Below are 115,343 nucleotides of genomic sequence, written 5' to 3' on the forward strand. Positions count from 1 at the left end.
CCCTACCCGACTCGTCGTCTCCATCTACCCGGACGCCTCCTCGATCTCGGTGTCCGGAGCGGCCCGCCCCCGACGGGCGCCTCACTGCCGGACAGATGGAGGATAGCCACCCGGTCCCGACTCGTTGGGATTGGTCGTACTCAGGTGGCGTCTGCGTCGAAGGGGGGCCGGTCGTCCCGATCGGGGTTTTCGCGCTTCTTCAGCAGGTCCGGCGTGCCCCCGGAACCGTTGACCGCGGTGGTGGCCGCCATGGGCGTGTCCTTGGCCGCGGCCTTGGCGTCGTCGCGGTTGTTCACCGCGTCGGCGACCTCGGTGATCTCCTTGCGGAGGTCGAACGAGCTGCGGATCTCCTTGAGGCCGAAGGTGTCCTCTTCGCCGTCCGTGAGGTGCTTGCGCACGAACGTCTTCGGGTTGAGGTCCTCGAACTCGAAGTCCTTGAACTCGGGGCCCAACTCCGACTTGATGTCTTCCTTGGCGGTGTCGGCGAACTCACGGATCTTCCGGATGAACCGGGTCGCGTCCTGGATGACCTTGGGCAGCTTCTCCGGACCGAAGACGAGCACGGCGAGGACGACGAGCGTGACCAGCTCCAGCGGTCCTATGTCATTGAACACCTAGCTGCTCCTCGTGTTCTCCGTGTGTCTCCGGGCCCGCGGCCGTGACGGTTTTGTCCTGGCCTGGGGTGGCTCGGGTGCCGGGCCGTTCCACGGTACCTGCCCGAACTGTCCGGGCGGTACCTTCCGGTGGCCGTCAGGTGCCGTTCGCCGATCCCAGGGTCAGGGTCACGGTCCGTTCCCTGCCTCCGCGCACCACGGTCAGCTCCAGCCGGTCACCGGGGCGGTGGGCGCGGATCTTGACGATCAGCTCCTGGCCGCCGTGCACCCGCTGGCCGTCGACCTCGGTGATGACGTCCCCGGACCTGATGCCCGCCTTGTCGGCGCCGCCGCCGGGAACCACCGAGGGGCTGCCGTCCGCGGCCTTCTTGCCGACACGGGCGCCGTCGCCCGTGTACTCCATGTCGAGGCTCACCCCGATCACGGGGTGGGCGGCCTTGCCGGTGTTGATGAGTTCCTCGGCGACCCGCTTGCCCTGGTTGATCGGTATGGCGAAGCCGAGCCCTATCGAGCCGGCCTGGCCGCCCTCCGCGGTCCCGCCGGTGTCGGCGGCGCGGATGGCGCTGTTGATGCCGATGACGCGGGCCTTGCTGTCCACGAGCGGGCCGCCCGAGTTGCCGGGGTTGATCGGGGCGTCGGTCTGGAGGGCGTCGACGTAACTGACGTCACTCCCGTCGCCCTTCTCCCCGCCGGCGGTGATGGGGCGTTCCTTGGCGCTGATGATGCCGGACGTCACGGTGTTGGAGAGGTCGAAGGGGGCGCCGATGGCCACCACCGGGTCGCCGACCCGGACGTTGTCGGAGTTGCCCAGGGGCAGCGGCTTGAGGCCGGAGACGCCGGACACCTTCACCACCGCGAGGTCGTAGCCGCTGTCCTTGCCGACGATCTTCGCCCGCGCGGTCTCGCCACCGCTGAACGTGACGGAGATCTCGCCGGAGGCGCCCGCCGGCTGGACGACGTGGTTGTTCGTCAGGATGTGGCCCTGCCGGTCGAGGACGAAGCCGGTGCCGGTGCCCTGTTCGTCGGCTCCGCTGACGTGCAGGGTGACGACGCTGGGCAGGGCGCTGGCGGCGATCCCGGCGACGCTGTCGGGCGCGCGGTCGCCGCGGTCGGGTCCCGCCTGCGGGAGTTCGACGTCGGTGAAGCCGTTGTTGCGTTCCACGTTCGCGCCGACCGCGCCGCCGACGACGCCGGTGAGGAGCGCGAACAGCAGGGCCGACACGATCCCGACGCGCCTGCGCGGGCGGGGCGCCTCGCCGTGCTCGGTGAACGGCTGCTGTCCGGGGGCGCCCCAGGGGTCGTACTGGCGCCACTGCGCGGCCGGCGGGAGGCCGGGGCCGCCCGGGGCGCCGGGAGCGCTTCCGTGGCCGCTTCCCGGGGCGCCGAAGGGGGCGCCCGCTTCGGGGACGCGGTACGGGTCGCCTGCTTCGGGGACGCGGTACGGGTCGCCCGCTTCGGGGACGCGGTACGGGTCGCCCGCTTCGGGGACGCGGTACGGGTCGCCCGCTTCGGGGACGCGGTACGGGTCGTCCTGGGGGTGGTCCGCCGACGGGGGCAGGAACACGCCGTGTGCCGGGGTCGGCGGCTGTACGGGAGGCGCGGGCGCCCAGGGTCCTGGGCCGCCGTAGGGCGGTGTGCCGTACGCGTCGGGCTCGTGCAAGGGCCGCGGGCGCTCCTGCGGCGGTACGGACGGCACGTGCGCGCCGGACGCCTCGGGCCGCGGGGGTACTTCGGCCGTCCCGGCCGCCCCCGCTTCGTCCCACCGCACCGGCTCCTGCTCCGGCGCCCGGCCCGGTGCCGGTCGGCTCCACCACTTCGCCTTGGGTCCGGTGGGCTTCCCGTCGTCCATGCTCTCCCCGCAACTGCCGCTCCGCGCCCCGACGGGGGCACCCCTGCGAGGATTCAACCAGGTTTACGAATCGGTGCGCAGGACGCGGTCAGCGCGCGGGCGACAGCGGGAGAGTCGGAGCCGCGAGCTGGGAGGGCCGGGGCGCGGCCGTCGGGCTCGTCCCGGAGGGCGCGTCGACCTGGAGGGCCGGGCCCGGGGGTTGCAGGAACGGCGCCAGGGACGGCGTGGTCAGGTACGGGCTGCTCAGATACGGGCTGTTGAGCATCCCGGGAGGCGCCGAGGGGGCCTGCCGGACCAGCGACACCGTGGGCGGGGCCGTGCCGAAGCGCCGGCCGGTCTCCGCGCCGAAGGGCGCCGGGGCCGTGTTCCCCGCCGGGGCCCGCAGCGGCGTCACGTTGTTGCCCGCGCCGCGGGGCAGCACGTCGGCTGCCGTGCCGAGGGGGACGGAACCGCCCAGGGCCATCGCCGCGAACGACACCGCGCTCGCCGCGGCGAACGCGAACCGCCGTGCGCGCCACGGGGAACGCTCCGCCGCCTCGCGCCCGACCTCGTGGATCCGGAAGCCGGAGCCGCCCGGGGTCAACCCGGAGTGCGCCGCGGCCGGTTCGTATCCCTCGTAGTCGTCGTAGTCGTCGAACCCGCCCGAGCCCGCCCCGAACACGCCGTTCCCGAACGTGCCCCCGTCGAAGAGACCCCGGCGGGGACCGTCGTCGTCCCGGCCGGAGGGGCCGCCGCCGGGCAGCCCCTGGAGTCTGGCGAGCAGGCCCGCCGACATCGGGGGTCCGGCCGCCTGCGCGAACACGTTCTTCAGCCGGCGCTGCGCGTCGGCCTCCGCCTTGCACTTGGCACAGGTCGCGAGATGGGCCAGCACACGCTCGCGCGCGTCATGGTCCAGCTCCCCGTCCACGAGGGCGGCGAGTCGGTCCCCCAGATGCTGTTCGGCGGGGGTCGGGCTGGTGGCACTCACGCCGTTCCGCCCTCCCCGGCCACGCTCACGAAGGCACGCTGCTCGGCCCGGGCCTCGGGCGAACGGTGCTGGAGGGCCTTGCGCAGGTGCGAACGCCCGCGGTGGATCCGGCTGCGGACGGTGCCGAGCTTGACCCCGAGGGTCGCGGCGATCTCCTCGTACGACAGTCCCTCGATGTCGCAGAGCACGACCGCGGCACGGAACTCGGGCGCGAGGGTGTCCAGCGCCTGCTGGACGTCCGCGTCGAAGTGGGTGTCGTGGAAGACCTGCTGCGGGGACGGCTCACGGCTGGGCAGCCGCTCCGCCGCGTCGTCACCGAGCGCGTCGAACCGGATCCGCTGCTTGCGGCGGACCATGTCGAGGAACAGGTTGGTGGTGATGCGGTGCAGCCAGCCCTCGAACGTGCCGGGGGTGTAGGTGGACAGCGAGCGGAAGACCCGGACGAACACTTCCTGGGTCAGGTCCTCGGCGTCGTGCTGGTTGCCCGTCAGCCGGTAGGCGAGGCGATAGACGCGGCCGCTGTGCGTGCTGACGATCTCCTCCCAGCTGGGGGGCGTCCACGCCTGAGCATCCGCATCCGATGCGAACGTCGCCGTAACTGCGGAGTCGTTGGAGCGAGAACGGTCAGCGAAGTTGGTCACGGATTTCGGCTCACCCGCCGACCTGAGGAAGCGCCGGAGCACTCCTCCCCGATCCACAGGCTCAGCCGCACCTCCCCTATCGGCTCTGGTGGTGTCCAGTGGAGCCCCTACCATAGCCACCTCGCCCGTTAGCTCCGGATAAGAATCTTTACGTGAATATGGGGCCGATCCCAGCCGCTGATCCCCGTGCTCCCCACCCCCTCATAACGCCCGGTCCCATCTGCGGGTTCCCGGGCGTTGCGGATACAGTCACCGTTGCGCCGCCAACGGGGACAAGGAGAGGGTCATTACCGCCAACCGGCAGACGAGCTGGGCGTTCTCCGACGCCTTTGTCGCCGAGGACGAAGCACTGGAGTGGGCCCGTGACCGGGCTCACGAGACGGGGCTTCGCTCGGTGTCACCGGGCACCGGTGCCGCGCTGCGTCTGCTCGCCGCCACGCTGGACGCGAAATCGGTGGCCGAGATCGGTACCGGGACGGGGGTCTCGGGGACGTACCTGCTCCAGGGCATGCGGCCCGACGGCGTGCTGACCACGGTGGACACCGAACCGGAGCGCCAGCAGTTCGCCCGGCAGGCCTTCCGCGCGGCCGGCTTCACCGGCAACCGCGCGCGCTTCATCCCCGGCCGCGCCCTCGACGTCCTGCCCCGGCTCGCCGACGGCGGGTACGACCTCGTCTTCTGCGACGGGGACCGGCTGGAGTCCCTCGACTACCTCGACGAGTCGCTGCGCCTGCTGCGGCCGGGCGGCCTGGTCTGCTTCGAGGGGATGTTCGCGGACGGCCGCACGGTGGACTCCGCCGCGCAGCCGGCCGAGGTGCTGCGGCTGCGGGAGCTGCTGCGGGCGGTACGGGAGAGCCACGAGCTCCAGTCGGCGCTGCTGCCGGTGGGGGACGGGCTGCTGTGCGCGGTCCGTCGGGGCTGACGTCTCCGCCTCGCGCGGAACGTGGCATTCCTCATACCGGGACGCCGCACCGGGGGCGCTATGCCGGTGCGCTCGGGTGCTTCCGTACACAAGCCCGTACACAAAAGGCTGCCCCGGCTCGGACCTGATCCGTGCCGGGACAGCTGTGGTGTCGATCCGGGGGTGACGCACGACCCCGAAGACTGTACGTTCCGCTCAGCCGACGACCTTCTTGAGAGCGTCGCCGAGGGCATCCGCCTCGTCCGGGGTCAGCTCGACGACGAGCCGACCGCCGCCTTCGAGCGGAACGCGCATGACGATGCCCCGCCCCTCCTTGGTCACCTCGAGCGGGCCGTCGCCCGTCCGCGGCTTCATGGCCGCCATGCTCGTTCCCCTTCCTGAAACCAGCTCATCTCCGCCGGCGGCCCCATGACAGGCGCTGTGTCACCGGCATCGAACACATTGCTTCCAGGCCATTATCCCGCATGGCGGGACCCGATGACCAACATCGGTCGGCATCGCTTGCGCAACGCGCTTCCGCAAAACCACTCAATTCGGCGATCGGCCTGCGATACTTCGCCGCCGCGAGACGCCTCACAGGGCCCGGTGGGTGGCTTCCGTGGGCCATGCTGGTCCCGGACAGGAGCGACCGAGCCGCGAAGGGGACCCGATCATGGCCGACACCGTGCTGTACGAGGTGAGTGACGGACTCGCAACGATCACGATCAACCGGCCCGAGGCCAGGAACGCGCTCGACGTGGCGACGAAGGTCGCGCTCCGGGACGCGCTGGAGGCGGCGGGGGCGGATCCGGCGGTACGGGGCGTGCTGCTCACGGCGGCGGGGGACCGGGCGTTCTCGGTGGGGCAGGACCTCAAGGAGCACGTGGCGCTGCGCGCGGCGGACCGGGAGCGGGGCTCGAACGACACGATGCGGACGGTGCGCGAGCACTACAACCCGATCATCCTGGCGATCACGTCGATGCGGAAGCCGGTCGTGGCGGCGGTGAACGGGGTCGCGGCGGGGGCGGGCCTCGGTTTCGCGCTGGCGGCGGACTACCGGGTGGTGTCGGACAAGGCGTCCTTCACGACGGCGTTCGCCGGGGTGGCTCTGACGGCGGACTCGGGGGTGTCCTGGACGCTGCCGCGCCTGATCGGCGCCGGGCGGGCGGCGGACCTGCTGCTGTTCCCCCGGTCGGTACCGGCGGACGAGGCGCTGTCGCTGGGGCTGGTGCACCGGGTGGTCCCGGCGGAGTCGCTGGCCGCGGAGGCGCTGGCGGTGGCACGGACGCTGGCGTCGGGGCCGACGGTGGCGTACGCGGCGCTGAAGGAGTCGTTGGCGTACGGGGCGGGGAGGACGTTGGGGGAGGCGCTGGCCAAGGAGGACGAGTTGCAGTCGGCCGCAGGTTCGTCCGACGACCACGGCATCGCGGTCGAAGCCTTCCTGTCAAAGACCACACCCACCTTCGTAGGCCGCTGACCGACCAGGCGCTTCGTCCTCAATCGCCGGACGGGCTTCGGGGCCGGTGGGCCGCGCGGCTTACTAGCTGTCCTCAATCGCCGGACGGGCTTGATGGTGCCGCTGCGGCCCAAATGCCATCCGCAGCTTGGCGCCGAGGCCGGGCATATCCAGCCCGTCCGGCGATTGAGGACATCGGTGAGCCGCGCCCGCGAGGCGTCAGCGGAAGTCGCAGGCCTCCATGTGGTCGTTGACCAGGCCGCACGCCTGCATCAAGGCGTACGCCGTCGTCGGACCCACAAAGCGGATCCCCCGGCGCTTCAACGCGGCCGCCAGCGCCGCCGACTCCTCCGTCACCGCCGGCACATCCGCCCCCGTGCGCGGCGCCGGGCGCGTGGCGGGGTCGGGGGCGTGGGACCAGACCAGGGCGTCCAGCTCCCCCGGCTCCCAGCCCACCAGCACCCCCGCGTTCGCCAGCGTCGCGTCGATCTTCGCCCGGTTGCGGATGATCCCCGCGTCCGCCAGCAGCCGCGTCCGGTCCGCGTCCGTGAACTTCGCCACAGTCGGGATGTGGAAGGACCCGAACGCCTCCCGGAACCCCTCCCGCCGCCGCAGGATCGTGATCCACGACAGCCCGGACTGGAACGCCTCCAGGGAAATCCGCTCGAAGAGCGCGTCGTCCCCGTGGACGGGCCGCCCCCACTCGGAGTCGTGGTACGCCACGTAGTCCTCGGCGGACGTGCCCCACGGACACCGCAGCCGCCCGTCCGCCCCCTCGACCACGCCGACGGGAGCCGTCATCGGGGGCCCTCCCAGCCGGGCTTCTTGAAGAGGTCGGGCGACGAGACCGCCGTCGCCTGCGCCCCCGCGAGCGCCGCCTCCAGCTCCGCGATCCGCGCGTCGCGCTCCGCCAGCTCCGCGCCGAGGCGGCCGAGGGCGTCGTCCACGTCCGCCATGCGGTAGCCGCGCAGCCCCACGGGCAGCCGCAGCGCCTCGACATCGGCGCGGCCGACCGGGCGTGTCGCGGGCAGCGGGTCCACCAGCTGTTCGGGCGCCACGTCGGGCAGGACCGCGCGATCGCCGCCGCCGACCACCGCGAGGGTGACCCCGGCGACGACCACGACCATGGCGATGAGCAAGAACAAGAACACGTGCTTCTCCCCGGGCAGGAAACGTCCGGTGCCGATCGTGCCACGGGATCGCGCCGGGCACCGACCCGGCGCCGCCCCCGGGGCACCGCCGCCCGGACCCACCCGCGCCGCCCTCCCCCACCCACCCCGCGGTCTAAGGTCGCAGGCGAGTGGACGTGAGGAAGGAAACACGCATGCGCGGGACCCTGCGGCTGGGACGGCGGGAATTCGGGGCGGACGAGCCGGTGATCATGGCGATCGTGAACCGTACCCCCGACTCCTTCTACGACCAGGGCGCGACCTTTCGCGACGAGCCCGCGCTCGACCGCGTCGAGCAGGCCGTCTCGCACGGCGCCGCGATCATCGACATCGGCGGCGTGAAGGCCGGCCCCGGGGACGAGGTGTCCGCCGAGGAGGAGGCGCGCCGGACGGTCGGCTTCGTGGCCGAGGTCCGCCGGCGCCACCCCGACGTGGTGATCAGCGTGGACACCTGGCGCCACGAGGTCGCCGAGGCCGTCTGCGACGCGGGCGCGGACCTGCTGAACGACGCGTGGGGCGGGGTGGACCCGAAGCTCGCCGAGGTCGCGGCGCGGTACGGCGCCGGGCTGGTGTGCACGCACGCGGGCGGCGCCGAGCCCCGTACACGGCCGCACCGGATCGCGTACGACGACGTGATGGCGGACATCCTGCGGGTCACGCTGGGCCTCGCCGAGCGCGCGGTGGCGCTGGGGGTGCGCGAGGACGGGATCATGATCGACCCCGGCCACGACTTCGGGAAGAACACCCGGCACTCGCTGGAGGCGACCCGGCGGCTGGGCGAGATGGCGGAGACCGGCTGGCCGGTGCTGGTGTCGCTGTCGAACAAGGACTTCGTCGGGGAGACCCTCGACCGGCCGGTCAAGGAGCGGCTGATCGGCACGCTCGCGACGACGGCGGTGTCCGCGTGGCTGGGGGCGCGGGTCTACCGCGTCCACGAGGTGGCGGAGACCCGCCAGGTGCTGGACATGGTGGCGTCCCTCGCGGGCCACCGGCCCCCGGCGGTCGCCCGCCGGGGACTGGCGTGACACGAAGGACTACTTGCCGGTCTCCTTGGTGACCAGCGCGACCGCCTCGTCCACGTCGTCCGTGAGGTGGAAGAGCAGGAGGTCCTTCTCGGACGCCTTGCCCTGCGCGACGACCGTGTTCCGCAGCCACTCGACCAGGCCGCCCCAGTACTCCGTACCGAAGAGCACGATGGGGAAGCGGGTGACCTTGCGGGTCTGGACGAGGGTCAGGGCCTCGAACAGTTCGTCCAGGGTCCCGAGGCCGCCGGGCAGGACCACGAATCCCTGCGCGTACTTCACGAACATCGTCTTCCGTACGAAGAAGTAGCGGAAGTTCACGCCGATGTCGACGTGCGGGTTGAGCCCCTGTTCGAAGGGCAGCTCGATCCCGAGGCCGACGGAGACGCCCTTCGCCTCACGCGCCCCCTTGTTCGCCGCTTCCATCGCGCCGGGGCCGCCGCCCGTGATCACCGCGAACCCGGCCTCGACCAGGGCGCGGCCGATCCGGGTGCCCGCCTCGTACTCGGGTGTGCCGACCGGGGTACGGGCGGAGCCGAAGACGCTGATCGCGCTCGGCAGTTCGGCGAGGGCGCCGAAGCCCTCCACGAACTCGGACTGGATGCGCATGACCCGCCAGGGGTCGGTGTGCACCCACTCCGAGTCGCCCTCGGTGTCCAGCAGCCGCTGGTCGGTCGTGCCGGCCTGCACCTGTTCCCGGCGGCGGATCACCGGGCCGAGCCTCTGCTCCTCCGGCTTCCGCGCCCCTTCAGGCATGCCCATGAGCTGCTCCCTCCGCTGCGGTGCTTGGTTCTGGGCAAGGGTAGGTCCATGGACGTGACAAATGGCGAAATTCCGGTGGTCGGCAGGGCGGAGACCTGGCGTTCCTCCGGGCGGCCCGGTTTTTCGGGGGTACGCGTCAGGCGGTGAGCCACTCCCGCAGCCGGTTCTCGCAGTGGGTGATCCGCTCGACCACGACGTGTTCGTCCCGCTTGTGGGCGAAGAGCGGGTTGCCGGGGCCGTAGTTGACCGCGGGGATCCCGAGGCCGCCGAAGCGGGCGACGTCGGTCCAGCCGAACTTGGGCCGGGCCGTGCCGCCGACCGCGGCCATGAAGGCGGCCGCGGCGGGGTGGGAGAGGCCGGGGAGGGCCGCGCCCGAGTGGTCGTCCACGACGAACTCTGCGACGCCGCAGTCGGCGAAGACCTCGTGGACGTGGGCCAGGGCCTCCGCCTCGCCGAGGTCGGGGGCGTACCGGTAGTTGACGGTGACCGTGCAGGCGTCGGGGATGACGTTGGTGGCGACGCCGCCCTCGATGCGTACGGCGTTGAGGCCCTCGTGGTACTCCAGCCCGTCGATCACGGGCTTGCGGGGCTCGTACGCGGCGAGCCGGGCGAGGATCGGCGCGGCGGCGTGGATCGCGTTGGACCCCATCCAGCCGCGCGCGGAGTGGGCGCGTTCGCCCTCCGTACGGAGGAGGACCCGCAGGGTGCCCTGGCAGCCGCCCTCGACCTCGCCGTCGGAGGACTCCAGCAGGATGGCGAAGTCGCCCTCCAGCCAGTCGGGGTGGGCCTTGGCCACGTGCCCGAGGCCGTTGAGGTGGGCGGCGACCTCTTCGTTGTCGTAGAAGAGGAACGTGAGGTCCCGGTTGGGTTCGGGGACGGTCGCGGCGATGCGCAGCTGGACGGCGACGCCCGACTTCATGTCGCTGGTGCCGCAGCCCCACAGGACGCCGTTGTCGTCGAGCCGGGAGGGCACGTTGTCGGCGATGGGGACGGTGTCGATGTGCCCGGCCAGGATGATCCGCTCGCCGAGCCCCCGGTTCGTGCGGGCGACGATGTTGTTGCCGTACCGCTCGACGGTCAGGTGCGGCAGCGGGCGCAGTGCCAGCTCGATCGCGTCGGCGAGAGCTTTCTCGTCGCCGCTGACCGAGGGGAAGTCGACGAGGGCGGCGGTGAGCGCCGGTCCGTCCAGGGTGAGGTCGAGCGCGGTGTCGGGCATGGCAAGGACCCTAGACGAATCGTTCCGGGCGGCGGGAACGGGTCCCTGGTGGCAGGGATCCGCGGGGAGTGCCCCTCCAGTACGGTGGGCGCGTGTCCGACACCGTCTCCACCTCCCGTCGCGGCCGTCCCCTGCGGGTCGCGGCCGCCTTCGCCGTCCTGCTGGGACTGGTGGCCTATGTCGTGGTGCAGTACGTGACGGGTGGCGGCGGCCCGCCCCGGTGCACGGTCCGGGCGGCGGGCGCGGGGAGCGGCGACGGCGGTCCGGTGTACGAGATGACGCCGGAGCAGGCGGGGAACGCGGCGGTGATCTCGGCCGTGGGCACGACCCGCGGGCTGCCGGAGCGCGCGGTCACGATCGCGCTGGCGACGGCCCTCCAGGAGTCGGCCCTGCGGAATCTGGGACACGGCGACCGTGACTCGCTGGGGCTGTTCCAGCAGCGCCCCTCCAAGGGGTGGGGCACGGCGGCGCAGATCCTCGACCCGGTCTACGCGGCGGGGCAGTTCTACGACCACCTGGTGAAGGTGCCCGGCTATTCGCGGCTGCCGCTGACCGAGGCGGCCCAGCGGGTGCAGCGCAGTGGCTTCCCGCAGGCGTACGCGAAGCACGAGCCGGACGCGGCGCTGCTGTCGGCGGCCCTGACCGGCCGGGCGCCCGCCGCGCTGACCTGTTCGTCGCTGGAGAGCGCGGTGCCGGGTGATCCGGCGAAGGTACGGGCGGAGCTGGTCCGGTCGTTCGGGCCCGGTGTGCTGCCCAAGGCGGCGAACGTGTCGGCGGGGACGCCCGGGCACGAGGTGTTCGTGCCGGTCGCGGCGACCGTGGCGGCGGACGGCGCGGCGAAGGACACGCCCGGCGGTACGAAGGACGGCCCGGCGGTACGGCGCGGCTGGGAGCTGGCGCAGTGGGCGGTGGCGCGGGCGTCGGTCCTGCGGATCGACGAGGTCGCGTACGCGGGCCGGGTGTGGAGCGCGAAGGACGCGGGGCAGGGCTGGCGGACGGACGACGGGGCGGGCTCCGGTACGTCGAAGGCCGCCGCGGAGGTCCAGATCCGTACCGCGCGGTAGTTCGGCCCGTCACCCGGACGAGTTGCCCGGCACCTGCCGGCACCCCCTTTCTTCCGAGGAATCGAACACCCTGGGCCGTCCGGGTCACTTCCCTTGCGGCGCTTGGGAAGTGACGGTTCGCCGCGCGCGGGGGGAACACACTCCTTTGCCCGTTTCTGTCCGAGGCGGGCCCCACGCCGCATTGCGAACTCTTTACCTGGGCGCACCGCAACTTCCCCCGCCCTCCGAGGGGTTGTCACAGTGTCCGATCGACGGACAAGCACTGTTTCTCTCCCGTCAAAGGAGCATCATGTCCCTCCCCCTGACCCGTCGGATCGCCCGTGCCGCGCTGCTCATCGCGGCGGGCGCAGCCCCCGTGGTCGGTGCGGCCGGCTCCGCAGGCGCCGCGGCGCTGCCGCAGACCACCGACCTCGGCGCCGTCAGCGCGCTCGACGGCGCCGCCGTGGGTGACACCGTCGACAGCGGTGCCCGGACGACCACCGCGGTGGCGGGCGAAGCCGGCAGCCAGGCCGTCAAGAAGACCGTTCCCGCCGCGGGCAAGACCGTCGGCGCGGCCGGCAAGACCGTGACGCCCGCCGCGCAGAAGCTGGCCGGCGACGCCGCGGGCAGCGCCGGCGAGGCGCTCGGCGAGACCGCCTCCGCCGCCTCCGGCAGCGCCGCCCCCGCCTCGATGCTCGGCGGCCTGCCGACCGGCGGCCTCCCCAAGGGCGGGCTCCCCACGGGCGGCCTGCCGGTCGGGGGCCTGCCGATCGGCTGACCCCCGCGACGCGCGTGCGGCGCGTCCGTGGTGACGCGAAGGGGCCCGGGGAGCGATGCGCTCCCCGGGCCCCTTCGTGTCGCGTACGGGCGGGACGGCTCAGCCGAGCCGCTTCACCGCCGCCTCGATCCGCTCGTCGGTCGCGGTGAGCGCCACCCGCACGTGGCGCTCCCCCGCGGGGCCGTAGAAGTCGCCGGGCGCCACCAGGATGCCCAGTCCGGCGAGGTGCGCCACGGTGTCCCAGCACGGCTCGTCACGGGTCGACCAGAGGTAGAGGCTCGCCTCGCTGTGGTCGATCCGGAAGCCGTGCGCCTCCAGCGCGGCGCGCAGGGCGGCGCGGCGGGCCGCGTACCGCTCCCGCTGCTCCCGTACGTGCGTGTCGTCGGCGAGCGCCGCGACCGTCGCCGCCTGCACGGGCGCGGCGGTCATCATCCCGCCGTGCTTGCGGATCTGGAGCAGCTCGCCGAGGACGGCGGAGTCGCCGACCAGGAAGGCCGCGCGGTACCCGGCCAGGTTGGAGCGCTTGGAGAGCGAGTGGACGGCCACGATCCCGTCGTACGACCCCCCGCAGACGTCCGGGTGCAGGACGGAGACCGGATCGGCCTCCCAGCCCAGCTCCAGGTAGCACTCGTCGCTGAACACCAGCACGTCGTGCTCGCGCGCCCAGGCCACGATCCGGGTCAGCTCGTCCTGGCCGAGCACCGCCCCGGTCGGGTTGGACGGCGAGTTGAGCCACAGCAGCCGCAGGCCGGCCGGGTCCAGCTCGGTCGGGTCGTCGTACGGTACGGGCTCCGCGCCGCACAGCCGCGCCCCGACCTCGTACGTCGGGTAGGCGAGCCGGGGGTACGCGACCCGGTCGCCCGCGCCGAGGCCGAGCTGCGTCGGCAGCCAGGCGACCAGCTCCTTGGAGCCGACCACCGGCAACACGTTCGAGTGGGTCACCCCGCGCGCGCCGAGCCGCCGTTCCGCCCAGCCGGTGAGCGCGTCACGCAGCTCGGGCGTCCCCCACACCGTGGGGTAGCCGGGCGAGTTCGCCGCCTCGGACAGGGCCCGCTGGACCGCGTCGGGGACCGGGTCGACCGGCGTGCCCACGGACAGGTCCACGATCCCGTCCGGGTGGGCCGCGGCCGTCGCCTTGTAGGGCTCCAGCTTGTCCCAGGGGAAGACGGGGAGACGCGAAGAGACTGTGGACACGGTGCTCACTCTTTCTCGTACGGAGGCTTTCCCGTACGGACGGGCGTGCGCCGGCCACGGGAAACACCGCGGTCCCGTACGGCGGGCGCGCCGTACGGGACCGGGGGCGCGCTGTCAGCCGTTCTGCGGCGGCAACGCGGCGATGAAGGGATGGTCCCGCTCGATGAGGCCGAGCTTGGAGGCTCCACCGGGCGACCCGAGCTCGTCGAAGAACTCCACGTTCGCCTTGTAGTAGTCCTTCCACTCCTCGGGGGTGTCGTCCTCGTAGAAGATGGCCTCGACCGGGCAGACCGGCTCACAGGCTCCGCAGTCGACGCATTCGTCCGGGTGGATGTACAAGGACCGGGAGCCCTCGTAGATGCAGTCGACCGGGCACTCCTCGATGCACGCCTTGTCCTTGACGTCGACACAAGGCTGCGCGATGACGTAGGTCACGCTGTCGTTCCTCCTCGATAGGGCGGCGGCGGGCCGATCTGCGGCTCCGTCCACGGGCGCGCGGGAGCGCGGCGTCGTCGATGCCCGCATCTAGTATCTCCGTTCCTGGGCACGATCCGAACAGGAGGGGCGTACCGAGCTGTGGAATTCACCGCCGGCGGACGGTTCGAGGTCCGTATGACACAGGCTGACGTGGGCAAACGGGTATCAGTCAGACAGTTGACGGAGAGCGGCGGCCCGGCGGAGAAATTCACCGACACGGTCGGCGTTCTCACATCCTGGGACGACGGTGTGCTGCTGATCACACGAAGGACCGGCGAGAGCGTCCGGATCCCGGAGTCGGCCCTGGTCGCGGGCAAGGTCGTGCCGCCCGCGCCGGCCCGTCGGCGCGGCCCCGCCGCGACCTACGCGGAGCTGGCGCTCGTCGGCGCGCGGGCCTGGCAGCCGGTGGAGAGCGAACCCCTCGGCGCGTGGCGGCTGCGGGCGGCCGCCGGATTCACCCGCAGGGCCAACTCGGCGCTGCCGCTGGGCGATCCCGGAGTGCCGCTGGACGAGGCGCTGGAGCGGGTGCGGGGCTGGTACGGGGAGCGGGGGCTGCCCGCGTACGTCCAGACCGCGACCGGGGCCGAGGGCACGCAGGAGTCGCTGTGCGCGGAGCTGGAGAAGCGCGACTGGTACGCGGAGGTGAGCGCCGAGATGCGGATCGCGGCCCTGGCGCCGCTCGGCGACCGGGACGCGGACGTGGCACGGGTGCGGCTGGACCGTACCTGCGACGAGGCGTGGCTCGGCCGCTACCAGCGCTCGAAGGCTCCGGGGCCGCACGTCCTGCACGTCCTGGGCAGCGGGCCCTCGGTGTGGTTCGCCACCGTCCCCGGCGAGGCCGGGACACCGGCCGCGATCGGCCGGTGCGTGGTGGACGGGCGCTGGGCGGGGTTCATGGCGGTGGAGGTCGAGCCGGACCAGCGGCGCCGGGGCCTGGCCACGGCCGTGATGACCGCGCTCGCGCGCCGTGCGCTGGAGGAGGGCGCGTCGGCGGCCTGGCTCCAGGTGGAGTCCAGGAACGACGGGGCGCGTGCGCTGTACGAGGGCATGGGCTTCGCCGTCCATCACCACTACCACCACTACCGGCCGGCGTGAGCGGGCACCGGCCGTGACGGGGTACGAGTCGCCCATGGACCCGGAAGCGGCGGAGCGGCGGCAGCGGTTCGCCGAGCAGGCACGCGGGGAGCGCCCCGACCTGGCCACGCTGTGCCTGCTGATCGGGGCGGAGGGCGAACCGGCCCTGGGCGAGGCGGGCCTCGACGCCGCGCAGGCGGAGCTGGACCGGCTGGCGGGGCTGCTGCCGTACGGGATCAGGGGGGCGCGCGCGTGGGCGGCGGCCCTGGCCGGGCTGCTGGGCACGCGCCTGGGCTTCGGCGGCTCCCCCGCCGACTACGACCGCCTGGAGTCCTCGCTGCTGCCCGCGGTCCTGCGGCGCAGGAGGGGGCTGCCGATCCTGCTGTCGGTGGTGTGGATGGAGGTGGCCCGGCGGGCGGGCGCGCGGGTGTACGGGGTCGCGCTGCCGGGGCACTTCGTGATCGGCCTGGGCGATCCCGCGGAACAGGTGCTGGCCGACCCGTTCGCGGGCGGGCGGCCGCTCACCGGCCAGGACGCGAAGAACCTGGTCGCGGAGGCGACGGGCCTCGCGGCCGGCGCCGGGGACGGCCTCTCCCCCGGCCTGATCTCCCCGGCCGACCCGCTGGACATCGTGCTGCGGGTGCTGAACAACATCCGCGCCTGGGCCGCCGCCCGCCCGGAACGCGGCGACGTGGCGCTCTGGGCGGTCGAACTCTCGCTGCTCCTGCCCTCCCACCCGGCGCGGCTGCGCTACGACCACGCGCAGGTGCTGATCCAGCGCGGGGAGTTCCTCTCCGGGGCGGCGGAAATGGAGGAGTACGCGGAGGTGGTGGAGGCGGTGGAGCCGTCCACGGCGGAGGCGATACGCCGCCGCGCGCGGGCGGCCCGGGCGATGCTCAACTAGGGCGCGCTCGACCAGGGGCTCGACCAAGGGGTGCTCGACCCGCGGGGGTGTGCCGGCGGGCGGTCCCCCGCCTCACGCGGTGCCGAGGAGCCTGCCCGTCTCGGCCCAGAGCCGGTCCGCGGTCTCCGGGTCGAGGGCGTAGGAGGCCACTCCGCCCCGGCCGTCGTTCGTCCCGGTGACGACGACGGCCTCGTTCGCGTCCTCGAAGTAGCGGCCGGTCACGCCCTGGACGAGCGGCGAGGCGGCGAGCAGGACCGAGGTGGCGGCGCCCTGCTCCGGGGTCTTCCAGCCCGGGGGGACGTCCAGGCGGCGCCCCTGCTCGTCCGTCGCGCCCACGTAGCGCAGCTGGGCGTCGTCGAGGTGGCGCTGGAGGTTGGTCATGATGCCGCCGGGGTGCAGCGCGTTGGCGGTGATGCCGTCGGCGGCCCACTTCTTGGCGAGAGCCACGGCGAACAAGATGGTCGCGGTCTTCGACTGGCCGTAGGCGGACCAGGCCTCGTAGGGCCGGGAGGTGAAGTGGATGTCGTCCAGGAGCACCGGGGAGAACTGGTGGGCCGAGGAGCTGACGACGACGATCCGGGCGTCCTGGGCCGCCGTGAGGGCGTCGTGCAGGCCGAGGGTCAGGGCCGCGTGGCCCAGGTGGTTGGTGGCGAACTGCGTCTCCCAGCCCTCCGGGGTCGTGGTGCGCTCGGGCAGCGCCATGACCCCGGCGTTGTTGACGAGGATGTGCAGCGGCTCCGTGCGGCCCGCGACGAACGCGTCGACGGTGGCGCGGTCCGCCAGGTCGAGGCGGGCGACGTCGACGCCGTCCCGGCCGGTGGCGGCCCTGATGCCGGCGGCGGCGCGCTCGCCGGCGCCGGTGTCGCGGACGGCGAGGGTGACCCGGGCGCCGGCGGCGGCCAGGGTGCGGGCTGTCTCCAGGCCGATGCCGGAGGAACCGCCGGTCACGACGGCGTTCCTGCCGGTCAGGTCGACACCGGCGATCACGTCGGCCGCGGTCGAGCGGGCGTCGAAGGGGGTGGTGACTCGGGACATGGCTGTGCTCCGTCCGGGAGGGGGTGCGGGGGCGTACGGGGGTGTACGGGTCGGCGGGGCGGGCCCGGTCAGTTCGCGGCGCGGCAGATCATCCGTACCGCCCGCGCCGTCCGGTCGCGGAACTCGGCGCGGGTGGTGGCGGTCTGCTTCCAGGTCAGGGCGGCCGAGAAGAGGAGGTCCATGACGTCATCGGCACTGAGCTCCGGGGTGAGGACCCCGGGCGGGGCCAGTGCGGCGATCCGGGTGCCGATCGTCGTCCTGGCCCGCTCCTGGTAGTCGTGGAACAGGGTGCCCAGTTGCGGGCCGCTGTTCTCCAGCAGCTCGCCGAGGTCCCTGGCCACCTGCGTGTCGACGTACTGGCCCATCAGCGCGTCCAGGGCGCTGACGACCCGCTCCTCGAAGCCGAGCGTCTCGTCGTCGAAGCACGCCTCCATGGCCCGCTGGGCCCGCTCCATCACGCCCCCCATGGTGGCGCGGTAGAGCTCTTCCTTGTTCGGGAAGAGCAGGTAGAGCCCCGGCCGGGAGATGCCGGCCGCCTGCGCGACCTCCGCCATCGACGTCTTCTGGAAGCCGTAGCGGCCGAACACGCCGAGGGCGGCCGCGAGGACGGCGGCGCGTTTGGGGTCGTCGGGATCCGTCTCCGTACTGTTCACCCTTGACACATTAGACAGTGAAGCGCCATCTGTCTAATGTGTCAGCGCGCCCCCAGTGACCGCTGGAGGAAGTCCACCTGGAGCAGGAGCAGGTTCTCGGCGACCTGTTCCTGGGGGGTCATGTGCGTGACGCCCGTCAGGGGGAGGACCTCGTGCGGGCGGCCCGCCGAGAGCAGGGCCGAGGAGAGGCGCAGGGTGTGCGCCGCCACCACGTTGTCGTCGGCCAGGCCGTGGATCAGCATCAGCGGGCGGGCCGGGTTCTCCGGGGCGGACAGGCCGTCGTCGGTGACCAGCGAGTTGGCCGCGTAGACCTCCGGGGCGTCGTCGGGCGTGCCCAGGTACCGCTCGGTGTAGTGGGTGTCGTACAGCCGCCAGTCGGTGACCGGGGCGCCCGCGATCGCGGCGTGGAAGACGTCGGGGCGGCGCAGGACCGCGAGGGCGGCGAGGTAGCCGCCGTACGACCAGCCCCGGATCGCGACCCGGCCGGTGTCGAGCGGGAAGCGGCCCGCCAGGTCCTGGAGCGCGTCGACCTGGTCGTCCAGGGTGAGCAGGAAGGAGTTCCTGACGGCCTTCTCCCAGGCCGGGGAGCGGCCCGGGGTGCCCCGCCCGTCGGCGACCACCACCGCGTACCCCTGGTCGGCGAACCACTGCGAGGTGAGGTGGGCGTTGTGGGCGGCGACCACGCGCTGCCCGTGCGGGCCGCCGTACGGGTCCAGCAGGACCGGGAGCCGCCCGTCCGACTCCTGGTAGCCCGTGGGGAGGAGGACGGCGCACGGGATGCGCCGGGCGCCCGCCTCGGTGAGCGCGGGGGCCGCCGTGAGCGCCGGCTGTTCGGCGTACGAGGCGAGGGAGGCGACCGGCTTGCCGTCCCGGAACACCTGGACGGACAGGCCGGGGGCCGCCGGGCGGGTCGACGCGAGGACCGTCACCCGGCCCGACCGGACGGCGGAGTGCACCCCGGCGCCCGCCGAGAAGCGCTCGACGCCCAGCTCGTTGACCCGGTAGACGTGCACCTCGCCGGTCTCGGGCTCCGCCGCCTCCTCGCCCGCCGACGCCGAGACGAGGACGTCGTGCTCGCCGATGTCCAGCACGGCGCGCAGGTGCAGCTGCGCGCCCGTCAGGGCCCGGTCGCCGACCACCAGGACCCGCGCGCCGCCCTCGTCGGCGATGCGCACGAGGCGTCCGTCGGGCGCCCAGGCCGGGGTTCCCGGGAAGAGCTCCAGCCAGGCCGGGTCCTCGTCCCGGTGGACCGTCCGGGTCGCGCCGGTGGCCGGGTCCACCGCGAGGTAGAGCTCGCTCGACTGGTCGCGGGACTGGACGAGCAGCAGGGGCGCGCCCGCCGCCGACCAGTGGACCCGGGCGAGGTAGGGGTGGCGGGCCCGGTCCCAGGTCACCTCCGTGCGCGCCCCGCCCTCGCCGTCCGCCGCGCCCCCGCCGTCGGTCCCGTCAGCTCCGTCGGCGCCCGCCGCTCCCGGCAGGTCGACCAGGAACAGCCGTACCTCCGCGTTGGGGGTGCCCGCCGCCGGGTACGCGGCCTTCACCGGCTCCCGGTCCGGGTGCGCGGGGTCGGCGGTCCACCAGCGGTGCACCGGGGCCGTGTCGACGCGGGCCACGAGCAGCCGGTCGGACTCCGGCGACCACCAGTAGCCGCGCGAGCGGTCCATCTCCTCGGCCGCGACGAACTCCGCCCGGCCGTAGCTCACGTTCTCCGGGTCCTCGCCGCCCCCGGGCGCCGCCAGCACGCGGTCCCCCTCGCCGTCGGCGCCGATCACCCGCAGCGCGCCGCGCGCCGTGTAGGCGATGTGGCGCCCGTCGGGCGAGGGCCGGGGGTCGATGACCGGTCCCCGTACCGGCAGCGCGCGGGCGGTCCCGGCGCGCAGCTCGGCCGCGAACAACCGGCCCGACAGCGCGAAGGCCGCCAATTCGACCGCGCTGTCGGCCGCGTACCCGACAATTCCGGCCGATCCTTCGCGGCTGCGTTCCCGGCGTGCGCGTTCTTCGGCCGAAAGCCGCTCCGTGGCCCCGGCCAGCAGCGTCGCGGGGTCGGCGGCGACCCGTTCGGCGGGGCCGCCCCCGGCCGTACCGCCGTCGAGGTCCAGCACCCAGAGGCGGTTCACTCGGTCCGTCCCGTCGGCGGACCGCAGGAAGACCACCCGCGCTCCGTCGGGTGACACGGTGAACGCCCGAGGGGCCCCCAGGGTGAACCGCTGGGTCCTGGCGTACTGACGCGGGAACGAGAGCTGCTGCCTCAAGGTCATGTGACCGAATCTAGTGGCCGTGCGCCCCCATGTGCTGCTGTGCACCGATCAATGCGTACCAACGGATAGTTATGATCCGTAGCGCTAGGTGGGTAGGTACCTGTCGGCACATGCGTCCTGCGATGTCCGGGCTGAATATTTATGGAGGTGAACCGTCGTGGCACTCTCGATTTCGGCGGTGGTGCTGCTGGCGGTCATTGTCTTCCTGCTGATCCGGAAATCCGGGCTCAAGGGCGGGCACGCGGTCGTCTGCATGCTGCTCGGGTTCTATCTGGCCAGCTCCTCCATGGCCTCCACGATCAGCGAACTGACCACGAACGTGGCGGGGATGATCGGCGGCATCAAGTTCTGACCGGGGCGTGTAGGGCGCTCCTGGCGGGCCTCGTACGCTGTCCTCATGACCGATCCAGCCGCACGCCGTCTGCTGCTGGTGCACGCGCACCCGGACGACGAGTCGATCAACAACGGCGCCACGATGGCCCGCTACGCGGCCGAGGGCGCCGGGGTCACGCTCGTGACCTGCACGCTCGGCGAGGAGGGCGAGGTCATCCCGGCCGCTCTCGCGCACCTGGCGGCCGACCGGGAGGACCGTCTCGGCGCCCACCGGGCCGGTGAACTCGCGGCGGCCATGCGGGAGCTGGGGGTCACCGACCACCGCTTCCTGGGCGGCCCCGGGCGGTTCCGGGACTCCGGGATGATGGGCCTGCCGCAGAACGACCGCGAGAACGCCTTCTGGCACGCGCAGACCGACACCGCCGCCGCGCACCTGGTGGCGGTGGTCCGGGAGGTCCGCCCGCAGGTGCTGGTGACGTACGACCCGCACGGCGGGTACGGCCACCCCGACCACATCCAGGCCCACCGGGTCGCGACGCGCGCCGCGGAGCTGGCCGGCGACGGCGGTTTCCGGCCGGATCTGGGAGCCCCGCACACCATCGCCAAGATCTACTGGAACCGCGTGCCGCGCTCGGTCGCCGAGGAGGGTTTCGCCCGGCTCCGCGCGGCCGGTGACGTCTTCCCCGGCGTCGCCTCGGTCGGCGACGTGCCGGGGGTGGTGGACGACGCGGAGATCACCGCGGAGGTCGACGGGACGGCGTACGCGGAGCGCAAGGCGGCCGCGATGCGCGCCCACGCCACCCAGATCGCCGTGGACGGACCGTTCTTCGCCCTCTCCAACGACCTCGGGCAGCCGCTCCTCACCACGGAGTACTACCAGTTGGTCCACGGCACGTCCGGGGCGCCCGCCGGTGTCCGGGAGACCGACCTGTTCGCCGGTACGGTCGCATGAGCGGGCAGCGCGAGCCCGGCCCGTACGGCACCACTCCGGCAGGACCGGGACGTATCGCCGCCTATGTCGTCCTGCTGGTGCTCGGCGCCGTCGTGGGAATCGCCGGCGCGCTCGTCCAAGGCGGCTGGTTCCCGGGCGGGTTGCTGCTCGCGCTCCTCGCCACGGCCGGAGTTTTCCTCGGCGGGATGTGGGTAACCGGCACGCAGCTGGGCGTCGGAGCGCCCGCCGCGGGCTGGTTGGTGGCGGTCATCCTGCTGAGCATCGGCAGACCCGAGGGGGACGGAGCCTTCGCCGCGGGCGTCGGACCACTCGTCTACCTGCTCGGTGGGATGGTGGTGGCTGTGATCTGTGCCACCATGTCGCGGTTGCCGCAACCGGGCACGAAGTCCGGCCGACTTGGGAAGTGACGCGCCCGTCTGCTGCTGAATTGACCGTGTCCGTCTCGCCGTCCGGGCCCCCGCTCCGTACGGTCGTCGGTCAAGGGTCGGCGCAGCCCAGTATGGTGGTGCGCGCTCCGGGCCGTCCCCTCCTGCATGGGGGACCGAGAAGTTGATCACCAGTAAGAACGGGCGGCGGAGCCAACCGGGAGAACCTGCTTTGAGTCGTGAAACTGACAGTTCGTCCTCCGGGCCCCAGGGGCGCGGCGGAGCAGCGTACCCCTCGGGGACACCGCCGTACGGATCCCGCCAGTATCCGTCGCCGCATCCCCAGCAGGACGCCTCGGAGGAGACCGGCGTCATGCCCGTCCCCCAGCCGGACGAGCCCAGAACCGAGACCACGCTGACCACCCGCATCCGGATCAACATCCCGGGTTCGCGGCCGATCCCCCCCGTGGTGATGCGTACGCCCGTGGGCGACGGCGAGGGGACCGACGGCCGGGGTACGGCCGCCGCCGAGCAGACGGGTTCGCATCCGCGCCCCGACGCCGGGCAGCCGCGCCAGGACGAGCCGGAGCCGCGCGCCGAAGGCGCCGCGGACGACACGGCGGCCACGCCCACCAGCGACTGGTTCGCGCCGCGCAAGGCGTCGAACGCGCCCCCGCCCGGCGGGATGGGCGCGGGCGCGGCAGCCGTCGCGGGCACCCCGGGGCAGTCCCCGGCGGGCCAGGGCGGTGGCCAGGGAAGTGCCGGGGGCCGTCCCGAGCTGCCGTACGGCAACGAGGGGCAGCGGCAGGCGCCGCACAGCTCCCTGAGCGAACTCGACTCCGGCGGCGCGCCGCGTCCCGGCGCGGGCGGCAACGCCTTCACGCCGGGCGGGCACACCCCGCCGGGCGGCTTCCGGCCGCCCGGGGACGGGCCCAACGGCCCGACCACGGGGCCGGTCACGGGCAGTTCGCCGCTGACCACCCCGCCGTCGGCCTTCGCCCCGCCGGGATCCGGCGGGGCCTCCAGCGCAGGTCAGGGGCCCGGCGCGTTCGGCGGAGGTCCCGGCGGTCCGCCGCGGATGTCCGACGACACCGCCGTCCTGACCCCGCAGGTGCACGCCCCCGAGCCGGCGCCCGGCGGGCACGTCTCGGGCGACACCCTCACCAGCGGCATCCCCGTGGTGCCGCCGGAGCACCGCTCGCCGTTCCCGGGCTCCGCCCCGGGCGTCGGCGGACCGCCCCCGGGCCGGGTCTCGCACCCGGACGACCCGTCGGGCCACGGCCAGGACGCCGACCGCGCGATGCCGTCCTTCCCGGGCGGTCCCGGCACGCCCGCCGCGCCGGGCGGCCCGTCCGCGCCCCGCCCCAAGGCGGCCGCCGCCCCGGCGCCGAAGAAGAAGGGCCGCTCCAAGCTGGTCCTGCTGACCGTCGCGCTGGTCGTGGTGGCCGGCGGGCTCTACGGCGCGGGCCTCCTGATGAACCACTCCGCGGTCCCCAAGGGCACCACGGTCCTCGGCGTGGACATCGGCGGCGGCACCCGTGACCAGGCGGTCAACATCCTCGACAGCCGCCTCGGCAAGCTCGCCGCCACCCCGATGGAGCTGAACGTCGGCGGCAAGACGGAGAAGCTGCCGCCGGACAAGGCGGGCCTCACCCTGGACAGCCAGGCGACCGTCAGGAACGCGGCGGTCAGCGACTACAACCCCGTCTCGGTGGTCAGCACGCTCTTCGGCGGCAAGCGGGTCGTGGAGCCGGTGATCCCGGTGGACGACGAGAAGCTGAGCGTCGCGCTCACCGACCTGGCCGGGGTCGCGGGCTCCGCCCGGGAGGGCACGATCAAGTTCGAGCCGGGCAAAGCCGTCGCCGTACCGGGCAAGGCCGGCGAGACCCTGGACGTCAAGCGGTCGATGCTGTCCGTGCAGGACGCGTACCGGGCGCAGGTTCAGACGGGGCGCGTGACACCCGTCGAACTGCCCGTCGCGGTCCGCCAGCCGGCGATAAGCCAGGCGGAGATCGACCGGGCGATGAAGGAGTTCGCCGAGCCCGCCATGTCCGGTCTGATCACGATCAGCGCGGGGGGCAAGCAGATCCAGTTCGGTCCCGCGAAGTCGCTCCCCCGGATCCTGTCCATGAAGGCGGTCGACGGGAAGCTGGTCGAGTACTACGACCGCAAGGCCATCGACGAGTTGCTCGACGGCGTCTTCGACGGCATCACGATCACCCGCGCCGACGGCCAGGAGCACCCGGTCAACTCGGCCGACGTGGCGCTCGCGATGCAGAAGGCGCTGCGCGGCAAGACGACCGCGGAGCGCACGCAGGAGATCGACCTCGACCCGAGCTGACCTGGGTCCGGACCGCTTTCTCCCGGAGCCCCCGCCCTCACCGGCGGGGGCTCCGGCGCGTACTGGGGATGACGGATGTCATACGGGGTCCACGACCCGGGACACTGATGCCGGTACGGGCGCCTCCCCCACCATGGGCTCATGACGACCACCACCGCACCCCCCACCACGACGTCCGTCGTGCGCTTCGAGGACGTGCACAAGAGCTACGGCGCCGTGCACGCCGTGGCCGGCCTGTCCCTGACCCTGCACCCCGGCGAGACCGTGGCCCTCCTCGGCCCCAACGGCGCCGGCAAGTCCTCCGCCCTCGACCTGCTCCTGGGCCTCAGGAACGCCGACTCGGGCACGGTGACGCTGTTCGGCACGAGCCCCCAGGAGGCGATCGCGGCCGGCCGGGTCGGGGCGATGCTCCAGAGCGGCGGGCTGATGGAGGAGGTGAGGGTACGGGAGTTGGTCAAGCTCGCCCGCGACCTGCACCCCAGGCCGTATCCCGTCTCGGAGGTGCTGGCCAGGGCCGGGATCACCCAGATCGCCGACCGTATGATCAACAAGCTCTCCGGCGGCCAGGAGCAGCGGGTCCGCTTCGCCCTCGCCACGGCGGGCGCCAACGACCTGATCGTCCTCGACGAGCCGACCACCGGCATGGACGTCACCGCCCGCCAGGCGTTCTGGGCGACGATGAAGGAGCAGGCCGACCAGGGCCGTACCGTCCTCTTCGCGACGCACTACCTGGAAGAGGCCGACGCGATCGCCGACCGGGTGCTGGTCCTGTACAAGGGCCGGCTGCTGGCCGACGGGACGGCCGCCGAGATCAAGGCGAAGGCGGGCGCCCGGCGGATCTCCTTCGACCTGGACCCCGGCGAGCACGGCGCGATCGACGAGAACGACCTGCGGGAACTGCCGTTCCTCAGCTCGCTGTCCGTCTCGGGGACCACCGTACGGATCCAGTCGCACGACGCCGACGCGACCGTGCACGCCCTGTACCGGGCGGGGCTCTACCCGAACAATCTCGAAGTCGCCGGGCTCGGCCTGGAGCAGGCCTTCGTCGCCCTCACCGAGGCCGAGGAGGCCAGGACCGCGTGAACACCCTGATCAAGCTGGAGATCACCCGCACCCTGCGGAACAAGAAGTTCATGTTCTTCTCGGTGGTCTATCCGGCCGTGCTGTTCCTGGTGATCGCCGGACCGCAGGGCGACGGCCGGGTGCCGGGCACGCGGCTGGGCCTGGGCGCCTTCTACATGGTGGCCATGGCGTCCTTCGGCGCCCTGACGGCCGTCCTGATGGGCAACAGCGAGAAGATCGCCAAGGAACGCGAGAAGGGCTGGGTCCGGCAGCTGCGGCTGACCGCCCTGCCGGGGCGCGGTTACGTGCTCGCCAAGATCGCGAGTTCGGGTGTGGTCGCGCTGCCGTCCATCCTGATCGTGTTCGTCGTCGCGGGGATCTCCAAGGGCGTGCGCCTGGAGGCCTGGCAGTGGCTCGCGCTGACCGGTGTCATCTGGGCGGGCAGCCTGGTCTTCGCGGCGCTGGGCGTGGCCATCGGTTACCTGGCCTCCGGGGACGCGGTGCGGCCGATCACGATGATCCTGTACTTCGCGCTGTCCATCCTGGGCGGGCTGTGGCTGCCCACGACGACGTACCCCCAGTGGCTCCAGGACATCACCGAGTGGCTGCCCACGCACGCCTACGCGGGGCTGGGGCAGGCCGTCGAGCTGGGCGGCTCGCCGCATCTCAAGGACGTCGCGATCCTGGTCGGGTACTTCGCGGTGTTCGCCGGCGGCGCGGCGTGGCTCTACCGGAAGGACACACTGAAGGCGTGACGACGAAGACCTTCCCGCCCGTGGGGCAGCCACCAGAGCAGCGCCGCCAGACCCTGGTGAAGCTGATGTGGATCGGTATCTGGCTGGCCTTCCTGGGCGCCCCGCTGGCCGACCTCCTCAGCGGCGCGCACACGCCGGAGGCCGATGTGCTGGGCGGGATCGGGCTGGTCGCGTTCGTCGCGGTCTACCTGGGCCTGATCTTCCGGCACATGGCGAAGGCGCTCGACCCGCGGACGGTTCAGGCGGCGCTGGCCTTCATGTTCGCGCTCTCGTTCGCGCTGACGCTGACGCTGGACTCGCCGTGGCTGGTCCTGTTCGTCTACACGTCGGTGGCGGCCGGGGCCGCGCTGCCGCCCGCCCGGTCCAGGCCGGCGATCCTCGTCGTCGTGGCCGCGATGGTGGTGACCGGTCTGGGGACGGACGAGGGGCGGGACTTCGTCACGTCCCTCGTGATCCCCGCGCTGCTGGGCGGGTTCGCGATGTCGGGCGTGCGGCAGCTGGTCCGTACGACGGTGGAGCTGCGCGAGGCGAGGGCGACCGTCGCCGCGCTCGCCGCCAACGAGGAGCGGCTGCGGCTCGCCAGGGACCTGCACGACCTCCTCGGCCACTCCCTGTCGCTGATCACGCTCAAGAGCGAGCTGGCGGGGCGGATGCTCCCCGGCCGGCCCGACCGGGCCGCCGAGCAGGTGGCGGACATCGAGCGGGTCAGCAGGCAGGCGCTGCACGACGTCCGGGAGGCGGTGACGGGCTACCGCAGGCCGACCCTGCCGGGTGAGCTGGCCGGGGCGCGTACGGCGCTGGCGGTGGCCGGCATCGCCGCGGAGGTGCCGGTGGAGGTCCCGGGGGGCCTGTCCGGCGACGGGCTGTGCGAGGACAGCGAGGCGGCGCTCGCCTGGTCGCTGCGGGAGGCGGTCACCAATGTCGTTCGGCACAGCGCGGCCCGGCGCTGCGTGGTCGGGCTGACGCCCCGGCAGACCCTGGAGGGCCCGGTCCTCGAACTGACCGTGGAGGACGACGGGCACGGGGCGAGCGGGGCGGCGTACGGGAACGGCCTGACGGGGCTCACGGAACGCCTGGCGAAGGTCGGCGGGACGCTGGAGACCGGCACGACCCGGGGCGGCTTCGTCCTGACCGTCCGCGCCCCGCTGGCCGCCGCGCGCGGCGTCCTCTGAGGGGTGCCCGGGCCCCCTCCGGGGCGTGCCCGGGCCCGCCGCGCCGCTTACTGTGGGCGCATGGTGAGCCCCGTGAGAGTCCTCCTGGCCGAGGACCAGTCGATGGTGCGCGAGGCGCTGGCCGCGCTGCTCGGTCTGGAGGCGGACATCGAGGTGGTCGCGCAGGTGGCGCGCGGCGACGAGGTGCTGGCGGCGGCGCGGGCCCACGCGGTGGACGTCGCGCTGCTGGACATCGAGATGCCGGGCCTGACCGGCATCGAGGCGGCCGCGGTGCTGCGCGAGGAGCTGCCCGGGCTCAAGGTGGTCGTGCTGACCACCTTCGGCCGGCCCGGGTACCTGCGCCGGGCGATGGAGTCGGGGGCGGACGCCTTCCTGGTCAAGGACGCGCCCGCGGCGCAGCTGGCGGACGCCGTGCGGCGGGTGCTCGCCGGGGAGCGGGTCATCGACCCGACGCTGGCGGCGGCGGCGCTGGCGGACGGGGCGAATCCGCTGACGGACCGGGAGCGCGGGATCCTGCGGGCGGCGGCGGACGGCTCGACCAACGCGGAACTCGCCGTGGCGCTGCACCTGTCCCAGGGGACCGTGCGCAACTACCTGTCGACGGCGATCCAGAAGCTGGCGGCGCGCAACCGCGCGGAGGCGGTGCGGATAGCGCGGGAGAAGGGCTGGCTCTAGGGCCTGCCGGCCCGGCGGAACCGCGTACCGGCGTGGCAACCGGCCGGGACCCTGGAGTCCCGGCCGGTTTACGGCACCCGCACGGCCGTACGCTGTTCAGACTGACGCGTCCGTATATCGGTACCGGGTCCGCGAAGTTGCCTGCGTGTTAACGAAATTGGTGTGCTTTATTCGCTTTCGTCCCCCGAATCCGTACCGTCACCGCTTTCGTCCGGTCCGGCCGGCACGATCCGCCGCTCCTCCGCGAAGTGACAGGCGGACAGGTGCGCGGCCGGCCCCGACGCCTCCCGGAAGACCTCCGGGACCGCCAGCAGCGGCTGTTCCCGCGCGCACACCTCCTGCGCCTTCCAGCAGCGGGTACGGAAGCGGCAGCCGGACGGCGGGCTGGCCGGTGACGGCACGTCACCCACCAGGATGATCCGCTCCCGGTGCTCCCGGGCCGTCGGGTCGGGCAGCGGGACCGCCGACAGCAGCGCCTGGGTGTACGGGTGCGTGGGGTGGTCGTAGATCTCGGCGTCGGTGCCGACCTCCGCCATCCGTCCCAGGTACATCACGCCGACCCGGTCGGAGATGTGCCGGACGATCGACAGGTCGTGCGCGATGAAGATGTACGACAGGTTGAACTCGTCCTGGAGCCGCTCCATCAGGTTGATGACCTGCGCCTGCACGGACACGTCCAGGGCGGAGACGGGCTCGTCGGCGACGATGATCTCGGGCTGGAGCGCCAGCCCGCGGGCGATGCCGATGCGCTGGCGCTGGCCGCCGGAGAACTGGTGCGGATAGCGGTTGATGTACTCGGGGTTGAGGCCGACCACGTCCAGCAGGTCCTGGACCTTGCGCCGCCGGTCGCCCTTCGGCGCGACCTCGGGGTGGATCTCGAAGGGCTCCCCGATGATGTCGCCGACGGTCATGCGCGGGTTGAGCGAGGTGTACGGGTCCTGGAACACCATCTGGATGTTCCGGCGCACGGCCTTCAGCGCCCGCCCGGACAGCTTGCTGATGTCGTCGCCCTTGTAGCGGATCTCCCCGGACGTGGGCCGTTCCAGGTTCACCAGCATCTTGGCCACGGTCGACTTGCCGCAGCCCGACTCCCCCACGATGCCGAGGGTCTCGCCGGCGGCCAGGTCGAAGGAGACCCCCGAGACCGCCTGGACCGCCCCGACCTGCTTCCTGACGAGGATTCCCCGGGTCAGCGGGAAGTTCTTGACCAGGTCACGCACTTCCAGAATGGCCTCGGCCATCGAGCGTCTCCCTCCAGAAGTAGCAGGCGCTCTCGCGGCCGTCGCCGACCTCGAACAGCGGGGGCACGTCCTTGCGGCAGACGTCCTGGGCCAGTGGGCAGCGGGGGTGGAACGCGCAGCCCCGCGGGATGTTCGTCAGGTTCGGCGGCAGCCCCTTGATCGCGTACAGCTGGGAGCCCTTCTGGTCGAGCCGGGGGATCGAGTCGAGCAGGCCGACGGTGTACGGGTGGGCGGGCTTCTTGTAGATCTCGAAGACGGGGGCGGACTCGACGATCCGTCCCGCGTACATCACCGCGATCTTGTCGGCGACGTCCGCGACCACCCCGAGGTCGTGGGTGATGAGGATCAGCCCCATGTTCAGTTCGCGCTGGAGTTCCGCGAGCAGTTCCATGACCTGGGCCTGGACGGTCACGTCCAGCGCGGTGGTCGGTTCGTCCGCGATGATCAGCGCGGGTTCCAGCGCCAGGGCCATCGCGATCATGATGCGCTGGCGCATGCCGCCGGAGAACTGGTGCGGGTAGTCGTTGACGCGCTCGTGGGCGGCGGGGATCCGTACCCGGTCCATCAGCTCGATCGACCTGGCCTTGGCGTCCTTGCGGGACATCCCCCGGTGCACGATGAACATCTCGCCGAGCTGGGCGCCCACCGTGAGCACCGGATTGAGCGAGGACAGCGCGTCCTGGAAGATCATCGCCATCTTGGCGCCCCGGATCTTGCGCCGCTGGTCCTCCTTGAGCTTGAGGATGTCCTGGCCCTGGAAGATCACCTGGCCGCCGGTGATCTTCCCCGGTGGCATGTCCAGGATCCCCATGATGGCCTGGGCGGTGACGGACTTTCCGGAGCCCGATTCGCCGAGCACGGCGAGGGTCTCGCCCGCGTCGACGGAGTACGTGACGCCGTTGACGGCCTTGGCGACCCCCTCGCGGGTGTGGAACTCCACGTGCAGGTCGCGCACTTCGAGCAACATGGGACCGGGCTCCTCAGCGCAGCTTGGGATCGAGGGCGTCGCGTACGGCGTCGCCGAGCATGATGAACGCGAGCACGGTGATCGCCAGCGCCCCGGCCGGCCAGAGCAGCGCGTGCGGGGCGTTGCGGACGTTCGGCGAGGCGTCCGAGATGTCGATCCCCCAGGAGACGGTGGGCGGTTTGAGGCCGACACCGAGGTACGAGAGGGTCGCCTCCAGCGAGATGAACGTGCCGAGCGCGATGGTCGCGACGACGATGACCGGGGCGATGGCGTTGGGCATGATGTGCCGGAGCAGCATCCGGGTGTTGGAGGCGCCGAGCGCCCGCGCCGCCTGGACGTAGTCGTGCTGCTTGACGGTGATGACCGAGCCGCGGGCGATGCGGGAGATCTGCGGCCAGCCGAGCACGATCATGAATCCGACGACGGGCCAGACGGTGGAGTCGGACACCACGGACAGCAGGACCAGGCCGCCGAGGACGACGGGGATGCCGAAGAAGATGTCGGTGATGCGGGAGAGGACCGCGTCCCAGCCGCCGCCGTAGAACCCGGCGAGGCCGCCGAGGATCGAGCCGACGAGCGCGACGCCGGCGCTGGCGCAGACGCCGACGGTGACCGAGGCCCTGGCCCCGTAGACGGTACGGGTGTAGACGTCGCAGCCCTGGGCGTCGAAGCCGAACGGGTGGCCGGAGCGGGCGCCCTGCTCGGAGTCGACCAGGTTGCAGGAGAGCGGGTTCTGCGTGGCGATCGAGTACGGCCAGATCGCGATGACCACCAGGAACAGGATGATCAGCCCCGAGATGATGAAGACGGGGTTGCGGCGCAGGTCGCGCCAGGCGTCGGACCACAGGCTGCGCGCCCGCCCCTCGGAGCCGCCTCCCTCGGGGCCCTCGGGCTCGTTCTCCAGGGTGGCGCCCTCGCTGGTGGCGAGGTCCATCGCGCCGCCGGCACCGGTCGCCGCGATGGCACCGCCGTCGTCGGGGATCCCGTCCTCGGGGGGAAGCTGCGGCTCAGGCATACCGGATCCTCGGGTCGAGAACGGCGTAGAGGAGGTCGACCAGCAGGTTCGCCACCAGGAAGACGATGACGAGGACGGTCACGAAGCCGACGACGGTCTGGGTGTTCTGGCGCAGGATGCCTTGGTAGAGCTGGAATCCCACGCCGTGGATGTTGAAGATGCGCTCGGTGACGATCGCGCCGCCCATCAGGGCCCCGATGTCCGTCCCGATGAAGGTGATCACCGGGATCAGGGAGTTGCGCAGCAGGTGCCGGATGACCACGCGGTGGCGCGGCAGGCCCTTGGCGGTGGCGGTGCGGACGTAGTCGGAGCGGGCGTTCTCGGCGATCGAGGTCCGGGTGAGGCGGGTGACGTACGCCAGGGAGACCGAGGCGAGCACGAGCCCCGGCACGATCAGTTCGTCGAGCGGCGCCGCGGAGGAGACGGACGGCTCGATGATGTTCCACTTCACGCCGAGCAGCAGTTGGGCGAGCAGGCCGGTGACGAAGGTGGGGACGGCGATGACGACCAGGGTGAGCAGGAGGACGCCGGTGTCGACGAAGCTGCCGCGGCGCAGTCCCGTGATGACGCCGAAGATGATCCCGATGACCAGCTCGAAGACGATGGCGACCAGGGTGAGGCGGATGGTGACCGGGAAGGCCGAGCCCATCAGGTCGATGACCTTCTCGCCGTTGAACGCGGTGCCGAAGTTCCCGGAGAACACGTGGCCCATGTAGGTCAGGTATTGCTGCCAGAGGGGCTTGTCGAGGCCGAAGTCCTTGCGCAGCTGGGTGATGGTCGCCGGGTCGCACTGCTTGTCGCCGCACAGGCCGGCGATGGGGTCTCCCTGCACGTTGACCATCAGGAAGATCAGCAGCGTGGTGCCGATGAAGACGGGGATCATCTGCAGCAGACGCCGGATCACATAACGTCCCATGGACGGCTCCGGGTGTCGTGGGATGCGGGGCGCTCGGGAAGGGGCGGGGCCCCCGGCGAACGGTGTCGGCCCGGCACGGGATGCGCGCCGGGCCGTGCACCGCGGTGGGTCAGTTGACCTTGATCTCGTTGTAGACGGGGACGCTGAACGGGTTCAGCGCGACGTTCGAGATGTTGTCCGAGAAGCCCGCGCTGCCGTTCTGGTACCAGAGCGGGACGGCCGCCATCTGGTCCCGTACGACTCCCTCGGCCTGCTGGAAGATCTTGACGGCCTTGGCCTCGTCGGTCTCGGCGTTGGCCTGGTTGACGAGCTTGTCGAACTGGGGGTTGCTGAACTGGCCGTCGTTGGACGAGGCGCCCGTGAAGTACAGGGGCTGGAGGAAGTCCTGGATCAGCGGGTAGTCCATCTGCCAGCCGGCGCGGAACGGGCCGGTCATCTTGTGCTGGCCGATCTGGTTGCGGAAGTCCGCGAAGGTGCCGACGGGCCGGCCGACGCAGGCCTTGTCGTTGCCCACCACGTTGTTGATGTTGTTGCAGACGGCGTCGACCCACACCTTGTGGGAGCCGGTGTCCGCGTTGTACGTGATGGTGAGCTTGCCGCCGGGGAAGCCTCCGGCGTCCGAGATCATCTTCTTGGCGGCGGCCGCGTTGAACGTGCACTTCGAGCCGCACAGGCCGGCCTGGTAGCCGCCGGCCTTGCCGAGGACCGGGGAGGTCCAGTCGGTGGCCGGGGTGCGGGTCTTCTGGAAGATGGTGTCGGTGATCTGCGGGCGGTTGATCGCCATGGAGATGCCGGTGCGGAGCTTGAGGCCGTTCGCGCCGCTCCAGGCCTTGTCGTAGAACGGGAAGGCCAGGGTCTGGATGATGCCGGCCGGGGTGTTGATGTAGCGGCCGTCGAGGTCGGACTGCACGTTGCGCAGCTGGTTGGCCGGGACGTCGTCGACGAGGTCGAGGTTGCCCGCGACGAGGTCGGTGTAGGCGGTGTTGTTGTCGGTGTAGACCTTGAGGTCCACGCCGCCGTTCTGCGCCTTGTCGGGGCCGGGGTACTTCTTCCAGGTGCGCAGGGACATCTGGGAGCCCCGGTTGTACTTCTGCACCTCGTACGGGCCGTTGCCGATCGGCTTGGACAGCCAGGCGGAGTGGTTGGTGAAGAACGCCTGCGGCAGCGGCGAGAAGGCGGCGTACCCGAGGGTGTCCGGGAAGGTGGAGAACTTCTGCGAGAGGCGGATCGTGAAGGTCTGGCCGCCGGTGACCTTGAGGCCGGACATCGTGGTGGCGGTGGCCGAGCCCGTCTCGGGGTGGACCTTGTCGTACCCGTCGATGTACTGGAAGAACGACGCGTTCTTCTGGTTGTTCTTCAGGGCCGCGCCGTAGTTCCAGGCGTTCACGAAGGACTTCGCGGTGACCTTCTCGCCGTTGCTGAAGGTCCAGCCGTTCTTGACGGTCACCTTGAAGTTCTGGGCGTCCGAGGTGGTGATCGACTGGGCGAGCGCGTTCTCCGCCTTGGCGGTCTTCGGGTTGTACCGCTTGAGCCCCCGGAAGATCAGGTCGAGGACCTTGCCGCCCTGCACCTCGTTGGTGTTGGCGGGTTCGAGGGGGTTCTGCGGGTCACCCCAGGAAGCGCTCACGACCCCGCTGGATCCGCTGCTGCCACTACTGCTGCTGCTGCCGCTTCCGCTGCTGCTGCTTCCGCAGGCCGTCGCGGCAAGAGCGACGGCCACCGTGCATGCGGCCCACTTGGCGTGCGTGGCTCCACGCATGGAACTGCCTCCTCGGAGTACGTGTCTCGCGTACGCCCAAATATCAGGGCATAGGGAACAAGACGCACACTTAACCCACCCGTACGAGCGTGACTCCATCCGGATGTACGCATTCCGGCGCTGCGGTGCCCGCATATCGGACCGATCGACCGGACTGTCCGCATATGTAAGCGAACGTCCCTTCGATTCCCCCATGCGTGTACCAAGCATGTATCTCGCCGGGGTCATGCGCCGGTCATGGCCCAAAAGACGGCGTCAAGCTCGTCCCGATTTCATTGACTCCGCATGAATTGCGTTGAAAAGGTCCGCATAGCCCGTGGGTCGACCGCGGATACCTCTGTCCCCTCCGGGCCTGGAGCATCATGACCTTCTCCACTCCTCCGGCCGCCGCCCCCTTCGAGACGGTGGCCGACAGCGGCGCCCCGCTGCCCACGGCGCCCGCGTCCAAGGGCGGCGCCAGCCGTTCCCCCGGCCAGCTCGCCTGGCGGCGCTTCAAGCGGGACAAAACCGGTGTGGTCTCGGCCTGCGTCGTGGCCTTCTTCTTCGTGGTCTCGATCTGCGCGCCGCTGATAGCGAAGGTGTACGGGAAGAACCCGTACACCACCTACGGACAGAACCAGCCGGGGCTGCTCAACGAGTTCACCTTCCCGGTCAAGCCCAACGGCGGCATCGACAGCCACTTCTGGTTCGGCCTGGAGCCGGGCCTCGGCCGGGACGTCTTCACGTTCCTCCTGTACGGCATGCGCAACTCGCTCCTGATCGCCACGGCGACGACGCTGCTGGTGACCGCGCTGGGCATCGTCGTGGGGATCACCGCGGGCTACCTCGGCGGCAAGACCGACTACCTCATCGGCCGGCTCATCGACATCCTGCTGGCCTTCCCCTCGACGCTGTTCTTCATCGCGTTCTGGCCGGTCCTGATCTCGATCCTGGTCTCCCCGGAGAAGAACACCCCGGTCTGGCTGACCGTCGTGAGCCTCATCTCGGTCATGACCGCCTTCGGCTGGGCGCCGATCGCCCGCCTCCTGCGCGGCGAGGTGCTGGCCCTGCGCGAGCGCGAGTTCGTGGAAGCGGCGAAGGTGACCGGTGCCTCACCGGCCCGGATCATCTTCAAGGAGCTGCTGCCCAACCTGTGGACGCCGATCCTCATCCAGGCGACCCTCGCGCTCCCCCTGTACGTCACGACCGAGGCCGGCCTCGCCTTCCTCGGGGTGGGACTGACCTCACCGACCCCCGACTGGGGCGTGATGATCCAGCGCGCGTCGCAGGTGTACTCGAACGACATCACCTTCTTGCTCTTCCCCGGCGTCGCCATGGTGGTCTTCGTGGTCACCTTCAACCTGCTCGGGGACTCCGTACGCGACGCGCTGGACCCCAAGACCCGGCGCTGAGCCCGACACCCCCCAGTCCGGCCCAGGCGAAGGGGCCCGCCGGATCCTCTCGTCCCCCTCAACCCCACAGGGCAGGAAGCAATGTCCCTCTCCCGCAGAAACTTCGTCATCGCCACCTCGGTCGCGGTCGGCGGTTCCATGGCCCTCGCGGCGTGCAGCAGCGGTGGCGGCTCCGACAGCGGCAGCGGCTCCGGCGGCACGGGCGCCACCAGCGGCGCCACGAAGGTCGCACCCACGAGCGTCAAGGTCGGTACGGCCGCGGACTCGAAGGGCCCGGCCCCCGAGATACCCGGCGCGGTCAAGGGCGGCACCATCCGCCCCATCGGGCTGAGCGACTTCTCGCACCTCGACCCCCAGCGCATCTACTTCGCCTGGAACTCGCAGGTCGGCAACCTCTACATCCGCGCGCTGACCGGCTACAAGACCGCCCCGGACGGAGCCCAGACGCTGGTCGGTGACCTCGCCACGGACACGGGCACCACCCCCGACGGCGGCAAGACCTGGACCTTCACGCTGAAGGACGGGCTCAAGTGGGAGGACGGCAGCGAGCTGACCGTCGAGGACGTGCGGCACGGCATCGAGCGCGGCTTCGCCTCCTTCACCACCGACGGCGCGGGATACGTGCAGGCCGCCCTCACGGGCAACCAGGACTTCCGGTCCGTCTACAAGGGCCCCTACAGCGGCAAGCACCTGTCCTCGATCGTCACCGACGCGGGCGCGAAGACGATCACCTTCCACCTGAAGAAGGCGCACCCGGACCTGAACTTCACCCTGGCGATGAGCTCGTACGGCGCCGTGCCGGTCAAGCTCGACACCAAGGAGAAGTACGACAAGGACCCGGTCTCGTCCGGCCCGTACCGGATCAAGTCGCACGCCCCCGACAAGTCGATGGTCCTCGTCCGCAACGAGCACTGGGACCCGGCCACCGACGCGATCCACAACGCCTACCCGGACAGCTTCGCGTTCGAGTTCGGCCCCCAGCCCATCCCGCTCGCGGACCGCCTGATCGCCGACTCCGGCGACGACCAGTTCGCCCTGATGGCGTACAGCGCGGTCCCGGCCGAGCGCATCCAGCAGGTCCTCACCAACGGGGACCTCAAGAAGCGCAGTGTGGTCGGCCTGGTGGGCGCCACGTACTACTACGCGATCAACATGAAGCGGATCAAGGACCTCAAGGTGCGCCAGGCGCTGATCCACGCGTGGCCGCTGGAGCAGATCCGGTCCATCTACGGCGGCCCCTCGGCCGGCGACTACGCCACGACGATCCTTCCCCCCAGCATCCTGGGCCGCAAGGAGTTCGACGTCTACGGCAAGCTGAAGAAGCCGCAGGGCGACCCGGCGAAGGCGAAGCAACTGCTCACGGAGGCGGGCAAGGTCGGCACGACGATTGTCTACGCCTACCAGCAGTCCGACACCTACGACAAGACGCAGGTCGTCATTGTCAACGCCCTCAAGGCCGCCGGGTTCAACCCGGTCGCCAAGCCGCTGAACCCGACGAACTACTACGACCAGATCCAGCAGATCGACAACAAGTTCGACGTCATGTGGTTCGGCTGGAGCCCCGACTGGCCGACCGGCTACACGATGCTCCAGCCGCTGTTCGACGGCCGGGCCATCGGCAACGGGCAGAACAACGTCTCCCAGCTGAACGTCCCCGCGATCAACCGGACGATCGACAAGGACGACGCGATCGCCGACCCGAAGGCGCAGGGCGCGGCCTGGTCCGCGCTCGACGAGCAGCTCATGAAGGAGCAGGCGCCGATCATCCCCGAGACGTACCAGCGCCGCACCTACCTGTACGGATCGAAGGTGGGCGGAGCCCTCTTCGACCCGCAGTTCGACTCCGCCATTCTCTACAAGCTGTACGTGAAGGCGTAGCACCCGAACGCCGGTGGGGCACCCCCGCGGTGCCCCACCGCCCCCCATCCCCTTCGTCGGCGCCTGCCAGGGAAACCCATCGCCATGCTCCGCTTTCTCGTCCGCCGGACCTTCGGCGCTCTGGTGATCCTGCTGATCATCAGCGCGTTCACCTTCGTCCTCTTCTACGTCGCGCCCCGCGACCCCGCGCGCGCGGCCTGCGGCAAGATCTGCACGCCCGAGACGTTGGCCCTGGTCAAGCACAACCTGGGGATCGCCGATCCGGTGCCGGTGCAGTACTGGCACTGGCTGGTGGGGGTCTTCGCGGGACGCGACTACCACTCCTTCGGCCACTGCCCGGCTCCCTGCCTGGGCTACTCGTTCACCAACCAGGAGCCGGTCCTCGGGACGATCCTCTCCGACTTCCCGACGACGATCTCGCTCTCCGTCGGCAGCGCCGCGGTGTTCGTGGTCTTCGGGGTGGGCGCGGGCATGCTGGCCGCCGTCAAGCAGGGCCGGATGCTGGACAAGGTGGCGTCCTCCGCGTCGCTGATCGGGTCCTCGCTCCAGATCTACATCGTCGGTGTGGTCGCGGTGTACTACCTGACCGACCAGTGGCACCTGCTGAGCCGCCCGCAGTACGTGCCCCTCACCCAGGACCCGGCGGCCTGGTTCCGCGGTCTGCTGCTGCCGTGGATCGTGCTGGCGATCATCTTCACGGCCAACTACACGCGCATGGCGCGCTCGCAGCTGGTCGAGACCCTCAGCGAGGACTACGTCCGTACGGCCAGGGCCAAGGGCCTGTCCCGCCGGACGGTCTTCTTCCGCTTCGCCTGGCGCGGGGCGATGGGCCCGATCGTCACGATCTTCGGGCTCGACATCGGCTACCTGCTGGGCGGCGCGATCATCACCGAGCAGGTGTTCAGCCTGCACGGCATCGGGGCGCTCTCCATCAAGGCCGTGCAGAACAACGACCTGCCCCTCCTGCTCGGCGTCGTCCTGGTCGCCGCCACCGCCATCGTCGTCTTCAACATCATCGTCGACGCGGTGTACGCCCTCATCGACCCGCGCGTACGCCTCGCCTAGGAGAGATCCCCATGAGCACCCCCAACCTCTCCGGCCCCGACCTGTCCGGCTCCGAGCGGTCCGGCTCCGACCCGTTCCTCGCCGTGCGGGACCTGCGTGTGCACTTCTCCACCGAGGACGGCACCGTCAAGGCCGTCGACGGGCTCTCCTTCGAGGTGGAGCGGGGCAGGACCCTCGGCATCGTCGGCGAGTCCGGTTCCGGCAAGTCCGTCACCAACCTGTCGATCCTCGGGCTGCACGACCCGCGGCACACGACGATGGACGGCCAGATCCTCCTGGAGGGGAAGGACCTGCTCACCGCGTCGGAACGGGAGCTGGAGCGGCTGCGCGGCAACAAGATGTCCATGATCTTCCAGGACGCGCTGGCCTCGCTGTCGCCGTACCACACGATCGGCAAGCAGATCTCGGAGACGTACCGCAAGCACACCGGCGCCTCCAAGAAGGAGGCCCGCGCGCGGGCGGTCGAGATGCTGCGGCGGGTCGGCATCCCCCAGCCGGACGTACGGGTCGACGACTACCCGCACCAGTTCTCCGGCGGCATGCGGCAGCGCGCGATGATCGCGATGGCGCTGGTCTGCGACCCCGAGCTGCTGATCGCGGACGAGCCGACGACCGCGCTCGACGTGACCGTACAGGCGCAGATCATGGACCTGCTCAAGGACCTCCAGCAGGAGACCGGCACGGCGATCGTCTTCATCACCCACGACCTCGGCGTCATCGCCGACATCGCGGACGAGGTGCTGGTGATGTACGCGGGGCGCTGCGTGGAGCGCGGCACCAAGAAGGACGTCCTGAACGACCCCCAGCACCCCTACACCTGGGGGCTGCTGGGCTCCATGCCCAGCCTCGACGGACCGGTGGACGTCCCGCTGTCACCCATCCCCGGCACCCCGCCGAGCCTGCTCAACCCGCCGTCCGGCTGCCGCTTCCACCCGCGGTGCGCCTTCGCCGAGCAGGTCGGCGGCGGGCGCTGCGCCACCGAGCGGCCCCCGCTCGACCTGGTCGCCGGCCGCGGGGCCGCCTGCCATCTGACCGAAGCGCAACGGGTCGAGTTCTCGGCCGACTTCACCGGTACCCGGAACCACTGACGTACGAGAGAAGGGACTTCACACCATGACCAGCACCGAACCCCTCCTGGACGTCGCCGGGCTCACCAAGCACTTCCCGATCAAGGGCGGCTTCCCGATCCGGCGCACGGTCGGCGCCGTCCAGGCCGTCGACGGGCTCGACTTCACCGTGGCCGGGGGCGAGAGCCTCGGCCTGGTCGGCGAGTCGGGCTGCGGCAAGTCGACCACCGGCCGGCTGATCACCCGGCTGCTGGAGCCGACCGCGGGGAAGATCACCTACCGCGGCCGGGACATCACCCACGCCTCGCGGCGGGAGCTGGCCCCGCTGCGCTCCGAGATCCAGATGATCTTCCAGGACCCGTACGCGTCGCTGAACCCCCGGCAGACCGTCGGCAAGATCATCTCCGGTCCGATGGAGATCAACGACGTCAACCCGCAGGGCGGCCGGGAGCGCCGGGTGCGGGAGCTGCTGGAGACGGTGGGGCTCAACCCCGAGCACTACAACCGCTTCCCGCACGAGTTCTCCGGCGGCCAGCGCCAGCGCATCGGCGTGGCCAGGGCCCTGGCCCTGGAGCCCAAGCTGATCGTGGCCGACGAGCCGGTCTCCGCGCTCGACGTCTCCATCCAGGCGCAGGTCGTCAACCTGCTCCAGCAGCTCCAGCGCGACCTGGGCATCGCGTTCCTCTTCATCGCGCACGACTTGGCGATCGTGCGGCACTTCTCGCAGCGCGTCGCGGTCATGTACCTGGGCCGGATCGTGGAGGTCGCCGACCGCGACGACCTGTACGGCAACCCCCGCCACCCGTACACCCGGGCGCTGCTGTCCGCCGTGCCCGAGGCGACCGCCGACGACGTGCCGCGCCGCGAGCGGATCCTGCTCACCGGGGACGTACCCTCGCCGGTCCACCCGCCGTCGGGCTGCCGCTTCCGCACCCGGTGCTGGAAGGCGACCGAGCGGTGCGCGACCGAGACTCCTCCGTTGGTCCGCGTGGAAGGCAGCCGGTCCGGCCACCTCACCGCGTGCCACTACCCGGAGGACCCACAGACGGTGCCGGCGGCTCGGGGCGTTGCCGCCGGCACCTCCTAGACCCCCCGGCGCGATCCTGAACACCCCTTTCTCGGATCGCGCCGCCAGAACCGGTCCCGGCCCATTGACCCGAGCCCCATGAGACCGGTTCCAGGGGAAAAAGAGAGGCCCGCGCCCCGCCCGTGAGGGCGGCCCGCGGGCCTCTTCCCCGTCCTCGGACGGGGGTGCGGACTACGCCGCGTGGACGACGTCCTTCTCCTCGGCGAAGTGGCACGCCGACTCGTGCGCCGCCTCGCCGCCCGCGGCCACGAAGCGCTCGGGGACCGCCAGCAGCGGCACCTCGGTCGCGCAGCGCTCCTCCGCCTTCCAGCAGCGGGTACGGAAGCGGCAGCCGGAGGGCGGGTTGGCCGGCGACGGCACGTCCCCGGTGAGGATGATCCGCTCCCGGCCCTCACGCGCGGTCGGGTCGGGCACCGGGACCGCCGACAGCAGCGCCTGGGTGTACGGGTGCGTCGGGTGGTCGTAGATCTGGGTGTCCGTACCGATCTCGGCCATCTTGCCCAGGTACATCACCCCGACCCGGTCCGAGATGTGCCGCACGATCGACAGGTCGTGCGCGATGAAGATGTACGACAGGTTGAACTCGTCCTGGAGCCGCTCCATCAGGTTGATGACCTGCGCCTGCACGGACACGTCCAGCGCGGAGACAGGCTCGTCGCAGATGATGATCTCGGGGTTGAGCGCGAGCCCGCGGGCGATGCCGATGCGCTGGCGCTGGCCGCCCGAGAACTGGTGCGGATACCGGTTGATGTACTCCGGGTTCAGCCCCACGACGTCCAGGAGCTCCTGGACCTTGCGCCGCCGGTCGCCCTTCGGCGCGACCTCGGGGTGGATCTCGAAGGGCTCCCCGATGATGTCACCGACGGTCATGCGCGGGTTCAGGGACGTGTACGGGTCCTGGAACACCATCTGGATGTTCCGGCGCACGGCCTTCAGCGCCCGCCCGGACAGCTTGGTGATGTCCTGCCCCTTGAAGAACACCTCGCCGGCCGTGGCCGTCTCCAGCGTCATCAGCAGCTTCGCGACGGTCGACTTGCCGCAGCCGGACTCGCCCACGATGCCGAGGGTCTCGCCCTGGTAGAGGTCGAACGAGATCCCGTCGACGGCCTTCACGGCGCCGACCTTCGTCTTGAAGAGGATGCCCTGGGTCAGCGGGAAGTGCTTGACCAGGTTGCGCACCTGGAGGATCGGCTCCCCGCGCTCCACCGGCGCCTCGATGGCGGCGACGGCCGCGCTGTCCGTGGCCGCGTCGACCCGGTCGACGTCGGTCACGTTGGGCGTGGCGTCCACCGGCCCGCCCTGCTCGTCGAGGTCAGCCATGGATCGTGTCCTTCCAGAAGTGGCACGCGCTACCCCGCCCGGGCAGTTCGGTTCCGTCCTGCTCGGTCACCGCGTGCAGCGGCGGCAGTTCGGTGCGGCAGATGTCCTGCGCACGCGGGCAGCGGGGGTTGAAGGCGCAACCGGACGGGACGTGCAGCAGGTTGGGCGGGAGGCCCTTGATCGCGTAGAGCTCCTGGCCCTTCTGGTCCAGCCGCGGGATCGAGTCCAGGAGTCCCCGGGTGTACGGGTGGGCGGGCCGCTTGTAGATCTCGTGGACCGGCGCGGTCTCGACGATCCGTCCCGCGTACATCACGGCGATCTTGTCCGCGACGTCGGCGACCACGCCGAGGTCGTGGGTGATCAGGATCAGGCCCATGTTGAACTCGCGCTGGAGCTCCGCGAGCAGGTCCATGACCTGGGCCTGGACGGTCACGTCCAGCGCGGTCGTCGGCTCGTCCGCGATGATCAGGTCGGGCTCCAGGGCGAGCGCCATCGCGATCATGATGCGCTGGCGCATACCGCCGGAGAACTGGTGCGGGTAGTCGTTCACCCGCTCCTTCGAGGCGGGGATGTGCACCCGGTCCATCAGCTCGATGGCCCGGGCCTTGGCCTCCTTCTTGGAGAGGCCCAGGTGCACCCGGTACATCTCCCCGAGCTGGTAGCCGACGGTCAGCACCGGGTTGAGGGAGGACAGCGCGTCCTGGAAGATCATCGCGATCTTGCGGCCGCGGATCTGCCGCCGCTCCTCGTTCGACATGGCGAGCATGTCCTGGCCGCGGAAGAGGATCTCCCCCTTGGGTATGCGGCCGGGCGGCATGTCGAGGATGCCCATGATCGCCTGGGCGGTCACGGACTTGCCGGAGCCCGACTCGCCGAGGACGGCGAGCGTCTCGCCCGCGGCGACGCTGTAGTTGACGCCGTTGACGGCCTTGACGACTCCGCCACGGGTGGCGAACTCGACGTGCAGGTCACGGACTTCGAGCAACGGGCCGCCGGCGGCGGCGTCGTCCTGCGGTGCGGAGGCCGCTGAGGTCTTGTCGATGATGGTCATGTACGCCTCCCTCAGCGCAGTTTCGGATCGAGGGCGTTGCGCACCGCATCGCCGAGCATGATGAACGCCAGCACGGTGATGCTGAGCATGATCGACGGGTAGATGAGGATGTGCTGTGCCACCCGGATCTGGTTGGCGCCGTCCGAGATGTCGATGCCCCACGAGATGGTCGGCGCGGAGAGCCCGAGCCCCAGGTAGGACAGCGTGGCCTCGGCCGAGATGTAGCCGCCGAGCGAGATGGTGGCGACGACGATCACCGGGGCGAGCGCGTTCGGCAGGATGTGCTTGAACAGGATCCGGGTCGTGCTCGCGCCCAGCGCCTTGGCGGCCTGCACGTAGTCGGCCTGCTTGATGGTGATGACGGAACCGCGCATCACGCGGGCGATCTGGGTCCAGCCGAGGAAGGCCAGGGCCAGGACGACGACCCACACCTTGCGCTCCGCGAAGGAGTTCATGACGACCATCGCGCCGAGCAGGAACGGGACACCGAAGAAGATGTCGGTGAGCCGGGACAGGACGGAGTCGACGATCCCGCCGAAGTACCCGGCGATCATGCCGACGATGCCGCCCAGCACGGTGACCAGCAGGGTCACGGTGATGCCGACGATCACGGAGGCACGGGCCCCGTAGATGAGACGGGCGTAGACGCTGCGGCCCTGGCCGTCGTACCCGAGCCACTCGGGCGAGAAGGCGTGTCCCAGCTGCGGCTTCTGGAGGAAGTGGTTCTTCAGGTCGCCGACGCCGGGGTTCGCGCTGGTGAACAGGCCCGGGAAGGCCGTGATGACCAGCAGCAGGAGGATCAGGACGGACGAGACGACGAAGTACGGGTTGCGGCGCAGGTCCTGCCAGGCGTCGCCCCACAGGGAACGCGGCTTCTCGAGCGCCGGGCCCGCCACTCCGGCCGCCGCGACGGCGGCCGCGGTCTCGGGTGCGGTGCTGTCCACCGCGGTCTTGGTCAGATCAGGCATAACGGATCCTCGGGTCCAGGACCGCGTAGAGCAGGTCGACGATCAGGCTGGTCGCGAGGTAGACGAGGACGAGCACCGTCACCAGGCCGACCAGGGTGGTGCCCTCGCGGCGCTGGATGGACTCGAAGATCGTGCCACCCACACCGTGGATGTTGAAGAGGCCCTCGGTGATGATCGCGCCGCCCATCAGGGCGCCGATGTCCGTGCCCAGGAAGGTGACGACGGGGATCATCGAGTTGCGCATCAGGTGCACGCCGATCACCCGGCGCCGGGGCAGGCCCTTGGCCACCGCCGTCCGCATGTAGTCGGCCCGGAGGTTCTCGGCTATCGAGGTACGGGTCAGCCGTGCGACGTACGCGAGGGAGAGGCCGGCCAGCACGACCGCCGGCATCACCAGCTCGCCCCACCGGACGTCGTCGGAGACGTTGGGGGCGGTCCAGCCGAGCTGGAAGGCGAAGACGGTCTTGAAGATGAAGCCCAGGACGAAGACCGGCACCGAGATCATCAGGAGCGTGAAGATCAGCACGGCGGAGTCGACCAGGCGTCCCGCGCGCATGCCCGCCATGACGCCCAGTCCGATACCGAAGACCAGCTCGATGAGGAACGCGAGCGCCGCGAGGCGGATGGTGACCGGGAAGGCGTCGGCGAGGACGTCGGTCACCGGTCTCCGGCTGGCTATCTGGGTGCCGAAGTCACCCTGCAGCAGGCCGGTCAGGTAATGCCAGTACTGCACCAGGATCGGCTGGTCCAGGCCCAGGTCGTGCCTGATGTTCGCCACGGTCGCCGGGTCGGCTCCCTTGTCCCCGAAGAGGGCACGCACGGGGTCGCCGGGCAGGGCGTAGACCATGAGAAAGATCAGCAGGGTCGTCCCGATGAAGACCGGGATCATCTGGAGCAGTCGTCGTGCGACATAGCGCCCCATTATTCCTCCATGTCAGTCGCTGGGGCAGCCGACGGGCCCCCCTCCCGGAACTCGGAAGAAGGGCCCCCCGGCCGCCACCCGCGCCGGTGTCACTGAAGCGAGTCAGGACCGGACGCGCGATGCGCGATGTTTGCTACTTCTTGACCTGGACGCTGGTGAGGATCGGGTCCCCGTCCTGCGCGTAGTCGACACCCGAGACCTTCTCGGAGTAACCGGCGTTGACCTTGTAGTACCAGAGCGGGATGGCCGGCATCTCGTTGACCATCTCCTTCTCCGCGTCCTGGTAGAGCTTGACGGACTCGTCCAGCGAGGGAGCCGCGTCCGCGCCCTTGATCAGGCCGTCGATCTTCGCCGAGGAGAAGCCGCTCGTGTTGCCGTCCGACTTGGTGCCGTACAGGTCACGGATGAAGTTGGCGTTCACCGGGTAGTCGAGCACCCAGCCACCGCGGTACATGGACTTGACCTCGTGCGCGTCACGCGAGTCGAGGTCGGCCTGGAAGTCGGCCTTGGAGTCCCCGGTGCAGGCGACGCCCGTGGCCTGGGTGATGCTGCCGCAGACGGCCTCGACCCATTCCTTGTGGCCACCGTCGGCGTTGAACTGGATGGAGATCTTGTTGCCGGGCACGCCGCCGCCGGCCTTGATGAGCGCCTTGGCCGCGGCCGGGTCGTACTTGAAGACGTCGCCGCCCACGTTGTCCTGGTACCCGAGCACGCCCTTGGCGACGAAGCCCGTCGCCGGCTCGCGGGTGCCCTGGAGCACGGTCTTGGTGATCGTGTCGCGGTCGATCGCCCTCGACAGGCCCTGGAGGACGCGGGGGTCGATGTCCTTCCACTGCTTGGTGTAGAAGGCCGGGACGATCGACTGGACGGCGGAGTACGCCTTGTCCACGGCGCGGTCGCCGAGGTCGTCACGGTAGACGGGGAGGTCCTTGGGCGCGATCTGACGCAGGACGTCGACGTTGCCGGACTTGAGGTCCTCGTAGGCCGTTTCCAGGTTGGTGTAGTTCTTGAACGTCACACCACCGTTCTTGGCCTTGTCCGGACCCTTGTAGTCCGCGAAGGCCGTGACCTCGATCTTCTTCTTGTGGTCCCAACTGACGAACTTGTAGGGACCGTTGCCGACCGGCTTCTCACCGGCGGCGGCCGGGTCGGCGTAGAAGGACTCGGGGAGCGGCGAGAAGACCTCGTAGCCCAGCTTGTAGATGAAGTACGGGATCGGCGTGCTGAGCTCGATCGTGAAGGTGGTGGGGTCGACCACCTTCAGGCCGGACATCTCCTGCTTCTTCGGGTCACCCTTGTCCGGGTGCACGTCCGCGAAGCCCGCGATGTCCGAGAACCAGAACGAGTTCGTCTGGTTGTTCTTGATGTTCGCGGCCCAGTTCCATGCCTTGACATAGGACTCGGCGGTGACCGGGGTTCCGTCGTGGAACGTCCAGTCCTTCTTCAGCTTCACCGTGTAGGTCTTGTTGTCCGTGGTGTCCACCGACTCGGCGTTCACCATGACGATCTTGCCCGCGGCGTCGTAGTCGACGAGCTGCTGGAAGAGCGCCCCGACCACGATGCTGCCGTTGGACTCCATGGTGTTGGCGGGCTGAAGCGGGTTCTGCGGCTCCCCCACCTCGACGGAGAACTTGCCGTTCGGATCGAACGAGCCCGCACTCGCCTTGCCACCGTTGTCGTCGCTACCGCTGTCACTACCGCCACAGGCAGTCGCGGCCAGGGCGACGATTATCGCTCCCGCGACCCACTTGGCGCTCTTGGCACCACGCATGGGTTCCTCCTCATGAGTCCACTAGTCACAACAAGAAGGGCATTGTCTACGCGCGCTGACACCCCTGACAGCGAGCTGATCAAATGCCCCGAGTGTGCTCGTGAGTCGGCGCTCCCCACCGCGCGTGACCCATTGACCCGAGCTCAATGAGCCAACTATTAGGTACGGCCCGGCTGTAAACCACAGCTAAAGGGTCTCGTTTTGACAACATCAGCACCCCACGTCCGCCCGAAATCCGGACAAAATGATCATAGACAGACACCCCCGAAACGGACCGTTAACACATGTTCCGGTGAGCGATGGCCGATATCCGGACACCTGGCGAGGAAAAGGCTTTGACGAACGGCTCGGCCCCCCGCGTCCGAGCGGGGGGCCGAGCCGTGATCTGACAGGATGTCACCCCTTTGTCGCGGCCTCGGCCGGACAGGGTGTCAGGGTCAGCCGTTCTTGGCGCGGGACGCCGTGCGGCCGCGCTGCTTCTGGTCCAGGACGACCTTGCGGATACGGACCGTCTCCGGGGTCACCTCGATGCACTCGTCGTCGCGGCAGAACTCCAGGGACTGCTCCAGCGAGAGCCTGCGCGGCGGGACCACGTTCTCCGTGTTGTCGGCGGAGGCCGCGCGCATGTTGGTGAGCTTCTTCTCCTTGGTGATGTTCACGTCCATGTCGTCGGCGCGCGAGTTCTCGCCGATGATCATGCCCTCGTAGACCTCCGTGCCGGCCTCGGTGAAGATGACACCGCGCTCCTGGAGGTTGATCATCGCGAAGGGGGTGACCGAACCCGAGCGGTCCGCGACGAGCGAGCCGTTGTTACGGGTGCGCAGGTCACCGAACCACGGCTCGTGGCCCTCGAAGATCGAGTGGGCGATGCCCGTGCCACGCGTCTGGGTCAGGAACTCCGTACGGAACCCGATGAGACCGCGCGACGGGACGATCCACTCCATGCGGATCCACCCCGAACCGTGGTTCGTCATGGTCTCCATCCGGCCCTTGCGGGTCGCCATCAGCTGCGTGATGGGGCCGAGGTGCTCCTCGGGCGAGTCGATCGTCATGCGCTCGATCGGCTCGTACGTCTTGCCGTCGACCTGCTTCGTGACGACCTCGGGCTTGCCGACGGTCAGCTCGAAGCCTTCCCGGCGCATCGTCTCGACGAGGATGGCCAGCGCCAGCTCACCGCGGCCCTGCACCTCCCACGCGTCGGGACGCTCGGTGTCCAGGACGCGCAGCGAGACGTTACCGATCAGCTCGCGGTCCAGGCGGTCCTTCACCTGGCGGGCGGTGACCTTGTGGCCCTTGCCGCCCTTGCCGACGAGCGGCGAGGTGTTCGTACCGATGGTCATGGAGATCGCCGGCTCGTCGACCGTGATCAGCGGCAGCGCGATCGGGTTCTCCGGGTCGGCCAGGGTCTCGCCGATCATGATGTCCGGGATACCGGCGATCGCGCAGATGTCACCGGGCCGCGCCAGCTCGACGGGCTTGCGGGTGAGCGCCTCCGTCATCAGCAGCTCGGTGATCCGGACGTTGGACATCGTGCCGTCACGCTTGATCCACGCGACGGTCTGGCCCTTCTTCAGCTCGCCCTGCTCGACGCGGCACAGCGCGATACGGCCGAGGAAGTTGTCCGCGTCCAGGTTCGTGACGTGCGCCTGGAGCGGCGCCGCCTCGTCGTACTCCGGGGCGGGGACGTGCGACAGGATCGTGTTGAAGAACGGCTCCAGGTTGTCGCTGTCCGCCGGGACGGTGCCGTTCTCCGGCTTGGTCAGCGACGCGACGCCGTCACGGGCGCACGCGTAGACGATCGGGAACTCGATCTGCTCCTCGGTCGCGTCCAGGTCCAGGAACAGGTCGTACGTCTCGTCGACGACCTCGTCGATCCGGGAGTCGGGGCGGTCCGTCTTGTTGATGCAGAGGATGACGGGCATCTGCGCCTGGAGGGCCTTGCGCAGGACGAAGCGGGTCTGCGGGAGCGGGCCCTCGGAGGCGTCGACGAGCAGGACGACCGCGTCCACCATCGACAGACCGCGCTCGACCTCGCCACCGAAGTCGGCGTGGCCCGGGGTGTCGATGATGTTGATCGTGATGGGGTCCCCGCCGGTCTTGGGGTGGTACTTCACGGCGGTGTTCTTGGCCAGGATCGTGATGCCCTTCTCACGCTCCAGGTCGTTCGAGTCCATCATCCGGTCATCGAGGTGCTCGGCGGCGTGCGCGGCGAAGGCGCCGGCCTGCTTCAGCATGGCGTCGACCAGAGTGGTCTTGCCATGGTCGACGTGGGCGACGATGGCGACGTTACGGATGTCGTGGCGCGTGGGCATGCTGGCTGGCGCTTCTCTCGATCGTGGGATGCGGCGTTGTGTGCTCGTACGCCCGCCGGGCGGACAGGCCACGGCTCGTCCCATGGTACGGGGCCGGGGCGACAAGGGCTGCCCCGGCCGATCGGAGCGGGGTCGCGGGGGCCGGGCGCGCGCGGCCGCGAGGGGGTCGGCGCGGGGATCGCGCGGAGGTGGTGCGGGGGTCACGGGGGTGTGGAGCCGCTCGGGTCGGAGGGCCGGGAACGAGCTTGCCCGCCGGGGGAACCGGCGGGCAAGTGAATAGATCGGAACCTGGGCTTCCCGGCTTCGGGAAGCCCGGGCTGACCTGCTACTTCTCGGCCTTCGGCGACTTCTCGACCGTGGTCGGCAGGGCGGTCGGGACGGCCGTCGGCACGGCGGTCGGGCCCGCGTTGCCGCTCTTCTTGAACCCGATGTCCTGGTAGCGCGGCGAGGTGAATCCGAAGGCTCCCGCGTTGGCCAGGGCGGGCTTGGTGGCGACGAGCTGCGGACGCTGATACAGAGGAATCGATCCGGCGGCGGCCCAGATCCGGGCGTCCGCCTTCTTCATGAGGTCGCGCGCCTCGCCCTCGTCGAGCTCGGAGGCGGCCTGGTCGAAGAGCTGGTCGATGTGGTCCGTACCGACCCGGGTGTAGTTCTGCTCCACCTGGAGGGTGCCGTCACTGGCCGGCACGGGCTTGGCGAAGATCGGCCGGCCGTCGGTCGCCGGGTAGGCCGTGGCGGGCCAGGAGTAGAGGGCCAGGTCGTAGTCGCCGGCCGCGATGTGGTCCTTGAAGTAGCTGTTGTCGGCGACCTTGATCGTCTCGGTGCCGATGCCGATGCGGTCGAGCATCACGGAGATGCGGCGGCCGACGGCCCGCAGGGACTCGGAACCCTCGCCGGACGGCAGGACGAAGCGGAGGGTGAGGGTCTTGCCGTCCTTGCCGAGCGGCCCCGCCTTCGGGGCGGGCACGGCGGTGCCGCGCGGGGCGTACGCGCCGGCCACGCCGCCGGGCTTGGTGTCCTGGGCGGGCTTGTTGTCGCCGACGGTGTAGGAGCCCTCGTCGGAGGGGGTGTCGTTCTTCTTCTCCGACTTCTCCGGCTTCCCGGACTTCTCGGACTTCTCAGCGCTCTTGTCGGTGGCCTTGTCGGTGCTCTTGTCGGCCTTCTTCTCCGCGTCGGTCTTCTTCTCGCCCTCCTCCTTGGAGGTCCCCTTCTTCTCGCCGTCCTTCTTCGCGGTCTCCGCGTCCGGCGACTTCTTCCCGGCGTCCGCCGGCTTCCTGCCCTCGCCCTCGCTGCCCGCCTTGGTGCCCGCGTCCGTCCTGCGGGCCCCTCCCTGCGTCCAGCCCGCGTCGGCCAGCAGCGCCTGCGCCTCGTGCGTGTCCTGGGTGCCGAGGGCGTCACTGCTGTCCGCGTACGCCGGCTGCCCGGCCACCGCGAGATGGCTGCCGAGCGGCTTCGACGGCAGTCCGAGCGGCTTGAGCACGGCGTCGGCGAGCTGCTTGCGGTTGATCGCGCGCGCCACGGCCCGCCGTACCCGCTCGTCGGCCAGCGGTCCCGACTCGCCGTTCAGCGCGAGCTGCGTGTACGCGGGCTCCAGCGACTTCCGTACGACGTACCCGCGCAGGTTCCGCTGTTCGCGGCTGTACGTCTCCGCCGCCTCGGCCGTCCGCTCGCGCGCCGACCGCGCCGCCTCCGCCTTCTCCTTGTCGGAGCCGTTCGCCATCGCCCGGGCCCGCAGCGAGGCGGCCGGGCTGATGTCGGCGGCGCCCGGGCCGTGGGTCAGGGGCTGGCCCGCCGTACCGCCCTTGGCGCGGGCGGCCGAGGAGATACGTTCCGCCGCGGCCCTGTCGATGTCCGCGATGTCGAGCCTGCCGGCCGCCAGCGCCTCGGCGCGCTTGCCGCGGGGCACCGCGCTCAGGACGATCGAGTCGAGCTTGGCGCGCTTCCCCCACCAGCGCGGGTTGCGGACGAGCGTGGCCTTCTTGGCCTTGCGGTCCACCGACTTGAGGTTGAAGGGGCCCGCGCTCGTCTTCAGCCCGGCCCTCGCCCCGTCGTTGAACGAGGTCGGGGAGCCCATGACCTCTTTCGGGTAGAGCGGGGTGAAGAGGGACTTCCAGTCCGCGTACGGCCGGTCGAAGGTGACCCGGACGTCCAGGTCGTCCTTGCCGCGCTCGATCTTCTCGATCCGCTCGTAGCCCGCGTTGCGCGCCGTCCAGTACGCGGTGTCCTTGCCGCGCAGCGCGTGCCACTGGGCCACGAAGTCGGGCGCCCCGATCTCGGTGCCGTCGCTCCAGACCGCCTGCTGGTTGAGCTTGTAGACCACGACCTGCTTGGGCTCCCGGTCGACGATCTTCGCCGACTCCAGGTAGTCGCCGTTGCGCTGCGGGCTGCCGGTGCGGTCGAGCGTGAAGAGCGTGGGCAGGACGGCTCCGGCGATGCGGTTGGTCGTGGCGTCGGAGTCGGCCTGGAAGACGTTGAGCGTCGCGGGCATGGTGTCGACCGCCCACCGCACCGTGCCGCCCTGCGCGATCGCGTCCCGCCCGGTGGACCCGATGTCCACGGGGGCGGCCTGCGCCCGGCCGGCGGGCTTCTCCGCGGTGCACGCGGACAGGACGGTCAGGGCGAGCACGCCCGTGGTCAGGAGCGAGACGGTGCGGAGGGTTCGGGAGCATGTCCTCCCGCGTGGGGCGCCGACGTGGGACATGGCTTCTACCTCTTCGTCCGGGTTTGTGGAATTTAGAGATGATCACACCTATTTGCCCACCCACTGAAAGGGACGGAGGCGCGGCCACGGCGGCGACACGGCGTCCAGCATCCGAAACGCCACCCGCGCGGCCCAACGGCACCCTTGCGAAAACGGCGTGTGACGGGCGACACTCGAAATTGCATACTGTAGACAGTCGGGGCCACGACCCCGCTACCCCGCCTGCCACCCGAGACGTGGAAGTGAGGGCAACTCATGTCCCTGCACGAAGAATTGACCGCGGTGAAACGCTCCCTGGACGACCTGGTGCGCACGGTCGGACTGCTGGAACGGCGCATCGGCGAGACCCCCGCCCCCGAGGCCGGCCCCCTCGCGCCGGCCCTGGTCCACGAACTGATCCCGATCCCCGACACCCCGTACAACCACGCCCTCTGGGCCGACGCGGACGACGAGGGACTCGGCGTCCACAGCCGCCGCACGTAGCGGCGGGGGTACGGGAAGGGCCCGCGTCCTGGTGGACACGGGCCCCTGCGTGCGTGGCGTGCGTGCGGCGCTGCTGCCGCCGCCGCTCAGCCGAGCAGCTTCAGTACGGCCTCGGTGGTGCCGGTCTCGCCGAGCGCCGGGAAGATCTTCTCGACGGCGTGGCGGTGGGCGTCCGCGTCCCCGTCCGTCACCGCGTCGGTGACGACCGTGACGTGGTAGCCGTGCTCGTGCGCGGCGCGGGCCGTGGACTCCACGCCCTTGGTGGTGGCGATGCCCGTCACCACGACCTGGGTGACGCCCCGGCGGCGCAGCTGGAGGTCGAGGTCGGTGCCGTGGAAGGCGCCCCAGGTGTGCTTCGTGACGACGATGTCGTCGTCCCGCCGCCCCAGCTCCGGTACCAGCTCGGCCCAGTCGGCCTGCGGCGGGAGCCGGCGCGCCGGACCCTCGGTGCGGCCGGGGGCGCCGCTGGTGACACGGACGAGCACGACCGGCAGGCCCTTGGCCCGGAAGGCCTCGGCGAGTTCCGCGGAGCGCGCGACGATCTCGGCGGCGGGGTGGGCGGTGGGCAGCCCGGTGACACCCTTCTGGAGGTCGACGACCACCAGGGCGGTGCCCGGGTCGAGCGTGGTGACGGTCATGAGGGTGCTCCTCGCTGTCGCGGTGGGGATGCTCGTCACGGTACGAGGTACGCAGGCAGCCTTGCAAGTTGCCCTGTGCATCTTTATCCGCTCCTCACCCGCCCGCTCCCCATCCGCCCGCCCCGGCTCAGCACTCCCCCGCCGCGCACCCCCAGCCGTCCCGGTACGCCGCCCAGTCGCCCGGGGTCGCCGCGAAGTCGACGTACAGCGCCACCCCGAAGCGCTGCCGGTCACGGTCGGTGCGCCCGAGTCCCAGCCGGATGCCCCGGATCGCCGCGGCGGCGGTCTCCGCGTGGGCGTGGTGGCCCAACTCCTCCGTGTGGTAGAAGGGCAGGCCCATCAGCAGGTCGGTACCGGCCGGCATGACCTCCAGGGCGAGTGAGGTCTGCTGGGCGACGTAACCCCCGTACAGGCTCTCCAGCGGCAGTGCCGTGTCGTACGACATGACGGCGATCTGGTCGACCCGGCGGGCGACCTGCGCGAAGAAGGCCTGGGACCACCACTTGGGGTGGCCGGTGAGGGTCCCCGCCACGGAGTGCAGGGCGGGCAGCGGGTCGATCTGGTGCGCGGCGACGGACAGCGGGACGTGCCGCGCCTTCGTGAGCGCGCGCAGGTCGTCCAGCAGGGACAGGTAGTCCCGGTCGTCCGAGGGCAGCGGCTCCAGGTCGAAGTGGACCCCGTCGAAGCCGACGTCCAGGATCTGCCCGGCCGAGCGCACCACGGCGGCGCGGGACGCCGGGCGTTCCAGGCGCAGGCCGTCCGGGGTCTCGGTGGCCAGCTTGTCGCCCAGCCAGGCCTGGACCCGGACGCCGGGGAGCCGCCGGTGCACGCCCTCGATCAGCCAGTCGGCGCGCGGGTAGAGATCGGCGGGCAGGGTGCCGTCGTGTTCCAGCGGTCCGGCGTGGACGTACAGGTCGCGCAGGCCGGTCCCGCGGATCTGCCGGGCGAAGGCGTCGAGGTCCGCGTCCGTCTTCCGGCCGTCGACCCAGGCGTGGCCCAGCCAGATGGCGTCCTTGCCGCGGGTCCTGGTGCCGTCCGCGAGGTCTCCCGCGTAGTTGGCCCTGAGCGCCACGGCGGCGGTGACGAGGGGGACGACGAGCAGGACCGCGAGGACGAGGGCGACCCGCTTGGGCCACCGGGCGCGGCGGTGCCGCCAGGCCCGTACCAGTGTCCGTCCGAATCCGCGCAGGCGCGTGCGCACAGTCGTCCCCTCCCCTGAGACCCCCGGCCGGGCGGCCGCGTGACGGCCCAGGTTAGGGGGTGTTCTTGTGCGCGGGGGTGGTACGGGAGGGGCTCGTGGGGCGGGCGGGGCGGGCCGGCGCCCGGTCGCGGGGGCCGCGTACCGGACATAGCCTCCTGCTATGTCCTCGCTGGTGCGCCTGACCCGGCTCGCGACGGCGCCGCTGATCACGGCGTGGTGGCTGGTCGTGCCCGGCGCGGGGGCCGCTCGCGCGGCGGGGTCGGGACAGAGTCCGGCGGAGTCGGGGTGGGCGGGCAATCTGGTGCTGCCGCTGGGTGTGCTGGTGCTGGCGGTGGTGATCGCCGGGTACGTCGTCACCAAGCGCCGCCGCCGGGCGGCGCGCGCGGCGGAGCGCCGGGCCGCGTGGGCGGAGCGGGAGGCGCGGGGCGGGGGACGGCCTGCCGGGCGGGGGGACACGCGGGGCGGGCCCTGACGTCCGATGCACCGCACCGGGGCACGCGGGCGGGCCCTGGCGCGCGACTCGGCCGCCTGAGCCCCGTGGGGCGCTCCCCCGGTGTCAGAACATGCTCAGCAGTTGCTCCACCGTCGGCTCCGCCGTCGAGTCCCCGTCGGGCAGCGGCAGTTCGAACCAGACCGTCTTGCCGCGCGGGGTCCTGCGCGAGCCCCACGCCGCGCTCAGCAGGCCCACCAACTGGAGCCCCCGCCCGCCCTCGTCGGTGTCGCGGGCGCGGCGCCGGCGCGGCTGCACGAGGCCCGCGTCCCAGACCTCGCAAACGAGCGTACGGTCGCGCAGCAGCCGGAGCCTGATCTCGCCCTCGCCGTAGCGCAGGGCGTTGGTGACCAGCTCGCTGACCAGCAGTTCCACCGTGTCGACCAGGGCTTCCAGGTCCCAGTCGACCAGCTGCGCCCGGGCCAGCTCCCTGGCCCGCCCCACCGAGCGGGGCTCGCGCGGCAGCCGCCAGTCGCCCACGGCGTCGGCCGGGAGCCCCTGGATCCTGGCCATGAGCAGGGCGATGTCGTCCTCGCCGTGCCGGGTGTCGAGCGTGTTCAGGACGTGGTCGCAGACGTCCTCCAGCGGCCGTACGGGGTGGGACAGCGCCGCCCGGAAGGCGGTCAGGCCCTCGTCCAGCGGCTGGTCCCGCGACTCGACCAGGCCGTCCGTGTAGAGCGACAGCAGCGCGCCCTCCGCGAGCTCCACCTCCACCTGCTCGAAGGGCTCGCCCCCCACGCCGAGGGGCATGCCCGGCGGTACGTCGAGCAGCAGCGGCTCCTCGCCCGGCTCCACGACGACCGGGGGCGGGTGCCCGGCGTTGGCGAACGTGCAGCGCCGGGTGACCGGGTCGTAGACCGCGTACACACATGTCGCGAGGTAGACCTCGGAGAGGTCGGCGTCGCGGGACTTGTGGGCGACCCGGGAAGCCTGCTGTGCGCCGCTCGGCGTGCCGAGGCCCCGCGCGATCTCGTCCAACGCCGAGAGCACCTCGGCCGGTTCCAGGTCGAGCAGGGCCAACGTACGGACGGCGGTGCGCAGTTCGCCCATGGCCACGGCGGCCCGCAGCCCGCGTCCCATCACGTCGCCGACGACCAACGCGGTCCGGTGCCCGGGCAGTTCGATGACGTCGAACCAGTCGCCGCCCACCTCCGTGGCGGTGTTGCCCGGCAGGTAGCGACACGCGATGTCGAGGCCGGCCGCCTCGGGGTCGCCCGGCGGCAGCAGGCTGCGCTGGAGGATCAGCGCGCGCTCGTGCTCCCGGCGGTAGAGGCGCGCGTTGTCGATGCAGACGGCCGCGCGGGCGGCCAGCTCGACGGCGAGCGCGCGGTCGCGGTCACCGAACGGCTCGCTGCCCTTCGTACGGGAGAACTGGGCGAGCCCCACGACGGCGTCGTGCGCCACCAGCGGGACGGCCAGCGTCGACTGGATGAGGCTGCCCGCGCTCCCGGGGACGGCCTGCGTCCGGCCGGTGCGCAGCGCGTTGGCGGCGAGCGAGCTGAACGGGAAGCGGTGGACCGCGCCGACCTCCGGAGGCACGTACCCGCCCTCCAGCAGGTCGCCCGGTCCGGTCAGCGGCGCGTCCGACACGGCGCTGGCGAACGCGACCCGGCGCAGCGAGGCGCTGCCGCCGCCCGACTCGGAGCGGGAGGAGCCGCCGCGTCCCGGCGGGGCCTCCTCGCCGGTGAGCAGGCTCTGGTAGAGGTCCACGGCGGCCAGGTCGCAGAAGCCGGGGACGGCGACGTCGAGGAGCTCGCGGGCGGTGGTCTCCAGGTCCAGCGAGTTGCCGATCCGGGCGCTCGCCTCGTTGAGGAGGGCGAGGTTCCGGCGGGCGCTGGCGGCCTCGCGGGCGGCGATGTGACGGCGTGTGACATCCATGCCGATCCCGGCCACCCCGATGGGCCGGCCAGCCCCGCTGTGCACGCGGTAGAGGTTGATGGACCAGTGCCTGCGGTCCTTGCCGCCGGGCTGCGTCCCCACGATCTGGAAGTCGTTGACCGCCTCGCCGGTCTCCAGGACCCGCTTGAGGGCGCCGGTCAGGCGGTCGGCCTCGGGGCGGGACAGGTAGTCGTGGACGGTACGGCCGCGGTGGTCCTCGATCGCGCCGCCGAAGACCTTCGCGAAGCGCGCGTTGGCGCGCTGCACCCGGAGATCGTTGCCGAACAGCAGGAAGCCGAAGGGAGATTGGCCGAAAATGGCCTGCGACGAGGCGAGGTCGGTTTCGATCCGGCGCAACGCCCTGACGTCGACGACCACGCAGAGCGCGGCCCGTTCGCCGGTCTCCGTCTCACTGGGCATCACATAGATCTCGGCCAGGCCGTGCCCGCCGCCCTCGTGGGGCATGCGGAAGGGGACCAGGCCGGTCCACTCCTTGCCGTCCAGGATCTCGGCGACCCGGCGGTGCCCGCGCGGACGCAGCTCGGCGGGCATGAACACCTCGACCGGGTCCTTGCCCCTGACCTGGTGCGGAGCGATCCCGAACAGCTCAGCGGCCCGCACGCTCCACTGGTCGACCAGCCCGTCGGGGCCGATCGAGAACGAAGCGACTCTTATGTAGTCATAGATCGAGCCGGGCGGACTGCTCTGCCACACGACGTCGCCCGTCGTCCCAGGTATCTCGCTCACGCGACCGTCCCCTCCAGCTCACGCACCGGACCGGCCATTCCCGCAGTATTCAGCACTACGGCCCCGGCAGGCACGGCGTTCACGATCACAGCACGGTCTCGTTCTTTTTGAGCCGAGTCCAGACCGGATTCGACATGATCGTTCCCGTGATCGTTGTCCCTTCACACTTCTAACCAGGCAGAGGTAGCTCGAACCACACGGTCTTGCCCGTCTTCCCGCGGCGCGTGCCCCAGCGCCGGGAGGAACAGGCCACGAGCCGCAGGCCACGGCCGCCCTCGTCGTCGAGGGCCGAGGTGCGCGGGGTGGGCGGGTCAGGGAGGGGATCGGAGACTTCCACGAGCAGGGCGCGGCCCGTGGCGGGGGCGGTGTCCCCCTGGGGACAGGTCGAGGGGTCCGGGGCGGGAGCGAGGTCGACGATCGCGAGCTTCACCCCGATGGGGCCGGGCGTGTACCGCAGCGAATTGGTCACCAGCTCGCTGACCAGCAGAACGGCCGCCTCGCAGACGGCAGGGACCATCTCCCAGGCGCGGAGCGTGTCACGGACGGAATGGCGGGCGGTGCGCACGGCCCCCGGCTCGGCGGGGAAGGTCCACTCGGAGCGTGCGCCCTGCGTGTCGATCAAGCCGACCACTTCTTCCCGACCGCCGAGAGAACCACATCCCTTTTAGGGGGTCAATCTGCCCATACCCGAAATATGGGGTGAGCTATCTCCTCGGCGGGACGGCTCTGCCCCCGGCGGGCGCACAGTGGCACAAACGGCGTACAGGGCGTACGGACGCGGCGCACGGCCCCGCCCCGTCCCCGCGTACGGCGCTCAGCGGGTCGGGCGGTCCAGGGCGTCGCGGAGCAGACGGGCGGCCTCGGCGACGGCCGGGCGGTCCTGGTCGAGCCAGTCGACCGTGTGGACCTCGTCCGGGCCGAGCCAGCGCAGCTCGTCGTGGTCCTCCAGCGGCGTGGGCTCACCGGAGAGCAGCCGGGCCGTCCACACCTGGAGGACACGGCCCCGGCCCAGCGGCCACTGGCCGGGGATCCGCTCCACGGGGAGCGTCTCGACACCCAGCTCCTCGCGCAGCTCCCGTACCAGCGCCTCCTCGGGGCCCTCCCCCGGCTCCACCTTGCCGCCGGGCAGCTCCCAGCGGCCGGCCAGCTCGGGCGGCGCGCTGCGGCGGGCGGCCAGCAGCCGCCCGCGGTCGCAGAGGGCGCCCGCGACCACGACACGATCATCCATGGGCGCGAGCCTAACGGGCCGGGGGGCGCCGCCCGCGACGCGTGCCCGGCGGCGGTCGCGCGGCCGGGTCACGTGTCAGCGGCGGCACGTGTCAGCGGGTCGTTTGTACGACGCGCTCCACCCAGTAGAGGCGGCCGGGGCCGCGGGCGTCGAGGTTGTCGGCGATCTTCTGGGCCTCGTCCTTGGTCGCGTACCTGCCGACCCGGTAGCGATTGCCGTTGCCGTCCTGCCGTATCACCAGCCAGGGGAGCGCGGCTCCACTGTCGTTCATCGCGCCCCTCCCGCCGCCGGCCTGCATCTCTCTGAAGATTCCCGGGAAACCGCAGTACGCATATGCCCGAGCGTACGCCTGACCTTCACTCAGCGGATACGTATTCACACAAAGAGGTACGCGAGGGGCGGGTGAACGGCGGTACGAGGAAGGGGGCGTACGCCCGGCGCACGCCCCCTTCGCCTCCCGCCCCGATGCCCGGGGGCCGGGGTCGCGTCAGGTCCGGCCGACCGTACGTACCGTCGGCAGCGGCATCAGGACCGGCGCCGCGTCCTTCATCTTCCGGCAGGCGTCCCCGCACGTCGAGTCGAGCGAGCAGCACAACGAGCAGATCGGCCCCGACCGGACCGGGCAGTCGGCGATGTCCGGGAGTTCGTACGCCGTCTCGCAGACCGCGCAGTGATGGGTGGCGGTGATGTCGGGGACCTCGACGCCCGGTCCGTTGACCGGATTCGGCCGCGCCAGGTAGTACCTCCCTTTCGTCAGCCAGGCGATCAACGGGCAGAGGATCAGGGCGAGTCCGGCCGCGATGAAGGTCGAGAAGGCCTCCGCGTACGTCCCGAACAGCCCGAAGAAGGCGAGGATCGAGACCACGGACGCGATCACCATCGCCCCGAACCCGGCCGGGTTGACCGCGTACAGGTACGCCCGCTTGAACTCGATGTACGGCGGGCTCAGCCCGATCCGTTTGTTGATCACGAGGTCGGCGGCGACCGCGGTGATCCAGGCGATGCCCACGTTCGAGTAGAAGCCCAGCAGCTTGTTGAGGGCCGCGAACATGTTCATCTCCATCAGCGTCAGCGCGATGGCGAGGTTGAGGAAGATGTACCAGACCCGCCCCGGGTGCTTGTGCGTGATGCGGGAGAAGAAGTTCGACCAGGACAGCGAGCCGCTGTAGGCGTTGGTGACGTTGATCTTGATCTGGGAGACGATCACGAAGATCGCGGCGGCGGGCAGCGCGAAGGAGCCGAGCCACGGCCTGAGCGCCTCGATCTGCGGGGCGATGGGCTCCAGCGCGTGGGTCTTGCCGACCGCCTCCAGCGCCACGAACGCGAGGAACGCGCCGCCGAGCTGCTTCGCCGCGCCGATGACGACCCAGCCGGGCCCGGCGGCGAGGACGGCCACGTTCCAGCGGCGCCTGTTCTCCCGCGTCTTGGCGGGCATGAAGCGCAGGTAGTCGGCCTGTTCGCCGATCTGGGCGATGAGCGAGAGCGCCACACCCGTACCGAGCCCGAAGCCGATCCAGTCGAAGCCCGAGCCGGCCCCTTCCGTGCCGCCGAAGGAGCTGAACGCGCCCCAGGAGCCCGGCGCGTGGAAGGCGAGCACGACGAACGGCAGGACCAGGCCGACGAGCCAGATCGGCTGGGTCCACGCCTGGACCTTGGCCAGCGCGCCCATCCCCCGGAACACGATGGGGATGACGATGAGCGTGGTGACCAAGTAGCCGACCTGGACCGGGAGTCCGATGGCCTGGTGCATGGCCTGCGCCATGATCGAGCCTTCGAGGGCGAAGAAGATGAAGGTGAAGGACGCGTAGATCAGCGAGGTCAGCGTCGAGCCGAAGTAGCCGAAGCCGGCGCCGCGGGTGATGAGGTCCATGTCCAGGCCGTACTTGGCGCAGGCCCGCGCGATCGGGATGCCTGTGACGAAGATGATCGCCGCCGCCGTGAGGATGGAGGCGAACCCGCTGGTGAAGCCGTACGTGAACACGATCGAGGCGCCGATCGCGAAGTCCGCCAGATACGCGATCCCGCCGAGCGCGGTGCCCGCGACCGTCGAGGGCGACCAGCGGCGGAACGAGTGCGGCGCGTAGCGGAGCGAGTAGTCCTCGCGGCTCTCGTCGGCGGCGAGCTTGGCGTAGCTGCGCGCCGGCCCCTCGTCGGGTGGGCTGTCGGAGGTGGGGATCGCGGTGTCCGTCATCGCTGCCTTCCCGTTCGTCTGCGTGCACCGGGTGCGGTACGAACGGGAAGGTAGAAGCCGGACATGACGGGGCGCCCCAGCGTGTCGTTGCCCCGCCGTTACGGCAGGACGGCGGGGGTTAACTCGCCGTCACGGCGCGCGGACGGCGGGCTCCGACTATCGGTCGGACGACAGAAACGAGCGCGGGCACGGGTGTTGGCGCTCGCGCTTGCCCGGCAACGCGTTCATTTCACCGACAAGTGGTACGCCACCCGGTAGCGGTCCGCCGGCACCACCACGTCCGCCGTCTCGACCGCGCGCCCCGACGCGAAGTACGTCCGCTCCAGGACCATCACCACGTGTCCGGGGACCCCGCCGAGCGACATGAGCTCCTCCGCAAGCCCCGGGCGCGCGCCGACCTCCTCCAGCACGTTGTCCACGACGATGTCGATGGCCGCCATCCGCTCCACGACCCCGCACCCGCCGAGCGGCCCCTCCTCGGGCAGCATCACCGGCGTCCGCCCCGTGACCGCCAGGGGCTCCCAGGAGGTGGAGAGCATCATCGGCTCGCCCCCGTCGCGGAACACGTACCGCGTCCGCATCACCCGGTCCTCCGGCTCGATGCCGAGCCGCGCGGCGATCTCCGGGCCCGCCACGTCCTGTTCGCTGCTGGACTGCCACGTCCCCCGCACGCCGTCCGCCGTCTGCTCCTGGCGGAAGGGGCTGGAGCCGCTCGGCGGCCGGTACCCGGAGCGGGCGATGCGGCGCGGGACCGGGCGCTCCCGCACGTACGTGCCCGACCCGGAGCGGCCCTCCACCAGCCCTTCGGCCATCAGCACCTTGCGCGCCTCCAGCGCGACCGTGTCGGACACGCCGTACTCCTCGCGGATGCGGGCCTGCGAGGGCAGTCGGGTGCGGGGCGGCAGCGCGCCGTTGGCGATCTTCTTGCGGAGATCACCGGCGACACGCAGATAGGCAGGCTGCTCACCAAAAGCCATTGACCACTCCCAACGGGTTGACAGACAGCAACAGCCTGACGACCGTGGGTTGTCATCCGCAAGCATGGGCCAGGGTTTCACCCGAAGTGATGATTTGTGCTCACGGAATGCTTATCGCGCGGATGAATGATCCGGACGTACCGACAACTTCCCGACCATCAGCCCGAATCCCCTCTTGACCTCAATGGTCCAGACCAATACCTTTCCTGCCCATGAGCCTCACGCTGAGCAGCGCTCGAAGCGCAGGAACTCCCCGGAACACCCGAAGAACCCTTGGCAGGCTGGCAGTTGCCGCCTGCTCCCTGTCCCTTCTCGCCACGCTCTCGCCCGCGGCCTCGGCGGTCACCACCGCCTCGGCCACGTCGGCGTCCACGGCGAAGCACGACGGCGGCAAGAGCGGCGGTACGAGCGGCCGCGAGTACAAGCGCGTCGGCTACTTCACCCAATGGGGCGTCTACGGACGCAACTTCCAGGTCAAGGACCTGGACACCAGCGGGCAGGCCGCCAAGCTGAGCCACATCAACTACGCCTTCGGCAACGTGAACGCCGAGGGCAAGTGCTTCACGGGCAACGTCGCCGGCGAGGCCGACGCGTGGGCCGACTACGCGCGCCCGCTCGACGCGGCCGGTTCGGTGGACGGCGTGGCCGACACCGCCGAGCAGCCCCTCGCGGGCAACTTCAACCAGCTGCGCGAACTGAAGGCCAAGCACCCCGGCCTCAAGGTGCTGATCTCCCTGGGCGGTTGGAGCTGGTCCACCCACTTCTCGGACGCGGCCCGCACGCCCGCCTCGCGCAAGGCGCTGGTCTCCTCCTGCATCGACCTCTACATCAAGGGCAACCTGCCCGTCGACGGCACGCGCGGTGGCGCGGGCGCGGCGGCCGGTCTCTTCGACGGGGTCGACATCGACTGGGAGTGGCCCGGTTCCGCGGGCGACACGGACACCGTCTACCGGCCCGAGGACAAGCGGAACTTCACCGCGCTGGTGCACGAGTTCCGTACCCAGCTCGACGCGTACGCCAAGAGCCAGGCGCCGCGCGGCAAGAAGGCGAAGCACTACGACCTGTCGGCCTTCGTGCCCGCCGCCCCCGCCAAGATCGACGCGGGCTTCGACATCCCGCGCATCATGCGGGACTTCGACTTCGTGAACCTCCAGGGGTACGACTTCCACGTCTCCGGCGAGGCGACGACGTCCCAGCAGTCCGCGCTGTACGCGGCCCGCGGTGACTTCAGCGTCGACCAGACCGTCCGCGACTGGGAGCGCCGCGGCGCCCCGGCCCGGAAGCTGGTCGTGGGCCTGCCCTTCTACGGACAGGGCTGGACCGGCGTGACGGGCGGCGGCGACGGCCTCGGCCAGCCCGCCGCGGCCCCGGCGCCCGGCGTCTGGGCGCCCGGCTCGGAGGACTACAAGGTCCTCAAGGGCCTGGCCGCCTCGGGGGCGTACAAGGTCCACCGTGACGTCAAGAACGGCAGCGCGTGGCTGTTCGACGGCACCACCCTGTGGACCTACGACGACCCGCAGGTGCTCCGCGCCAAGACCGCGTACATCCGTCACAAGGGCCTGGGCGGCGCCATGGTCTGGTCCATGGACGGCGACACGGCGAACGGCGAACTGACGACGGCGATCGACCGCGGCCTGTCGGGCCGCTGACCTTCGCGGGTCGCGCGGGCTGCGGGCTGCCGACGCCCACGGGTTGCGCGGCCGGCGGGCCGCGCAACTCCGTGGTCGCGGGGGTGTGGTTGGAGCTAGCCTCGTCCCCCATGAGCACGACGGGGAGCGGGACACAGCGGCACCGGGCGCGGCCGGCGACACGGGCCGTGACGGCGGTCAACCGCCTCACCGAACGCTGGGCGGCCGGGCACCGCGGCGACGGGAACACGGTGTTCTCCGCCGCCGGTGTCTGGCCGCTGCTCGCGCTCCTCGCGGACGCCGCCGACGGCCCCGCCCGGCAGGAGCTGACCGAGGCCGTCGGACTGCCGGGCGGCGAAGCGGCCGGTGTGGCGGCGGAGTTGCTCGGCACCCTGTCCCAACTGCCCGGCGTGAGTGCCGCGCTGGGCCTGTGGACGAGGAAGTCCCTCCCGGTCAGGGACGAGTGGACCGCCCGGCTGCCCGCCGGGAGCCACGGGGTGCTCACCGGCGACGCCACCGCGGACGGCCGCGCCCTGGACACCTGGGCGGCCGACCGCACGGGCGGGCTGGTCCCGTCGATGCCGGTCACGCTGGACGACCGCACGCTGCTCGTGCTGGCGAGCGCGCTGGCCCTCCGTACCGCATGGTTCCGCCCCTTCGAGGAGTGGCCGCGCGAGAACGAGACCGGACCGTGGGCCGGACGCACCGTCACCACCCTCCACCGTACGACCGCCCTGCTCGACCGGGTCGCGGTGTCCGAGACCTCCGCGGGCCCGCTGACCGTCGCGAAGGTGCTCGGTACGAACGGGCTCGACGTCCACCTGCTGCTCGGCGAGGAGAGCCGTACCCCGGGTGAGGTGCTCGCCGCGGGCGTCGGCGTCCTGTCGGGCCGGTACGCGGCCGTCACGGCCGACCGCCTCCCGTACGGCGAGGCCGGCCCCGGCCTCACAAAACGAGTCGTCCGCGTGTCCGCCCCGACCCCGCCCGAACTCGCTCTGCGCACCGCGGCGTTCGCGCTCTCCGCCGACCACGACCTGCTGAAGCGTGCCGGGCTCTTCGGCCTCGGGACGGCGTCGGAGATCCGCCCCCATCACTTCCCGGGCATGAGCGCCATGCCCTTGGCCATCGGCTCCGCCCGCCAGTCGTCCATGGCGGAGTTCGGCGCGCTGGGCTTCCGGGCGGCGAGCGTGACCGCGGTGGCCGCCGTGGCCGGGGGGATGCCGGAGCGCCGCCACAGCGCGGTACGGGTCTCCGCCGACTTCGACCGCCCGTTCGGCTTCCTGGCCGTGCACCGCACCTCCCGGCTAGTCCTGACGACGGGCTGGGTGGCGGAGCCGACGCTCGCCGACCCCGACGCGTACGACCTCTGATTCAGCCGTTCACCCCGCGCGTCCTGAGCCGCCACCCCGCCCTGGCGTTCATACGGTCGTACGGTGAGCCTCTCGCGTACGTACCTCGTCGCGCCCCTCGTGGCGGGCGCCCTCCTCGCCGCCGTACCGCCGGTCTCGTACGCGGGGGCTGCGCGACCGGCCACGTCCACGGACGCGGTACCGGCCGACCCCACCGCCCCTGCCGTCCCCGCCGCCCCCTGCGGCCGGGAGGCGGACCCCGGCTGGGCCCCCACCGCCACCCGCCTCCCCGATCCCGCCGACAGCCACCACGCCTACACCGGCAACGGCTACCTGGGGACCCGCGTCCCGCCCCTCGGCGCCGGGTACGACGAGCGCGGCGGCGCCACGGGCTGGCCGCTGTTCACGCCCCGGTACGACGGCGCCTTCGCCGCCGGCCTGTACGCGCACGAGCCCGCCACCACCGCCGACCGCCACGTCCTCGCCGCCCTGCCGACCTGGACGACCCTGGACGTACGGATCGGCGGCGAGACCCTGGGCCCGGAAAGCCGCGTCTCCCGCTACCGCCAGAGCGTCCTGCTGCGCTGCGGAGTGGTCCGTACGGCGCTGCGCTGGACCACGGCCGACGGGCGCGTCACGGACCTGACGTACGAGATCCTCACCGACCGCTCCGACCCGCACGCGGGCGCCGTACGGCTGCGGCTGACCCCGCGGTGGAGCGGCGAGGCGGGCATCGCGGCCGGGCTGGACTGGCGCGGGGCGCGGCGGATCAGCCGGACGGGGGCGGCGGACGCGAACGACGGCGAGCGGACGGAGACGTTCCGCGCGCGCGGCACCGGCACGGCCGGCGCCGTCGCGACGACGCTGCGCCCGGACGTGCGCGGACCGGTGCGCGTCGAGGAGGACCGTACGTACACGGTGGTGAAGTACGTCGGCGTCGACACCGCCCTCACCTCGCCCGACCCCCGCGCCGCCGCCCGCGCCGCGTCCCGGCGGGCGGCCGCGCGGGGCTGGCAGGGCCTCTTCGCCGCCAACGCGGCCGCCTGGGCGCCTCTCTGGGACGCCGACGTCTCCGTACCCGGGCAGCCGGACCTCCAGGCGTGGCTGCGCGCCGCCCAGTACGGCCTGCTGACGAGCACGCGCGCCGGAGGCTCGGACAGCGTCGCGCCGACCGGGCTGAGCAGTGACAACTACGCGGGGCTGGTGTTCTGGGACGCCGAGACCTGGATGTTCCCGGGGCTGCTCGTCACCCGCCCGGAACTGGCCCGTTCCGTCGTCGAGTACCGCTACCGCACGCGCGCGGGCGCCGCCGCGAACGCGGTGAAGCTCGGCTTCAAGGGCCTCTTCCACCCCTGGACCGGCGCCGGGCGCGGGGATGTGTGGACCGAGTGCCAGAGCTGGAACCCGCCGCACTGCGTGACGCAGAACCACCTCCAGGGGGACATCGCGCTGGCGGTGTGGCAGTACTACCTGGCGACCGGCGACCGCGCGTGGCTGCGCGAGCGCGGGTGGCCGCTGCTGAAGGGGAGCGCGGAGTTCTGGGCGTCGCGGGTCACCGCCGACGACGACGGCGGCTACTCGGTGAAGGAGGTGGCGGGCCCGGACGAGTACAGCAACGGCGTCACGGACGGGGTCTTCACCAACGCGGGCGCGGCGACCGCGCTGCGCGCCGCCACCCGCGCCGCCGCGCTGGTCGGGGCGGACGCGCCCGCGCGCTGGACGGAGATCGCCGACCGTATCCGTATCCCGTACGACGCGAAGCGGAAGATCTACCTCCAGTACGCGGGCTACACCGGTACGCGGATCAAGCAGGCGGACGCCGTCCTCCTGACGTACCCCCTGGAGTGGCCGATGCCTGCGGGGGCGGCCGCGGCGACGCTCGACTACTACGCCGCACGGACCGACCCGGACGGTCCGGCGATGACGGACTCGGTCCACGCGATCGACGCGGCGGCGATCGGGGAGCCGGGCTGCGCGGCGTACACGTACCTCCAGCGCGCGATCCGCCCCTTCGTACGCGGCCCCTTCGCGCTCTTCTCCGAGGCCAAGGGCGCGAAGGCGGGCGCGGACGACCCCCTGGCCGGCTCCCCCGCGCAGGACTTCCTCACCGGGAAGGGCGGCTTCCTCCAGGTCTTCACCCACGGCCTGACGGGCCTGCGGCTGCGGGAGGACGGCGTACGACTCGACCCGACGCTGCCGCCCCAACTGGCGCCCGGGGTCACGCTACGGGGCCTGCGCTGGCGGGACCGTACGTACGACGTCCACATCGGCGCCGAGGAGACGAAGGTACGCCTGACCTCAGGCCCCCCGTTCACCCTCCACACCCCCACAGGCCCCACCCTCCTCACCTCCACCGTCACCCTCCCCACCCGCCGCCCGGACCGCACCCCCACCACCAACGCGGCCCGCTGCCAACGAACAACAGCCACCTCGGAGGAACCAGGCCACTACGCACACGCGGCAGTGGACGGCGCCCGAGCCACCTCCTGGCTCCCCACCACGAACACAGCCACCCTGACGGTGGCCCTCCCCCACCCGACGAAGATCGCGACGATCACCCCCCACTGGACCACCCCCACCCCACCCCCCTACCAACTGGAAACGTCCACAGACGCCACCCACTGGCACCCACTTCGTCCCGGTGTGCGGGCGCGACACGTCCGCCTGACACTGAGCCGGAACCCGTCGGCGCAGTCGACCGGAACAGGCGTCCAGGAACTGACCGTTACCCGCACCGCACGTCGATGAGGAAGAGGCAACAGGCAACCCCGCCGATCCCCGATTCCTGAGGCACACCTCGTGCCAGACTCACTCTCGGATACGAAGCGAAACAGCCTCGTCACAAAGGGTGTTCATCGTCGGCCTTCGTATCGGTGGGTGAACGTCGAACGGAAGGTACCCGCGAGAGCGCACGGCCCTCGCGGTCGCTGTCCAAGAGGAGGGCAACGATGAGTGCGACTTTAGGTTTCGGCCCCGAACTTCGCCGTTTGCGACAGGAAGCGGGGCTCAGTCTGACTGAGTTCTCCGTGGCGCTGAACTACGACAAGGGATATCTCAGCAAGGTCGAGCGGGGGGAGCGTTCCGCCTCCCCCGAACTCGCCCAGCGGTGCGACGCCTTCCTTGGCGCGCATGGCGAGTTGCAACGTCTGGTCGTCCGTCCCGAGGCCGACCCGGACACCGGCGAAAGCCTCACCGTCCCGAGCCTCTGGCTCGTCGGGCGCCGGACGGTTCTCGCGGCGGGTACGGGAGCGCTGATCGACCTCGGGCTGAAACTCGGCGGCCAGCCGTCCTCCGACGTCCACCCCCTTCTCCCCTCCCTCCGTGCGCAGTTCGACCAGCTACGCATGCTCGGTCAGTCCACTTCGCCGAAGCTCCTGCTTCCTCTGCTGGAGGCACAGACACACACAGTCGTCGGGCTGGCCGTGGACACCCCGGCCACCACTCGGGCCCCCGCCCTCCTGCTCGCGTCGCGATTCGCGGAGTTCACCGGCTGGATGGCCCAGGAATCCGGGGACAACGGCGCGGCGCTCGGCTGGACCGGTCAGGCCGCCGAACTGGCACGCGCCGGGGGCGATACACACCTCGGTTCCTACGCACTCGTGCGACGCGCCCTGGTCACGCTCTACGGTGGGGACGCCGCGGGCACCGTCGCGCTGGCCCGCCGGGCCCAGAGCGACGAACTCCCGCCACGCGTCAGGGGACTCGCTGCCCAGCGGGAAGCGCAGGGACACGCACTGGTCGGCGACGAACGGGAATGCCTGCGCAGCCTCGACAGGGCGCGGGAACTCCTCGACAGCGACGACGCCGTCCACGGCGCCGAACCTGTGATCGGCACCACCCACGTGAGCGATCCGGCCGCGATGACGACCGGCTGGTGCCTGCACGACCTCGGCCGCCCCAAGGCCGCCGCCGAGGTGCTCGACCGGGAGTGCCACCGCCTCCCGCCGCACGCGCTGCGAACCCGCACCCGGTACGGCTTCCGCAGGTCCTTGGCCCACGCCGCCTCAGGCGAGGTGGAGCACGCGTGCACGATCGCGGGCGAACTCCTCGGGGTGATGCCGGCCGTGCCTTCAGCCACAGTGAACAGCGACGTCCGGCGTCTCGCGCGGGAACTTTCCCGGTTCCGGAGCAGCCGGGCCGTACGCGACCTGCAACCGGCGCTGGCACGGGTGCTCGCCCCGGCGCACGACTGACAGCGGCAACACGACCGACAGACACAGCTCGAGCCATCCTGCTCGCCGGACTGCCCGGCCCCTCCCTGTCGCACGCTCCACGTCGCACCCTCTGACCCCAGCCCGACGCGTCACCGCGCGCCCCCTTCTCGGCGCTGCCCACACCTGGTGACACGACGACCCGCGCACCTCCCTCACCCACTCCCCTGGACGCACGCCGCGCCGCCACAGGGGCGGAGCGTCATGCCCTGGACGGACCGGCTCCGGAGCCCCGTCCCCCTTTCTCCCGCGCCGGTACCCGTTCAACCCGTCTTCCGTTCTTCCCTCTCACGAAGGAGCCTTCATGCCTGACGTCTTTGTCAACTACCGCACAGGAGACGAGGAATCCGCAGCGACCATGATCGCTCGGGAGCTCGCCAGACGGTTCGACGACGAGCGGGACAACGAGCGGATCTTCTTCGCCAGCAATTCGATCAAGCTCGGACGCCGCTTCCCGGAGGAACTGGTCAAGGCGGTGGAGCAGTGCGACGCGCTCCTCGCCGTGATCGGCCCGCGCTGGGCGGAAGTACAGGGCGCCGACGGCCGCCCCGCCCTGCAGAGCGAACAGGACTGGACCCGGCGGGAGATCCGGACCGCGCTCGAACGCGGGATTCTGGTGATCCCCGTACTCGTCGGAAAGGCCACAAGGATCGACCGCACCGTCCTCCCCGACGACCTACGGGAGCTGGCGGACTGCCAGTACAGACGGTTCGACCACCGCAACGCCGAGTCGGACCTGGCGGGGCTCGGCGATGCCCTCGCCCGGCTGCTGCCCGAACTGGGCGCGGCAGACCGAGACGCCCGTACAGCTCGGGAGCGGGCGGAGGCGAAGTCCCGGAAGAAGTCCGGAAAGGACGTCGGGCACACCAGGATGCGGAGCCGCGACGTCGAGCAGCGGGTGCGCGGCGGCATCGGGAATCTGAACGGGGACCTGTCGGGCACCTTCGTCAACGAGCCGCAGGGTCCTGTCAACACCGGTCAAGGACCCCAGTACAACGCCCCTCACTTCCAAGGGGACAACACCGGCGTCCAGTTCACGGCAGGCGACAACAGCGGTACGGTCCACCAGCGCTTCGAGCGCGAGCACCGTCGCTCGGACGACGAACGATGACCGAGCAGGATCGCGTCACCGTCAACGACCCGCGTGGCCCGGTGAACAACGGCATGGGGCCGCAGTACATCTTCTACGGCGCCGGCGCGGACTGGATGATCCGCAAAGGGGTTGAGTCCCTCCGGATCGTCCGCGAGGACCGGGAGCGCCTGGCCGACCGCTTCGTTCCGCCGAGGGGCTACCGCATCGCCGCCGACCGCCTGGAGAAACCCGGATCGGTAGTGCTGCTGGAGGCTCCGCCAGGAAGCGGCCGCCGCGCCGCGGCGATCATGCTGCTGCACGACCTCGGCGAGGACGGAGCAGCCGATGAGGAAGCCCGGTTCGAGGAGCTTCCCGCGGACAAGGAAGAGACACCGCTCGCCGCGAACGAAGGGGATCGCTTCCTCCTCGACCTCTCCGGGATCACGGACGAGGAGACTTACGCCAGGGCCCAGATCCGCCTGGCCGTGAGCCGCTCACAGATCCACGAGGCGGGCGCCCACCTGGTCGTCGTCCTGCCGTCGGGCATGACGCATGCCCACGCGCCCGACCTCCAACCGCATGCGGTGACGCTGGGGCGCCCCCGAGGCATTACCGTCGTCACCCGGTATCTCCGCATGGACCGGATGGCCTTCCGCGCGGCCGAGCTGGGGAGCGCCGACCTCCAGCGCTTGTGCGACCGCTCTCCCATGCGTGAACTGGCCCAGCTCGCGGGGTTGGTGAGGACCGCTCGCGACAGCGGCCGATTCGGCGCCGACTTCAAGGACTGGCTCGACCAGGCGATACGGGCGGTGACCGATCGTGCCGGTGAGGTGGGCCGGCAGGTGGCCACGGTCCGCGCCGCGCCCGAACGCGCCCTGCTGCTCGCGACGGCGATGTTCGAGGAGGCCGGTGCCGACACCGTCTACGAGGCGTGGCAGGGCCTGATGGGAACGGTGCGACACAAGGAGGAGGCGACGACCGAGCTCGCGCGGACGGACTTCGGGGAGCGATTGACGGCGCTCGGCATCGGGCGGGACCCGGACGAACGCCTCCGCTTCGAACGGCTGGCCTACGCCGACGCGGTACGGACCTACTTCTGGGCGAACTTCCCGGGGATGCGCGACGACCTCAGGGACTGGATCGGCCGTGCCGCCGGGCTTCGCGGTCTGACCACCGACGAGCGGGTGAACGTCGTAGTCCGCTTCGGCGAGCGGTCCCTCGCGGTCGGGCGGCCCGACCACCTCTTCGACCTGGTGGTCCGCTGGGCGGACAGTGCGACCGGGACTTCCTGCGACCCGCGAGCCGTGGCGGCCCTCGAACTCGGGCTCAGCCACGAGAGGCTCGGGGGTTGGTTCCGCAGGCGGATGTACGACTGCGTGAAATCCGGGCCTTTGTCGGACGGTCTCGTCCGCGTCCTGACCGCCGCCTGTCTCCAGAGCCTCGGCGCGACGCACCCGGATCAGGCGATGGTGCGGCTCCACCACCTCGCCGTACGCGAGGGGGAGGCCGCGCGCGCGGCCCGGGAGGCACTTCTCGGCCTCGCCGGCCGGGACCGTCGGCTCTACCGGCTGCTGATCGACCGCCTGCGGGAGGGGACGGGCGGGAAGCCGGGCAAGGCGGAGCCTCATCTCCTCCTGCTCACCGAGCTGTTGGGAAGGGACCGGGTACCGGACCCGTTGCGGTGGCCGGACTTGTTCCTCGGCTGGTCGACGGTCTTCTCCCAGCCTCCGACGGAACTCTGGAACCCGCTGGTGAGGAGCTGGCTGCACGCGGTTTCGGATGACAGCACACAGGAAATGGCGCTGGACGTGATGGTCAGGGCGACACACGGCCGCGCGGCCGCTCTCCACCGCCTCTACGCCATCACGTGCGACTGGGCACTGCAGACGCGCCACCCGTCCCATGCAGCGGTCGCCGACCTCTTCTGGCAGCACATCGACCACGCGCAGTACGCCCGCACGAGTACGGAGCATACGGACGCCGGACCACGGACCACGGAAGAGGCCTGATGAAACACCGCTTTCCCATCCTGCTGTTTGTCGCTCTCTGCGGCCTCGCACCGGCTGTGCTCGGAAATCTCCTGCACTGGTCGGCGTGGCTCTGGGGATTCATGGCCATGGTGACGACCTCGGGCTCCCTGCTGCTCGTCGTGACGGTCCTCAGCGGCAGCAGCGCGGCGGCCGACCCGTACGAGCCCGGGGAACCCGAGCCCCCCAGGCCCCCGACGGAGCAGCCGTATCAAGAGACGCGGGTGATCGACGCGGCTTTGCCCAGCGCGGCGGACGGCTACGACTTCCTCTTCTCCGCAACCGTGTGGTGGAAGCCGGTCCCTGAGCACGCCAACCGGTCCGACGACGCCTCCCCCGCCCTCGCCGTGTCTTCGGTCGTGAGCCGGGCCTTGGAGGTCGTCCGCCGCGAAGAGCCCGGGCGGGCGAGCTTCGCCCGGTATCTCCTGGAGGGTGAGTTGGGCGTCCTTCTCCCGGACCGGAGCGGACGGGTGAACGCCCTGGCGGCTGACGTGGCGCTGACCCTCGCCCCCGCCGACCGCGAGCGACTGCGGAAGTTGAACGACCTACGCAAGGACGAGGAGATCTGGGAGTACGAGCGCGAGCACGAGCGCAACAAGCGGCGCTACCTAGGTGACGATGTCCTCAAGAGCGCGGGCAGCGCGGTGGTGTGGTGGCTGGCCCGTCACGAGAACGAGATCGACAAGGCGGTCGGCATGATCGGCCCGCTCGCCCAGATCGCGGCGGCGGCCAACGACGAAGAGGTGCCGGAGCTCTTCCGCCACCTGCTCGTCCCGCCCGTGGGCGTGCCGAGCGAAGAGACCGCCGGAAACCCGCTGTGGGACGACAGGCCCGGCCGGGGAGGGGCGATGTTCGACCGCGAGGAGGAAGTAGGGGTTTCGGATCGGCTGCTTCTGCTACTGGCGGCGGTGGGCCTGAAGCCGGACATGGACGAGTACACGGTATTCGTGCACCGTGTGGTGCGGAGCCTGGATGCGGCCGGACTGCGAGAGGCCGCCGACGAGATCCGGCGGATCGTTCTCCTGGTGTCCGACGGGGGCGGTGACGAAGGACCGGAGGAAAGGCTTTCGGGCGAACAGGACAACACAGGACCCTGGCCACCGCGCTCCCCGAGGCCCGACGGCTCGCCGCCCGCCGACACTGCCGCGGAACCGAATGCGGACCCGGACACGGGCCCGTTCACTCCGGGGGCGACGCGGAGCGACGCGAACGAACAGACCCAGAGCTGGTACAGCACGACCGGGGACAACCTCACACCTCCGCACTTCTGGAACGCCTCGCAAAACCGGCACCGATCCGCCGGGCCCCGTACAGGGGACGAGGACAACGAGGCTGGAAGCTGATCCGAAAGGGGCCGACTCCCGAAGGAGTCGGCCCCCAACTCGACATGAACCAGAGTGCGGTAATCATCCGCTCAGACGTTGAAGCGGAACTCCACCACGTCGCCGTCCTGCATGACGTACTCCTTGCCCTCCATGCGGGCCTTGCCGGCTGCTCGGGCTTCGGCTACTGAGCCTGTTTCGATCAGGTCGTCGAAGGAGATGACCTCCGCCTTGATGAAGCCCTTCTGGAAGTCCGTGTGGATCACGCCGGCCGCTTCGGGGGCCGTGGCGCCCTTCTTGATCGTCCAGGCGCGGGATTCCTTGGGGCCGGCCGTCAGGTAGGTCTGGAGGCCCAGGGTGCGGAAGCCGACGTGGGCGAGGGTGGCCAGGCCCGGTTCTTCCTGGCCCACCGACTGGAGGAGTTCCAGGGCCTCGTCGTCGTCCAGTTCCGCGAGGTCGGACTCCAGCTTCGCGTTGAGGAAGATGGCCTCGGCGGGGGCGACCAGGGCGCGCTGGGTGTCCTTGAAGGTGTCGTCCGTCAGCTCCTCCTCGTCCACGTTGAAGACGTAGAGGAACGGCTTGGCGGTGAGGAGGTGCAGGTCGTGGAGGGGTTCCGCCTTCTCCGTGCCCTGGACCAGGCCCGCCGAGAACAGCGTCTCGCCCTTCTCCAGGATCGCCTGCGCCTCCTCGATGGCCTTGACCTTCGGCAGGACGTCCTTCTTGATGCGCGACTCGCGCTGGAGGCGCGGGAGGACCTTCTCGACCGTCTGGAGGTCGGCGAGGATCAGCTCGGTGTTGATCGTCTCGATGTCGTCCTTGGGCGAGACCTTGCCGTCGACATGGACCACGTTCTCGTCCTTGAAGGCGCGGATGACCTGGCAGATCGCGTCGGACTCGCGGATGTTCGCCAGGAACTTGTTGCCCAGGCCCTCGCCCTCCGAGGCGCCGCGCACGATGCCCGCGATGTCCACGAAGTCGACCGTCGCCGGGAGGACCTTCTGCGAGCTGAAGACCTCGGCGAGCTTGGTCAGGCGCGGGTCGGGTACGCCGACCACCCCGACGTTCGGCTCGATGGTGGCGAACGGGTAGTTGGCCGCCAGCACGTCGTTCTTGGTCAGGGCGTTGAACAGGGTCGACTTGCCGACATTCGGCAGGCCGACGATTCCGATCGTGAGCGACACGTTGGCGACTTCCTGGAGAGAGGGGGAGCGGGTGGGTGGAGAGCGGGTGGTGAGTGGTTGCCCAGTTTACGGGCGGTGTCCGGCGGTCGATGACGGGTTCGGGGCGGCCCACGACACGCCCGTACGCCTCGAACGCAACGCCAAGCTCGCCCCAAGCGCGTGTCCTGTGCCGGATTCGTCCCCCTCTGCCACCTACGTTGGTCGGGTGGACCAGCACAGGACACGTCAGCCCCAGCGCCGGATCAGGCCGGGGACACCGCCTTCGCCCCGGGGCGCCGTCGCGGAGGCCGCGAGCGTCCACCGGGTGCCACCCGCGCCGGTGCGCCGGGTGCCGCCGGTGATCGTCCGGCTGCGCGGTCTGCCCAATCCCCGGTTCACCGGGATCGGCGCGGGGCTGTTCGCCACCGCCGTCATGCTGTTCGTCGGGTTTGTGGACGAGCTGCTGTTCGACGGGGCGCCGTTCCTCTACGGCTTCATGTTCCTGCTGGTCAGCGCCGTGACCGCGCTCTGGGTGCGGGAGGCCGACCTCGTGACCGCCCCGATCGGCGTACCCATCGCCTTCGCCGTCGGCACGACCACGATCGCCGGCGGTACGGGGGGGTTCGGTGGGAACGTCATGGCCGTCGTGACCGCGCTGGCCGTGCACGCGGGCTGGCTGTACGGCGGGACGCTCGTCGCGGGCCTCATCGCGTCCGTGCGCAAGATCCGCCAGATGGGGCGCCGCCAGCTCGCCCGCGACGTGGCCGCCGCCGCCGCGAACCGGGCCGGGCGCCCCCCGCAAGGGGGCGCGCGAGCGGCCGCCGGGCCTCGCGGGGCCGTACCGCGCGGGTAGGAACACCTGCCGCGTACGGTCAGCTGACCCGTACGAGCAGCCGCCCCGTACGAGCAGCTGCCCGTACGGACGGTACGACCCCGCCGGACGGTACGGCCCCGCCGTACCGCCTACCTGCCCGCCGCCGCCATCGCCGCGCCCACGATCCCCGCGTTGTTCTGGAGCTCCGCCGGGACGATCTCGGCCTTGATGCCCTCGATCAGCGGAATGAACTTCTCCGCCTTACGGCTCACCCCGCCACCGATGATGAACAGCTCGGGCGAGAACAGCATCTCCACGTGCGCCAGGTACTTCTGGACCCGGTGCGCCCAGTGGTGCCAGCTCAGGTCCTCGTCCTCCTTGGCCTTCGTCGACGCGTGCTTCTCCGCGTCGTGGCCGTGCAGCTCCAGGTGGCCCAGCTCGGTGTTGGGCACCAACTTGCCGTCCGCGAAGAGCGCGCTGCCGATGCCCGTACCGAACGTCAGCAGGAAGACCGTGCCCTTGCGGCCCCGCCCGGCGCCGAAGGCCATCTCCGCGACCCCGGCCGCGTCGGCGTCGTTGAGGACGGTCACCCGGAGGTTCAGCTTGTCGCCGAGCAGCTGGCCCGCGTCGACGTCGATCCACTTCTTGTCCACGTTGGCGGCCGTACGGATCACGGAACCGGTGACCACCCCGGGGAAGGTGATGCCGACCGGCCCGGACCACCCGAAGTGCCGTACGACCTCGACCACGCCGTCCGCGACGCTCTCGGGCGTCGCGGGGTGCGGGGTGAGTACTTTGTGACGCGGTTCGACCAGGTCGCCGCGCTCCAGGTCCACGGGCGCGCCCTTGATCCCCGAGCCGCCGATGTCCACTCCGAAGACGTTCATGGACACAACGTTACGGGCAGACGACCGCCACGCGCGCCGTTACCCCTCGACCGTACGTACGGACCCGGCGACCGGCCGTACGTACGGACTCCCCGAACGGGCGTACGGAACAGGGAGGGGGGAAGCCGGAAGCGGGAAGCGGGCTCACTTCGCCGCGAGCGCCGCCGCCTCCGCCCGCAGGTCGCGCCGCAGCTCCTTCGGCAGCGAGAACACGATCGACTCCTCGGCCGCCTTCACGATCTCGACGTCCTCGAAACCACGCTGCGACAGGAACTCCAGGACGCCTTCGACGAGCACCTCGGGAACGGACGCCCCCGACGTGAGACCGACCGTGGTGACCCCTTCCAGCCAGGCCTCGTCGATCTCGGCGGCCTCGTCCACCAGGTACGAGGCGCGCGCCCCGGCGCCGAGGGCGACCTCGACCAAACGGACGGAGTTGGACGAGTTCTTGGAGCCGACGACAATGACCAGGTCCGCGTCCGCGCCCATCTGCTTGACGGCGATCTGGCGGTTCTGCGTCGCGTAGCAGATGTCGTCGCTGGGCGGCGAGATCAGCAGCGGGAACTTCTCCTTGAGCCGGTCGACCGTCTCCATCGTCTCGTCCACGGAGAGCGTGGTCTGCGACAGCCAGACGATCTTCGACTCGTCGCGGACCTCGACGTTGTCCACGTCGTCGGGGCCGTCGACCAGCGTGATGTGGTCCGGGGCCTCGCCCGACGTGCCGATGACCTCCTCGTGGCCGTCGTGGCCGATGAGGAGGATGTCGTAGTCCTCGTTCGCGAAGCGGACGGCTTCCTTGTGGACCTTCGTGACGAGGGGGCAGGTCGCGTCGATGGTGGCGAGCTTGCGCTGCGCCGCCTCCTCGTGGACGACCGGCGCGACGCCGTGCGCGGAGAACATGACGATCGATCCCTCGGGGACCTCCGCCGTCTCCTCGACGAAGATGGCGCCCTTCTTCTCCAGGGTCCGTACGACGTACTTGTTGTGGACGATCTCGTGCCGGACGTAGACGGGCGCGCCGTACTGCTCCAGCGCCTTCTCGACGGCGATCACGGCACGGTCCACCCCCGCGCAGTAACCGCGGGGGGCGGCGAGCAGGACGCGTTTGCCGGCGCGGCGCGCGGCGTCTCCACTGGGGGTGGCGGCGGGCGACGGGCGGGACGTGTCAGTCATGCGTCCCATCGTAAGGCCGCCCAGAACAGGCGGGGGGTCGCCTGTGGACACAAGACTGGGCGTACGTGACGGTATGTGATGGACGGAGGACCCGATGGGCGGCACCGGCGGCACCGGCGACACCGGCGGCGGCGAGGACGGGCGGCCGGGGGACGCGGGGCTGGGGGACGGTGGGCCGGTGTGGGGTGGTGGGCCGGAGAGTCTGCGCGAGCCGGTCGCGCCGGCCGAGGGGAAACTGCGGCGGACGCTCGGATTCCGGGACCTCGTCGTGTACGGGCTGCTGTTCATCGCCCCGATGGCCCCCGTCGGGGTGTTCGGGACGCTCGACGCGAAGTCCCACGGGGCGGTGGCACTCGTGTACGTGGTGGCGACCGTCGCCATGGCGTTCACCGCGTTCAGCTACGCCCAGATGATCCGGGTGGCCCCGCAGGCCGGGTCGGTCTTCAACTACGCGCGCAAGGGGCTCGGGGAGGGGCCGGGGTTCATCGCCGGGTGGATGGCGATGCTCGACTACCTGCTGATCCCGGCCGTGGCGTACCTCTTCGCGGGGATCGCGATGGAGGCGCTGGTCCCGTCCGTGGACCGGTGGGTGTGGACGTCGATCGCCGTCGTGGTGACGACGCTGCTCAACCTGTGGGGGGTACGGGCGGCGGCGCGCGTCGGCCTGGCGGTGCTCACGCTGGAGATCGTGGTGCTGCTGGTGTTCGTGGTGGCGGCGATCGTCGTGCTCGTCCAGGACGGGGCGACGCGGGGCTGGTCGACGCCGTTCACGAGTGACCGGGGGTTCTCGCTGGCGGCGGTCGTCGGGGCGGTGTCGGTCGCGGTGCTCTCGTACCTGGGCTTCGACGCGATCGCCTCGTTCGCCGAGGAGGTGACGGGCGGCTCGCGGAAGGTGGCGCGGGCGGTGCTGTTCTGCCTGGTGCTCGCGGGGGTGCTGTTCGTCGCGCAGACGTATCTGGTGGCGCTGCTGGAGCCGGTGGGGTCGGCGCGGCTGGCGGCCGATCCGGCGGCGCAGGGCACGGCGTTCTACGACGCGGTGGATTCGGCGGTCGGTACGTGGCTGCACGACCTGGTGGCGGCGAGCAAGGCGATCGGGGCGGCGTTCGCGGCGCTGGCGGGGCAGGCGGCGGCGGGGCGGCTGCTGTTCGCGATGGGCCGGGAGCGGCGGCTGCCGCGCGGGCTGTCCCGTACGGACTCGGGCGTGCCGCGCGTGGCGCTGCTGCTGGCGGCCGTGGTGACGCTGGGGGCGGCGGTGTGGGCGGCGCAGCGGGGCGACGGCCTGGACAAGCTGGTGTCGGTGGTCAACATCGGGGCGCTGTCGGCGTTCGTGCTGCTGCACGCGTCGGTGGTCGGGTGGTTCGCGGTACGGCGCGCGGAGGGGGCGCCGCGATGGTTCGCGCACGTGGTGCTGCCGGTGGTGGGGGCGGCGATCCTGGTCGCGGTGATCGTGGAGGCCTCGGGAACGGCGCAGGTGGTGGGGGCGATCTGGTTGGCGGTGGGGTTGTTGGTGCTGGTGGTGCAGCGGGGGCGGGGGCGTGGTCAGGGGCGGGGGCGGGTGGCGTCGGGGTGAGGGGGGTGCGCGGCTGCGGGGGTGCGCGGCTGCGGGCTTGGCGGGGGCGTGCGGCTGCGGGCTTGGCCGGGGGGGCGGCTGCGGGCTCAGCGTGGGTGTGGCTGCGGGCCTGGCGCGCGGTTGCGGGCCTGGCGGCCGGGGGCGCGGCCGCAGGTACGGAGGGGGCACTCCGGGCGGGGCAGCGGGGGGCACGGAGGGCGGTGCGGCTGCGGGCCGGGGCACGGGCTGATCGGCGGGGCGGGGCCGGGCGGGCACGGAGGGTACGGAACGGAGGGGACACGGCGGCGGGCTCGGCAGGGCGCGGTCTGGTAGGCAGCAGGGACGGGGGCACGGAGGGGCGCAGCTGCGGGTACGGCGCGGGCGCAAGACACTGCGGGGGCCAGCCGGGCGGGCACGGCGCGGGGCACGGGCACGGCCGTACGCGCGGCGGGGGCACGGCGGGGGGCGGTCTGAACGGCAGCAGGGGTGGCCGGCGGGTGGAGTGGGGGCGCGAAGGGCAGCGGGGACACGCCGGGCGGGCGGGGCAGCGGGCGGGGCGGGCGACGGGGGTCAAAGTCGCACGCACGGCTGCGGGCACTGCGTAGGGGGCGCAGCGGCGCGCGGTCTGATCGGCAGCATGGACGGGCTGCGGTGCGCGGGCTGCGGTGGGCGGGCCGGGGGCGTGGAGGGGCGCGGCTGCGGGGGTGACGGGGCAGGCCGGGTGGGTGCGGCTGCAGGCTTGGGGGGTGCGCGCTTTGCGGGGTCACGCCGGGTGGGCGCGGGCACGGCGGGCGGCGCGGTGACGGGCGCGGGGGCGCGGACTGATCGGCGGGGCGAGGCCGGCGCGACGGGGACACGGCAGCGGGCGCGGCGGGGCGCGGTCTGATCGGCTGCAGGGAGGGGCGGCGGTGGGCAGGCTGGGGCGCAGGGGGGCGCGGCTGCGGGCATGGCGGGGGGCACGCCGGGTGGGCGCGATCGCAAGCGCGGCGGGGCACGTCGGGGGCGCGGCTACGGGCACGCCGGCGCAGGAACGGCGGGGGCCGCGGCTGGCGGGCGTGGTAGGGGCGCGGCGGATGGCGCGGCTGCGGGTGCGGCTCGGCGGGGTGGTGGTGGGCGGGGTGGGATGTCGGTGGGGGCCTATACGCTCCTGTGCATGGCTCTCAACACGTCCGCGGACGCCCCGCTGCCCGTCGGTGAGGTGTCGCGGCTCATCGGTGGGTGGATCGACCGGCTCGGGGCCGTCTGGGTCGAGGGCCAGATCACGCAGCTCTCGCGCAGACCGGGCGCGGGGGTCGTCTTCCTGACGCTGCGGGACCCGTCGTACGACATCTCGGTGGGTGTGACGTGCTACCGCCAGGTGTTCGACGCGATCGCGGACGTGGTGTCCGAGGGCGCGCGGGTCGTGGTGCAGGCGAAGCCGGAGTGGTACGCGCCGCGGGGGCAGCTGTCGCTGCGGGCGACGGAGATACGGCCGGTCGGCATCGGTGAACTGCTGGTGCGGCTGGAGCGGTTGAAGCAGGCGCTGGGCGCGGAGGGGTTGTTCGCGGCCGACCGCAAGAAGCCGCTGCCGTTCCTGCCGCAGCTGATCGGCCTGGTCTGCGGCCGGGCGTCGGCGGCCGAGCGGGACGTGCTGGAGAACGCGCGGCGGCGCTGGCCAGCCGTCCGCTTCGAGGTGCGCAACACCGCGGTGCAGGGGGTGAACGCGGTGGCGCAGGTCGTGCAGGCGGTCGAGGAGCTGGACGCGCTCCCGGAGGTCGACGTGATCGTCGTGGCGCGGGGCGGCGGGAGCGTGGAGGACCTGCTGCCGTTCTCGGACGAGCAGTTGGTACGGGCGGTGGCCGCGTGCCGGACGCCGGTCGTCTCCGCGATCGGGCACGAGCCGGACTCCCCGCTGCTCGACCTGGTGGCGGACGTACGGGCGTCGACGCCGACGGACGCGGCGAAGAAGGTCGTGCCGGACGTCGGCGAGGAGCTGGACCGGGTGCAGGCGCTGCGGGACCGGGCGCTGCGGACGGTACGGGGGCTGCTCGACCGGGAGGAGCGGGGGCTCGCGCACGCGCTCGGGCGGCCCGTGATGGAGCGGCCGCGGCGGATGGTCACGGAGCGCGCCGCAGAGGTGGACGCGCTGGCGGACCGGTCCCGGCGGGTGCTGCGGCATCTGCTGGACCGCGCGGACTCGGAGCTGTCGCACACCCGCGCGCGGGTGGTGGCGCTGTCGCCGGCCGCGACGCTGGAACGGGGGTACGCGGTGCTCCAGCGCTCCGACGGGTCGGTCGTCCGCTCCCCCGAGGACGTCACGGCGGCCGAGGAGTTGCGGGCGCGGGTGGCGAACGGGGACTTCGCGGTGCGGGTCGTGGAGTGACCGTGAAGGCCGCCCTGGGCGAGGGGCGTGGCGGGCTCGGCCCAAGTTGCCCACGCGGCGGGTGCCGCCCGTACCGCGTTCGCCGCCGGTCTCGGCGGCACCGAACGCTCGACTTGTTCCACCGTATGGAGGATGGATCGCATGGCGACGACGGATGAGAAGGCCGGGCTCGGCTACGAGCAGGCGCGGGACGAGTTGATCGAGGTCGTGCGCCGGCTGGAGGCGGGCGGGACGACGCTGGAGGACTCGCTGGCGCTCTGGGAGCGGGGCGAGGAGCTGGCGAAGGTGTGCCGCCACTGGCTGGAGGGCGCCCGCGCCCGCCTGGACGCGTCCCTCGCGGACGACACCAAGGGCTCCGAGCCGTCCGAGGACTGAGCGGATCGGCCGAGAGCCGAGCGGGCTCCGCCCACGACTGAGCGGGCCTTGCGGCGCGCCGGGCCGGGGCGCACCCCGGGGCCACCTTCGCCCGGGCCGTGGGAGCCGGCGGGTGCTGCCGCGCATCCGCCCCAGGGGATCAGCCCGGGTCGGACGTACCTGCCGGGCAGGCGGCGGCGCGCCACAAGAAGGGCGACCAGGCGGGCCGGACTGCGGGCACGAAGGGCCGATCCGAAGGGAAACGTCCGGGCGGCTGAGGCGGTCGGACACGCGAAGAGCGTCCGAGCGGCTGGGGCGGCGACCGCCTGGGGCCGATCCGAGAGGTACGTCCGGGCGGCTGGGGCCGTCGGCCACGCGAAGAGTGTCCGAGCGGCTGGGGCGGCGCCCGCATGGGGCCTATCCGAGAGGTACGTCCGGGTGGCTGGGGCGGTCGGACACGCGAAGAGCGTCCGGGCGGGTGGGGCGGTCGGACACGCGAAAAGCGTCCGGGCGGCTGGGGCGGTCGGACACGCGAAAAGCGTCCGGGCGGCTCGGGCGGCGACCGCCTGGGGCCGATCCGAGAGGTACGTCCGGGCGGGCGGGGCGGTCGGGCGCGAGGGGGCGGCCCGAGGAGGTTGGGCTGTCCGCCGCGAAGGGGCCTTGGCCGAGGGCGGTCAGGTGGGCGGACCGGCCTCAAGGAGGCAGCCCCCGACCGCCGCCGCAGCGGTCACCTCAGCTCGCCGCCGGGGCCGTTCCCAGGGCTGCTGCCATCTGGGCCAGGCGTTCGTACGACGCCGTGCCCGTGACCACCGTCGTCGCACTGCCCTCCGTACGGACCAGCGCGTCGTACTTGGGCCCGTCCCAGCGCTGCCACGTCTCGCCGGCCACCCGCTGGGTCTTCCCGGTGTCCGCGGCCTGCTGCGTGACGCCCGCAACGTACTTCCCCGCCGGCATCGTGGACTGCTCCACGGCGACGTACTCCCCGTCCGGGTCGAGGTAGCCGAGGTGCCACGCGTCCGCGTTCCGCCGCTCGTACGAGACCGACGTGGGCTTCCAGCCGGCTGGCAGGCCCGTCGGCGCCATCACCGGGTACGGGGCCGCGCGCCGCGCCGTGAGCAGCTCGACGCGGTAGTCGACCGCCGGGACGGGGTCGCCCTTCTCGTCGTGCGGGATGAACACGTAGATCACGGCGACCACCGCGCCGATGACGACCATCGACAGGAACATGTCCCGTACGGACTGTCTGCCTCGCTTCTCTGCCACGGCCCCATCGTCGCATCACGCCCCTGCCGCTCATCCGTGGGCCCCACTGCTCAATCTGGCGAGGTACGGATAGAGTCGTATCACCCTCTTTTCCGGTCGTCACCGCACAGAAAGGTGCGCTCCGATGTCCGACAGTCAGCTGCCGCCCCCGCTGGAAGTGTCTCCCGAAGCCCCCGACCGCAACCTGGCGCTGGAGCTGGTCCGGGTCACCGAGGCGGCCGCCATGGCGGCCGGCCGGTGGGTCGGGCGCGGCGACAAGAACGGCGCCGACGGCGCCGCGGTGAACGCGATGCGCACGCTCGTCTCGACGGTGTCCATGAACGGCGTGGTCGTCATCGGCGAGGGCGAGAAGGACGAAGCCCCGATGCTGTTCAACGGGGAGCACGTCGGCGACGGCACCGGCGCCGAGGTCGACATCGCCGTGGACCCCATCGACGGCACCACCCTGAACGCCAAGGGCATGCCGAACGCCATCGCCGTGCTGGCCGCCGCCGACCGGGGCGCGATGTTCGACCCGTCCGCCGTCTTCTACATGGACAAGCTGGTGACCGGCCCCGAGGCCGCCGACTTCGTCGACATCAACGCGCCCGTGTCGGTCAACATCCGCCGCGTCGCGAAGGCCAAGCACGTCTCACCCGAGGACCTCACGGTCGTGGTGCTCGACCGCCCGCGCCACGACACGATCGTGCGGGAGATCCGCGAGACCGGCGCCATGATCAAGTTCATCTCGGACGGCGACGTGGCCGGTTCGATCATGGCCGCGCGCGACGGTACGGGGGTCGACCTGCTGCTGGGCATCGGCGGGACCCCCGAGGGCATCATCTCGGCGTGCGCCATCAAGTGCCTCGGCGGTGTCATCCAGGGCAAGTTGTGGCCCAAGGACGACGAGGAGCGCCGGCGCGCGGTCGACGCGGGCCACGACCTGGACCGGGTCCTGTCCACCGACGACCTGGTGAGCGGCGACAACGTCTTCTTCGTCGCGACAGGCATCACGGACGGCGAGCTGCTGCGCGGGGTGCGCTACCGCTCGGAGACCGCGACGACGCAGTCGCTGGTCATGCGCTCCAAGTCCGGCACGATCCGGCAGATCGACTCGACGCACCGGCTGTCGAAGCTGCGCGCCTACAGCGCCATCGACTTCGACCGCGCGAAGTAGGGAAGCCGGAGTACCGGCCGTACGGAAGGGGCGCCCCGCGTGTGCGGCAGGGCGCCCCTTCCGGCGTACAAGTGCGAGAAGCAGGTACGGGTACGGATACGGGCCGCGGTCAGCCCGCGGCCGCGATGGGGCCGTTCGCCGCCGCGGCCGTCCTCAGCTCCACCTCACGGCGCCTGCGGCGCGCGAGCACCACGCGGCGCTCGGCGGCGGTGAGGCCGCCCCACACGCCGTACGGCTCGGGCTGGAGCAGCGCGTGCTCCCGGCACTCGACCATGACCGGACAGCGGCCACACACGCGCTTGGCGGACTCCTCACGCGACAGCCGTGAGGCGGTCGGCTCCTTGGAAGGGGCGAAGAACAACCCGGCTTCGTCCCGGCGGCATACCGCCTCCGAGTGCCAGGGGCCTGCCTGATCCTCCCGGGCGGGACTCCGCTGGGAGGGTACGGCGGCGACCTGCAGGGGCTGATGCGGCGGATGCGGCACGGGTCTACTCCTGACGACGGCTTCGCGAGCGAGAGACGATGCAGCTGTCCTTACCCGCTGTGCGCGCCGCTATGCACTGCGTGGCACCCTGTTCCGGAGTCCGGAACCGAGTGCGGAATTCCGGACGCGTAACCACAACAGGACACCTTTGGCGGGAAAACACCGCCCCGGCGGGCGCGGCCCGTCAGTACCCGAGGTGCTTGCGTGCCCGCCGGTGCAGGTCGGTGATCCACTTGCCGCGCTTGGGCTTGGCCTCGATGTTGCCGAACACCGAGTAGCCGTTCACGACGACCACCGGCGCCTCGGGATCGGCGGCCTCCAGCGTGACCACCTCGAAGTTGCCGAAGACACCGGTGCCACTGCCGCGCAGGGAGATGTTCTCGGGGACGCGGACCTCGACGTTGCCGAAAATGGACGTCGCGTTGATCACGGTTGTCCGCTGGCCGAAGAGCGCTTCCGTGAGATCGATCTCCACATTCCCGAAGAGCGCGAAGACGCGCGTGCTCCGGCCGATGCGCCAGCGGCCCTTGCGGGTCGAGCTGCTGAACACCGCGACGAGGCTCTCGGTGGGCGCCGTCGGGTCGTCGGGGCCGTATCCGTACGCCGGGCCCCCCGCGGTCGCGGAGCCGGTGGCGCCCCCCGTGCCGGCCGCGGGCAAGTCCCGTACCAGCGGCTGCAGTTCGCCCAGGGTCTTGGCCCGGTAGACGGAATCGATCCGGTCTGCGTGCTCCTCGGCGTCCAGACGCCCCTCCGCCAGCGCCTCCCGGAGGATGTCCGCGATCCGGTCTCGGTCGGCGTCGGAGGCCCGGATGCCCGCGGGCTCCGCCGGCGCGACCGGCTTCTGGGGGTGCTTTTCGAGGTCCACGCCCTCAGGGTAGCGAAACGCGATAGATCGCGACCAGAGGCAGTCCGCGAGGCGATACGGAGGCGCCGCCGGGAGCGCTTCGTGAGGCGGACCTCACCGGCGCCGGGGCCGCCCGGCCGCCTACGCTGGGGTTCGCGCGGCCAATGGAGGCCGCGCCGCTGCCTGTCGAGTGAGGAATGGCCGTAATGCCAGAGTTTGTGTACTCCGATCTGCTCCCCCTGGGAGAGGACACCACGCCGTACCGCCTGGTGACCGCCGAAGGTGTCTCCACCTTCGAGGCCGACGGTCGTACGTTCCTCACCGTCGAGCCCGAGGCGCTGCGCACCCTCGCCGCCGAGGCCATGCACGACATCTCGCACTACCTGCGCCCGGCCCATCTCGCCCAGCTGCGCCGCATCGTGGACGACCCCGAGGCCTCCTCCAACGACAAGTTCGTCGCGCTCGACCTGCTCAAGAACGCGAACATCGCGGCGGCCGGCGTGCTCCCCATGTGCCAGGACACCGGCACGGCGATCGTGATGGGCAAGCGCGGGCAGCACGTCCTGACCCGGGGCGGCGACGAGGAGGCCCTGTCGCACGGCGTCTACGACGCGTACACCAAGCTCAACCTGCGCTACTCGCAGATGGCTCCGCTCACCATGTGGGAGGAGAAGAACACCGGCTCGAACCTGCCCGCGCAGATCGAGCTGTACGCGACCGACGGCGGCGCGTACAAGTTCCTCTTCATGGCGAAGGGCGGCGGCTCCGCCAACAAGTCGTTCCTCTACCAGGAGACGAAGGCGGTCCTCAACGAGGCCTCCATGATGAAGTTCCTGGAGGAGAAGATCCGTTCGCTGGGGACGGCCGCGTGCCCGCCGTACCACCTGGCGATCGTCGTCGGCGGCACGTCCGCCGAGTTCGCCCTCAAGACCGCCAAGTACGCGTCCGCGCACTACCTGGACGAGCTGCCCGCCGAGGGGTCGCCCACGGGCCACGGCTTCCGCGACAAGGACCTGGAGCAGAAGGTCTTCGAGCTGACCCAGCGCATCGGGATCGGCGCGCAGTTCGGCGGGAAGTACTTCTGCCACGACGTCCGGGTGGTACGGCTCCCCCGCCACGGCGCCTCGCTGCCCGTCGCGATCGCCGTCTCCTGCTCGGCGGACCGCCAGGCCCTCGCGAAGATCACCGCCGAGGGCGTGTTCCTGGAGCAGCTGGAGACCGACCCGGCGCGCTTCCTGCCCGACACCACCGACGAGCACCTGGACGAGGCGGGGGACGTCGTACGGATCGACCTCAACCGGCCGATGGACGACATCCTCGCCGAGCTGACCGACTACCCGGTCAAGACCCGGCTCTCGCTCACCGGACCGCTGGTCGTGGCGCGCGACATCGCGCACGCGAAGATCAAGGAGCGGCTGGACGCGGGCGAGGAGATGCCGTCGTACCTGAAGGACCACCCCGTCTACTACGCGGGCCCGGCGAAGACCCCCGAGGGGTACGCGTCCGGTTCGTTCGGCCCGACGACGGCCGGGCGGATGGACAGTTACGTCGAGCAGTTCCAGGCGGCCGGCGGTTCGAAGGTCATGCTCGCCAAGGGCAACCGCTCGAAGCAGGTCACCGACGCGTGCGGCACGCACGGCGGCTTCTACCTCGGCTCGATCGGCGGCCCGGCGGCGCGCCTCGCGCAGGACTGCATCAAGAAGGTCGAGGTCGTCGAGTACGAGGAGCTGGGCATGGAGGCGGTCTGGCGGATCGAGGTGGAGGACTTCCCGGCGTTCATCGTCGTGGACGACAAGGGGAACGACTTCTTCACCGAGCCTGCCCCCGCGCCGACCTTCACCAGCATCCCGGTGCGCGGCCCCGGCCTGGCCTGACCCGTGGGGCCGGTCCCACCCACCGGTCCCACCCCACCGGTCCCACCCCACCGGCGGCGCGCGGAGGCGGCGCCGGTGGGAATACACCTGTCCGGCAGCCGCTTCGCCCTGACAGGAGGTCTTCACCATGAACGCACAGGACGACCAGGACACACCGGACCCGCAGGCACCGGACCCCGCCGACCCCGCCGAGTACCGCGTCGAGCACGACTCGATGGGTGAGGTACGGGTCCCGGCCCACGCCAAATGGCGGGCCCAGACGCAGCGCGCCGTGGAGAACTTCCCCATCTCGGGCCAGCGGCTGGAGCACGCGCACATCGCCGCCCTCGCCCTGGTCAAGGCCGCCGCCGCCCGGGTGAACGCCGAGCTCGGGGTGATCGGCGAGGACGCCGCCGAGGCGATCCGGGGCGCGGCGGCCGAGGTCGTCCAGGGCCGCTGGGACGAGCACTTCCCGGTGGACGTCTTCCAGACCGGCTCCGGCACCTCCTCGAACATGAACATGAACGAGGTGCTCGCGACGCTGGCCACCGAGCGGTTGGGCCGCCCCGTCCACCCGAACGACCACGTCAACGCCTCGCAGTCGTCCAACGACGTCTTCCCCTCCAGCATCCACATCGCCGCGACCGCCGCCGTCACCGGCGAGCTGATCCCGGCCCTGGAGCACCTCGCGGTCTCCCTGGAGCGCAAGGCGGACGAGTTCGCGACGGTCGTGAAGTCGGGCCGTACGCACCTGATGGACGCCACCCCCGTCACCCTCGGCCAGGAGTTCGGCGGCTACGCGGCCCAGATCCGGTACGCCGTGGAGCGCCTCGCCGCCTCGCTGCCGCGCCTGGCCGAGCTGCCCCTGGGCGGTACGGCGGTGGGCACCGGCATCAACACGCCGCCCGGCTTCTCCGCCGCCGTCATCGCCGAGGTAGCCCGCGCGACCGGCCTGCCGCTCACCGAGGCCCGCAACCACTTCGAGGCGCAGGGCGCGCGCGACGGGCTGGTGGAGACCTCGGGCCAGCTCCGTACCCTCGGCGTGTCCCTCACCAAGATCGCCAACGACCTGCGCTGGATGGCCTCGGGCCCCCGTACCGGCCTGGGCGAGATCTCCCTGCCCGACCTCCAGCCCGGCTCCTCGATCATGCCCGGCAAGGTCAACCCGGTGATCCCGGAGGCCGTGCTGATGGTCGCGGCCCAGGTGACCGGGAACGACGCGACGGTCGCCGCGGCCGGGGCCGCCGGCAACTTCGAGCTGAACGTGATGCTCCCGGTGATCGGCAAGAACCTCCTGGAATCGGTACGGCTCCTCACCAACGTGTCCGTGCTGCTCGCGGACCGCACGGTCGACGGCGTCACGGCCCACGTCGAGCGGGCGCGCGCGTACGCCGAGTCGTCCCCGTCCGTCGTCACCCCGCTGAACAAGTACATCGGGTACGAGGAGGCCGCGAAGGTCGTCAAGCGGTCGCTGGCCGAGCGGCGGACGATCCGTGAGGTCGTGCTGGACGCGGGGTACGTGGAGCGCGGTGACCTGACGCTGGAACAGTTGGACGAGGCGCTGGACGTCCTGCGCATGACGCGCCCGTGATCCGAACCGTGACCGGGCGTCCTGGTCGCGCTCCCACCCCGACCGGCCGTCAGGTCTAAGCTCTGCCCATGACAGACACGGCAACGATCGGGCGTTGGGCGCCCGGCACCCAGATCCTGTGGCGGTACCGGCAGAACGCCGCGGACCACGTCCACATCTGCCGCCCTGTCACGGTCGTCCAGGACACCGACGAGCTGCTCGCGGCCTGGCTGGCGCCCGGTACGCCGTGTGTGAAGCCGGTCCTCTCCGACGGCACACCCGTCCACCACGAGCCGCTGTCCACCCGCTACACGAAGCCGCGCACGGTGGTGCGCGACCGGTGGTACGGCATGGGCGTGCTCAAGCTGGCCCGCCCCGGGGACCCCTGGTCGGTGTGGCTGTGGTGGGAGCGGGGCTGGCGGTTCCAGAGCTGGTACGTGAACCTGGAGGAGCCGCGCACCCGCTGGGCCGGGGGCGTCGACTCGGAGGACCACTTCCTGGACATCGACGTCTATCCGGACCGTACGTGGCGGTGGCGCGACGAGGACGAGTTCGCCCAGGCGCAGCAGGACGGCCTGATGGATCCCGGCCAGGCGCGCCGGGTCCGGGAGGCCGGGCGGGCGGCGCTGGAGCTGATCGGCGCCTGGGGCACCCCGTTCAAGGACGGGTGGGAGCACTGGCGCCCCGACCCGGCGTGGCAGGTCCCCGAGCTGCCCGCGGACTGGGACCGTCCGCCGGCCCCGGCGTGGGCCGAGCGGGAGCAGTTGAGGACCGGGGCCGCCGACCGGGACGCGCGGTGAGCGTCCCCGGCGCGGACCGGCGGCAAGGGCGGATTCCGGCCCGATCGCGGGGCCGGGCAGCCGCCCGATCGCGGGGCTGGGCAGCCGCCCGCACAGGTCCCGGGCGCCCGCCGCGCACGGGTCGTCAACTTCCGGCGGGGCACGGCCGATCCCGGCCCCCGACCGCACCCCGCCCCGGCGCCCCGGTGGTGATCGACGCCCCCGACGGAGTGAATCTCCGGCGGAAGCCGGAGGAGCGGATCCGCATCGTCCACGCTGGGTCCGTGGCCCCGGCCGGGCAGCTGGGCGGCTTCCGGGGGCGCGGCCGCACCGAGACCCCGGGTAACTCACCCCCCTACCGCTGGAGTGACCAATTCCGGTCCGTGGATCGCGCTTTTCCGCATCTGGCCCCATGAGACTCTTGTTACGACCACAGGCTTCAAACGTAGGATCGTCCTCCGCGAGGCAGCACCCGCTCAACGGTTCCGCGGAGCGCGACCTGACCGCACGTCATCACGACCGCACATCACTACGAGGGGATGGAGCCATGTGTGTCGGGCATCGCTCCGTCCGGTCGTACGCGCACGAACCACGAGCCGATCCACGAAGATCGACCGGACAGGACCCAGTCGAAGCGATCGCATCGCACCACCGGCCCGGACGGACGGAATCCCACGCGTGACGGAGCATCCCACCTCCCACGAAGGCCGGCAGCCCCTGGTTGCCAGGCCGCAGGAACGCGCGCGGCCGCGGCAGGAGGCGGCGGCGGGAGCCGCCGCCGTGCCGGGACCCGCGCTGCCCCCCACGACGCCGCTCGACCCCACGGGGACCGCGCGGCGCGAGGGCGACCGGCTGCGCTTCGTGGGAGCGGCCACCCGCCGGATCGCCCGCGGCATAGACCTGGACGAGATCGTCCTCGGCCTGTGCCGGGCGACGGTGCCCACCTTCTCCGACGCGATACTCGTCTATCTGCGTGATCCGCTGCCCGTCGGCGACGAGCGCCCGATCTCGCCGTTCGTCCTGCGGCTGCGCCGCACGGACCGGCTGCGCCTCACCGACGGCCGCATCGACTCCGAGGGGACCTTCCTCGGCGGGATCCCGGACCGGATCGCCGAGGGCGACCTGCTGCCGGTCCTGGACCCGCAGTCCGACGCCCTGCCCGCGGCCGAGCTGTGCGAGGTGCTGTCGGGCGGCGCGCTGTCCGAGGTGCTGCGCGGGGTCCGCCCGGTCTTCGGCGACTCCGCGGCGGCCAGGGCGGCGCTGCCGGAGCTGCTGGGCGCCGACCGGACCGTACCGACCGGGCACCGCGCGATCCTCGCGCCGCTGCGCGGGCGGCGGCGGGTCATCGGGGCCGCGGTGTTCCTGCGCAGACCCGACCGGGCGGCGTTCGAACCGAACGACCTGCTGGTCGCCGCGCAGCTCGCCACGCACACGGCGCTGGGCATCGACAAGGCGGTGCTGTACGGGCGCGAGGCCTACATCGCGGACGAGCTCCAGCGCACGATGCTCCCGGAGAACCTGCCGCAGCCGACCGGCGTACGGCTCGCCTCCCGCTACCTGCCCGCCGCCGAGACGGCCCGGGTCGGCGGCGACTGGTACGACGCCATCCCGCTGCCCGGCAGCCGGGTGGCGCTGGTCGTCGGTGACGTCATGGGCCACTCCATGACGTCCGCCGCGATCATGGGGCAGCTCCGGACGACGGCGCAGACCCTCGCGGGGCTCGACCTGCCGCCGCAGGAGGTGCTGCACCACCTGGACGAGCAGGCGCAGCGGCTGGGCACGGACCGGATGGCGACGTGCCTGTACGCGGTGTACGACCCGGTCTCGCACCGGATCACGATCGCCAACGCCGGCCACCCGCCGCCCATACTGCTGCACCTGGGCGGCCGGGCCGAGGTCCTGCGGGTGCCGCCGGGCGCGCCGATCGGGGTCGGCGGTGTCGACTTCGAGGCCGTCGAGCTGGACGCGCCGGCCGGTGCGACGCTGCTCCTCTACACGGACGGGCTGGTCGAGTCCCGGCTGCGGGACGTCTGGACCGGCATCGAGCAGCTGCGGGAGCGGCTGGCGGCGACGGCCCAGCTGACCGGGCCCGACCACGCCCCGCCCCTGGAGGCGCTCTGCGACGACGTGCTCGACGTGCTCGGGCCGGGCGACCGGGACGACGACATCGCGCTGCTCGCGGCCCGCTTCGACGGGATCGCGCCGAGCGACGTCGCGTACTGGTTCCTGGAGCCGGAGGACGCGGCGCCGGGGCGGGCGAGGCGGCTCGCGCGGCGGGCGCTGGCGCGCTGGGACCTGGAGGAGCTGAGCGACTCGGTCGAGCTGCTGATCAGCGAGGTCGTGACCAACGCGGTGCGGTACGCGGAGAGACCGGTGACGCTGCGGTTGCTCCGTACGGACGTACTGCGGTGCGAGGTCGGGGACGACTCTCCGCAGCTGCCCCGGCAGCGGCGGGCCCGGGACACCGACGAGGGCGGCCGGGGACTGTTCCTGGTCAACCGCCTGGCGCGGCGCTGGGGGGCGACCCGGTTGTCGACCGGCAAGGTCGTGTGGTTCGAGATCGCGACGGGTCCCTGAGGCCGCGGCGGGACGGGCGGGAGCGGGACAGCGATATATCGGGCGAAACGGTCGATGGAGCGCTCGGGTGGGCAATAGGGGACAAATGTTGCCGACGGGGTGTCGCGGAGGTTCACTGGGGCAGGCGGCCGATGTGACCGCTGCCATGTCCGAGGTCACCCCGGCCCCCCGGGCCCTCTATCGACGGGAGGACGCTCGTGTCCGAGTCATCTCCTCAGACTCCTTTCACGACCAACAACGTCGGCATCCCGGTGGAGAGCGACGAGCACTCGCTCACCGTCGGCTCCGACGGCCCGATCCTGATGCAGGACCACTACCTCATCGAGAAGATGGCCCAGTTCAACCGTGAACGGGTCCCCGAGCGGGTGGTCCACGCCAAGGGTGCGGGCGCGTACGGCTTCTTCGAAGTGACGAACGACGTCAGCCAGTTCACCAAGGCGGACCTGTTCCAGCCCGGCCGGCGGACGGACATGCTCGCCCGCTTCTCGACGGTCGCCGGCGAGCTCGGCTCGCCCGACACCTGGCGCGACCCCCGCGGCTTCGCACTGAAGTTCTACACGGAGCACGGCAACTACGACATGGTCGGCAACAACACGCCGGTCTTCTTCGTGCGCGACCCCATCAAGTTCCAGGACTTCATCCACTCGCAGAAGCGCCACCCGGCCACCGGGCTGCGCAACAACGACATGCAGTGGGACTTCTGGACCCTGTCCCCCGAGACGGCGCACCAGGTGACCTGGCTGATGGGCGACCGGGGCATCCCCAAGTCGTTCCGCCACATGAACGGGTACAGCTCGCACACGTACATGTGGATCAACGGCGCGGGCGAGCGCTTCTGGGTGAAGTACCACTTCAAGACCGACCAGGGCATCGACTACCTCTCCCAGGCCGACGCGGACCGGATGGCGGGCTCCGACGCCGACCACCACCGCCGCGACCTGTACGAGGCGATCGCCTCGGGCGACGCGCCGACGTGGACCCTCAAGGTCCAGGTCATGCCGTTCGACGACGCGGCGGACTACCGCTTCAACCCGTTCGACCTGACCAAGGTGTGGCCGCACGCGGACTACCCCCTGATCGACGTCGGCCGGATGACGCTCGACCGGAACCCGGACAACTTCTTCGTCCACATCGAGCAGGCCGCCTTCGAGCCGTCGAACCTGGTGCCGGGCATCGGCCCCTCCCCGGACAAGATGCTGCTCGGCCGGCTCTTCTCGTACCCGGACACGCACCGGTACCGGATCGGCCCGAACTACACGCAGCTGCCGCCCAACCGGGCCCGCTCGCAGGTGCACTCGTACTCCAAGGACGGCCCGATGCGGTACGAGGCGTCCGACGCCGCCATGCCGTACGCGCCGAACTCGTACGGCGGCCCCGCGGCCGACCCGGCGCGCTTCGGCGGTCCGGCGGGCTGGGCCTCGGCGGGCGACATGGTGCGCGAGGCGTACAAGCTGCACAGCGAGGACGACGACTGGGGCCAGGCGGGCACCCAGGTCCGCCAGGTGCTGGACGACGCGCAGCGCGACCGGCTGGTGTCGAACGTGGCCGGGCACCTGACGCAGGGCGTGTCCCGGCCGGTGCTGGACCGGGCGCTCCAGTACTGGCGCAACATCGACAAGAACGTGGGCGACCGGATCGCCCACAAGGTCAACGGCGGCTGACGGGTCGCGCGCACGGGAGCGGGGCGGGCCTTCGAAGGCCCGCCCCGCTCCCGTGCGCGCGGTGATCGCGGGACGGTCAGCCGCGCGGCGCGTCCGGCGGCCCGAACGGGTCGAAGGACTCGTCCGGCGGCGTGATGGGCGTCGTGATCGGCGGGGACTGGGTCGGGGTCTCCGACGGGCTCTCGGTAGGCGGCGGGGGCGGGGTGGTCGGGGTCTGCGTCGGGGGCTCCGGCGGCTTCGTGGAGTGGCTGGGCGTCGGGGTCGTGACGGTCGGCGTCGGCGTGGACAGGGTCGGCGTGGGGGTCGGCGTCGGCTTCTCCCGTACCGGCTTCTTGTAGTCCAGGTCGAACGCCGCGTCCGAGCCGCCGTTCAGCGCGGCCAGGGTGTAGTCCGCCCAGATGCGGGCGGGGAAGCCACCACCGTTGGCGCGGCCCGAGTTGGCCGTACCGGTCAGGGTGACCTGGGTGCCGCCCTTGGGTGACTCGCCGAACAGCGCCACCGCCGTGGTGAGTTGCGGGGTGTACGCGACGAACCACGCCGACTTGTTGTTCTCCGAGGTGCCGGTCTTGCCCGCCGCCTGGTACGCGTCGGTCCTGGCCGCGCTGCCCGAGCCGTTGGCGACCACGCCCTGGAGGACATGGGTCACGGTGTCCGCCGTCTGGCGGCTGAGGACCTGCTTGCCGATCGGGTCCGGCAGCTTGACCAGGTTGTTCTTGTGCTCGGCCGACTTGAGGATGGCCGGTGTGACCTTCCTGCCGTGGTTGTCGAGCGTCGCGTAGACACCCGCCATGTCCCACGTGGAGGCGTCCATCGTGCCCAGCGAGATCGCGGGGCGCTCGGGGAAGCTGTTCGCGACGTCCGTCATGCCGAGGTCCAGCGCGGTCTGCTTCACCTTGGCGGGGCCGACGTCCACGACCATCTGCGCGAAGACGGAGTTGATGGAGTCGCTCATCGCCTTCTGGACGTCGACGGGCCCGTAGCTGTGGTTGTCCTCGTTCTCCGGGGCGAACGGCGTGTCACTGCCCTTGACGGGGCGCTTGCTGGTGCCGTCGTAGATCGTCCCGGTGTCGATCGTCTTGCCGTCCTGCGTCTTCGCGCCGTTCTCCAGCGCGGACGCGAGCACGACCGGCTTGAACGTGGAGGCCGGCTGGTAGTCCTGACGGGTGGCGTTGGATATCCAGTGCTCGGTCGCGCCCACGCCGCCGTAGAGCGCGAGCACCTTCCCGGTCTTCGGGTCGACGGACGTCGCGCCCGCCTGGACCGTGGCGTCGGTCTTGTTCTTCTTGCGGTCGATCTTGGCCTCGAGCTGCTCGTCGACCGACTTCACCAGCTCCCGCTGCTTCTTCCGGTCGATGTTGAGCGTGATCGTCCAGCCGCCCGCGTCGATCCGCTCCTTGTCGACGCCCTGGCGGACCAGTTCATCGTTCGCCGCCTGGACCAGGTACCCGGTCTGCCCCTCCATGCCGGGCGCGGCCTTCGGCTCGTGCGGTACGGGGAACTTGAGGCCCGCGCGGACGGACGGGTCCAGCCAGTGCTGCCCGACCATGTTGTCGAGGACGTAGTTCCAGCGGGCCGTCACCAGCTTCTTGCCGAGCGGCGTGGCCTCGGCCCAGTCGTACTGGCTGGGGGCCTGGAGCAGCGCCGCGAGGTACGCGCCCTGCGCGACGTTCAGCTTGGCGGCGTCGATGCCGTAGTACGCCTGCGCGGCGGCCTGGATCCCGTACGCGGTGCGCCCGTAGTAGCTGGTGTTGATGTAGCCGGCGAGGATGTCGTTCTTGCTCAGCTTGCGGTCCACCTTCAAGGAGATGACCAGCTCCTTGAGCTTCCGCGAGACCGTCTGGTCCTGGGTGAGGTAGTAGTTCTTGACGTACTGCTGGGTGATCGTCGAGCCGCCCTGCTTGCCCTTGCCGGACAGCGTGTTGATCAGTCCCCGGGCCGTGCCCCTGAAGTCGACGCCCGCGTCCTGGTAGAAGCTCTTGTTCTCGGCGGCGACGAAGGTCCGCTGGACCGGCTGCGGGATCTCCTCCAGCCCGACGATCTCGCGGTTGACCTCGCCGGTGCGGGCCAGGACCGTACCGTCGCTGTACTTGTACACGTTGCTCTGCATCTGGGCCTGCGCGTTGGCGTCCGGCACGGACACGGTCAGGTACAGCACGACGAACGCGCCCATGGCGAGCAGGCAGAGGCCGAAGAACGTGCCGAGCATCTTCTTCCATGTGAAGAGCCGGCGTATGCCGCTCTTCCTCGGCTTGGGCGCCCGGCGGGTTCCGCGTTGCCGGGCCCGTCTCTCGTCAGCACGGCCCATCGTCGTGTCGCTCCGCTCCCGGATCATGTCGTTGATCTTGTCGTTTCATCGGCTTTCGCCTGAATCAGCTCAGAAAGCTAACATCCGACCCTGTGACAAAGACCGTTGATCCATTCTTTTGGGACGTGAGAATCAGCACCCGTGTCACCGAAACCGACTCATGAGGGTTACGGAAGGTTGTGGAGCGTTTCCGTCTGTGTGCCCGCTGTGCCACCATCGGTGACGAAACGAAGCCCCCGGAAGCCCCGAAGGACTCCAAAAGGGACTTCCACCCCCCACAAGGAGTGCGTGTGCTCACTGTTGGTGACACGTTCCCGTCGTTCGAACTGACCGCTTGCGTCTCCCTGGAGAAGGGCGCGGAGTTCGAGGAGATCAATCACAAGACCTACGAGGGCAAGTGGAAGATCTTCTTCGCCTGGCCGAAGGACTTCACCTTCGTGTGCCCGACCGAGATCGCCGCCTTCGGCCGGCTGACCGGCGAGTTCGCCGACCGTGACGCGCAGGTGCTCGGGTTCTCGGGCGACTCCGAGTACGTGCACCACGCCTGGCGCAAGGACCACCCGGACCTGCGGGACCTGCCGTTCCCGATGCTGGCCGACTCCCGGCACGAGCTGATGCGCGACCTGGGCATCGAGGACGCGGAGGGCTTCGCGCGGCGCGCGGTGTTCGTCGTCGACCCGTCCGACGAGATCCAGTTCAGCATGGTGACGGCCGGCTCCGTGGGCCGTAACCCCAAGGAGGTGCTGCGGGTGCTCGACGCCCTCCAGACCGACGAACTGTGCCCCTGCAACTGGAACAAGGGCGACCGGACCCTCGACGCCGCCGCGCTCCTCTCGGGAGAGTGATCCACCATGTCACTGGACGAACTCAGGTCCGCCATACCGGACTACGCCAAGGACCTGCGGCTGAACCTCGGTTCCGTCATCGGCAACAGCGAACTGCCCGAGCAGCGGCTCTGGGGCACGGTCCTGGCCTGCGCGATCGCCTCCCGCTCCCCGCAGGTGCTGCGCGCGCTGGCGCCCGAGGCGAAGGCCCGGCTGTCCCCGGAGGCGTACACGGCGGCGAAGTCGGCCGCCGCGATCATGTCGATGAACAACGTCTTCTACCGGACCCGGCACCTGATGTCGGACCCCGGGTACGGGATGCTCCGGGCCGGCCTGCGGATGAACGTCATCGGCAACCACGGGGTGGAGAGCGCCGACTACGAGTTCTGGTCGCTCGCCGTCTCCGCCGTCAACGGGTGCGGCCAGTGCCTCGACTCGCACGAGGAGGCACTCCGCAAGGCGGGCGTGGACCGCGAGACCGTCCAGGAGGCGTTCAAGATCGCCTCGGTGGTCCAGGCGGTGGCCACGACGCTGGACGCGGAGGCGGTGCTGGCGGAGGTGGAGTGAGCGGGCGGGGCGGGGGTACGGGCCGGGCGTCCGGCCGGGCACCCGCCCCGGTCACTTCTTGAGCGTGGCCATCAGGTCCTTCATGTCCTCGACCATCAACGGCTCGCTCCCCGAGAGGTCGACGGCCTCCGGCAGCTTCAGCTCGCCGGTGACGGGGTCCTCCTCGCCCGAGACCACACCGTTGACCACGAGGCTCAGCTCGACCTGGCCGTCCAGGACCCGGAGCTCCCTGCCCTCGCCCTCGACGTCGGTCAGGAAGTAGGCGCGCTCCCCCAGACCCGTTACCCGCCGCGCCCTGTGGTCGGTGACGTACCCCGGGGTCGGGGAGGTGATCGAGGCGTCGAACTCCGGTTCCGGGTCGGTCACCTTGTGCCGGGTGTACGCGAGCTGGACGGAGGCGTACGCCGCGGCGTTCTCGCCCTCCGCACGGGGGTGCGTCAGGTCGACCGTGCAGACGGCGTGCTCCACCTCGGGCCGCACGTCCACCTGGTGGCTGCCCGTGCCTTCCGGTTCCCCGTACGCCGCGCGCAGCGCGGACAGTTTCGCGTCCTCGCACAGCTCACGGCTGACCCGGTACCCCCGCAGGTCGGGTACGGCCTGGCTCTCCGCGTACGCCCAGGCGCCCCAGACGGCGGACGCGGCCAGCGCGCCGCCGCACGCCCACAGCCAGGGGCGCAGACGCGCGAGGGCGTCCCGGTCACCGCCGTCAGCGCCGTCGGCGCCGTCACCGCCGTCCCTTCCGTGGCTGCCGTCACCAGCTGCGCCCGCCTTCCCAGCGGCCGTGCCGGAGCCCGGCGTTTCCCGGCCGGGCGGCCGGGGGTCGTCGTCGACGAGTTCGAGGTCGGAGATCATTCCTGTCCCGCCAGGGTGTCCGTCGCGACAGGGGCCGGCGCGGGCACGGGTGTCACCGGCCGCTCCGGTGGTGCGGGCGGCTCCGCCTCGGGGCCGTCCGCCGGTGCCGGCGGTTCGGCCGCCGCGGACGCCTGGCGCAGCGCCTGTTCCTGGCTGTACGAGCGGAGGTAGCCGACCACGGTGTTGGTCACCGCGACCAGCGGAACCGCCACCACGGCTCCCCCGATGCCCGCGACGAGCCCGCCCGCCGCGACCGACAGGACCACGGCGAGCGGGTGCACCCGTACCGCGCGGCCCAGGATGAACGGCTGGAGGATGTGCCCCTCGATCTGCTGCACGGCGAGGACCACGGCCAGCACCATCAGGGCCGTGAAGACGCCGTCGGTGACCAGAGCGACCACCACGGCCAGGGCGCCCGAGATCACCGCGCCGACGAGCGGGATGAACGCGCCGAGGAAGATGAAGACGGCCAGCGGCACGGCCAGCGGGACGTCGAGGAAGTAGAGGCCGAGGCCGATGAAGACGGCGTCGATCAGGGCCACCAGGACCGTGCCGCGCACATAGGCGGTCAGGGTGTGCCAGGCACGCGGCCCGGCCCCCGCGACCCCTTCGCGCGCCTGCGCCGGGACGAGCTTCAGGGTCCAGCGCCAGATGCGCTTGCCGTCGTACAGGAGGAACAGCGTCGAGAACATCGCGAGCAGCGCGCCGGTCAGGAACTCGACCATCACCGTCACGCCCTGGAGGCCGGCGGAGGTGATCTCCTCGGTGTTCGTGCCGACCGCGTCGCTCAGGTTGTTCGCGATGTCGTTGATCTGCTTCTCGGTGACGTGGAACGGGCTGTTGAGCAGCCAGCGCTTCAGCTCGTCGATGCCGTCCGTGACCCGGTTGGAGAGGTCGTCGAGGTTCTCCAGGACCTGCCACACCACGAACCAGCCGATGAGTCCCATCAGGACGAACCCGGCGATCGCGGTGAGGGCGGTGGCGACGCCGCGCGGCACGCCGAAGCGCTTGAGCCAGGCGACCGTCGGCTGGAGCAGCGCGGTGATCAGCAGGGCGGCCGCGAAGGCGAGGACGACCAGTTGGACGGCGCTGATGACCCGCATGAGGACCCAGAGGGTGCCGGCCAGCACGAGCAGCCGCCAGGCCGCCTCACCGGCGACGCGGATGCCCCACGGTATGGCGGCGACGGGGTCGGGGCGGGCGGCGACGGCCGGGGCGTACGCGGGCGGCGGCGGGACGTTCTCCGGGGCGGGGGCCGGCAGGGGCGCGGACGCGGGCAGGTCGGCGGTGACGTCGTCCTCCGCTTCCGCCTCGACCTCGGCCTTGCGCCGGTCCAGGCGCTCCCCCATGTGGGTCAGTCCTGAACCTACGCGTCCCAGCCACCCCGGCACTCTTGACATGATGTGTCCTCTTCCCCCCGACTGTCTCCCCACGCGTCCCTCCGGGGGCCGTTCGAAACGACCGTACACGGGCGAAGCCCCCCACCGTAGGACGGTGAGGGGCCTCACAGGGTTGAGCGCGGGGCGGACGAGGTCCGGCTAGTACCAGTTGTTGGCCTGCCAGAACGACCAAGCGCCGCAGGGGCTCTCGTAGCGGTCGTTCATGTAGCCGAGGCCCCACTTGATCTGGGTGGCCGGGTTGGTCTGCCAGTCGGCACCGGCCGAGGCCATCTTGGAGCCGGGGAGCGCCTGGACGAGGCCGTACGCGCCGGAGGACGCGTTCTGGGCCCGGTAGTTCCAGGTGGACTCGTGGTTCACGATGTTGCTGAAGCACTGGAACTGGTCGGCCGGCACGATCTGCCGGGCGATCGCCTGGACCTGGGCGACGGTGTACGAGCTCTGCACGGTGGCGGAGAACGACGCGATGGAGTTGGCGGACTCCTTCTCCGCCTTCTCCTGCTTGGCCTTCTCCTCGGCGGCTTCCTTGGCCTTCTTGGCCTCGGCCGCCTTGTCCTCGGCCGCCTGCTTCTTGGCCGTGGCGTCCTTGGCCGCCTGGAGACGGGCGCTTTCCTCGGCCGACTTCTGCGCCGCCGTGTCGGCGGCCGATGCCTGGGCCTCGGCCTGCTGGGTCAGCGACGCGGTCTGGACCTGCGCCTGCTGGCCCGCGGGGATGTCTGCGAGGAGCGTCGTGTCGGCTGCGGTGGCCTCGAAGTTGTCGTCCGAAACCTGCGCGGTGGCGCCCGAGGCGACCCCCACGACTGCGCCGACGGTGGTGACCGCGGTGGCAGAAGCCACGGCGAACCCCCGGACCGAGATCCGGCTCACACGGTGTCCTTCCAGCATCGCCCGCATAGGTGACCTCGCGGACGCGATCGTGCCCCTGGCACTGGACTCCGCACTACTGGGTCACGGGAGACTCGGGCCCGACGGGCGATTCCCGCACGGGGATCGTCACTTGATGCTCGGGCGGCATGCGGCGGCAAGTGTGGAGTTGTCTGGTGCTGCACCTCTGGAGGTGCGGGTGTGCCGCATGCGGGGGCCTGACGGAAGCAAGACTCTGCCGGAAGCCGACGCCGCGAGGCAATTAATCGTTGCGTGGGATAGCTCACACCCCGTTTGCCCCAGGAGTTTTCAGGAAAAGCGCGCACGCAGCAGCGCCGCCCGGCTAAGCTCCTGGGCTTCGCCGGGCGGCGCCAACTGGGGTGATACGTACCTAGATCTGGCCGTCCTCCAGCATTTCGGTCACGAGCGCGGCGATCTCCGAGCGCTCGGAGCGGGTGAGGGTGACATGCGCGAAGAGCGGATGGCCCTTGAGCTTCTCGACGACCGCCACGATGCCGTCGTACCGGCCCACCCGCAGGTTGTCGCGCTGCGCGACGTCGTGCGTGAGCACCACCCGGGAGTTGGCCCCGATCCGGGAGAGGACCGTCAGCAGGACGTTCCGCTCCAGGGACTGGGCCTCGTCGACGATGACGAACGCGTCGTGCAGGGAACGGCCGCGGATGTGCGTGAGCGGCAGCACCTCCAGCATGCCGCGCCCGAGCACCTCCTCGATCACGTCACGGCCGGCGACCGCGGAGAGCGTGTCGAAGACCGCCTGCGCCCAGGGGCTCATCTTCTCGGCCTCGGAGCCCGGCAGATAGCCCAGCTCCTGGCCGCCGACCGCGTACAGCGGCCGGAAGACCATCACCTTCTGGTGCTGCCTGCGCTCCAGGACCGCTTCCAGGCCCGCGCAGAGGGCCAGCGCCGACTTGCCGGTGCCGGCCCGGCCGCCCATCGACACGATGCCGATGTCCGGGTCGAGGAGGAGGTCCAGGGCGATGCGCTGCTCGGCGCTGCGGCCGTGGATCCCGAAGGCCTCCCGGTCGCCGCGGACGAGCCGTACGTTGCCCTCCGGGGTGACCCGGCCGAGCGCCTTGCCGCGCTCGGACTGGAGCACCAGCCCGGTGTGCACCGGCAGGTCGCCCACCTCGGGCACGAAGACCGACTCCTCCGAGTAGAGGAGGTCGATCTGGTCGGCGGCGAGTGTCAGCTCGCTCATCCCGGTCCAGCCCGAATCGGTGATGGCGAGCTCGGCGCGGTACTCCTCGGCGAGGAGTCCGACCGACGACGCCTTGATGCGCAGAGGCAGGTCCTTGGAGACGACCGTGACGTCGTACCCCTCGGCCTGGAGATTCCGCGCGACCGCGAGAATCCGTGAGTCGTTGTCCCCCAGTCGGAAGCCGGCGGGCAGGATGCCGGGATCGGAGTGGTTGAGCTCGACACGGAGGCTGCCGCCCAGGTCGCCCAGCGGGATGGGGGCGTCGAGGCGGCCGAACCGGATGCGGAAGTCGTCCAGCAGGCGCAGGGCCTGCCGGGCGAAATACCCCAGCTCCGGATGGTGCCTCTTGGCCTCCAACTCCGTGATCACCACGATCGGCAGCACAACCTCGTGCTCGTCGAAGCGGGACATGGCGTTCGGATCGGCCAGCAGGACGCTGGTGTCGAGAACGTAGGTGCGCCGGTCAGGCATGCGGCGCTTCGAGCTTGTCACCACGGAAGGACGTACCCCCTCGGATGAGGTCGGGGTGCGACGGCGTCGCGGGCGGGTGGACCGGGCTGCGGACCCCATGCGCGGGCCGAGCTCCGGCCCTCCACGTCGCCCGTACGTCTGACCGTACGGTCGTCCTGGTGCAAAGGGCCTCCCGGGCGGACGGCCCCATGCCGTCCGCTGAGATGCGACATCCGCCCGGCAGCTGCTCCCGGAAGGCTTTCGGACGTCGACCTGGAAGCTGTATTCCCTGTTCCGCGCTCAGCCATGCCATGGCATATGACGGACGACGGGTGAACCTCGGGTGAAAAGGACGCGGGCCACGGGGGTACGGACCGGGCCTGACGGCGCTACCGGGGCGCGGAGGCCTTGGGCGGCAAGGGGCTCGCTCAGGTTCCGTAGCGGCGGTGACGGGCCGCGTAGTCGCGCAGGGCGCGGAGAAAGTCGACTTTACGGAAGGCCGGCCAGAAGACTTCGCAGAAGTAGTACTCCGAATGGGCGCTCTGCCAGAGCATGAAGCCGGAGAGACGCTGTTCCCCGCTGGTGCGGATGACGAGGTCGGGGTCGGGCTGGCCCCGGGTGTAGAGGTGCGAGGAGATCATGTCGGTGTCGACGATCTCGGCCAGCTCCTCGAAGGAGGTGCCCTTGCCCGCGTGGTCGATGAGCAGGGAGCGGACGGCGTCCGCGATCTCCTGGCGGCCGCCGTAGCCCACGGCGACGTTGACGAGTATTCCCTTGTTGCCGAGGGTGGCCTGCTCGGCCTCCTTGAGGATGATCTGGGTGCGGGCGGGGAGCAGGTCGAGCGTGCCCACGTGGTGCACCTGCCAGCGGCCGTCGGCGGCCAGCTGGCGGACCGTGTTCTCGATGATGCCGAGAAGGGGGACGAGCTCTTCCTCGGGGCGGTCGAAGTTGTCCGTGGAGAGCATCCAGAGGGTGACGACCTGGACGTCGGTCTCGGAGCACCAGCCGAGCAGTTCGAGGATCTTGCTGGCGCCCGCCTTGTGTCCTTGCTCGGCCGTACCGCCGGACGCCTTCGCCCAGCGACGGTTGCCGTCCAGGATGACGCCGATGTGCTTGGGCACCTGGTCGTGGTCGAGACGGCCTTCCACCCGGCGTGCGTAGAGCCTGTACACCAGGTCGCGCAGGTTCACTGAGTCCACCTCTCGATTCCGTGGGGACCGGCGCGTCCACTAAGTCCACTGACGGGATCCTGGGGCCGGCCCAGGGACCCCGAAGCCGTCACAGTACTGCGCGGGCACCACGGGCACCCAACCCGCTCTGTCACAACTCCGTGATAAGCAAGTATGTGTGACTGATTTCCCGTCTTACCCCGCAGCCGACGACCGGTACGACTCCATGGAGTACCGGCGCAGCGGTCGCAGCGGCCTCAAACTGCCCGCGATCTCGCTCGGCCTCTGGCACAACTTCGGTGACGACTACGCATTGGAGACACAGCGCTCGATCCTGCGCCGTGCCTTCGATCTGGGCGTCACGCACTTCGACCTGGCGAACAACTACGGTCCGCCGCCCGGCTCCGCCGAGCTGAACTTCGGCAAGATCTTCGGCCAGGACTTCAAGGGCTACCGGGACGAGCTCGTCCTGTCGACCAAGGCCGGCTACCGGATGCACGCCGGTCCTTACGGCGAGTGGGGGTCCCGTAAGTACCTGCTGTCCTCGCTGGACGCGTCCCTGTCGCGGATGGGCGTCGACTACGTCGACATCTTCTACTCGCACCGCCCGGACAAGGACACTCCTCTCGAGGAGACGATGGGCGCGCTGGCGTCCGCCGTGCAGCAGGGCAAGGCGCTGTACGTGGGGATCTCGTCCTACAAGGCGGCGGAGAGCGCCGAGGCGGCGCGCATCCTCAAGGAGATGGGTGTTCCGGCGCTCATCCACCAGCCGTCCTACTCGATGATAAATCGGTGGATCGAGGACGAGTCGCTCCTCGACACCCTGGAGCAGGCGGGGATGGGCTGCATCTCGTTCGTGCCGCTGGCCCAGGGCCTGCTGACGAACAAGTACCTCAAGGGGATCCCGGAGGGGTCGCGGGCCACGCAGGGCAAGACCCTGGACCCGCACCTGCTCTCCGACGAGGTCGTGCGGCGCCTGAACGGGCTGAACGACATCGCGGGGCGGCGTGGTCAGTCGCTGGCGCAGCTGGCGCTGAACTGGGTGCTCCGCGACCCGCGCATGACGTCGGCCCTGATCGGCGCGTCCAGCGTGAAGCAGCTGGAGGAGAACGTGGCCGCCCTGTCGGCGGCGCCGCTGTCCGAGGACGAGTTGGTCGAGATCGACACGTTCGCGGTGGACACCGAGGGCACGAACATCTGGGCCGGACGGAACTGACGGTCCGGACGCCCGGGCGGGGGCCGGGCGGGGTCCTGGGTGGGAGCGCGGGGCGGGGGCCTGAGCGAGGGCGCGGGGCCGGCATGAAAAAACGGGCCGGTCCGTGGGGGGGATACGGACCGGCCCGAGGGGGGGAGTTCCACCATAACCCTTCGTAAGGGTTGATGCGCCCCTCGGTACGGGCCGATCGGCCGCGGTTGGCGGGCGGGCAGCGGTTCGAGCCCTTGCGGGGCCCGGGATTCCGGGGTTTTCCGCCGGTCGGCCCCCGGGGAATGGCGAGAAGTCGCCACGGCCCGTCGTCACTCTCAGGAGCGAAGGGGTGACGGCGTGAGCTTGACGCCCGGCGGTCAGAGCCGGGCCGCGCGCATGAGACCGAGACGCGGCGGGGTGCGGTGGAGGAGTGTGATGCCGTCGCGGCGGGCCACGACCTCGTACCCGTACTTCCGCTGTGCGGCGACCAATTGGGCGTCCTGCTCCGGCGCCGGGTAGGGCCACGCGCCGCTCGGGTAGGGCCAGGCCTCCGGGGGCTCCCTGTCGTACACGATCCATTCGGCGGTGGGCCGGGGCAGCTCGCGGTCGTACTCGTACAGCCTGCCCCCGACCGGGAACGTCGGGAAGACCACCACTTCGCAGCGGGCGGTCAGCTGGGGCGCGAGGCGGTTGGAGGCGGCGACGGTGACGCCGTCGGGGATCCGGGCGAGCAGGGCGCGGGCGGCCTCGATGTGGGGGGTGGTGCGCCAGGTGGCCCGTTGCGCCAGTTGGGCGAGCGGGAACGACGGCAGCATGACCACGGTCACGGCGAGCACGGTGACGAGCGAGGCGCGGACATGGCGTGCGCCGAGCGGGTGACGGCTGTGGCGCCACCGGGCGAGGGAGTCGATGAGCCCGGCGAACACGACGGGCATCAGGATCGCGCTGTAGTGGAACGCGGTGCCCCAGTGGAAGCCGTTCTGCGACAGCATCCGCCAGGCGAGCGTGGGGACGGCGATCAGGGAGAGCGGCGAGCGCAGGGCGAGCAGGGCCGAGGGGGCGAAGACCAGCACGAGCGTCATGGCCTTGACGTCGGGGCGCAGGGCGTCGAGCGGGGCGAAGGCGAGGGTGGCGAGGAGGGAGCTGTGGGCTCCTTCGCCGAGGTTCCCGCCGTGCGCGTACCCGCCGGCGGGGTTGAAGGCGGGGAGCAGCACCTTGATCTCGACGAGGCTGCCGAGGACGCCGGCGGCGAGGGTGAGGAGGCCGAGGCGGCGGGGGTGCGTGCCGCCTTCCGGCGTGTCCCGCCCGCCGCGCCAGGCGATGTACGCGCCGACGGCGGCCAGGGTCAGGCCGAGGTCCTCCTTGACGAGCAGCAGGGGCGCGGCCCAGGCGACGGCCCGGCCCCAGCGCCGGCGGCCGAGCGCTTCGAGGGCGAAGGCCAGCAGCGGTACGGCGAGGGCGACCTCGTGGAAGTCGAAGGCGGCGGCCGACGCGATCCCCCAACTGGCCCCGTACCCGAAGGCGACGACGTGCGCCGAGCGCGGGCCGAGCACCCGGGCGGCCCAGCGGGCGAGCGGGACGACGGCGAGGGCGAGCAGCGCGGACTGGGCGAGGAGCAGGCAGAGGGGGGACGGCCAGAGGCGGTAGAGGGGGGCGAGGACGGCGAGCAGGGGGTGGAAGTGGTCGCCGAGGAGGTTGAAGCCGTCGCCGCGCAGGGGGACGACGGGGGCGCGGAGGTGCGCGTAGGCGCGTACCGCCTGCTCGAAGATGCCGAGGTCGTAGCCGGTGGTACGGAGCAGGAGATGGCGGCGTACGGCGACGGTCGCGTACAGCAGGCAGAGGGCGGCGGCCCAGCCCCACGGGAGGAGGGCGCCGGGGAGGCGGGGGGCGGCGAGCGGGGTGAGTTCACCGGTGGGGGCGGGGACGGGGGCCGGGCGCGCTCGCGTCGCGGGGCCGCCGTGTCCGGCCGGCTTCCCCGCCTCGCCCTGTTCGTCCCGTACATCTGATTGACCCGAAGATGTCCCCATGTATGCGGATGCTAGGCATGGTGGGGGGTGACTAGGCGGGCTTGACGGCCTCGATCAGGAAGCGTGTCGTCGTCGCGACGAAGGGGCCGTCGGACGCGATACGGCGGTGCAGCTCCAGGAGCTGGTCCCGGTACCGCTCGACCGTGAAGCCGGGGACCATCCAGATCACCTTGCGCAGGAAGTAGACGACGGCGCCGATGTCGCGGAACTCGGTGCGCAGGGCGGCGGTCCGCAGGTCGACCACGTCGAGGCCGGCGGCCTCGGCCTCCTTCATCGCGCGGTCGGGGTCGCGGCCGGAGCGGATCTCGGGCGGCATCGGGCCGAGGAAGTACTCGACGAGCTCGAAGACGCTGGCCGGTCCGACCTCCTGGGAGAGGTAGGTGCCGCCGGGGCGCAGCACCCGGGCGATCTCGTCCCACCAGGCCCGTACGGGGTGGCGGCTGACGACCAGGTCGAAGGCGGCGTCGCCGAACGGCAGCGGGGGTTCGTCCTGGTCGGCGACGAGCGCGACGCCGAGGGGGTGGAGCAGGGCGGTGGCGCGGGCGATGTTGGGGGGCCAGGACTCGGTGGCGACGGTGAGCGCGGGGCCGGGCCGGGCGCCTTCCCCGGCAACTCCCCCGGCGGCTTCCCGGGCGCCTGCCAGTGCTTCGGCCAGGACTTCGCCGCCGCCGGTCTGGAGGTCGAGGGCGGCGGTGGCGCGGGACAGCCGGTCGGCGAGCAGGCGGGCGTAACGCCACTCGGGGCGCTCCTCGGTGGCCCGGCCGTCGAGCCAGGAGAAGTCCCAGCCGTCCACGGACGCGGCCTCGGCCTCCGCGATCAGTTCTTCGAAGGTGCGGGCACCGGTGTCGGACATGGGCCGATCGTGGCATCGGGCGCGCGAGTTGGCGACTGTTTTCACACGCCTCACGGCTTCCGGAGGCGTTCCGGAGGCGTTCCGCGTCTGTCGGCGGTCCGCTACCCGGTCGCGAGGCCGGCGGCGAGCAGGCCGAGGAAGGCTCCGGCGATCATGAACGGGCCGAAGGGGAGGGTGAGGCCGCGGGTTGTCCGGTGGCGCAGCATCAGGGCGGAGCCGTACACCGAGCCCAGCAGGAAGCCGGCGAACGCGCCGGCGAACAACACGCCCCAGCCGTACCAGCCGAGGGCCACCCCGAGGACGAGGGCGAGCTTGACGTCGCCGAAGCCGAGGCCCTTCGGGTTGACCAGGAAGAGGACGAAGTAGCAGGCCCCGAGGGCGAGTCCGCCGAGGAGCGAGGTCGGCCAGGAGCCTCCGCCGGGGCCCCCGTCGCCGGGGAGCAGCGCGACGAAGCCGAGCAGGGCGGCGGTGGCGGCGGCCAGCGGGAGGGTCAGTACGTCGGGGAGGCGGCGGACGGCGAGGTCCACGCGGGCGAGGAGGACGGCGAAGGGCACGAGCAGGAGCCACACGGCGAGTTCGGGCCGGGGACCGGTGGCGGCGGCGAGGGCGGCGCACGCGAGAGCGGTGACGGCGGGGAGGAGGCGGGAGGGGGCGTAGGGGGCCCCGTCGGGCTCGCCGCCGTTGTGCGCGCCGCTGTCGCAGGGGGCGCAGCGGGGGGTGCCGAGCCAGCCTGCCGCCGGGCCGGTGATCGGGTGGCCGGCCGGGCAGCGGGCGCGCCAGGCCTCCTCGGGCGCGACCGCGAGCCGGTACGCGGCGCGCGGCACGAGCAGCCCGGCGGCGGCGCCCCAGAGGGCGGCTGCGGCGATCAGCGTGGCGTACACGTCTCCGACCATAGAGCGCCGCTCCGGTCTACGGTCGGGGCATGGGGAACTGGCGCGATGGCAGGGGCACGTTGACGATTCCGGCCGGGGTGGGTGACGGGGGCGTGGATCCGGAGGCGGGCCGGGAGGTGGCGCTGGAGATCGCCGCGTCGTACGGGGCTCGGCGACGGGGTCTGCTGGGGCGGGACGGGATCGACGGCGCGTTGCTGATCACTCCGTGCGGGAGCGTGCACACGTTCCGGATGCGCTTCGCGATCGATGTGGCGTACCTGGACCGGGAGTTGCGGGTCCTCGACGTCCACACGCTGAGGCCGGGCCGCCTGCCCCTGCCCCGCCTGCGGGCCCGCCATGTGCTGGAGGCGGAGGCGGGCGCGATGGCCGGGTGGGGGGTACGGGTGGGAACGCGGGTGGCGGTGCGGGCGGCCGGGTGACGGAACCCCGCCGGTGGGGGCGGGGTTCCGTGTGCGGTCAGTCGGTGCGGCGGTCAGTCGTTGCGCGGGAAGGAGACCTCCACGCGGCGGTTCTTCTTGCGGCCTTCCTCGGTGGCGTTGTCCGCGATGGGGTAGTCCTCGCCGTAGCCACGGATCTCGTACGTGATGCCGGCGGACGCCAACTCCTCGTCCAGGACACCGTGCACGGCCTCGGCGCGCTGCTTGGAGAGCACGTCGCCGTGCGCCGACGAACCGAGGTTGTCCGTGAAGCCGAACACGCGGACCTTGGTGGAGCCCTGCTGCTTGATCTCGTCGGCGATGGCGGCGATGCGGGAGGTGGCCGCGGGGGACAGCTTGGCGCTGTCCTTGCCGAAGAGGACTTCGGCCTGGAGGGCGAACTTGACGTTCTCGTTGGTGTCCTCGCGGCGTTCCTCGCCGCCCTCGGTCTCGACGATGGAGATGATGTCGAGGACCTTGGCGGGCGCGAGGGTGGCGCCGTCGCGCAGCTTGAGGCCGGGGGCGGCGGAGTCGACGCGTGGCGGCGGGGAGGTCGACCCGGTCCCGGGCGGCACACTCGGCCCGTCGTCGGCGCGGGCGGCGGGGGCGAGGGTGAAGTGCAGGCCGGCGAGGAGGAGGGCGGCGGCGAGGGTGGTGGTCAGGGGGTGGGGGGTGGGGCGTGCGGGGGGTGTCGGGGCACGCATCAGGAGATCGCAATCGTCGCGGTGGGCATCAGGGGTACCTGGAGGTCGACCTCGGACGTGCCCTCCGGAGGCGCGGGGAACTGAGCGTAGAACGAAACGCTCTCACCGGCCTTCACACCAGTGATGCCGGTGGTCGTCAAAGGGAAGCCGTCCGTGTCCCGCAGCACGTAGTAGCGCTTCTTCTGCCCCTTGTCCACCAGAGTTGTCCCGCCGAGCGACGGCCCGGTGCGCTTGACCTGGGTCTCCTGACCGCTCCACTGGGTCGGCGCGTAGATCTGCTTGCTGGTGGTGTTCTTGATGCTTCCGGTGACCGTGAGGAATCCCCCCTCGTCACGGGCCGCGGTGTTGACCACGAACTGGAATCCGTTGCTGCCGTTGATCGTCGCCAGGGTCGTGGTGGTGTCCGGGACGGTGGGACCGTCCGTTCCCTCCTCCTTCGGCGTCTCCTCCTTGGGAGCCGTCGAAGGGGCCCCGCTCGCGGGTTCCTTGCCGTCTTCGCCACTACTGCCGCAAGCGGTCAAGGAGAAGCCCAAGGCCACCACGGCCAGGGCGGTACCGACCGACCTGCGCGCCTTCACTCCACGCCACATGCTCATGAGTGCTTTTCCTCTTCATTCACTCGCGGTCAGTCCTGGGCCAGTCGGACGGAGAATAGGTCGGCCATGTCCATGCCCACAGGCAGGGCAAGGTCTTGCGGGTCAATGTGCCACTCCATGTCGCCGCACGCGAGGTCTCCTGGCGAGGGCGGCTCGGCGGGATCACCGGGCTCGTCCCCGTCGCCGGGCTCTTCGGCGTCACCGGGCTCTTCCGCGTCACCGGGGGGCGGCTCCTCCGCCTCCTCGGATGGCGTGAAGGAGCAGCGCGGCTCGACGACGGCGGTGGCGTGTGCCGTGGCGTGCTTGCTCTCGGTCCCGGGCAGGATGCTGTCGCCCATGGACTGCTGTGTGATGACCTGGACCGTGAATCCCCAGCGGTCGGTCAGCCTGTCGCAGGTCTGGACGTTCGCGCCGTTCTGCCCCGCGAAGTCACCCGCGGCCGCGCAGCCGTCGGCGTAGTCGGTGGGCAGTTCTCCACCGAAAAGGTCCTCGAGATATCCGGGCGTGAGCAAGTCCTCGAGAAAGAGGAACTGGAACTCGTCCCGTGACTCCTGCGCCGCCGCCAACGCCGCCGCGTCCGCGGCCGATTGGGCGCCGTTGCGCGTCGCGCCCGCCTGGCCGACCGCGAACAGCGCGAGCGCGAGAAAGAGCAGGCCCGCCACCGTCACGACATAGAGCGGTGCCGCCTGCCCAGACTCACGCGACGCGCGCACCGTCAACCGCCGAGGATTTCGCCGACCTTGGTGGTGAGGCCATTCGCGATATTGTCCGCCACGCCCGACCCCACCAACGCCGCGATGATCAACGCCACCAGCACGATCACGCCGACATACTCGACCGCGCCCTGGCCTTTGTCGGGGTGGCGTTTCATTGTGGTGATCGCCGTGTTCGTCCAGGTGGCGACGTAGTGTTTGGTCGCGGTGGCGGCTTTTCGCGGGATGTTCGGCATGGCGGTCCCCTCCGGTGTCGGCCGGCCGGGTGCCGGTCGGCTCGTGCGTTTCCTGTGGGCCGCGCGCGCTACCGGCTTCCTCCTGGCCGGTCGCACGCGTGACATGAGAAACGTACGCCGGGGCAGCCCCTCTCGCCATGGGTCCTCGGGCCCAACGCCGGGCCCAGCAAGGGGTGGCGGGATCAGTCATGGCGGTGCGCACCTCCCGGGGCGGCGCCGTACCACCGGGCGATCGCCTCACCGCGGTTGCGCGCGTTCAGCTTGGCGAAGATCCGGTTGATGTGATTCTTCACCGTCTTCTGACTGATGAAGCACGCCGCGGCGATTTGCTGATTGGTCATTCCCGACGCGATCAAGTCCATGATCTCCCCCTCCCGCCGGCTCAACTCCGTTGACAGGACAGCGGGTGACAACGCCTGCCCCCCGGAAGAATGTCCCACATTCGATTGCGCGTGCAAAGGGCGTTGCGTGAATTGACGTACATTCGCCAGCAGCGCCCCCGCCGCCGAGTGGCTGAAATGCGCGCGTCCCGCCCTGATGTCCCCCACCGCCCGCACCAGTTGGTCCGCCGAGAACTCGCCGTGGACGAGATACCCGCCCGCGCCGCGCCGGAGCGCCTCGTACACGGTCTCGTTCTCGTGGCTGTAGGTCAGCATCAGGACGGGGGCCAGCGGGACCAGGCGGGGCAGCGCGGTCAGACCGTCCACGCCCGGCATCCGCACGTCCAGCAGGATGACGTCAGGGCGGTGGCGTACGGCCTGCTCGTAGGCCTCCCGGCCGTCGGCGGCCTCCGCGACCACCTCTATGTCGTCGCGCCCCGACAACAGGGCCGCCAGACCCGCCCGTACCACCGGGTTGTCGTCCGCGACCACGATCCGCAAGGGAGGCGGCATCTCACGGGCTCCTCTCCGGCAGCGCGGTGTCCGCCGGGCCCAGTGCGGCGGAGGGGAGTTCGAGGCGTACCTCCGTGCCGTTCGCCGCCGCTCCCCTGCCGATGCGGATACGGGCCCCGATCGACGCGGCCCGCTCCACCATGCCGACCATGCCGAAGTGGCCCGTCCTGGCGAGGGAGTCGAGGGAGATGTCCGGGGGGAGGCCGGGGCCGTCGTCGTACACGCTGATCCGCAGGACGTCCCCCGTCAGCCCCGCCGAGACCGAGATCGCGCCCGGGTTCGCGTGCCGGTGGGCGTTGTCCATCGCCTCGGACGCGATCGTCAGCGCGTGCCGGGCGGCCGTCGGCGGGAGCAGCGGCGCGGCGGTGTCGCCCAGCCGGTGGAAGGTCGCCCGGACGCCGTGCCGGTTCGCGAAACGGTCGGTACGGGAGCGGAGTTCGGCCAGGATGTCCACGCCGTCCGCCGGGTGGGGCGAGGTGCCGCCGGGAACCGTCCTGAGGTCCGCCAGCAGCTCCCGTGACTCCGCCGCCGCGCGCCGGGCCGCGCGGGCCACCAGGCGGGCCTGGTGGTTGACCGTGGCCGGGTCCGCGCGGTCCACCGTGCTCGCCAGGCCCTCCGCCGCCATCGCCAGGCCGTGCAGGGTCTTGGCCACCGAGTCGTGCATCTCCCGGGCCAGGCGGGCGCGTTCCTCCTCGACCGCCTCGTGCGCCGCGAGCCGCGCGCGGGCCTCGGTGAGGGCCTGGCTCGCCATGCCGAAGCCCAGCACCAGGTTGCGCAGCGTGCTGCCCACCGCGCCCGCGATGACGCAGAGCCCGGGAAGGAAGAGGGCGTTGAAGCCCGCGTCCACCTCGCTGTTGACGGCGTACGCGGCGGCGATGACCAGCGATTGGAGGACGGCGAAGAGGGCCGCGCCGCGCCAGCCGTACACCAGCCCGGCCAGCAGCGGGGTGCAGATCGTGACGTACGCGAGCGTCGAGTCGGGCGAGGCCGTCGCGAGCAGGAGCGCGCCGAAGCAGGTGTCGGCGGCGAGCAGCGCCGGGTGGCGCAGGAGGACGGGGCCGAAGCGTTCCCAGTCGCGGAGCAGGACGTACGACACCATGAAGGTGACCAGCACCGCCGAACCGACCAGCCAGGTCGCCGGTGTGGTCGTCGCGCGGTCGAGGGCGAAGGGCGCGGCGAGCGCGGTCATCGCGAGGCGGAAGCCGAAGGTCTGGCGGCAGAGCGCCTGGAGGGCGTTGACCTGGATGGGGAGCGGCGGGACGTGCGGTGCCGCGGTCGCCGTCATGAGGGCGCCTCCCTTCGGGTCCGGTGGTCGCTCGTGCTGCCTGTCAACGCCTCGTCAGCCCGAGAGGACACTTCCGAAGTCGACCCCGGAGCCGTAGTAGAAGCTCAGGACGATCAGGATCATGGTGGCCGGGAGCATCACCATCGTGACGACGAGCGTGGTCTTCGGCACCGCCTGCGCGGCGGTGCGCCGGGCGTTCTGGGCGTCGGTACGGCGCATGTCGTTGGCGATCTGGATGAGCGTGTCGACGATGGGGGCGCCCAGCTCCTCGCCCTGCTGGAGGGCGGTGACGAACATCGACACCTGCTCGGAGGCGTTGCGCCTGCGGAGCTGGTCGAAGGCCTCGCGGCGGCTGACGCCCATGTCCATCTGCCGCAGGGTGATGCGCAGTTCGTCGGACCAGGGGCCGGTGTACTTGTCGGCGACGCGTTCCAGGGCCTGCCGGAATCCGAGTCCCGCCGAGACGACGACCGCGAGGACGTCGAGGAAGTCGGGCAGGGTCCGCTCGATGTCGGCCTTCCGCCGGCGCACGTGCGCCCGGATGATGACGTCGGGCCAGACCAGGCCGAAGGTGAGCGCGACCACCGCGATGACGGGCTGGCCGCGCGCGATCATCCCGAGCGCGGCGAAGGCGCCGAGGATGCCGTAGACGGCCCGGCGGGCGGCGAAGCGGTCGACGGTGATGCCGCCCGGGTTGCCCGCCATGTCGAGGCGGCGGCGCAGGGCGTCGACCCGCTTGGGGCCCATCATGCCGAGCACGGCGGGGGCCCAGCGCATGCCGAGGCGGTCGATGCCGGAGCCCACGGCCGTCGTACGGGTGGCGCCGACCTCCAGGGCCACCGCCAGGTCGCCGGGGAGGCGGGCGTCCGCGCGGTAGAGGCGGATGCCGTGGAAGACGCCGTACACCGCCACGCCCATCGCGACGGCGAGCAGGAGACCCAGTCCCATTCCCGATCCCATCAGTTGTCCCTTCCGTCCCTTCGGTCCGGTCTTCCCGCCCTCACGTCGGACCTGTCAGACCTGGATCCGGGACATGCGGCGGATCAGGAGATACCCGGCGGCGTACATCGCGAACGCGACGATCGTGCCGATCTGGCCGATCACCGAGCCCGTCATCTTGTCCAGGGCGCCCGGGGCCATGGCGTTGATCATCAGGAGGAAGCCGAGGCCGAGCAGGGGCACCGCGAGGGCCGTGACCTTGACCTGGGCCAGCATGGTCGTGACCTCCCTGCGGGTCTCCTTGCGTTCCTCCAGCGTCTCGGTGAGGTTGCGCAGGGAGCTGACGATCTGGCCGCCCGCCCGGCTGGAGAGCACCACCGTGGTGACCAGGACGACCAGTTCGCGGGACGGCAGCCGGTCGGCCAGTTCGCCCAGCGCGTCGTCGAGGGAGTGGCCGATGTTGAGCTGGTCGGCGACCCTGCGCAGTTCCTCGCCGGCCGGGTTGTCGAGCTCCTCGGCGGCCATCGCCAGCGCCGTGCGCATCGCCAGGCCCGCGTGGGTGGCGTTGGCCAGGACGCGGGTCAGCTCGGGTAGTTGGCCGATGAACGCCTCCGTACGCCTCACCCGCTGCCAGTTGAGGAAGGCGTTGCCGCCCCACAGGCCGACCAGCGCGGCCAGGAACCCGAAGAACGGGGCGAAGACGGCGCCGACGACGAAGTAGAGGGCGAGGAGGCCGGCCGCCACGTAGACCACGTACTCGCCGGGGGTGAGGTCGAGGCCCGTCGCGGCGATCTTCCGTTCGACGCGCTTGCCCGTGGTGGTCCCGCGCAGCCGCCGGTCGATGCCGGTGAACCGGCGGCGGCGGCCGGTGTCGGCCGCGATCTGGCCCGTGTGGGTCATGCGCTCGATGAGCGCCTGGCGTTGTGCCCTGCCCGACGCGTAGACGTGCACGCCGGCGACGGCGAGCACACCCGTGGACAGGGTGAGGCCGACCGTCAGGAGCGGGAGGTTGACCATGGCGTACGGACCTTCTCGGTGGGCGGGACAAGGGGCGGGGTGCGGGGTGCGAGGGCCGGGTGCGGGGTGCGGGTCGCGGGCGCGTCAGGCCGGTGAGCTGCGGATCGCCAACTGCGCTTCCGTATGGGCGACTCCGAACGCCTGCGGCACCGGTTCGCTCTTGAGGTAGAGGCGCTCGGCGACCCGGCGCGGCAGCGGGTAGTACACGAACTTCCCGTAGATCCGCCCGTCGGGTGCCATGGGCTGGGCGAGGAACTTGCAGACGGAGACGATCCGGTACTCCTCCCTGCCCTGCGAGTCGACGATGGCGATCTCGGTGACCCGGCGGGAGCCGTCGGCGTGCCGGGTCAGCTGGACGATGACGTCGACGGCGCTGTTGATCTGATCCTTGATCGCCACGAAGGGGATCCCGGTCTCCGACATGGAGGCCAGGGTCTGGAGGCGCATCAGCGCGTCCTCGGCGTTGTTGGCGTGGACGGTGGCGAGCGAGCCGTCGTGACCGGTGGACATGGCCTGGAGCATGTCGAGCGTCTCGCCGCCTCGTACCTCACCGACGATGATCCGGTCGGGGCGCATGCGCAGGGAGTTGCGGACGAGGTCGCGGATGGTGACCTGGCCCTTGCCCTCCACGTTGGCGGGGCGGCTCTCCAGGGTGATGACGTGGGACTGCTGGAGCTGGAGCTCGGCGGAGTCCTCGATGGTGACGATGCGCTCGCCCTCGGGGATCAGCCCGGAGAGGGAGTTGAGCAGGGTCGTCTTGCCGGTGCCGGTGGCCCCGGAGACGATGACGTTGAACTTCGCGCGGACGAGTCCGCCCAGGAGCAGCATCATCTGCTGGTCCAGCGAGCCGAGTCCGATCATCTCCTGGAGGGTGAAGGCCCGGGGGAAGCGGCGGATGGTGAGGATCGGGC

General features: G+C 71.4%; 101 protein-coding genes and 1 pseudogene (2 of these 102 only partly in view). 43 read left to right on the forward strand and 59 right to left on the reverse strand.

What is annotated here, in order from left to right:
• The 5 genes from HA039_RS11290 to sigE all read right to left on the reverse strand — a co-directional run.
• On the reverse strand, window positions 1–24 hold the start of the coding sequence (locus HA039_RS11290; RefSeq protein WP_167027547.1) for a hypothetical protein. It extends 642 nt beyond the left edge of the window; the window shows 24 of its 666 coding nt (coding positions 1–24); the start codon lies at window positions 22–24; the stop codon falls past the left edge of the window.
• Window positions 25–140: 116 nt separating this feature from the next.
• Entirely contained in the window at window positions 141–614 is a 474-nt protein-coding gene (locus tag HA039_RS11295; RefSeq protein WP_167027550.1) for a sec-independent translocase, read from the reverse strand.
• Between the two features lie 136 nt (window positions 615–750).
• Window positions 751–2,463 carry a S1C family serine protease gene (locus tag HA039_RS11300; RefSeq protein ID WP_167027553.1) on the reverse strand — a complete coding sequence of 571 codons (1,713 nt, stop codon included), beginning with the start codon at window positions 2,461–2,463 and terminating at the stop codon, window positions 751–753.
• A gap of 88 nt (window positions 2,464–2,551) precedes the next feature.
• Complete coding sequence (locus HA039_RS11305; RefSeq protein ID WP_167027556.1) at window positions 2,552–3,430, reverse strand: anti-sigma factor family protein; 879 nt, start codon at window positions 3,428–3,430, stop codon at window positions 2,552–2,554.
• Window positions 3,427–4,185, reverse strand: a complete 759-nt coding sequence (gene sigE, locus HA039_RS11310; RefSeq protein WP_208298588.1) for an RNA polymerase sigma factor SigE — start codon at window positions 4,183–4,185, stop codon at window positions 3,427–3,429. Before sigE ends, HA039_RS11305 begins: the two co-directional genes overlap by 4 nt.
• Window positions 4,186–4,326: 141 nt before the next feature.
• Here sigE and HA039_RS11315 point away from each other — a divergent pair.
• A pseudogene (locus HA039_RS11315) lies at window positions 4,327–4,993 on the forward strand (O-methyltransferase).
• 195 nt (window positions 4,994–5,188) lie between these two features.
• Here the strand turns inward: HA039_RS11315 and HA039_RS11320 are convergent.
• Complete coding sequence (locus tag HA039_RS11320; protein ID WP_003966491.1) at window positions 5,189–5,356, reverse strand: DUF3117 domain-containing protein; 168 nt, start codon at window positions 5,354–5,356, stop codon at window positions 5,189–5,191.
• 289 nt (window positions 5,357–5,645) lie between these two features.
• On the opposite strand from HA039_RS11320, the gene chcB reads away from it, so the two are divergent.
• Window positions 5,646–6,449 (forward strand): 2-cyclohexenylcarbonyl CoA isomerase, encoded by an 804-nt coding sequence (gene chcB / locus HA039_RS11325; RefSeq protein WP_167027559.1) that lies wholly within the window; start codon window positions 5,646–5,648, stop codon window positions 6,447–6,449.
• 198 nt (window positions 6,450–6,647) lie between these two features.
• Here the strand turns inward: chcB and HA039_RS11330 are convergent, their stop codons facing one another.
• Both HA039_RS11330 and HA039_RS11335 read right to left on the reverse strand, forming a co-directional pair.
• A complete protein-coding gene (locus HA039_RS11330; protein ID WP_167027562.1) occupies window positions 6,648–7,229 on the reverse strand; it encodes a DNA-3-methyladenine glycosylase I in 582 nt (193 codons plus the stop codon).
• Window positions 7,226–7,579 (reverse strand): DivIVA domain-containing protein, encoded by a 354-nt coding sequence (locus tag HA039_RS11335; protein ID WP_167027565.1) that lies wholly within the window; start codon window positions 7,577–7,579, stop codon window positions 7,226–7,228. The genes HA039_RS11330 and HA039_RS11335 overlap by 4 nt, the downstream gene beginning before the upstream one ends.
• 173 nt (window positions 7,580–7,752) lie before the next feature.
• On the opposite strand from HA039_RS11335, the gene folP reads away from it, so the two are divergent.
• Window positions 7,753–8,622: a dihydropteroate synthase gene (gene folP / locus HA039_RS11340; protein ID WP_167027568.1), complete on the forward strand. Its 870-nt coding sequence runs from the start codon at window positions 7,753–7,755 to the stop codon at window positions 8,620–8,622.
• A 9-nt stretch (window positions 8,623–8,631) separates the two neighbouring features.
• On the opposite strand, the gene HA039_RS11345 is transcribed toward folP, so the two are convergent.
• Window positions 8,632–9,381 carry an LOG family protein gene (locus HA039_RS11345; RefSeq protein WP_167027571.1) on the reverse strand — a complete coding sequence of 250 codons (750 nt, stop codon included), beginning with the start codon at window positions 9,379–9,381 and terminating at the stop codon, window positions 8,632–8,634.
• A gap of 136 nt (window positions 9,382–9,517) precedes the next feature.
• Window positions 9,518–10,597: a succinyl-diaminopimelate desuccinylase gene (gene dapE / locus HA039_RS11350; RefSeq protein ID WP_167027574.1), complete on the reverse strand. Its 1,080-nt coding sequence runs from the start codon at window positions 10,595–10,597 to the stop codon at window positions 9,518–9,520.
• 92 nt (window positions 10,598–10,689) lie between these two features.
• Between dapE and HA039_RS11355 the strand changes: the two genes are divergently transcribed.
• Window positions 10,690–11,661: a VldE C-terminal domain-containing protein gene (locus tag HA039_RS11355; RefSeq protein ID WP_208298589.1), complete on the forward strand. Its 972-nt coding sequence runs from the start codon at window positions 10,690–10,692 to the stop codon at window positions 11,659–11,661.
• A gap of 289 nt (window positions 11,662–11,950) precedes the next feature.
• On the forward strand, window positions 11,951–12,418 hold the full coding sequence (locus HA039_RS11360; RefSeq protein ID WP_167027580.1) for an ATP-binding protein: 468 nt from the start codon (window positions 11,951–11,953) through the stop codon (window positions 12,416–12,418).
• Between the two features lie 99 nt (window positions 12,419–12,517).
• On the opposite strand, the gene dapC is transcribed toward HA039_RS11360, so the two are convergent.
• A complete protein-coding gene (dapC, locus tag HA039_RS11365; protein WP_167027583.1) occupies window positions 12,518–13,612 on the reverse strand; it encodes a succinyldiaminopimelate transaminase in 1,095 nt (364 codons plus the stop codon).
• Window positions 13,613–13,726: 114 nt separating this feature from the next.
• Window positions 13,727–14,047 carry a ferredoxin gene (gene fdxA, locus HA039_RS11370; protein WP_003985062.1) on the reverse strand — a complete coding sequence of 107 codons (321 nt, stop codon included), beginning with the start codon at window positions 14,045–14,047 and terminating at the stop codon, window positions 13,727–13,729.
• Between the two features lie 141 nt (window positions 14,048–14,188).
• On the opposite strand from fdxA, the gene HA039_RS11375 reads away from it, so the two are divergent.
• Together HA039_RS11375 and HA039_RS11380 are read left to right on the forward strand one after the other, a co-directional pair.
• A complete protein-coding gene (locus HA039_RS11375; RefSeq protein WP_167027586.1) occupies window positions 14,189–15,184 on the forward strand; it encodes a GNAT family N-acetyltransferase in 996 nt (331 codons plus the stop codon).
• A gap of 34 nt (window positions 15,185–15,218) precedes the next feature.
• Window positions 15,219–16,067, forward strand: a complete 849-nt coding sequence (locus tag HA039_RS11380) for a transglutaminase family protein (protein WP_167027589.1) — start codon at window positions 15,219–15,221, stop codon at window positions 16,065–16,067.
• Between the two features lie 72 nt (window positions 16,068–16,139).
• Here HA039_RS11380 and HA039_RS11385 read toward each other — a convergent pair whose 3' ends face one another.
• From HA039_RS11385 to HA039_RS11395, 3 genes are all read right to left on the reverse strand, one after another.
• Complete coding sequence (locus HA039_RS11385; protein WP_167027592.1) at window positions 16,140–17,102, reverse strand: SDR family NAD(P)-dependent oxidoreductase; 963 nt, start codon at window positions 17,100–17,102, stop codon at window positions 16,140–16,142.
• 68 nt (window positions 17,103–17,170) lie between these two features.
• Window positions 17,171–17,755, reverse strand: coding sequence for a TetR/AcrR family transcriptional regulator (locus HA039_RS11390; RefSeq protein ID WP_167027595.1), 585 nt, complete (start codon window positions 17,753–17,755; stop codon window positions 17,171–17,173).
• Between the two features lie 41 nt (window positions 17,756–17,796).
• Window positions 17,797–20,013 (reverse strand): prolyl oligopeptidase family serine peptidase, encoded by a 2,217-nt coding sequence (locus tag HA039_RS11395; protein ID WP_167027598.1) that lies wholly within the window; start codon window positions 20,011–20,013, stop codon window positions 17,797–17,799.
• 157 nt (window positions 20,014–20,170) lie between these two features.
• On the opposite strand from HA039_RS11395, the gene HA039_RS11400 reads away from it, so the two are divergent.
• The 8 genes from HA039_RS11400 (at window position 20,171) to HA039_RS11435 (ending at window position 27,668) form a co-directional block, all read left to right on the forward strand.
• A complete protein-coding gene (locus HA039_RS11400; RefSeq protein ID WP_161310061.1) occupies window positions 20,171–20,365 on the forward strand; it encodes a hypothetical protein in 195 nt (64 codons plus the stop codon).
• Window positions 20,366–20,410: 45 nt separating this feature from the next.
• Window positions 20,411–21,298 carry an N-acetyl-1-D-myo-inositol-2-amino-2-deoxy-alpha-D-glucopyranoside deacetylase gene (mshB, locus tag HA039_RS11405; RefSeq protein ID WP_167027600.1) on the forward strand — a complete coding sequence of 296 codons (888 nt, stop codon included), beginning with the start codon at window positions 20,411–20,413 and terminating at the stop codon, window positions 21,296–21,298.
• A complete protein-coding gene (locus HA039_RS11410) occupies window positions 21,295–21,705 on the forward strand; it encodes a DUF6113 family protein (protein WP_167027604.1) in 411 nt (136 codons plus the stop codon). The genes mshB and HA039_RS11410 overlap by 4 nt, the downstream gene beginning before the upstream one ends.
• Before the next feature lie 190 nt (window positions 21,706–21,895).
• Complete coding sequence (locus HA039_RS11415) at window positions 21,896–24,004, forward strand: peptidoglycan binding domain-containing protein (RefSeq protein ID WP_208298590.1); 2,109 nt, start codon at window positions 21,896–21,898, stop codon at window positions 24,002–24,004.
• A gap of 141 nt (window positions 24,005–24,145) precedes the next feature.
• Window positions 24,146–25,087, forward strand: coding sequence for an ABC transporter ATP-binding protein (locus HA039_RS11420; protein WP_167027610.1), 942 nt, complete (start codon window positions 24,146–24,148; stop codon window positions 25,085–25,087).
• Window positions 25,084–25,821, forward strand: coding sequence for an ABC transporter permease (locus HA039_RS11425; protein WP_167027613.1), 738 nt, complete (start codon window positions 25,084–25,086; stop codon window positions 25,819–25,821). The genes HA039_RS11420 and HA039_RS11425 overlap by 4 nt, the downstream gene beginning before the upstream one ends.
• 65 nt (window positions 25,822–25,886) lie before the next feature.
• A complete protein-coding gene (locus HA039_RS11430; protein ID WP_167036612.1) occupies window positions 25,887–26,993 on the forward strand; it encodes a sensor histidine kinase in 1,107 nt (368 codons plus the stop codon).
• 60 nt (window positions 26,994–27,053) lie between these two features.
• A complete protein-coding gene (locus HA039_RS11435; protein WP_167027616.1) occupies window positions 27,054–27,668 on the forward strand; it encodes a response regulator transcription factor in 615 nt (204 codons plus the stop codon).
• A 167-nt stretch (window positions 27,669–27,835) separates the two neighbouring features.
• Here the strand turns inward: HA039_RS11435 and HA039_RS11440 are convergent, their stop codons facing one another.
• The 5 genes from HA039_RS11440 to HA039_RS11460 form a co-directional block, all read right to left on the reverse strand.
• A complete protein-coding gene (locus HA039_RS11440) occupies window positions 27,836–28,909 on the reverse strand; it encodes an ABC transporter ATP-binding protein (protein ID WP_167027619.1) in 1,074 nt (357 codons plus the stop codon).
• The gene (locus tag HA039_RS11445; RefSeq protein WP_167027622.1) at window positions 28,881–29,876 is read right to left on the reverse strand and encodes an ABC transporter ATP-binding protein; all 996 of its coding nucleotides are present in this window, start codon (window positions 29,874–29,876) and stop codon (window positions 28,881–28,883) included. Before HA039_RS11445 ends, HA039_RS11440 begins: the two co-directional genes overlap by 29 nt.
• A gap of 13 nt (window positions 29,877–29,889) precedes the next feature.
• Window positions 29,890–30,891 (reverse strand): ABC transporter permease, encoded by a 1,002-nt coding sequence (locus HA039_RS11450; RefSeq protein WP_167027625.1) that lies wholly within the window; start codon window positions 30,889–30,891, stop codon window positions 29,890–29,892.
• On the reverse strand, window positions 30,884–31,807 hold the full coding sequence (locus HA039_RS11455; protein ID WP_167027628.1) for an ABC transporter permease: 924 nt from the start codon (window positions 31,805–31,807) through the stop codon (window positions 30,884–30,886). The genes HA039_RS11450 and HA039_RS11455 overlap by 8 nt, the downstream gene beginning before the upstream one ends.
• Before the next feature lie 109 nt (window positions 31,808–31,916).
• Window positions 31,917–33,566: a peptide ABC transporter substrate-binding protein gene (locus tag HA039_RS11460; RefSeq protein ID WP_167027631.1), complete on the reverse strand. Its 1,650-nt coding sequence runs from the start codon at window positions 33,564–33,566 to the stop codon at window positions 31,917–31,919.
• 362 nt (window positions 33,567–33,928) lie between these two features.
• Between HA039_RS11460 and HA039_RS11465 the strand changes: the two genes are divergently transcribed.
• From HA039_RS11465 to HA039_RS11485, 5 genes are all read left to right on the forward strand, one after another.
• On the forward strand, window positions 33,929–34,957 hold the full coding sequence (locus HA039_RS11465) for an ABC transporter permease (protein ID WP_167027634.1): 1,029 nt from the start codon (window positions 33,929–33,931) through the stop codon (window positions 34,955–34,957).
• A gap of 81 nt (window positions 34,958–35,038) precedes the next feature.
• Window positions 35,039–36,835 carry an ABC transporter substrate-binding protein gene (locus tag HA039_RS11470; protein WP_167027638.1) on the forward strand — a complete coding sequence of 599 codons (1,797 nt, stop codon included), beginning with the start codon at window positions 35,039–35,041 and terminating at the stop codon, window positions 36,833–36,835.
• Between the two features lie 84 nt (window positions 36,836–36,919).
• On the forward strand, window positions 36,920–37,900 hold the full coding sequence (locus HA039_RS11475) for an ABC transporter permease (protein ID WP_167027641.1): 981 nt from the start codon (window positions 36,920–36,922) through the stop codon (window positions 37,898–37,900).
• Window positions 37,901–37,911: 11 nt separating this feature from the next.
• A complete protein-coding gene (locus HA039_RS11480; RefSeq protein WP_167027644.1) occupies window positions 37,912–38,988 on the forward strand; it encodes an ABC transporter ATP-binding protein in 1,077 nt (358 codons plus the stop codon).
• A gap of 25 nt (window positions 38,989–39,013) precedes the next feature.
• The gene (locus HA039_RS11485; protein ID WP_167027647.1) at window positions 39,014–40,054 is read left to right on the forward strand and encodes an ABC transporter ATP-binding protein; all 1,041 of its coding nucleotides are present in this window, start codon (window positions 39,014–39,016) and stop codon (window positions 40,052–40,054) included.
• Window positions 40,055–40,225: 171 nt separating this feature from the next.
• On the opposite strand, the gene HA039_RS11490 is transcribed toward HA039_RS11485, so the two are convergent.
• The 7 genes from HA039_RS11490 to HA039_RS11520 form a co-directional block, all read right to left on the reverse strand.
• Window positions 40,226–41,374 carry an ABC transporter ATP-binding protein gene (locus HA039_RS11490; protein WP_167027650.1) on the reverse strand — a complete coding sequence of 383 codons (1,149 nt, stop codon included), beginning with the start codon at window positions 41,372–41,374 and terminating at the stop codon, window positions 40,226–40,228.
• Window positions 41,367–42,425, reverse strand: coding sequence for an ABC transporter ATP-binding protein (locus HA039_RS11495; RefSeq protein ID WP_167027653.1), 1,059 nt, complete (start codon window positions 42,423–42,425; stop codon window positions 41,367–41,369). Before HA039_RS11495 ends, HA039_RS11490 begins: the two co-directional genes overlap by 8 nt.
• 11 nt (window positions 42,426–42,436) lie before the next feature.
• Complete coding sequence (locus HA039_RS11500) at window positions 42,437–43,393, reverse strand: ABC transporter permease (RefSeq protein WP_167027656.1); 957 nt, start codon at window positions 43,391–43,393, stop codon at window positions 42,437–42,439.
• Window positions 43,386–44,315 (reverse strand): ABC transporter permease, encoded by a 930-nt coding sequence (locus HA039_RS11505; RefSeq protein ID WP_167027659.1) that lies wholly within the window; start codon window positions 44,313–44,315, stop codon window positions 43,386–43,388. The genes HA039_RS11500 and HA039_RS11505 overlap by 8 nt, the downstream gene beginning before the upstream one ends.
• Window positions 44,316–44,448: 133 nt before the next feature.
• Window positions 44,449–46,086 (reverse strand): peptide ABC transporter substrate-binding protein, encoded by a 1,638-nt coding sequence (locus tag HA039_RS11510; RefSeq protein WP_167027662.1) that lies wholly within the window; start codon window positions 46,084–46,086, stop codon window positions 44,449–44,451.
• A 437-nt stretch (window positions 46,087–46,523) separates the two neighbouring features.
• Window positions 46,524–48,398 carry a translational GTPase TypA gene (gene typA, locus HA039_RS11515; protein WP_167027665.1) on the reverse strand — a complete coding sequence of 625 codons (1,875 nt, stop codon included), beginning with the start codon at window positions 48,396–48,398 and terminating at the stop codon, window positions 46,524–46,526.
• Window positions 48,399–48,723: 325 nt separating this feature from the next.
• Complete coding sequence (locus HA039_RS11520) at window positions 48,724–51,099, reverse strand: ABC transporter family substrate-binding protein (RefSeq protein WP_167027668.1); 2,376 nt, start codon at window positions 51,097–51,099, stop codon at window positions 48,724–48,726.
• Window positions 51,100–51,354: 255 nt separating this feature from the next.
• Here HA039_RS11520 and HA039_RS11525 point away from each other — a divergent pair, with 255 nt between their 5' ends.
• A complete protein-coding gene (locus HA039_RS11525; protein WP_167027671.1) occupies window positions 51,355–51,582 on the forward strand; it encodes a hypothetical protein in 228 nt (75 codons plus the stop codon).
• Window positions 51,583–51,668: 86 nt separating this feature from the next.
• Here the strand turns inward: HA039_RS11525 and HA039_RS11530 are convergent, their stop codons facing one another.
• A complete protein-coding gene (locus HA039_RS11530) occupies window positions 51,669–52,220 on the reverse strand; it encodes an isochorismatase family protein (protein WP_167027674.1) in 552 nt (183 codons plus the stop codon).
• A 127-nt stretch (window positions 52,221–52,347) separates the two neighbouring features.
• On the reverse strand, window positions 52,348–53,421 hold the full coding sequence (locus tag HA039_RS11535; protein WP_425086331.1) for a glycoside hydrolase family 18 protein: 1,074 nt from the start codon (window positions 53,419–53,421) through the stop codon (window positions 52,348–52,350).
• 160 nt (window positions 53,422–53,581) lie between these two features.
• On the opposite strand from HA039_RS11535, the gene HA039_RS11540 reads away from it, so the two are divergent.
• Window positions 53,582–53,893, forward strand: coding sequence for a hypothetical protein (locus tag HA039_RS11540; RefSeq protein ID WP_167027677.1), 312 nt, complete (start codon window positions 53,582–53,584; stop codon window positions 53,891–53,893).
• Between the two features lie 84 nt (window positions 53,894–53,977).
• Here HA039_RS11540 and HA039_RS11545 read toward each other — a convergent pair whose 3' ends face one another.
• From HA039_RS11545 to HA039_RS11570, 6 genes are all read right to left on the reverse strand, one after another.
• A complete protein-coding gene (locus HA039_RS11545) occupies window positions 53,978–56,536 on the reverse strand; it encodes a SpoIIE family protein phosphatase (protein WP_167027680.1) in 2,559 nt (852 codons plus the stop codon).
• Between the two features lie 169 nt (window positions 56,537–56,705).
• Window positions 56,706–57,167 (reverse strand): ATP-binding protein, encoded by a 462-nt coding sequence (locus tag HA039_RS11550; protein WP_167027683.1) that lies wholly within the window; start codon window positions 57,165–57,167, stop codon window positions 56,706–56,708.
• A 183-nt stretch (window positions 57,168–57,350) separates the two neighbouring features.
• Window positions 57,351–57,764, reverse strand: coding sequence for a (deoxy)nucleoside triphosphate pyrophosphohydrolase (locus tag HA039_RS11555; RefSeq protein WP_167027686.1), 414 nt, complete (start codon window positions 57,762–57,764; stop codon window positions 57,351–57,353).
• Between the two features lie 91 nt (window positions 57,765–57,855).
• Complete coding sequence (locus tag HA039_RS11560; protein ID WP_208298591.1) at window positions 57,856–58,035, reverse strand: SPOR domain-containing protein; 180 nt, start codon at window positions 58,033–58,035, stop codon at window positions 57,856–57,858.
• Window positions 58,036–58,251: 216 nt separating this feature from the next.
• Entirely contained in the window at window positions 58,252–59,955 is a 1,704-nt protein-coding gene (locus HA039_RS11565) for a purine-cytosine permease family protein (protein ID WP_167027692.1), read from the reverse strand.
• Window positions 59,956–60,179: 224 nt separating this feature from the next.
• Window positions 60,180–60,932, reverse strand: a complete 753-nt coding sequence (locus HA039_RS11570) for a GntR family transcriptional regulator (protein WP_167027695.1) — start codon at window positions 60,930–60,932, stop codon at window positions 60,180–60,182.
• 212 nt (window positions 60,933–61,144) lie between these two features.
• Between HA039_RS11570 and HA039_RS11575 the strand changes: the two genes are divergently transcribed.
• The 7 genes from HA039_RS11575 to HA039_RS11605 all read left to right on the forward strand — a co-directional run bounded on the left by HA039_RS11575 (window position 61,145) and on the right by HA039_RS11605 (window position 72,562).
• On the forward strand, window positions 61,145–62,581 hold the full coding sequence (locus tag HA039_RS11575; protein WP_167027698.1) for a glycoside hydrolase family 18 protein: 1,437 nt from the start codon (window positions 61,145–61,147) through the stop codon (window positions 62,579–62,581).
• 110 nt (window positions 62,582–62,691) lie between these two features.
• A complete protein-coding gene (locus tag HA039_RS11580; RefSeq protein ID WP_167027701.1) occupies window positions 62,692–63,930 on the forward strand; it encodes a serpin family protein in 1,239 nt (412 codons plus the stop codon).
• 63 nt (window positions 63,931–63,993) lie between these two features.
• Window positions 63,994–66,657, forward strand: a complete 2,664-nt coding sequence (locus tag HA039_RS11585; RefSeq protein ID WP_167027704.1) for a glycosyl hydrolase family 65 domain-containing protein — start codon at window positions 63,994–63,996, stop codon at window positions 66,655–66,657.
• Between the two features lie 200 nt (window positions 66,658–66,857).
• The gene (locus HA039_RS11590) at window positions 66,858–68,102 is read left to right on the forward strand and encodes a helix-turn-helix domain-containing protein (RefSeq protein ID WP_167027708.1); all 1,245 of its coding nucleotides are present in this window, start codon (window positions 66,858–66,860) and stop codon (window positions 68,100–68,102) included.
• A 322-nt stretch (window positions 68,103–68,424) separates the two neighbouring features.
• Entirely contained in the window at window positions 68,425–69,231 is an 807-nt protein-coding gene (locus HA039_RS11595; RefSeq protein ID WP_167027710.1) for a toll/interleukin-1 receptor domain-containing protein, read from the forward strand.
• Window positions 69,228–71,201, forward strand: coding sequence for a hypothetical protein (locus HA039_RS11600; RefSeq protein WP_167027713.1), 1,974 nt, complete (start codon window positions 69,228–69,230; stop codon window positions 71,199–71,201). The genes HA039_RS11595 and HA039_RS11600 overlap by 4 nt, the downstream gene beginning before the upstream one ends.
• Window positions 71,201–72,562, forward strand: a complete 1,362-nt coding sequence (locus HA039_RS11605) for a hypothetical protein (RefSeq protein ID WP_167027716.1) — start codon at window positions 71,201–71,203, stop codon at window positions 72,560–72,562. Before HA039_RS11600 ends, HA039_RS11605 begins: the two co-directional genes overlap by 1 nt.
• Before the next feature lie 71 nt (window positions 72,563–72,633).
• Here the strand turns inward: HA039_RS11605 and ychF are convergent, their stop codons facing one another.
• Entirely contained in the window at window positions 72,634–73,722 is a 1,089-nt protein-coding gene (gene ychF, locus HA039_RS11610) for a redox-regulated ATPase YchF (protein ID WP_167027719.1), read from the reverse strand.
• Window positions 73,723–73,927: 205 nt separating this feature from the next.
• Here ychF and HA039_RS11615 point away from each other — a divergent pair, with 205 nt between their 5' ends.
• Window positions 73,928–74,554, forward strand: coding sequence for a DUF6542 domain-containing protein (locus HA039_RS11615; RefSeq protein WP_167027722.1), 627 nt, complete (start codon window positions 73,928–73,930; stop codon window positions 74,552–74,554).
• A 110-nt stretch (window positions 74,555–74,664) separates the two neighbouring features.
• Here HA039_RS11615 and ppgK read toward each other — a convergent pair whose 3' ends face one another.
• Together ppgK and HA039_RS11625 are read right to left on the reverse strand one after the other, a co-directional pair.
• Window positions 74,665–75,402: a polyphosphate--glucose phosphotransferase gene (gene ppgK / locus HA039_RS11620; RefSeq protein ID WP_167027725.1), complete on the reverse strand. Its 738-nt coding sequence runs from the start codon at window positions 75,400–75,402 to the stop codon at window positions 74,665–74,667.
• A 144-nt stretch (window positions 75,403–75,546) separates the two neighbouring features.
• Window positions 75,547–76,575, reverse strand: coding sequence for a 4-hydroxy-3-methylbut-2-enyl diphosphate reductase (locus HA039_RS11625; RefSeq protein WP_167027728.1), 1,029 nt, complete (start codon window positions 76,573–76,575; stop codon window positions 75,547–75,549).
• A gap of 94 nt (window positions 76,576–76,669) precedes the next feature.
• Here HA039_RS11625 and HA039_RS11630 point away from each other — a divergent pair, with 94 nt between their 5' ends.
• From HA039_RS11630 to HA039_RS11640, 3 genes are all read left to right on the forward strand, one after another.
• Window positions 76,670–78,145 (forward strand): APC family permease, encoded by a 1,476-nt coding sequence (locus tag HA039_RS11630; protein WP_167027731.1) that lies wholly within the window; start codon window positions 76,670–76,672, stop codon window positions 78,143–78,145.
• Between the two features lie 1,132 nt (window positions 78,146–79,277).
• Window positions 79,278–80,486 (forward strand): exodeoxyribonuclease VII large subunit, encoded by a 1,209-nt coding sequence (gene xseA, locus HA039_RS11635; protein ID WP_167027734.1) that lies wholly within the window; start codon window positions 79,278–79,280, stop codon window positions 80,484–80,486.
• A gap of 141 nt (window positions 80,487–80,627) precedes the next feature.
• The gene (locus HA039_RS11640; RefSeq protein ID WP_425086332.1) at window positions 80,628–80,861 is read left to right on the forward strand and encodes an exodeoxyribonuclease VII small subunit; all 234 of its coding nucleotides are present in this window, start codon (window positions 80,628–80,630) and stop codon (window positions 80,859–80,861) included.
• Between the two features lie 711 nt (window positions 80,862–81,572).
• On the opposite strand, the gene HA039_RS11645 is transcribed toward HA039_RS11640, so the two are convergent.
• Window positions 81,573–82,103: a DUF4245 domain-containing protein gene (locus tag HA039_RS11645; RefSeq protein WP_167027740.1), complete on the reverse strand. Its 531-nt coding sequence runs from the start codon at window positions 82,101–82,103 to the stop codon at window positions 81,573–81,575.
• A 124-nt stretch (window positions 82,104–82,227) separates the two neighbouring features.
• On the opposite strand from HA039_RS11645, the gene glpX reads away from it, so the two are divergent.
• The gene (gene glpX / locus HA039_RS11650; protein ID WP_167027743.1) at window positions 82,228–83,259 is read left to right on the forward strand and encodes a class II fructose-bisphosphatase; all 1,032 of its coding nucleotides are present in this window, start codon (window positions 82,228–82,230) and stop codon (window positions 83,257–83,259) included.
• Window positions 83,260–83,368: 109 nt separating this feature from the next.
• On the opposite strand, the gene HA039_RS11655 is transcribed toward glpX, so the two are convergent.
• Entirely contained in the window at window positions 83,369–83,743 is a 375-nt protein-coding gene (locus tag HA039_RS11655; RefSeq protein ID WP_167027746.1) for a WhiB family transcriptional regulator, read from the reverse strand.
• Between the two features lie 184 nt (window positions 83,744–83,927).
• A complete protein-coding gene (locus HA039_RS11660) occupies window positions 83,928–84,608 on the reverse strand; it encodes a DUF1707 SHOCT-like domain-containing protein (RefSeq protein WP_167027749.1) in 681 nt (226 codons plus the stop codon).
• Window positions 84,609–84,793: 185 nt separating this feature from the next.
• On the opposite strand from HA039_RS11660, the gene HA039_RS11665 reads away from it, so the two are divergent.
• The 5 genes from HA039_RS11665 to HA039_RS11685 all read left to right on the forward strand — a co-directional run bounded on the left by HA039_RS11665 (window position 84,794) and on the right by HA039_RS11685 (window position 93,027).
• A complete protein-coding gene (locus HA039_RS11665; protein WP_167027752.1) occupies window positions 84,794–86,461 on the forward strand; it encodes a fumarate hydratase in 1,668 nt (555 codons plus the stop codon).
• Window positions 86,462–86,588: 127 nt separating this feature from the next.
• Complete coding sequence (locus HA039_RS11670; RefSeq protein WP_167027755.1) at window positions 86,589–88,031, forward strand: class II fumarate hydratase; 1,443 nt, start codon at window positions 86,589–86,591, stop codon at window positions 88,029–88,031.
• 68 nt (window positions 88,032–88,099) lie between these two features.
• A complete protein-coding gene (gene fomD / locus HA039_RS11675; protein WP_167027758.1) occupies window positions 88,100–88,810 on the forward strand; it encodes a cytidylyl-2-hydroxypropylphosphonate hydrolase in 711 nt (236 codons plus the stop codon).
• 657 nt (window positions 88,811–89,467) lie between these two features.
• Window positions 89,468–91,366: an ATP-binding SpoIIE family protein phosphatase gene (locus HA039_RS11680; protein ID WP_167027761.1), complete on the forward strand. Its 1,899-nt coding sequence runs from the start codon at window positions 89,468–89,470 to the stop codon at window positions 91,364–91,366.
• Window positions 91,367–91,563: 197 nt separating this feature from the next.
• Entirely contained in the window at window positions 91,564–93,027 is a 1,464-nt protein-coding gene (locus HA039_RS11685; protein ID WP_167027764.1) for a catalase, read from the forward strand.
• A gap of 76 nt (window positions 93,028–93,103) precedes the next feature.
• Here the strand turns inward: HA039_RS11685 and HA039_RS11690 are convergent, their stop codons facing one another.
• Complete coding sequence (locus HA039_RS11690; RefSeq protein WP_167036618.1) at window positions 93,104–95,332, reverse strand: transglycosylase domain-containing protein; 2,229 nt, start codon at window positions 95,330–95,332, stop codon at window positions 93,104–93,106.
• A 290-nt stretch (window positions 95,333–95,622) separates the two neighbouring features.
• On the opposite strand from HA039_RS11690, the gene HA039_RS11695 reads away from it, so the two are divergent.
• Window positions 95,623–96,177: a peroxiredoxin gene (locus tag HA039_RS11695; protein ID WP_167027767.1), complete on the forward strand. Its 555-nt coding sequence runs from the start codon at window positions 95,623–95,625 to the stop codon at window positions 96,175–96,177.
• Window positions 96,178–96,183: 6 nt separating this feature from the next.
• Complete coding sequence (locus HA039_RS11700; RefSeq protein WP_167027770.1) at window positions 96,184–96,723, forward strand: alkyl hydroperoxide reductase; 540 nt, start codon at window positions 96,184–96,186, stop codon at window positions 96,721–96,723.
• Window positions 96,724–96,774: 51 nt separating this feature from the next.
• On the opposite strand, the gene HA039_RS11705 is transcribed toward HA039_RS11700, so the two are convergent.
• The 5 genes from HA039_RS11705 to HA039_RS11725 form a co-directional block, all read right to left on the reverse strand.
• Window positions 96,775–97,575 (reverse strand): hypothetical protein, encoded by an 801-nt coding sequence (locus HA039_RS11705; protein ID WP_167027773.1) that lies wholly within the window; start codon window positions 97,573–97,575, stop codon window positions 96,775–96,777.
• Window positions 97,572–98,975 (reverse strand): AI-2E family transporter, encoded by a 1,404-nt coding sequence (locus HA039_RS11710; RefSeq protein ID WP_167027776.1) that lies wholly within the window; start codon window positions 98,973–98,975, stop codon window positions 97,572–97,574. The genes HA039_RS11705 and HA039_RS11710 overlap by 4 nt, the downstream gene beginning before the upstream one ends.
• 138 nt (window positions 98,976–99,113) lie before the next feature.
• The gene (locus HA039_RS11715; protein WP_167027779.1) at window positions 99,114–99,839 is read right to left on the reverse strand and encodes an aggregation-promoting factor C-terminal-like domain-containing protein; all 726 of its coding nucleotides are present in this window, start codon (window positions 99,837–99,839) and stop codon (window positions 99,114–99,116) included.
• Between the two features lie 388 nt (window positions 99,840–100,227).
• Window positions 100,228–101,550, reverse strand: coding sequence for an RNA 5'-3' helicase PhoH2 (locus tag HA039_RS11720; RefSeq protein ID WP_167027782.1), 1,323 nt, complete (start codon window positions 101,548–101,550; stop codon window positions 100,228–100,230).
• 383 nt (window positions 101,551–101,933) lie between these two features.
• Window positions 101,934–102,695, reverse strand: a complete 762-nt coding sequence (locus tag HA039_RS11725; RefSeq protein ID WP_167036622.1) for an isoprenyl transferase — start codon at window positions 102,693–102,695, stop codon at window positions 101,934–101,936.
• A 157-nt stretch (window positions 102,696–102,852) separates the two neighbouring features.
• Between HA039_RS11725 and mgrA the strand changes: the two genes are divergently transcribed.
• Window positions 102,853–103,890, forward strand: coding sequence for an L-glyceraldehyde 3-phosphate reductase (mgrA, locus tag HA039_RS11730; protein WP_167027785.1), 1,038 nt, complete (start codon window positions 102,853–102,855; stop codon window positions 103,888–103,890).
• Window positions 103,891–104,237: 347 nt separating this feature from the next.
• Here the strand turns inward: mgrA and HA039_RS11735 are convergent, their stop codons facing one another.
• From HA039_RS11735 to HA039_RS11745, 3 genes are all read right to left on the reverse strand, one after another.
• Window positions 104,238–105,887 carry a DUF2079 domain-containing protein gene (locus tag HA039_RS11735; protein ID WP_167027788.1) on the reverse strand — a complete coding sequence of 550 codons (1,650 nt, stop codon included), beginning with the start codon at window positions 105,885–105,887 and terminating at the stop codon, window positions 104,238–104,240.
• A gap of 31 nt (window positions 105,888–105,918) precedes the next feature.
• Window positions 105,919–106,740 carry a methyltransferase domain-containing protein gene (locus tag HA039_RS11740; protein WP_167027791.1) on the reverse strand — a complete coding sequence of 274 codons (822 nt, stop codon included), beginning with the start codon at window positions 106,738–106,740 and terminating at the stop codon, window positions 105,919–105,921.
• Between the two features lie 101 nt (window positions 106,741–106,841).
• Entirely contained in the window at window positions 106,842–107,621 is a 780-nt protein-coding gene (locus HA039_RS11745) for a prepilin peptidase (RefSeq protein ID WP_208298595.1), read from the reverse strand.
• A gap of 41 nt (window positions 107,622–107,662) precedes the next feature.
• Here HA039_RS11745 and HA039_RS11750 point away from each other — a divergent pair, with 41 nt between their 5' ends.
• Window positions 107,663–108,052: a DUF192 domain-containing protein gene (locus HA039_RS11750; RefSeq protein WP_167027797.1), complete on the forward strand. Its 390-nt coding sequence runs from the start codon at window positions 107,663–107,665 to the stop codon at window positions 108,050–108,052.
• Between the two features lie 53 nt (window positions 108,053–108,105).
• Here the strand turns inward: HA039_RS11750 and HA039_RS11755 are convergent, their stop codons facing one another.
• From HA039_RS11755 to HA039_RS11790, 9 genes are all read right to left on the reverse strand, one after another.
• Window positions 108,106–108,753 (reverse strand): OmpA family protein, encoded by a 648-nt coding sequence (locus HA039_RS11755; RefSeq protein ID WP_167027800.1) that lies wholly within the window; start codon window positions 108,751–108,753, stop codon window positions 108,106–108,108.
• A complete protein-coding gene (locus HA039_RS11760; RefSeq protein WP_167027803.1) occupies window positions 108,753–109,349 on the reverse strand; it encodes a hypothetical protein in 597 nt (198 codons plus the stop codon). The genes HA039_RS11755 and HA039_RS11760 overlap by 1 nt, the downstream gene beginning before the upstream one ends.
• A gap of 29 nt (window positions 109,350–109,378) precedes the next feature.
• Window positions 109,379–110,062, reverse strand: a complete 684-nt coding sequence (locus HA039_RS33925; protein ID WP_243870067.1) for a pilus assembly protein TadG-related protein — start codon at window positions 110,060–110,062, stop codon at window positions 109,379–109,381.
• A gap of 2 nt (window positions 110,063–110,064) precedes the next feature.
• Window positions 110,065–110,298: a hypothetical protein gene (locus HA039_RS33930; protein ID WP_243869360.1), complete on the reverse strand. Its 234-nt coding sequence runs from the start codon at window positions 110,296–110,298 to the stop codon at window positions 110,065–110,067.
• A 182-nt stretch (window positions 110,299–110,480) separates the two neighbouring features.
• The gene (locus HA039_RS11770) at window positions 110,481–111,191 is read right to left on the reverse strand and encodes a response regulator (protein WP_167027809.1); all 711 of its coding nucleotides are present in this window, start codon (window positions 111,189–111,191) and stop codon (window positions 110,481–110,483) included.
• A 1-nt stretch (window position 111,192) separates the two neighbouring features.
• The gene (locus HA039_RS11775; protein ID WP_167027812.1) at window positions 111,193–112,476 is read right to left on the reverse strand and encodes a sensor histidine kinase; all 1,284 of its coding nucleotides are present in this window, start codon (window positions 112,474–112,476) and stop codon (window positions 111,193–111,195) included.
• A 54-nt stretch (window positions 112,477–112,530) separates the two neighbouring features.
• The gene (locus HA039_RS11780; protein ID WP_167036625.1) at window positions 112,531–113,418 is read right to left on the reverse strand and encodes a DUF5936 domain-containing protein; all 888 of its coding nucleotides are present in this window, start codon (window positions 113,416–113,418) and stop codon (window positions 112,531–112,533) included.
• 72 nt (window positions 113,419–113,490) lie between these two features.
• Window positions 113,491–114,432: a type II secretion system F family protein gene (locus tag HA039_RS11785; protein ID WP_167027814.1), complete on the reverse strand. Its 942-nt coding sequence runs from the start codon at window positions 114,430–114,432 to the stop codon at window positions 113,491–113,493.
• 84 nt (window positions 114,433–114,516) lie between these two features.
• Window positions 114,517–115,343, reverse strand: partial view of a TadA family conjugal transfer-associated ATPase gene (locus HA039_RS11790; RefSeq protein ID WP_167027817.1) — the 3' portion only. It continues 514 nt past the right edge of the window; 827 of the gene's 1,341 nt are visible here — the last part of the coding sequence; the start codon falls outside the window, past its right edge; it ends in the stop codon at window positions 114,517–114,519.

Origin of the sequence: Streptomyces liangshanensis, assembly GCF_011694815.1 — a bacterium.
GTDB classification, from domain to species: Bacteria; Actinomycetota; Actinomycetes; order Streptomycetales; family Streptomycetaceae; genus Streptomyces; species Streptomyces liangshanensis.

Bases quoted from the DNA above. Each gene is read 5' to 3' on its own strand.
- HA039_RS11525 (WP_167027671.1), top strand. From the start codon at position 51,355: ATGTCCCTGCACGAAGAATTGACCGCGGTGAAACGCTCCCTGGACGAC.
- xseA (WP_167027734.1), top strand. From the start codon at position 79,278: ATGGCTCTCAACACGTCCGCGGACGCCCCGCTGCCCGTCGGTGAGGTG.
- HA039_RS11440 (WP_167027619.1), bottom strand. From the start codon at position 28,909: ATGGCCGAGGCCATTCTGGAAGTGCGTGACCTGGTCAAGAACTTCCCG.
- typA (WP_167027665.1), bottom strand. From the start codon at position 48,398: ATGCCCACGCGCCACGACATCCGTAACGTCGCCATCGTCGCCCACGTC.
- HA039_RS11540 (WP_167027677.1), top strand. From the start codon at position 53,582: ATGTCCTCGCTGGTGCGCCTGACCCGGCTCGCGACGGCGCCGCTGATC.
- HA039_RS11455 (WP_167027628.1), bottom strand. From the start codon at position 31,807: ATGGGACGTTATGTGATCCGGCGTCTGCTGCAGATGATCCCCGTCTTC.
- HA039_RS11580 (WP_167027701.1), top strand. From the start codon at position 62,692: ATGAGCACGACGGGGAGCGGGACACAGCGGCACCGGGCGCGGCCGGCG.
- HA039_RS11460 (WP_167027631.1), bottom strand. From the start codon at position 33,566: ATGCGTGGAGCCACGCACGCCAAGTGGGCCGCATGCACGGTGGCCGTC.
- HA039_RS11495 (WP_167027653.1), bottom strand. From the start codon at position 42,425: ATGACCATCATCGACAAGACCTCAGCGGCCTCCGCACCGCAGGACGAC.
- HA039_RS11630 (WP_167027731.1), top strand. From the start codon at position 76,670: ATGGGCGGCACCGGCGGCACCGGCGACACCGGCGGCGGCGAGGACGGG.
- HA039_RS11705 (WP_167027773.1), bottom strand. From the start codon at position 97,575: ATGATCTCCGACCTCGAACTCGTCGACGACGACCCCCGGCCGCCCGGC.
- HA039_RS11605 (WP_167027716.1), top strand. From the start codon at position 71,201: ATGAAACACCGCTTTCCCATCCTGCTGTTTGTCGCTCTCTGCGGCCTC.
- HA039_RS11575 (WP_167027698.1), top strand. From the start codon at position 61,145: ATGAGCCTCACGCTGAGCAGCGCTCGAAGCGCAGGAACTCCCCGGAAC.
- HA039_RS11480 (WP_167027644.1), top strand. From the start codon at position 37,912: ATGAGCACCCCCAACCTCTCCGGCCCCGACCTGTCCGGCTCCGAGCGG.
- chcB (WP_167027559.1), top strand. From the start codon at position 5,646: ATGGCCGACACCGTGCTGTACGAGGTGAGTGACGGACTCGCAACGATC.
- HA039_RS11565 (WP_167027692.1), bottom strand. From the start codon at position 59,955: ATGACGGACACCGCGATCCCCACCTCCGACAGCCCACCCGACGAGGGG.
- HA039_RS11330 (WP_167027562.1), bottom strand. From the start codon at position 7,229: ATGACGGCTCCCGTCGGCGTGGTCGAGGGGGCGGACGGGCGGCTGCGG.
- HA039_RS11410 (WP_167027604.1), top strand. From the start codon at position 21,295: ATGAGCGGGCAGCGCGAGCCCGGCCCGTACGGCACCACTCCGGCAGGA.
- sigE (WP_208298588.1), bottom strand. From the start codon at position 4,185: ATGGTAGGGGCTCCACTGGACACCACCAGAGCCGATAGGGGAGGTGCG.
- HA039_RS11300 (WP_167027553.1), bottom strand. From the start codon at position 2,463: ATGGACGACGGGAAGCCCACCGGACCCAAGGCGAAGTGGTGGAGCCGA.
- glpX (WP_167027743.1), top strand. From the start codon at position 82,228: ATGTCCGACAGTCAGCTGCCGCCCCCGCTGGAAGTGTCTCCCGAAGCC.
- HA039_RS11665 (WP_167027752.1), top strand. From the start codon at position 84,794: ATGCCAGAGTTTGTGTACTCCGATCTGCTCCCCCTGGGAGAGGACACC.
- HA039_RS11500 (WP_167027656.1), bottom strand. From the start codon at position 43,393: ATGCCTGATCTGACCAAGACCGCGGTGGACAGCACCGCACCCGAGACC.
- HA039_RS11420 (WP_167027610.1), top strand. From the start codon at position 24,146: ATGACGACCACCACCGCACCCCCCACCACGACGTCCGTCGTGCGCTTC.
- HA039_RS11710 (WP_167027776.1), bottom strand. From the start codon at position 98,975: ATGTCAAGAGTGCCGGGGTGGCTGGGACGCGTAGGTTCAGGACTGACC.
- HA039_RS11360 (WP_167027580.1), top strand. From the start codon at position 11,951: ATGTCCCTCCCCCTGACCCGTCGGATCGCCCGTGCCGCGCTGCTCATC.
- HA039_RS11435 (WP_167027616.1), top strand. From the start codon at position 27,054: ATGGTGAGCCCCGTGAGAGTCCTCCTGGCCGAGGACCAGTCGATGGTG.
- HA039_RS11385 (WP_167027592.1), bottom strand. From the start codon at position 17,102: ATGTCCCGAGTCACCACCCCCTTCGACGCCCGCTCGACCGCGGCCGAC.
- HA039_RS11640 (WP_425086332.1), top strand. From the start codon at position 80,628: ATGGCGACGACGGATGAGAAGGCCGGGCTCGGCTACGAGCAGGCGCGG.
- HA039_RS11530 (WP_167027674.1), bottom strand. From the start codon at position 52,220: ATGACCGTCACCACGCTCGACCCGGGCACCGCCCTGGTGGTCGTCGAC.
- fomD (WP_167027758.1), top strand. From the start codon at position 88,100: ATGACAGACACGGCAACGATCGGGCGTTGGGCGCCCGGCACCCAGATC.
- HA039_RS11505 (WP_167027659.1), bottom strand. From the start codon at position 44,315: ATGGGGCGCTATGTCGCACGACGACTGCTCCAGATGATCCCGGTCTTC.
- HA039_RS11395 (WP_167027598.1), bottom strand. From the start codon at position 20,013: ATGACCTTGAGGCAGCAGCTCTCGTTCCCGCGTCAGTACGCCAGGACC.
- HA039_RS11570 (WP_167027695.1), bottom strand. From the start codon at position 60,932: ATGGCTTTTGGTGAGCAGCCTGCCTATCTGCGTGTCGCCGGTGATCTC.
- HA039_RS11465 (WP_167027634.1), top strand. From the start codon at position 33,929: ATGACCTTCTCCACTCCTCCGGCCGCCGCCCCCTTCGAGACGGTGGCC.
- dapE (WP_167027574.1), bottom strand. From the start codon at position 10,597: ATGCCCGACACCGCGCTCGACCTCACCCTGGACGGACCGGCGCTCACC.
- HA039_RS33930 (WP_243869360.1), bottom strand. From the start codon at position 110,298: ATGCCGAACATCCCGCGAAAAGCCGCCACCGCGACCAAACACTACGTC.
- HA039_RS11380 (WP_167027589.1), top strand. From the start codon at position 15,219: ATGGACCCGGAAGCGGCGGAGCGGCGGCAGCGGTTCGCCGAGCAGGCA.
- HA039_RS11785 (WP_167027814.1), bottom strand. From the start codon at position 114,432: ATGGTCAACCTCCCGCTCCTGACGGTCGGCCTCACCCTGTCCACGGGT.
- HA039_RS11445 (WP_167027622.1), bottom strand. From the start codon at position 29,876: ATGTTGCTCGAAGTGCGCGACCTGCACGTGGAGTTCCACACCCGCGAG.
- HA039_RS11470 (WP_167027638.1), top strand. From the start codon at position 35,039: ATGTCCCTCTCCCGCAGAAACTTCGTCATCGCCACCTCGGTCGCGGTC.
- HA039_RS11450 (WP_167027625.1), bottom strand. From the start codon at position 30,891: ATGCCTGAGCCGCAGCTTCCCCCCGAGGACGGGATCCCCGACGACGGC.
- HA039_RS11555 (WP_167027686.1), bottom strand. From the start codon at position 57,764: ATGGATGATCGTGTCGTGGTCGCGGGCGCCCTCTGCGACCGCGGGCGG.
- HA039_RS11430 (WP_167036612.1), top strand. From the start codon at position 25,887: ATGTGGATCGGTATCTGGCTGGCCTTCCTGGGCGCCCCGCTGGCCGAC.
- HA039_RS11625 (WP_167027728.1), bottom strand. From the start codon at position 76,575: ATGACTGACACGTCCCGCCCGTCGCCCGCCGCCACCCCCAGTGGAGAC.
- HA039_RS11760 (WP_167027803.1), bottom strand. From the start codon at position 109,349: ATGAGCATGTGGCGTGGAGTGAAGGCGCGCAGGTCGGTCGGTACCGCC.
- HA039_RS11475 (WP_167027641.1), top strand. From the start codon at position 36,920: ATGCTCCGCTTTCTCGTCCGCCGGACCTTCGGCGCTCTGGTGATCCTG.
- HA039_RS11520 (WP_167027668.1), bottom strand. From the start codon at position 51,099: ATGTCCCACGTCGGCGCCCCACGCGGGAGGACATGCTCCCGAACCCTC.
- HA039_RS11670 (WP_167027755.1), top strand. From the start codon at position 86,589: ATGAACGCACAGGACGACCAGGACACACCGGACCCGCAGGCACCGGAC.
- HA039_RS11770 (WP_167027809.1), bottom strand. From the start codon at position 111,191: ATGCCGCCTCCCTTGCGGATCGTGGTCGCGGACGACAACCCGGTGGTA.
- HA039_RS11600 (WP_167027713.1), top strand. From the start codon at position 69,228: ATGACCGAGCAGGATCGCGTCACCGTCAACGACCCGCGTGGCCCGGTG.
- HA039_RS11700 (WP_167027770.1), top strand. From the start codon at position 96,184: ATGTCACTGGACGAACTCAGGTCCGCCATACCGGACTACGCCAAGGAC.
- HA039_RS11775 (WP_167027812.1), bottom strand. From the start codon at position 112,476: ATGACGGCGACCGCGGCACCGCACGTCCCGCCGCTCCCCATCCAGGTC.
- HA039_RS11590 (WP_167027708.1), top strand. From the start codon at position 66,858: ATGAGTGCGACTTTAGGTTTCGGCCCCGAACTTCGCCGTTTGCGACAG.
- HA039_RS11485 (WP_167027647.1), top strand. From the start codon at position 39,014: ATGACCAGCACCGAACCCCTCCTGGACGTCGCCGGGCTCACCAAGCAC.
- HA039_RS11595 (WP_167027710.1), top strand. From the start codon at position 68,425: ATGCCTGACGTCTTTGTCAACTACCGCACAGGAGACGAGGAATCCGCA.
- HA039_RS11735 (WP_167027788.1), bottom strand. From the start codon at position 105,887: ATGGGGACATCTTCGGGTCAATCAGATGTACGGGACGAACAGGGCGAG.
- HA039_RS11740 (WP_167027791.1), bottom strand. From the start codon at position 106,740: ATGTCCGACACCGGTGCCCGCACCTTCGAAGAACTGATCGCGGAGGCC.
- HA039_RS11490 (WP_167027650.1), bottom strand. From the start codon at position 41,374: ATGGCTGACCTCGACGAGCAGGGCGGGCCGGTGGACGCCACGCCCAAC.
- ppgK (WP_167027725.1), bottom strand. From the start codon at position 75,402: ATGAACGTCTTCGGAGTGGACATCGGCGGCTCGGGGATCAAGGGCGCG.
- HA039_RS11755 (WP_167027800.1), bottom strand. From the start codon at position 108,753: ATGCGTGCCCCGACACCCCCCGCACGCCCCACCCCCCACCCCCTGACC.
- folP (WP_167027568.1), top strand. From the start codon at position 7,753: ATGCGCGGGACCCTGCGGCTGGGACGGCGGGAATTCGGGGCGGACGAG.
- HA039_RS11560 (WP_208298591.1), bottom strand. From the start codon at position 58,035: ATGAACGACAGTGGAGCCGCGCTCCCCTGGCTGGTGATACGGCAGGAC.
- HA039_RS11320 (WP_003966491.1), bottom strand. From the start codon at position 5,356: ATGGCGGCCATGAAGCCGCGGACGGGCGACGGCCCGCTCGAGGTGACC.
- HA039_RS11750 (WP_167027797.1), top strand. From the start codon at position 107,663: ATGGGGAACTGGCGCGATGGCAGGGGCACGTTGACGATTCCGGCCGGG.
- HA039_RS11345 (WP_167027571.1), bottom strand. From the start codon at position 9,381: ATGGGCATGCCTGAAGGGGCGCGGAAGCCGGAGGAGCAGAGGCTCGGC.
- HA039_RS11690 (WP_167036618.1), bottom strand. From the start codon at position 95,332: ATGGGCCGTGCTGACGAGAGACGGGCCCGGCAACGCGGAACCCGCCGG.
- HA039_RS11510 (WP_167027662.1), bottom strand. From the start codon at position 46,086: ATGCGTGGTGCCAAGAGCGCCAAGTGGGTCGCGGGAGCGATAATCGTC.
- mshB (WP_167027600.1), top strand. From the start codon at position 20,411: ATGACCGATCCAGCCGCACGCCGTCTGCTGCTGGTGCACGCGCACCCG.